The following is a 112,022-nucleotide window of genomic DNA, read 5'->3' as shown; positions in this document are numbered from 1 at the left end:
GACTCAGTCAATGCGTCGAAATCAACGCGACGAGACCATTCACGCTGTTCGCGTGCCGTGAATGCGATTGCCGCATTGCGGGTGGCCGTGAAGAAGTAAGTCTTCGGGTGCTCGATCGGGGTTGCGCCACCGCGAACGGCGAGGCTGACCCATGCGTCCTGTACGACCTCCTCGCCATTGTCACGGCCACCGACCAATCGAGCAGCAAAGCGTACGGCTTCGGCGTGGTAGCTCCGGAAGATATCGTTCAGAAAACTCTGGAATGAACGGACCATGGCACCATTTCCGCACAGCGTTATGTTCGACTCGGCTTGCCGTGGCTGAGAAGGGCTGGGCAGAAGGTCTCGCCGGTGAATATACGACCGCAAAAAGCAGGCAACTACAGCGGATCAGAATACATCAAAATGCCGTAAGGTGCGTCGGAGAAAAACATGAGCACATGATGCATGTTTTGTCTTTGATTTCATTCGCTGACTCGCCACATCTCCCTGAGAACGAGGCGGGCGAACTGTCGGGGCCGCTGTAGAGAATTCATGCCAATGTGGCATCGATGCCACACATTGGTAGCGCTGGATCAAAGAAGCATATCGCCGGAGAACAGAGGTGGCAGCTCCGGTTGCAAACAGAGTCCGTTTGGGCACCGGGCATCCCATCTGCATGGCCTTCATTCCATACCGGGTCACAGTTTGACGTCGCGAAAGCGATATTTGACCGCACCAAAGTCGCAGGATGGAACCGTGCTCCGTCTGCCGCTAGACGCTGGTAAGGCGGCTGGTAAGAAGCGTTCTGATCCGGCTCCGTATCGTGTTGGCTGGAGCATTTCATGAAGACCTCGCAGGCACTTGCAGCGTCGCTGGCGCTATCCGTTACCTTCGCCGGCATGTCCGGCCCTGCCGCCTCGCAGGAGGATGCCGGGAAGAGCGACGAGGTGACGGTGCTCGACACGATCGTGATCACCGGCCTCAAGGGTACGGACGCGGCGAAGGAGCTGCCTGTCAGCGTTTCGGTCATTCTCGGAAACGGGCAGGTTTCCGATGCCATCGATCCCGGCGCAGCGATCACGCGTGCCACGCCCAACGTCTATTTCGGCGGCTTCGCGCAGCCGGGTGTCGACTTCGTGAGCATGCGCGGCATCGGCCCGCTCGGGCAGCCCTCAAACTCGCTCGACAACAGCGTGGGCTTTTCCACAAACGGTGCGGCGACGAGCGCGTTCGGCTTTCCGCCTTCGCTGCTCGACATCGAGCGCATCGAGGTGATCCGCGGACCGCAGGGCACGCTGTTCGGCCGCAATGCGCTGGGCGGCGTCGTCAATGTCGTAACCCGCCCGGCAGACGGGGAGCGGGAACTGAAGATCAGGGGCGAGGTGGGCAATGACGGACACCACCTTGCCGAGTTCACCGCCGGCGGCTGGCTTCAGGAAAACGTTCTCGCCGGTCGTTTCGTTGCGCGGCTGAACGGTGTTTCGGGCACCATTCCCAATGTCGTCGTTGGCGGCGAGGAAGGTGACACGCGGCTGGCGGCCGCGCGCGGCACGCTGAGCTACACGCCAACCGACGACCTGCGGGTAAATCTGATCCTCGGCTTCGATACAGAACAGCGTCACAGCAACTACAACATGTTGCTGGAGACACCGAATTTCCCCGCAAGCGGCGCCGACATCATTCCCGACAATCGCCGCAAGCGCGGCGAAGCCACGCTGGAGATCCAGCGCGATCTGGAGGCCATCAGGCTGACGTCGCTGACCAATTTCCAGCGTATCCAGCTCGATGGCAAGGTCGACACCGCCGACGATCTCGTATTCCAGGCCGTGTATGGCTTCACGCCGCCACACGGGGCGGACATCTCCCTGTCGCGCGACACCGATACCATATTCAGCCAGGAGTTCCGCCTTTCCTCCCTCGAGGGCGAGCCGACGAAATGGGTCGCCGGTGTCAACTATTTCCATTCGTCCTACAGCTCGGACCGCGATCAGGTCTCGTCCTACAGCCCTTATTCCGCAGGTCTTTTCGACACCCGCATCCGGTCGCATACGCTGGCTGCGTTCGGCGATGTCACGGTTCCGCTGACGGAGGCGTTCAACGTCAGCGGCGGCCTGCGCGCGGCTCACGACAGGCAATCCCTCGACAGCGACTATACCGGCATCGGGTTCCCGGGCACGGTGGGTGGTTACGCTCAGAAATCCGACATATCCGATACATATCTCACCGGACGTGTTGCGGTGAGCTACGACTGGACGCCGGATGTGATGACATATGCATCGGTGTCGCGCGGCTACGCCTCGGCCGGCTTCGAGCGGTACACACTCAACAATGCGGTCGGGCGCGATTCGCTGCCGTTCCGCCCGTCGACGGGCTGGACCTACGAGGCCGGTGCAAAGGCGGATCTGCTCGACAACCGGCTTTCCGTCAGCGGCAGCGTCTTTTTCAACGACATCCGCGATGGCCAGCTCGTCGGCTACGACATTGCAAGCTTTCCGGTGACCTTCCAGTTTGTCAATCAGGACTACCAGACCTATGGCTTCGAGATCGAGGCGCGCGCCGAGATCTTGCCGGATCTGCATGTCGGGGCCGGCATCGGCCTGACGCGCTCGCGTCTGGGCGATGTGACCGACACCGCCGCCTTTGGCGCTCAGACCGGCAACCGCGTGCCCAACAGCCCCGATTTCACCGCGAACCTCGACGTAAGCTACCGCTTCCTGGAGAATTTCTACGCGACCGCGCAATATCAGTATGTCGGAACGCGCGCGATGGAGATCGCCAATACCGGCACGCTCCCTGCCTATCACATGGTGAATGCCAAGGTCGGCTGGAACAATGCCGACTGGGAGGTCTATGGCTTCGTCAACAACCTGCTGGACGAGCGCCCGCTCAATTTCGGCGCGACCTACAGCCCGACCGCTCACTCGGTTGCCGTGGGCCCCGGCCGCACTTTCGGGCTCGGCATGTCCCGCAGCTTCTGAAGGCGCTGGCCTGCACTGCCCCGGAAGCGGTTTAAGTTGACTTTTAAACTCCGGATTTGATAACGATGATGGATGCAGAAGCCTTCCGGGGCGCCACCCATTCATTATTCCGGTCATCAGTTGCATCGGGTTGTCGAACCATCAGATCACGTTGCCGCTCCTCTGAGGTTCCGTCAGCGGCACATCGAGGCGCTGGCCGGGGGTGCCGGCCAGTCGGTGCAGGTCGGCCTGCCCCGTCATATCCACACTGAGACGGAGCTGTCGCAGGGACGTATCCTCGTCCATACCCCTCGGCCGGGCTTCTACTTCGGCGCCTATGATCTGGAATATCTGCAGGACAACCGGCTTTCGGTCAAAGAGACCCCATCTCTGTTCTGCGGGCTGATGCTCTCGGGCGCGCCATCCCGGCTTGACATTTCAGGTCACGGATCTGTCGAGGTAAGGCCCGGCACACCGCTGATCATCAACTTCGCGGAAGATGCCGTCTGCGAGGGATTTTGCAAGGCGGGAACGCATTGCTGCGGCATAGGAATAAGGCTGACACGCGATTTCTTCGACAGCGAGTTCTCGCCCACCGCCGCGACGGCCTTGCGATCGTTGCGCTCCTTCATGGAAGGCGGAACGGCGGTGCGCATGATCGGCGGCTCGACCCGTCTCAACGCCATTGCCGACCAGACGCTGAGCGGACCCTGTGAGCAGACCTTGCAGGCGCTCTATCTGGAAGGCCTGGCGTTTGCATTTCTGGCGGAACTTTCACGTCTTGAGGCGGCGGAGACGCAAGCCGCCTCCACGGAACTGAAGCCGCACGAATATCGCCGCGTTCGCCGTGTCGCCGATTTCCTGGATGCAAATCTCGAACGATCGATCAGCCTCGCGTCGCTCTCCCGCCTTGCCGGCGTCAATGCGACGACCCTGGGCCGCCAGTTCCAGACCATCCATGGCGAGACCATATTCAACTATGTGCGCGCGAGACGTCTTGAGCGGGCGCGTTCCCTGTTGAGAAACGGCGAAATGCCGGTGTCGCAGGTCGGCTACAGCGTCGGCTTCACCAGTGCGGCCGCCTTCGCCACCGCCTACCGGCGAAAGTTCGGCCACCCTCCGAGCCGCGAAGTGCTGTCTTCCTGAAGACCAGGAATTTGCGCGCGCGCAAGCAAAGTTCCGCCGCGACAAAGCCGCGGCATCCTGACGGCGTTATGAAGGCACATGCGACGATGCCTGCCTGAGGCATCGGTATCTCCTTTGAATGCCTGAGGTCTGCCTTGGTTCGAAATCTCATCGCGATCGCTCTGATTACGGCGTCGATCGGCATTCCCGGCGCTTTCTTCACGATCGTGCTGCCAGCCATGATGCGCGACGGGGGCGCATCGCTCTTCCAGATAGGCCTCATCTATGTGGTCTGGGCGCCCTCCGCGCTGAAATGGCTCTGGGCTCCATGGTTCGACCCTCTGCCGCGCCGCCCCTTCGGGTCGACCTTCGGCTGGATTCGCGCGCTCATTCTGGCAATCGCGTTGAGTTTCCTCGCGACGCTGCCGCTGGTAGAGCGCCTGACCGTCTGGCCGCTGGTGGGACTTGCTGTGTTGTCGGCGGCGTTTTCAGTGACCTTGCAGATGCTGTTCGCCGGCTGGCTGATGGACGATTTCGACGAGCGCGCACGCGCGCTGGCCAATGGCGTCGGGGTCGCGGGCATGGTCGCGGGCGGCGTTATCGGCGGCGGACTGCTGCCGCTCCTTGCCGGCAAGGTCGGATGGACAACGGCCATCGCCGGCGCGTCGGCGTTCGTCGCTCTGACCAGCCTTGGCACGATCGGCCTGAGGCGACTTTCCACAAAGCCGCGCCCGCCCGTCACCTCCGCGCGTCAGTTTGTGGAGACGCTGCGCCTGCTTGTCGTTCTTCCGAGCAGCGGGCCCGTCATCGCCGCGCTTGCATTGCTGTCTCTTTCGTCCGGCGCGGACGCGACCATTCCCGCGCGGCTCGTCGATGCGGGCTACGATCCGGTCAGGACAGGCGTACTGCTGGGGATGGTCGCGACCCTTGCCATCATTCCGGTGTCCGGCCTGACGGGATTGCTCATCCGCCGCTACGGCAAGGCCGTCGTCCTGTCCGGCATCGCCGGGGCGAAGGGTGTCGTGCTGGGCCTGCTGGCCTGGTCAGCCGCAGGCGGGCCAGAGACGATTGCGCTGCTTTCGGTGCTGGACTTCGTGCTCGCCGGGGCGATGACGGTTGCGCTCTGGCAGGTGTTCATGAGCCATGCCGCCCACGCACGCAGCCCGATCCTCGGCTACAGCGCGCTGACGGCAGGGGATGCGGCTGTCCGGCTTTTTGCCGGTATCGGCGCGGGCGCCCTCGCCATGGCGCTCGGCTACTCCGGCACGTTCAGCGTCGCGGCGGCGCTGGCCTTTGCCGCCTGCCTCGTTGCGCTGCGCCTGCCCAATTCCCGATAACGGAGCCACGCTCATGAGACGAATCCTGTTGTCCCGGCGCTGGGCTCTGTCATGCTCGGCGCTTCTCTCGGTTGCAGCCGCCGCACTGGGGCTCGTTCCCTATGTGGCGGTCTGGTACATCGCCACGCTGATCTGGCAGGGTGAACCGATCGGGCAGCAATCCGTGCTGTCGATCGGCGCCCTGGCGTTCGGGGCCATCGTGCTCAAGGCGATTGCCGCGGCCATATCGACACGCATATCCCATCTCGCCGCCTACGCGACGCTGGCGGAGCTGCGCCTGGCGCTTGCCCGCAAGCTCACCGTCATCCCGCTGGGGGTTTTTCAGGCGCGCAGCGCCACCGAGTTGAAGCGCGTGATGGCCGACGATGTCGACCAGATGGAAGATGCCATCGCCCATGCCGTTCCCGACATCGCCGCCGGGCTGTCCGTGCCGCTGTTGTCGGCGCTAATGCTTGGAGCGGTGGACTGGCGGCTCGGCATCGCATCGATCGTGATGTTTCCCCTGCTGTTCCTGTTCTACCGCGCCGCCGTGCGCTCCTCGAAGGACAGCAGCGCCGGCTATCTGGCGGCGCTCGCCGGCATGAAGGCCAGCGCAGGCGAGCTGGTGCAGGGCATGAAGGTCATCCGCGCCTTCCTGCGCGCGGAGACCATGCTCGACCGCTTCGACGGCGCCGTGCGCGACCTCGCCGGTTCGGGCGAAGCCTATGCCACCGCATCGCTGAGATGGATGGCATTGTTTTATGCGGGCATGCGCGCGAACCTTCTGGTCATCGTGCCCGTCGGCAGCCTGCTTCTGCTGCACGGCGATGTGACGGCGCCGGATTTCGTGCTGGCCCTTCTGGTCGGCATGGGCATGAACGCCTCGGCACTGAAGATCATCTTCACCGCCGGTTCCTTCTTCTGGAAGATGCAATCGTCGGGAAAGCGCATCGCCTCGCTTCTCGACACCCCCGAATTCACGGAACCGATGCAGCCGGCGCGTCCCGCCGATGCGCAGGTCCGGTTTGAAGGCGTTACTTTCCGGCAGGCGGACAAGACCATTCTCGACGACATTTCCTTCGTCGCCGCGCCGGGCGAGACGACCGCGCTCGTCGGCCCCTCCGGCGCCGGCAAGTCGACGATCCTACGGCTCATGGCGCGTTTTCTCGATCCCAAAAACGGACGCATCCTCATCGGAGGCGCCGACATACGCGATTTCGGGCAGACGGCGTTGCTGGAAACCATGAGCGTCGTGTTTCAGGACGCCTGGCTGATGAACGACACCATCCGCGCCAACATCCTGATGGGACGGCCGGATGCTGGCGAGGCGGATGTGCGCCGGGTGGCGCATGCCGCCCGTGTCAGCGAGTTCGCTGCCGATCTCGACATGCCGGCGGGCGAGGCGGGGCGGTTTCTTTCAGGCGGCCAGCGCCAGCGCGTGATGATCGCGCGGGCTTTGCTTGCCGACAGGCCGATCCTGCTGCTCGACGAGGCAACGGCCTCGCTCGATCCTGACAACGAAGCGCATGTGCTGGAGGCGCTGCGCGAGCTGTCGAAAGGCCGCACGGTCATCGTCGTCGCCCATCGGCTGCATACGATCCGCAATGCAGGCAGGATCATCTATCTCGAGGAAGGATCGATCCGGGCCCAGGGAACGCATGAGGAGGTGATGGCGACATGCGCCGGCTACCGCAAGGCCGTCGAGAACTACGAGGCCGCGGAAGGCTGGTCGCTCGAAAAGTCGGGCGATGAGCCTGCGCCGTTGTGCCTGCCGGCACAGGCGCAGGCGACACCCGAAGAGGCAGTACCGCGGGAAGCGCGGCTCGAAGGAAGCACGCTGGCGGTCCTTCTTCGCCTTGCGGGGCCGATGCGCGGACTGCTTCTGGGCAGAGCGTTCCCACTGCTGGTTATCGAAAGCCTGATGATGGCCGTCCCGATCTTCGCCGTCTGGTACGTGCTGGACGCGGTTTTGCGAAACAGCCTGACCGCAACCTCGGCTACAGCCGCAACCCTTGCAATTGCGGTGTCGCTGCTGGTTCAGGTCGTCGTGAACGTTGCCTCGCACCGGCTTCTGTGGCGCGTGCAGCTCGGTTCCGTGGCCTCGCTTCAGCGCCGCCTCGGGCGCAGATTGCTGGCCGCACCGCTTGGCGTAATCTTCGCAAGGGAGACCGGTGCGCTGGAGACCACCCTGACGAGAACGGCGACCGAGCTGAATTTTCTGACGACCAGCGCTCAGGCGGCACGCGTCCTCGTCGTGCCGGCCGCAATCGCGGTGCTGATGTTCTGGGTGGACTGGCGGCTGGCGCTGGTCTCCCTGGCAATCCTGCCGCCGTTCATTGCCGTCGTTCTCGTTAGTGACGGTGTCTACCGCCGGACGATGACAGCGCTGCTCATCGCCCGCGAAAACCTCTCAAGCCGCATCCTCGATTTCGTAGCAGGAATGCCGGTTCTGCGCGCATACGGATTGCCGTCGCGCGGCTTCGACGCGCTTGCGCAGACCATCGAACATCATCGGCAAATCAGTTGCGACGCCACCCGCAGCCTCACCCGCATGCTCGCCGTCGGCTGGCTGGTTCTGGAAACGGGCCCGGTGCTGCTGATCGTCAGCGGCGGCCTGATGTTCGTTGCCGGCACGGCAAACGCCGCGACATGGATCCTGTTTCTGATGGCGGGGCTGGCATTCTACGGTCCCGTCGCAGACGCATTCGAGCTCAGCGGCATCTGGCGCCAGCAGCAGGGCGTCATCGGGAGATTGCGCACCGTTCTCGACATGCCGGTCCTGCCCGAGCCACGGAGCCCGGCGGTTCCGGCGAGCGCAACGGTGCGTTTCGAGGAGGTCAGCTTTTCCTATGGCGGCCTGCCGGCGCTGCGCGGCGTCAGCGCCTGCTTCGGTCCGGGGAAGATCCATGCCATCTTCGGCCCTTCCGGCTCGGGCAAGACTACGATGCTCAACATGATCGCGCGGTTCTGGGATCCCGACGGGGGAAGGATAACCATCGGGGGCGTTGACCTGCGCGATGTGGACCAGGTGCTGCGCTCCCAGCTTTTTTCGATGGTCTTTCAGGAAACCTTCCTTTTCAGCGGCACGGTGCATGCGAACATCGCCATCGGCCGTCCCGACGCCAGCCGCGAAGAGGTGGAGAACGCGGCGCGCAGCGCGCTGTGCCATGATTTCATCAGCCGCATGGAGAACGGTTACGATACCCTTGTCGGCGAACAGGGTGGGATGCTTTCCGGTGGCGAAAGACAGAGGATCGCCATTGCCCGCGCCTTGCTGAAGGATGCGCCCATCGTTTTGCTGGACGAGGCGACAGCCTCGGTCGATCCGGAAAGCGAAGCTCAGGTGCGGCGTGCAATAGCCCGGCTGTGCAGGGGCAGGACGGTCATTCTGGTCGCCCATCGCCCCGAAACCATCCGCAACGTCGATCAGGTCATCCGGTTGTGAGGCACCGAAGCAGGAGCCTTCTGCCGCGACCCCGAGCATCAGCGGATTGCCATTGCCCGCGTGCTTGTGAAAAATGAGCCAATCCTCATCCTCGATGAGGCTTCATCGCACATCGACCCCGACAATGAATGGCTGAGTCAGCAGGCTCTTCAGGAGCTGACATTGGGCCGCACCGGGCTGGTGGCGGCACACCGGCTTTGGACAAGCGCTCACGCCGAATAGCCAAGGATATTCCGTTTTACAAAGCGGAGCCTTCTGGCAAATGCAGAAACGTCAGGAAATTCGCATGCACTTCAGCTATCATCTGTTACAAATTACTCAGATTCAAATTACAGGCTGCCGGCCCCGCGCCCAGCAGCATCACCGGCTACGGTCGAAAGAGTTGCCAAAGAGTTTGGAAGCATTTGGGCCAGAAGGGGCGGCAATTGACCTGTCCCCATAGGGTGGTCGGTTTCAATCTTAATGCATGATTGGCTTGTGTGCCATCGGCTGGGCAGATGGTGGCGCTGATCCGCGTGGTGGCGCGGGCCAGACAATGGCCTCCGGTGCCGGCGGCTTGTAGCCAAGCAAGGCGGTCTTTGCGCCGACGGCCACGATCCACTCGCGCACCGCCTCGGCAATGAACTCCGCCGTTGTCGGAATGAACATGGCCGGGCACACCGCGCAAGATGAACAAGTCCGACGGGACGCCGATGACATTGGTCGAGTTGAGCTTGCGATCGATCCGGATAGCCAGGCACTCCCGGGTGAACTCATCGATAATGTTGAGCATGCGGAACTTCCTGCCATTGTGGGTCTGGCCCTCGACAAAGTCATAGGGCCAGACATGGTTGGGGTGTTTGGGCCGAAGTCGGATGCACGATCCGTCATTCAGCCAGAGCCTGCCTCTCTTCGGTTGTTTCTGGGGAACCTTCATCCCCTCCCGCCGCCAGATGGGCTCGATGCGTCTGGCGTTCACCGCCCAGCCCTCGGACCGCAGCATCGCGGTGATCCGACGATAGCCATCGCGGCCATATCGGGAGGCGAGGCGGATGATGCCAGCGGTCAACGCCTCTTCATCGGGCCGGCCTTGCGGTTTCTTACGCCGGGTCGAACGGTGCTGGCCAGAAACCTTGCAAGCAAAGCATTCCCAGACGGAGAACTTCGCCATGACATGATCACATGATCGACGCAGCGCCGACGACGGGCGGGGCTCAGAAGTTTTCCGATGCAGCCTCTTTCAGGATCAGCTTCTCGAGCGTGATATCCGACACCGCCTTGCGCAGCAGGTCATTCTCTTTCTCTAATTCCTTCAGCCGCTTCATCTGGTCGCCTTTCAGGCCGCCGAACTCCTTGCGCTAGCCGTAATACGTAAACCGAGTCAAGCCGATAGTACGAACCGCTTCGCCGACCGAGCGGCCTTGTGACAACAAAACATCGACCTGGCGCAGCTTCGCGACGATCTCTTCGGGCTTGTGCTTCTTCTGGGGCATGCAACGTCCTCTCCAAGGCTCAATAGCCTACTTCACGGAGGACCACTTTTCAGCGGGCAGCCCCCCTACATGGGGCTCCGGCCGTGGGCTCCTTTCCGCGAACCGCAGAAATGCTCCAGCCCGGGGTCCTGACACAATTGCGAGCGCAAAAGTGCGGCGCACTCTCGCTGGCATTGCCTCAGTGCAGGCGGTCCTGATGGTCGACGAAAATGGCGCCGTCGACACCTTGGCCACCGACCCTGTCGATCTGCCCGCCGCCCATGACCGGCAGGCGTGAGCCATCCATCTGGCTGGTTCCGTAGCGGGCGAACCACTCGCTCATGCGCGCGAGCAGGCCCGCGACGACGGCTGTCCTGTCCGGATCTGCGGCGAGATTGCGCTCTTCCCCCGGATCGGCCGCCAGATCGTAAAGCTCGCACGAACCGCCCGCATAGCGATGAATGTATTTCCAGCGCCCCTCCCGGATCATCCGGTTCGGACCGTACTCATCGAAGACCACGACATAGGCATCCTCTTCCGGTGCGTCGGATGCGAGCACGGCACCGATGTCGCGTCCGGGCAGGCCTGCCGGTATCTGGTCGCCCAGTCCGGCCCATGACAGGATTGTCGGCAGGAAATCATAGTGCGAGTAAAGCCCGTCCAGCGTTCCCGGAGCGATGCGCGAGCGCTGCATGAAGATGCCCGGCACTTTGACCGAGGTCTCGAGCAGGTTCTGCGGGAAGGTGCCGTTGCCCTTTCCGTATATGCCGTGATGGCCCATGTTCATGCCGTTGTCGGACGTGAATATGACGAGCGTGTCCTCAAGCTGGCCGCTGCGCTCCAGCGCTTCGAGCAGTATGCCGATGCCCCTGTCCATGGCCGTGACGGCGGCGAAGTAGCCGGCGAGAATACGGCGACGCGCATCCTCGTCCTCGGGAAACTTTGCCGGATCGTAGAAGCCCGGATGCATGGGCGGAGCGGGCAGGCTCGCGAAGGCGCAGCCGGGATAATAGCGCCGGTAGTCCTCGGGCTTGTGCTCCGCTTCCTCCCACGGGGCGTGGGGCGCGGTGTAGTGTACGCTCAGATACCATGGATCGCTGCCCTGCTGCCGGTCGATGAAGGTCAGGGCATTGGCCGTGATGATGTCCGTGAGATAGCCGTGCTCCAGATGGACCTCTCCGTTGCGGATCATTGCCGCCGACTGGTAGGAGCCGCCACCGGTGGCATAGGCCTGCCAGTAGGAAAAGCCCCTGTGCGGCTCGTGCGTATTGCCCAGATGCCATTTGCCGCTCAGCCCGCAGACATAGCCGTTCGCAGCGAGTATCTCGACGAAGGTGCGATGCCTGTCGAGATAGCGGATCAGGCGGTTGTGGAACTCCGTCTCGATTGCGGCGTTGCCGGCCCTTATCCAGTCATGCACCCCATGGGTGGAGGGAATGCGCCCCGTCAGCAGCGAGGCGCGCGCCGGAGAGCATACGGGCGATACGCAGTAGAGCGCGTCCAGACGCTTGCCGTTGCGGGCCAGTTCGTCGAGGTTCGGGGTATGGATCTCGGGCGTTCCGGCATTCTTCATGGCCCAGTGGCCCTGATCGTCCGAAACGATCATGAGAATGTTGGGCCGTGGTCGCGCCATGACAGTGCCTCCGCCTACTTGCTGCCGCCGAGGGTGAAGCCCTCGATGATCCTGCTGCCCAGCCAGAAATAGATGGCGAGTATGGGCAAGATGACGATGCACATGCCGGCGAACAGCCCGCCCCAGTTGGCGGCGTTGTATTGCATCTGCTGCAGGAACTTCAGCAGTGCCAGCGGAAGCGTTTCCTTTTCCTGCGACTGGAGGAGAACGAGCGCGAAGATCGTCTCGTTCCAGTGCGCGATCAGGTTGAGGATGAACAGGGTGATGATACCCGAGCGCGCCATCGGCAGCATGATGGACCAGAAGGTCCGGAACGGGGATGCACCGTCGAGCGCCGCCGCTTCCTCCAGCTCCGCCGGCATGGTGGCGAAGAAGCCCGTCAGGAAGAACACGGCGAAAGGAAGCGACGTGGCAACGTAGAGCACCCACAGGCCGCTCAGGCTGTCGACCAGGCCGAATGCGCTCATCAGCGCATAGAGCGGCAACACGATCACCTGTGCGGGAATGCCGATGCCGAGCGCGAAGAACATGGTGATCGGCTCGGCGCCCAGAACCCTGAACCTGCTCAGCGCATAGGCCGCGGGCGCCGCGATGATAATGGTGGCGCCGGCCGTCGCCACCGACAGGATCAGGGTGTTCATGGCGGCCACCCCGAAATTGCCGGCCACCCAGGCCTCCTCGAAGTTCTGCCATTGCAGGGCCGCCGGCAGCGACCAAGGGAACTCCAGGATCTCGCGCGTCGTCTTGAACGACGACAGCACGAGCCAGCCCAGCACGAAGATGTCGAAGGCAACGAATGCCCACACGAGCACGACCGGCACGAGCCGGGACAGCGAAATGCGCTCAAGCCCGGCACGCAGGGTCCCCGGCAGGGAAGACTGGCCGCGTGGGGTATGGGTGGAGATGGAACTCATTGCCGGCCTCCTCAGAACTGCAGAGCTTCGCGGCGCGTCGCCCGGCGTATGAGCCAGACCAGAACGGCGACGAGAACGAGCATGACGAAGGCGCTGGCGGCGGCGGGGCCATAGCGCGGCGTGCCCGGCGATGCGAAGGCTTCCGCGTAGGAATAGAGCGCCGTGTTCCAGACCTTGGTGGACGGCAGGTATCCTGCCCCGCCGGCAAAGGCATAGATGAACTCGAATATCTTGATCGAGCTGATCGTCCACAGCACCGCGGCCATGGCGACGATCTCCCACATGAGCGGCAGCGTCACATACCAGAAGCGCTGAAGCGGGTTGGCGCCCGCAAGCTCCGCCTCCTCGTAGAGGTCGGCGGGAATACGGTCGATGCCGGCCATCAGGATGGTGGTGTAGAACCCGGTCGAGACCCAGACCAGCCCGATCATGATCACGTTGAAGAGGTTGGACTCGTTGAGCCATGCCGGCGGGCTGGTGATGCCGATGCCGGCCAGCATGCTGTTGACGAGGCCGTTTGCCTGGAACAGGAACCCCCACAGGATCGAGATCACCACCGCAGACAGGATGTTGGGGAAGAAGATGACCGACCTGACCACCTTGCGGCCCGCCATTTCGCGCAGGGCCATGGTCAGGGCGAAGCTGATCAGGAAGGTTGCGCCCCCGACGATGAAGATGATCTTCAGCGTGTTCATGAAGGAACTGATGAAAACCGGATCGTAGTAGAGGATCTCATAGTTGCGCAGCCCGACATATTCCATGGGGCCGGCGCCCGGCCATTTGTGGAAGCTGATCCAGATCGTGGCGATGGTGGGCAGTATGAAGAAGACCACATAGAGAAGCAGCGCCGGCAGCACGAACCACAGGAACAGCCTGCGGCGGGGAGCGTGCATCGGGTCCACGGCTGCCGCGGTCGTGCGAATGGAGGAACCTCTCGTCATGGCGGCGCGTCCCTGCGCTGTGATCCCGGCATCCGATGTCATTCGGGACCTCCGATATCCACCGGCCGGTCCTCGGCGGCACTGATGTGGATCGCCTCGATAAGTTCGGTGATCCACGCCGAGTGGACGACGTCAGGCCCCTTCTGAACGCCCTCGCGCACCGACTGCACGAATGTTTCGATCATGAGCAGGTTGGGACCCGCGATCCTGCCGTCGATTTCCTGGACCTGCACCCGCGGCAGGGCGAGCTTGTCGGAAACGATTTCGAGCCCCTGGTCCCGGTCGTCGACCCGCGCCACGGCTTTTTCGCCGATCAGCTCATATCGGAAGTCGACAAGGGAAGGCGAGTTCTCGGGCAGCACCCACACGGATTCGGCATTGGCCGTCGAGCCATCGGCGAACCTGATGGTTGCCTGCAGCGAGTCCCAGGTATCGACGCCGGATGCAGCAAGAAGGCCGCGCCGGCCGGCCGCATAGACCTGCGCCGGCTGGGCTCCGACGGCAGCACCCACTATATCGAGCGAGTGCGGCATGAGGAACCAGCCGGGGGAAGAATCCGCTGCCCATTTCAGCATTCCCAACGGAACGGCAAGGCTGTTGCTGAGCCGCACGTTCTGCGCGATGACCGCACCGAACTCCCCGGCCCGGACCCTGCCGAGCAGGGAGCCGAAAACCGGGTGCCATCGGTTCATGCAGGCAACGGTGCACAGCACTCCGGAACCGACCACGGAATCGCGAATGATGCGGGCATCCGCAGACGAGGTCGAAACCGGTTTTTCCAGGAAAATGTGCAGCTTTCGCGCCGTGGCGGCAAGCACCGGCTCGACATGCGCGAAGTCGGGCGTGGCGATCACGACCGCGTCGAGATCGCGGCCCGTCAGATCGTCGAGGCTTGAAGCCAGTGGCACATCCAGCTCTTCGGCAAGCCGGCGCGCTGTGGGCTGGCTGACATCGAACAGCGCGGCCACTTCCACGCCGTGCAGGCGCTGGAGGATACGCCCGTAAAGCGCCCCGCGCAGGCCGCATCCGACAATGCCGAAGCGCAGGGTCCTGAGATTGTCCTTCATGTCTTCGCCTTCATCATGCGATGGAGACGGGCAGGCACCGCGCCTGCCCGCGGATGGTGCGTGATCAGTTGAGACGCCGGTAGGTGACCGTATTCTCAACCAGCGCATCCTGAAACTCCTGCGCGCTCTTCACGCCGAAGATAAGCTCGTTGACGAGCGGGATCAGCACCTTGCCGGTATAGTCTGCATCCAGATCGATCAGCCCGTCGAACTGGCTGTGAACCTCGGGCGAAGTCTCGATCGCCTGCTTGGCGGGGGCCAGTTCGTCGGGAACGGCAATGTCGGCGCGAGGCGTGAGGTTCTTGGCGTCCGTGGCGATCCCTGCCAGCCTGTCCTTGGCGAGGAAGTAGCTGATGAACTTTTGCGCCGCCTCCTGGTTCGCGGCCTTCTTCGGGATGGCGAAGCCGATGAAGGACACTTCCTGCGTCTGGTGCGCGCCTTCGCCTACGTCCGGCATCGGGAAGGAGCGCGGCTTGAACCCGGGCACGGCATAGGTGGTCGTCTCGCTGACGATCCATGGACCGTTGAAGATGACAGCCGCCTTGTTGGTGGCCCAGAGCTGCTGCATGGCCGGCCACTTGCTGGCATTGTATCCCGGCGCGAAATAGCCGCCCTTCACCAGCGCCTCGATCTGCTTCGCGGTCTCGAGGATGCGCGGATCCTTCAGGGCCTCGCCGGTCGGATCAGCGACTGCCTCGCGCAGCTTGCCCGGCCCCAGATGGCGCACCGCGATTTCCGCGAAATAGTACAGGTTGAAGTTGGAAATGTCGCCATCAAGGGCTAGCGGCGCAACGCCTTTCTCCTTGGCCTTGTCGAGGAAGGCCACGAAATCCGCCCAGTTCTTCGGCGGCGCCTTCTCAACCTCCGGCAGGAAGGCGGCATCATACCACCATTGCGAGGTGATCACCTCATAGGGCACCAGCCACTTCGCCCCCTCCGCGGTGATGAAATCGAGATATTTATCCGGGAACACGCTGGCAACGGTCGTGCCGGCCTCACCCGGAATCTCGGACTCGAAGACCGGGGAGAGATCGCTCTGGCTGCCGGTCGACACGAGGATCGCCCGGACATTGCGCTGTGCCCCGTCCACGAGATCGGCCGGCGTCACGGGCGAGTTGAGCGTGGGTGCGAGTTTTTTGAGATTGTCACGGCCGATCCACTGCACCTTGACGTCGATGCCCGTGTCCCTGGTGAAGGAGTCGATCGCCTTCTGGATGACCTTTTGCTGGGGTTCACCCGAATTCCACATCGACCAGTAGGTGATGCTTTCCTGCGCCTGCGCAGAACCTGCGATGCCGGCGGCTGCCGTTGCTGCGATGACCGCCAGCGCGGTCCGTCGGGTCATGTTGATCCTGATCGTCATCGTGCCGTTCCCTTGTTTGGTCCGTAACCGGATGCCTTTGGATGCGCCTTCCATCCCGGACAGCAGCGGTTCTCCCCATGGCGCCTTTGTTGTCTGCCCGGCTTTATGATATGTAGTTTTGCGTAATTTTAATTTGTGCGCAACTAGGTTTTGACAAAAATTTTTAACAAAACTATATTCTGCGTCAGGCTGATCGGGCGCAAATATCATGCTGCCGGAATGCGTTCCGGCAATGATGTCATTCCGCGCAGGCGGAGCAGATGAAGTGGAGACCATGTCGCTTTTTGAGAACATCGCCGCCGACGCGCCGCGACTGAGCAAATCGTTTCGCCGGATCGCGGCCTATATCGAGCAGGAGCGCGAAGGCTTCATGAACAGGACCGTGCGCGAGCTGGCGCTCGCCACCGGGGTGAGCGAGCCGACGCTCATCCGATTTTGCCGCCACTATGGATGCAGCGGCGTGCCTGAATTCCGCATCGCGCTCGCCATGTCGCTGGCGGAGCGCAATGCTGCCGACCGCGCGCAGATCTTCGAGCCGCTGATCGAGGACAAGAATGTCGTCAACCGCGCAGCCAAGCGCGCGATCGCCCGGTGCGCGGCTGGCCTGGCGGGCAGCGACCAGCGCATCATCCTCGATTCCGGCTCCACCATGCAGATGATGGCCGAGGAGCTTCGCGAGGGCAGCCCCCTCACCATCCTGACGACCGGCCTCAACATCGTCCAGACGCTGCGCACGGCACGCCAGCACACCATCATCCTGCCCGGCGGCACGTTCCGCTCCGAATCCATGTCGCTGGTCGGCCGCATGGTCGAAACGTCGCTGAGCACGATGCATTTCGACACAGCCTATATCGGCAGCGACAGCATCGATCCGGTCATCGGCCTCAGCACCTTCAATGAGGACGAGGCGCACCAGAACCTCGCCATGATCGCGGCCAGCGAGCGCGTCGTGGTGCTGGCCGACGCCAGCAAGTTCAGTTCGCCGGCCCTGCACCGCATCTGCGGGCTGGACAAGGTGCACACCATCGTCACCGACACCCGCCTGCCCCGGCAGACACGCGATCTCATTCAGGACATGGGTCTGGAACTCATTTGCGCCGACCCCTCGCCGGAAGGAAATGGCTGATGAACGTTCACAAGCTCGACCTGCCCTCCAGCGCCAGCACGACCGAGGAAGAGATCAAGTCGCAGCCGGCCGTATGGGGCGAGTACGCGGCGGAGCTGGCACGGCATTCTGCGGACATCCACGAATGGATCCGCCAGCGCGCGCCACAGGAGATCTGGCTGTGCGGGGCCGGCACGTCCGCCTACATCGGCGAAACCGTGTGCGCCTATCTCGAAGCGCGCACCGGCATCCGCCACCGTGCCATCGCCACGACCAATCTCGTTTCCTCCCCGCAGGACTTCATCGTCACCGACCGACGCGTCCTCGTCGTCTCCTTCGGACGCAGCGGCAACAGTTCGGAAACGACCGGCGTTCTGGACATTCTCGACCGGCACATGCCGGCGGCGGACAGGCTCAACATCACCTGCAACGGTGACAGCGAGCTGGCCCGCCGCAAGGGGCCGGGCGAAGGCGGGCAAAAGACCGTTGTGCTGCCCGCCGGTGCGCACGATCAGGGCTTTGCCATGACGGCGAGCTTTACCACGATGCTGCTGACCGTCCTTGCCTGCCTCGACAAGGCCTCGCCTGCCCTGATCCGCGCCTCGGTGCGGGCACTGGCGCAGAAGGCCGCGGAGACGCTGGGGGCAGTGGAAGCTTTCGTGGCCAGACGGCTTTCCTCGCCTCCGGAGCGGGCAGTGTTCCTCGGCTCCGGCGCGCTTACCGGCATAGCGAGGGAATCCGGACTGAAGGTGCTCGAACTCACCCGGGGCCGCGTCGCCACGGCATGGGAGTCGGCTCTGGGCTTCCGCCACGGACCCAAGGCCATCCTCAACGACAGAACGCTGGTCGTCGCCAACGTCTCCATCCATCCCCATACGCGCCGTTACGATCTCGACCTGATCGGGGAAATCCGCCGCCAGTTCGGAAGCTCCCAACTGGTGGTCGTCGGGCCCGCCGGCATCGGTGCGGACATCGAGCTGGAGCCCGTGGGCAACGACGCGTGGAGCGCGGTGCTCTACGTGCTGCTGCCGCAACTGCTTGCGGTGCGCTGGAGCGAGGCGCTCGGCATCACCGTCGACAATCCGTTCGAGGGTGGCGAGCTGAACCGCGTCGTCTCCGGCGTCACCCTCTACCCCTATGACGGCGACGACGATGTACGGCGGCATTGATCTCGGCGGCACAAAGATCGAAGCCTGCCTGCACGACGGTGGCTTCAACGCGCTCGAACGACGCCGCATACCGACGCCATCAGGCTACGGCGCCCTGATCGACGCACTGGGTGATCAGGTCGAATGGCTGCGCAATGCAGCCGGCGATAGCGGCCTGCGCATCGGCGTCGGCATTCCCGGACTGGTCGACCACACCAGCGGCCTTGCCTATACGGCCAACCTCGCCGCGATGAACAGGCCGCTGGCACAGGATCTCTTCCGGCGCGTCGGAACCCTTCTGCCCGTCGAGAACGATTGCAAGTGCTTTGCCCTGTCGGAAGCCAATGGCGGCGCGGGCGAAGGTGCGGCGACCGTATTCGGCCTGATCATCGGCACCGGCGTTGGAGGTGGCATATGCGTCGATGGCCGCCTGTCGCGCGGCTGGACCGGCCTTCCCGGCGAGGTCGGGCATATCGGCATACCGGCATGGCTGCTCGACGATCTGAAGCTTGAACAGCTTGCCTGCGGCTGCGGCCGGAAAGGGTGCTATGAAACCTATCTGTCCGGCCCCGGCATCGCCCGCATCTCCGCCGCCTTCAACGCCGCGCCCGCAACGGGCGAGACGGTGGCGGCCGGGCTGGCGGCCGGCGATGCAGGTGCCGAACGCACGATCGCCGCTTGGTCGCGCCTGGCTGGCGAACTCATCCACACCCTTCAGCTCACACTGGACCCGGAACGCGTCGTTCTGGGCGGCGGCGTCACGCTGATTCCCGGCATTGCCGATCGCATCCTCCAAGCCTTCGCAAGCGCGAAGCTCGCGCCGACCCGCACCCCCTCGATAGCCCTCGCCCGTTTCGGCGACAGCAGCGGCGTGCGTGGTGCGGCCATGCTGGCGCGCCCGGACCACCAACCTTCACGAGCAAGTTCATGAAAGCCCTGCAAGATGTGATCCGCCGCAACCGGGCCGGGGAGGCCGTCGCGCTTACCGCGGTCTGCTCAGCTCATCCTGACGTCCTCACCGCTTCGCTGCTGCTGGCGCGCGACGAAGGCAAAACGCTGCTGGTCGAGGCCACCAGCAATCAGGTGAACCAGTTCGGCGGCTACACCGGCATGCAGCCCGCCGACTTCATCGCCTTCGTTCACGGCTTCTGCGACCGGCTCGGCGTCGATCGCGGACAGATTCATTTCGGCGGCGATCACCTTGGACCGCAGGCATGGCGGCGCGAGGACTCCGCCACGGCCATGGCCAAAGCCCGCGACATGATGGCCGCCTATGTGCGGGCCGGCTTCACCAAGATCCATCTCGACTGCTCCGAAGGCTGCCGCGGCGAGCCCGCGCAGGTCGGCGACCTGCTTGCTGCAGAACGTGCGGCGGAACTTGCCGAGATATGCGAACGCAGCGCCGCCAACCCTTCCGACATCAGCTACATCATCGGAACAGAGGTGCCGCCGCCCGGCGGGGCGCGGGGCGAAGACGATCACCAGTCGCTGGTGGTGACGACGCCGGAGCGGGCTTCGGCCACCATCGCCTGCCATGCTGCCGCTTTCCGCAAGCGCCGGCTTGATCAGGCGTTTGCGCGTGTGGCGGGGCTGGTGGTCCAGCCGGGCGTCGAATTCGGCCCCGACCATATAGACGTTCTGGATCCGGCCGCTCCCGACGATCTGTCGCGTGCGCTCGACGCTCACCCGGAAATGGCATTCGAGGCACATTCGACCGATTACCAGCCGGACGCCGTGTTCCATGCTCTGGCGCGGCGCCACTTCGCCATTCTGAAGGTCGGCCCCGCCCTCACCTTCGCCTACCGCCGCGCGCTCTACGCCCTCGACGAGCTGGTGCGCCTCTATCGCAGCGACGCTTCCTCCACGCCCCTGCCGGCCGTGATGGAAAACCTGATGCTCGCCCGTCCAGACCACTGGAAAACGCATTATGCTGGCGCCGACGACACGACCATCAGGATCCTGCGTCACTACGCCTATGCGGACCGCATCCGCTACTACTGGAACCTGCCCGAGGCGGTGGCGGCCGTGGCCGCGCTGGAACGGTCCTTCGCCGGGCTGTCACCGGCCGAACCCGCCCTTCTCCAGTATTTCCCGCACGCCGTCGTGGACCGCGCGGAAACACTTCGCGCATCGGGCTATCCGCTCGGCAAGTCCCTGATCCTCGCGGAGATCCAGTCCGCACTGGCTCCCTATCTCTCGGTTGCGCCGCAAGCGGGACAACCCGAACCGGAACAGAAGCTGCGCGCATGAGCGAACCCGGAAGACAGATCACCGGCGGAGCCGGAGATGAAGGCGGGTGGTGGCTGCTGCCCGACCGGCTCTTCGACGGCACAAGGTGGCGCAATGGATGCGCGCTGCATATCGAAGCCGGCCGCATCACGGCGATCATCCCTCAGGGCGCCATACCGTCCACGCAAACGGTGGTTCGCACCGCGCTTCTCGCCTGCCCCGGTTTCGTCGATCTGCAGGTCAATGGCGGTGGCGGCGTGATGTTCAACAACGATCCGTCGCCTGAGGCGCTCGCCATCATCGGCGAGGCGCATCGCCGTCTTGGAACGACGGCCTGGCTGCCGACCTTCATCACCGACACGGCCGACAGGCTCGACATGGCGGTCGATGCCGTGATAGCCACGATGGGCAGGCATGGCGTGGCGGGCATGCATATAGAGGGGCCCCACATCAACGTGGCCCGCAAGGGAACACACTCGGCAGAGCTGATCCGCCCGTTCGACGCCCGCACCATGGCGAGCGCCCGCAGGCTGCGTGAGGCCGGCGTGCCCACCATGCTGACGCTGGCGCCGGAATGTGTGCCCGATGGTGTCATCACAGAGCTTAGGTCCATGGGCGTCGTCGTCTCTGCGGGCCACACCGCCGCAACGGGCTGTGAGACAGAAGCCGCACTCGAAGCTGGCGTCAACTGCTTCACCCATCTTCACAATGCCATGACGCCGATGACCTCGCGCGATCCCGGCGTGGTCGGCAGCGCGCTCGACAGCGCTGCATGGTGCGGCATGATCGTGGATGGTTTCCATGTGAGCGATGCGACGGCGCGGATTTCCCTGCGTGCAAGGAAGCGCCCGGACCGCACCTTCATCGTTTCCGACGCGATGGCAACGGTCGGCGGGCCCGACTCGTTCGTCCTCTACCGCGAGACGATACGCGTCGAAGGCGGCCGCCTCGTCAACCGCAGCGGATCGCTGGCCGGCGCACATGTGGACATGGCTCGTTCGGTCGCCCGGCTGGTGCGGGCAATTGGCTTGCCGCTGGAGCGGGCGCTGGCCATGGCGACCTCCATTCCCGCCGACGCAATGGGCCTTGGCCATGGAATCGGACGGCTGGAGGTCGGCGGCAAGGCCGATCTCCTGCTTCTGGAGCACGACCTTTCGGTCGCCCGCGTGTTCGGCGACGGGCAGGCGCTCTGACGGATGCAGGGCCCGGACAGACGAACGAGAAAAACATAACGAGGGAGAACATCATGGCGCCCGTCACCATCGACAACATTCGCAAGTCCTACGGCAATCTGGATGTGATGCACGGTGTTTCCGTGGACATCGAGGATGGAGAATTCATGGTGCTGGTCGGGCCTTCGGGCTGCGGCAAGTCCACCCTGCTGCGGATGATCGCGGGGCTGGAAAGCATCACCGATGGTTCCATCCGCATCGGCAGCCGCATCATCAACGATGTCGCCCCGAAGGATCGCGACATCGCCATGGTATTCCAGAACTACGCGCTCTATCCGCACATGACCGTTCGCGAGAACATGGCCTTCGCCCTGAGGCTGCGGAAGATGGCGGCGCAGGAGATCGACAAGCGCATCGAACAGGCTGCCGGGATCCTCGGCCTGTCAGCCCTGCTCGACCGGTATCCGCGCCAGTTGTCGGGCGGCCAGCGCCAGCGCGTCGCCATGGGCCGCGCCACGGTGCGCGATCCTCAGGTCTTCCTGTTCGACGAGCCCCTGTCCAATCTCGACGCCAAGCTGCGGGTCACCATGCGCAGCGAGATCAAGTCCCTCCACCAGCGGCTGCGCACCACGACCGTCTATGTCACCCACGATCAGGTCGAGGCCATGACCATGGCCGACCGCATCGTGGTCATGCACAATGGCGTCGTGGAACAGATCGGCACTCCGCTCGACCTGTACGACAGGCCCGGTAACCTCTTCGTTGCCGGTTTCATCGGTTCGCCATCCATGAATTTCATCGAAGGTACTGTTCGCCTCGGGCAGCGAGCGACATTCTCGGGGCCGGAAGGCTTCGCTATGGATCTTGGCGAAGCGCATGGCCTCGAAGATAGGCAGCACGTCGTGCTCGGCATCCGCCCCGAACATCTGACGATCGCTTCCGAGGGGATACCGGCGGAAGTCGCGGTGGTGGAGCCTACCGGCTCGGAAACGCTCGTGATGGCGCAATGCGGCATACAGAATGTCACATGCGTGGTGCGGGAGCGGCTGCCGGTGAAGCCGGGGGACACGATCCATCTCAATGCGAACACCGATGCCCTGCATCTCTTCGACCCGCACTCCGGAGAACGCCTGCTTTCATAATCCGGCGTACGTCCGCGATGCATCAGGCAACGGCACATTGCTGAAGGCGCCGCGGTCCCGCAGATTCTGTGTCCGGATCTCAGAATGTCGCAGTGATGTTCGCCCGAAGATGCGTCCGGGTGACGGCATCAGGTCAAGTGTCAGGGCAGGCGCACGAAGAACCATGAGCCTGCGTGATTGAGCGCGCCCCTTTTTACAGGTGCCGGGATGCATGCTTCATTAACTGCGGCATCATCGCGATAATCGTCGACTGATGGTTCTCACCTTCGCATTCGCGATAGGTGACGGGCGACCCTGTTCTTTCGATCTCTTTCGCCGCATCCCGTGACCCTGCAAGCATCATGTCGCAGATCTCAGAATTGTCTGGTATCTCCTCTTTCCCAACGCAGATGAATGCGCTTGCAGTCAATCTCGAGCCCGGCGACAAAGCTTTCAGTTCTTCCACAATCCGTCCGCCGTCGAACCAAAGAGCGGAGCTGACAGCTGCGTGAAACGAAAATGCGTCATGGCGGATAGCAAATGCATAGAGCGCGAATGTGCCGCCAAGAGAGAGGCCGCATATCCCCCGACGCGCTCTTGCAACCGGATAGCGTGCGCACAGGGCGTTGAGCAGCGGGCCGGTCAGGAAATCGATGAAGTCATCTGCACCGCCGGGCTGATGCCAGGGGAGGCCAAGCGGAGATTTCCAGGTGGGATTTCTCAGAGAGGGAGCCAGATCCCAGGAGCGCCTGCGATGATCGAAGGGAGTGGAGCCGGGATACCCCACACCCACGATCATGAAGGGGGTAACCCCACTGACATCCGGCCATGGCATCTGCAGGCGGGCGGCATCGACTGCGGCGCCAAATATCGCGTTGGCGTCGACGACAAACAGCAACGGATACCCGGACGGCGGCGGCGAGCCGGGCGGCACAAAAACGAAAATCCGATGCTCGCCGCTGGGGCCCGTCGCTGAAAACTCATGCGTGTCGGGCAGTGCGTAGCCTCGCGATACACTATGCAGCAAAGGCTCGCTTACCTTTTCCGACCGGCGGACAACCCGCCACTGGCCGAAAGCCTGCGCGCGATAATGTGCCATGATCTTGAACATGTGCAAAATCATGGGACGGCAACAAGCCCTTTGTCGCGCAGTTGCAGGAAAGCGAACGCGGCTGCCATCGTCGCCAACGCAGCGGCTATCGTGAAAATTCCTGCGTAGCCCAGAGCCCCTGATACCTGTCCCGCTCCAATTCCTCCGATCATCAGGAACACGACCCGGATGGAGGTCATGAACCCGATGTCGGTCGCGGCATGATCGGGCGATGAAAACCGCATGTAGATCTGCCAGTAGGCAATCGCGACAGCCGAGGCCGCGACCACAGCGGCAACAGCCAGTCCAGCTGACAGCGCAGGACCGGAAAAACCTCCAATACCGAGCGTCACGAATATCGCTGCCTTGACGATCAGCAGCGCGCCCAGAACCTTTTCCGTTGATACATATTGCAGAACCTGCCCGGTCAGGAAGGTGACGGGAACAGTAATTGCCAGTGCCAGCGTGTTGAGAAGGAATGTCGCCCGAACCGCGCTGTAGCCGGTATCGACCAGAAATGCGGTCAGCAACACGTCAACGCCTGTCGCAATATCCGACATGAACATCAGCGCCATGAGAAGCGTAACACCTGAGCGAAGGAAGAAGGAACGTGCCGCTCCCGGAGGAGAGGAGGCCTCCTTTCTGCCATCGATGCCTGCCTGCCCCGGAACGCCAATCCGCTCCTGCTGGGTCAGCAGGAATGGCAGGCCTGACAGAAGAATCAACACGACGATGGAAACGACCGCCCATGCCCATGACAGCAGATCAGATAACAGCACGACCAGAGTACCGCCGATCATGGCCCCCGTGATCATGCCGGCGACCTGCATGGCGTTAAGCCTTGCGCGGCCTCGTTCATCAGGCTCAATCGCCACGATCCACCGGCCGAGCACCATTTGCAGGGTCGCTCCGACAAATGAGCAGGCGATTCCAATGACAAAGATGGGCCAGGCAAAGCTTGACGGCGGAAAGGCAATGAGCAGCAGGAATGAACCCGCCATTATAGCCGGCAGATATGCGATCCGTCCGAACAGGGCGCTGAACAGCGTTGCGTCCTGGTCCAGCAACGGGCCCCACAGCCATTTAAGCGCCCAGGGTGCCCACATAAGATAGGCCAGCGAGACAAGGTCCAGTCCGGCACCTGCCTCCCGCAGCAGAGCAGGCAGGCCGATCGCAAAGAAGCTCGCAGGCAAGCCCTGCACCATATTAAGGCAGAAGATGGAAAGCTGGCGCAGGCCCGCTACCATTTTACGCTCCCGCCGACGCCGAACACCCGCCCACGACCGGCAATCACCGCAGTAACCTCCGGTGAATAGGATGCGGCGTAATAGATGGGGCGCTCGTCAAGAAGATTGTTGACGAACGCATTCACGCCGAAGCGCTCATTCTCCCAGCCGATCTTCGCGTTGATCATGTGGTATGCGTCCATCTTCACCGAGTTCTGGACGTCGGGATAGCGCGCTCCAACGAACTGATATGTTGCGTTGGCATAGAAATCACCGCTGACGCCGATGCCTTCTCCCGACATCCGGTAGGACAGACCGAGATTTGCCGTCCATTCTGGCGTATGGGGAACCTGATTGCCTTCGATCGGAAGCGGCAGGACAGGCGTTGGTTGTCCGGTCAGGCGGCTATGCGTATACCCAATGCCGGCATTCACTTCGAAGCCGTAACCGATCTCGGCATTCGCCTGAAGCTCGAATCCATAGCTGCCATAGTCCTGGTTGGCGAAGAACACCCGGGATGTCGCCGCATCGAAGCCGGTCAACTGGCCATCAGTGACGTCATTGTAAAAAACCGAGCCGCTTACGCTAAAACGATGGGAGAGCTGCGCCTTCGTACCAACCTCATAGGTCCAGCCTGTTGTGGGACGGAAAGGCTGGGCGGCGACGCCGTTGGCGGCGTTCTGCAATGTGCGCTCAAAGCCGCCTGAAGAATATCCTCTGGCAATCGAGACATAGGATTTGATCCCCTCCGTCCAGGCATAGGAAAGGGCAGCGCGGCCGGTGAGATAGGTGTCCGAGAAGCTGTTCTCCTGATAGAAGGATGGCACAAGCCCGGGCGCGCCGTTCGAAACGAAGCGTCCCGTCAGCTTCTGCTCGTCATGCGCCAGTCGCAGACCGCCTGAAACCTCGAGCCTGTCTCCGAGCGGCACGGTCGCATCTCCAAAGATCGCATAGGTCTGGCTGACAATATCATTGTCGGTCGTTCCATTGCTGGTCGGCCACATGCTGCTGCTCATCACCCGGTAGGTGTCGAAGTCCGAACGGAAATAGCTCAGGCCTGCAACCCAGTCCCAGCTGCTGTCCTGTGGTGAGTTCAGCCTGAACTCCTGGCTGAATACCCCCTCCTTCTCGTCAACGGTTCCGGCGTCATCATCCGGATCGACGAGCAGGATTGGGTCCATGCCCAGATATTTGCCGAAGACATAGCTGTCGGTAAATTCGTCAAAGGAGTGGACGCGGATATCCTGATAGGACGTAATCGAGGTCAGAGAAAAAGCTTCAAAGTCTTTTTTGATTTCCAGCGTGCCCTGACCGATATCCCGGTTGTTGACCGGGCGGACATCGCTGCCGCTGAGCGGAAAGTGAGGGGTTTCCTTCAGCAGCCAGACAACATTGTTGCGGTCATCGCTGGAATAGCTGCCCGTGATGTCGATGGTGAGCGTTGCGTCCGGCGTATAACGCAGAGAGCCGCGGCCCGCCTTCAGGTCGATGCCGCCTTCCTTGCCGCCGATGATGCCGTTCGGCACGTCGCCGTCAAAATTCTGGTAGAGAAATGCACCTCGACCGGCGAGCATTTCAGGAACGATCCAGCCACCGGCAATAGCCTCTGCCTGCCTGTAGCCATCGGAACCGATCTGTGTGTCGATCCGGAACTCGCGCTCGCCGTCGGCTGCATGCGGGACGACATTGATCAGCCCACCGAGTGCATTGCGGCCGAACAAGGTGCCCTGCGGTCCGCGCAGAACTTCGACGTGATCGATATCAAACAGCGGCTGACTGTATCCGAAGGCGCTGGTCGGCACTCCGTTAATGGCAAAGCCGACCGTGCTGTCCAGCGAGTTCAGCGGCGTTCCGAGCGGGCCCACCCCACGCATTGTGCCATAGCGGTCGGTTGGTCGTGCCAGATCGACAAAGTTCAGATTTGGCGATTGGCGCGATATATCCCCGCCGGCATCCAGGGTCGTGGCCGGAAGGCTGTCGCCCCGCAGGACGGTCGTGCTGATCGGCACGTCTACGTCGGTTTCCGGCCTTCTGCGCGCGGTTATCGTAATCTGGTCGAGAAGAATGGCCCCGGAAGCGTCCACCTGAGCTTCATTCGTATCATCAATCTGCCTATCCTGAGCGAAACCTGCTGACACAGGCAGGATCAGGGTCAGGGCGCAGAGCGATGCACCGTGCAGGAGATGTAGATAAAGCGTTCTCGTCACTGCCGTCCCCGCCAACTATTGCTGAATTTAACCGTCAGCTTTTACTTATTGAGGCATTGGCCCGGTGTCGCGTGACTGGCTGTCGCTCAACGAAATCAGGCTGTCGCGAAACGCAACATCAGCAGGATCATGAGCAAAATCTACTGCTCGGCAGAAGGCGAATGGCCGAAGTGCTTCCGATATGCAGCGGAAAAGGCCGAAGGACTGGCATAACCCACCCGATAGCCTACGTCGCTTATCGAGCCAGCTCTCTCCTGCAACAGGATGCGGGCAATTTCGAGCCGGCGCTTCTGCACATAACCAAGGATTGTCGTTCCGAGCGCCTGTCTGAAAATACGCTGGAGTGTGGTCACATTGGTTCCCACTTCGCGCACCAGTTCCATGGTGGTTGGTGGTGATGTCAAATCCGCGTCGATCCGTTCACAGGCAATCTCCAGCAGTCGGCGATGATGATATGGTATACGCCCCTGCCTCCGCACCTGCGCTGCCATACCGGCGATCTCGATCACCATGGCCAGTGTACTGCTTTCCAGAAACAGCGCCTCCATATCGCCGGCATAGGGATTGTTGATGCATGCCATGGCGATGCGGCTCATGCCCGGCGCCGTCGGTAGCCGGATCGCATTGAAATCCGAACGGAAGAAACCCTGAAGGGCCACCAGACCGTCATCGGAAACAGACTCGCCAAATCTTTCAAAGAAATTTGGGCGCAGGGAGAACCCGCCCATCGTGCAGCGCTGGCCGGACCGCCAGTTTGTCGAGCATTCCCCCAGAGACCCGAACCCGATCAGAACCGGCGCATGCAGCACCTGTGCGACCGCCTCATGTCCGGGGACCTCCATTGGCAAAGAGGTGCCCGCGAGCAGCACACCGCATGTCAGCGACGCGCCGATATCGAAATCCACCCTCCGGTCCTGAAGGTAAGTCAGGTCATAGCCGGTCGCGTAGAGGCCCGTACAGACCTCGATGTCCAGCATACGTCCCTCGAAGACGAGATCGTCGTCTTCAGCTCCTGGAGTGTGATTGGACGGGCGAATACTCGTCGAGAAGCGCAAGGCGCTTCTCGTAAGCTCTTCAAAGGAGAACTGGCGCAGCGCAGTTGCCAAACTGAAAACCCTCCGGATCACAACGCGCAATGCCGACGGGTATGCGGGAAAAATCAGAACGTCTGATCGGCAGAAAGATACCGCATCTGAAGATGCTGCGCCAGCCAGACGAAACAGCTACATCAGGTCTGCTATTGGCAGTCGATATGATTTGTCCGGATGGCTGAACTTACGGCGCAAAACGATCAACCATCCTTCCGGGCGAGAAGCCCCTTTTGGTTCGTAAACGGCCGAGATTGCGCAACCGACGCACCGATGGACCTCGCGCTACAGTTCTCCTCACCACGCAAAACCATCCGCTGGTCGAAAACCGTTTCAGATTGTCGTTTTGAACGGCGCAGTTCGGCTAATTCTTTGAAAAAATTGGCGCGCCAAATACCGCCGATTACCCTCCACAATACGCTCCAGCCGCCGAAACTACGCCTGTAAAAGGGAGAGAGGATAGCCTGTATATCGGAATGCGTAGAAAAGGCGGCGTTTGGCGGTAAAAAAGTTCGAATCGCTTACCGTCGATTAGTCGCCTTGATCCTTCGCAGTAGCCACTTGTGCGGCTGTGAATGGCAGCTGTGCCCCTGATGTCAGCGCCCTAACGAAAATTCAATAGGGGAGCGCTAAAGCGCGCATAGATAGCCTGGACTCGGTCGGGATCTTACCGAGTTTGGGAACATGCACATCGACAGCATCAGCTTGTTCCTGCGATCTCGTAGGTCCATACCCTAAACCCCTTCAGGACGTGTGGTCCGAAGGAATTGACGAGCGGTATGTCGGCTGCGTCACGGCCGCGCGCCACCACGATCCTGCCGATCCGAGGGACGTTGTTGCGCGGATCGAAGGTGTGCCATTCGCCATCGAGGAACACTTCCATCCAGGCGCTGAAATCCATCGGATCGACGACCGGCACGCCGATGTCGCCGAGATGGCCGTTGATATAGCGAGCGGGGATGTTGAGGCATCGGCAGAAGGTTACTGCCAGATGCGCAAAATCGCGACAGACGCCAACCCGCTCACTGAATGTCTCGAAAGCCGTCCGCGTAGATCGAGCCTGCATGTAGTCGAAGCGGATGTGGTTGTGCACGAAGTCGCAGATCGCTTGCACGCGACCCCAACCCGGAGGGATCGCACCAAATAGGTCCCATGCGATCTGGCTGAGCCGATCGGTTTCGCAATAGCGGCTGCCCATGAGGTAAACGAGGCAATCGTCCGGCAGGTCCCACACCGCGAGTTCGCGCGCGCTAAGCAGCACCCTGTCCAGTTGTCCGCTGTCCCGGATTGTTGCGTCGCCCCACATGGTCATGTCGCCAGCCGGCGCGACAAGACGGCGGCAGCGGTTGCCGAAGAGATCGCGGTAGGTCGAGACCGGTACGTCGGGGTTGGTAAACGTCGTTTCCGGCACCGTGATGTCGGCCGCGCGGTCCTCATGGACCGATAGCAGGCAAACCAGGGCGGTCGGCTGCTGACAGGTCAGTGTGATCTCATACCCGTAGCGGATCAGCATCGAGTGATGACTTTACCGGAAATCAGCGGCAGTAAGCGTATAGGAGGTTTGGCGACGATGGGAGTAGGCCTCGCGTGCGACATCTTCGATCGACCTGCGCGCCGAATCGAAAGTCGAAAGATACATCTCCTCCGATAGCTCCATGTTGCGCAATCCTGCTGAGGACTTGGCGAGCGCCTCCACTTCGACAAAGAACGGCACTTCGAACATGCCGTCGTGTCCGATAAAACGAATGGCGTTACGCACTTCGTCGAAGCTCCGGCTGGGGTTCGGAAATTCAAGGGTCATCGTCAATCTGCTCTGGCTGTTTGCAATAGCGGCGGCACACGCAAAAGACCGTTCATTTGCTCTTTGCGTCCCCCTCATTCCGACGATTCAGGGAAAGCATGCCGTCGGTTGCGACCGAGTGGCTAAGGCCGATCATCTCCAGCCCTTCCCGGCTGGCTGGAATGCCGGTGAAGACATGGTAGATGGTCCAGGACCGGTCGGCTTCGATACGGCGGCCATATTGTTCGTCGCCTGGTGTCCGGACAGATGCGCCACCTTCATTGTCCCAAACGCCGATCGCGCGGTCGTGCCGCTCCCGTTCGGTTTCATCTATGTATCGGGTCATGATCGTGGCCTTTCTCTAGTGGTCACGTCGGCATCAATGATGCCGGAAAATAGCGCGTTACCGGATAAGTCGGTGATCGCGATGGCGTCGGGCCGTTGAGGCATATCGAGCGTCTGCGAAAGCAGTTGCGCAATCTCAATGGCGTTAGCGAGATCGACGGCTTCTACCGCCTCTCGGCCCACGACGGCATGAGCGTCATCTGTCTCCCGCGTGCGGTAAAACTCGATGACAACTTTCATGGCGCCCATTGCTCTTTCAGCCGGAGCAGCACTGCCTCAGCGCTTGCCTTTACCTTGTGACGCGTTGGCATTTGCAGCGACCTTGATCTGGTTGCCGAAGGTGCTTTCAGGCTTTGGCGGAGCCTTCTCCTGCTTCGGCTTTCTGATCTCGCGATTGCTTCGTTTCTGGCCTTTAGCCATGTCCGAACGTCCTTTCGATGAGGGTTGCGCCATTACCGGATTGCGACATGTCGACCGGCTCCAGGCTGTCCTGCGTCGTCACTCGCTCATGGCGTTCGTCGTCGTTGCGGATGCGATATTGCAGTGAATCTCCCCGTGCCGGCAGTCTGCCGGTTATGCGGTAGATATCGACGGGCAAAGCTGGTCTCATGAAACCGCCCTTGAGCCGGACAGCCTGTCCGATCGCGAAGAGATGAGCAGGAGCCTCGTGGCGGGCGGGACGGATTGTGCGTCGGATTGGGTTGGTCGATATCATGATTGTTGGTGATCCTTTTCGAGAGCGGCGTCGAGATCGGCGGGATCGATCGGCGCCATCTGATGTGTCTGGCCATCAATGCCGATGGCGGGCAGGTGAACAAAGGCGCCGACACGTCTCCAGGCGAGGCGGGAGGATACCTCCAGAAGTTCCTCATCCTGGTCCACGCGATATTCGCCGGCGGGCTGTGCGGCGTCGAAGCCGGGCAGCATGAAGGGTGCGGAGAACCGGACGATGGTTTGTGTGGTGCGCGTTGTCATGGTCGATACCTCCGCAGGAGCACGCAAACGCGCCTCCTGCATCATTCCCGTTCGAACCGGAACGAACTTCCGTGCTGCCAGTACATCCGTGGTCAGCCGCGCGTTCATTCCAAGGTTCGAACAGAGCGATATGCGCGCCGGGTCGGCGCTTGATGCATTCGCTATCGAGAATTCGGTGGTGAATGGCGGGTCTCTGACACCGCAAAAAGCCAAGTCGGCCAAATCAACGAGTTTTATATATGGGATGTCCCTACCCGGTAAGCAAGGAGCGGGTCGATATTATTTTATCTGGAATTGAATAATGGCTCTTCCATAAAAATAAATCGCATTGAAAAATCAGAAAATACGTATTGAAAACAACAAATGCTGCATCGATAGAAACGACATAAATTTTCCCCAGTTGCGCCTTTTCAAAGAAATACATTTGGCACTCCTATCATTCGAGTGCCAACGAGGTTATGTATCTGAGGTGGCCGCCCTATGCGCCGGCCTCAGAAAGAACCACATGAAATTCCGGCCTCTCCATGACCGCGTCGTCATTCGACGTGCGGAAGGCGATCGCAAATCCAAAGGCGGGATCATCATTCCCGACACCGCGAAAGAAAAACCTCAGGAAGGCGAGGTCATCGCCGTCGGCCCAGGTTCCCGCGACGAAAGCGGCAAGCTGATCCCGCTCGACGTCAAGCCGGGCGATCTCATCCTGTTCAGCAAATGGTCCGGGACCGAGGTCAAGATCGATCACGAAGACCTTCTGATCATGAAGGAGAGTGACATCATGGGAATCGTTGAGAAGACCGAAGCTGCGAGCAGGAAAAGTGCCTGAGCGGCCAGCTTCCGATCCTGTGATCCTCACAACCGAACTGGACCCGACATCATGTCTGCCAAGGAAATCAGATTCTCTAATGACGCCCGCGACCGCATGCTGCGCGGCGTCGAGCTGCTGAACAACGCCGTCAAGGTGACGCTCGGGCCGAAGGGCCGCAACGTCGTCATCGACAAAGCCTATGGCGCGCCGCGCATCACCAAGGATGGTGTGACCGTCGCCAAGGAGATCGAGCTTTCCGACAAGTTCGAGAACATGGGCGCGCAGATGGTGCGCGAGGTGGCCTCGAAAACCAACGACCTCGCCGGCGACGGAACCACCACCGCGACGGTTCTCGCCGCTTCCATCCTGCGCGAGGGTGCCAAGCTGGTCGCTGCCGGCATGAACCCGATGGACCTGAAGCGCGGCATCGATCTCGGTGTCGCTGCCGTCGTCAGGGAAATCCAGACTCGCGCCAGGAAGGTCAAGTCGTCGGCAGAGGTCGCCCAAGTCGGCACGATCGCGGCTAACGGCGACGCGACCGTGGGCGAGATGATTGCGAGGGCGATGGACAAGGTCGGCAACGAAGGCGTCATCACCGTCGAGGAAGCCAAGACGGCCGAGACTGAGCTCGACGTGGTCGAGGGCATGCAGTTCGATCGCGGCTATCTCTCGCCCTACTTTGTGACCGATCCCGAGAAGATGCGCGTGGAACTGGATGACCCTTACATCCTCATTCATGAGAAGAGGCTTGGCAATCTGCAGGCCATGCTGCCCGTACTGGAAGCAGTGGTGCAAAGCGGAAAGCCGCTGCTGATTATCTCCGAAGACGTCGAGGGCGAGGCGCTCGCCACGCTGGTCGTCAACAAGCTGCGTGGTGGCCTCAAGGTAGCGGCCGTCAAGGCTCCCGGCTTCGGAGACCGCCGCAAAGCCATGCTCGAGGACATCGCGGTGCTGGCCGCCGGCCAGATAATCTCCGAGGATCTCGGCATCAAGCTGGAGAATGTCACGCTCGACATGCTCGGCCGTGCCAAGCGCATCGTGATCGAGAAGGATACCACGACAATCATCGACGGCTCCGGCGACAAGCCAAGCATCGCGGCGCGCATCAGCCAGATCAAGGCGCAGATCGAGGAAACGACTTCCGACTACGACAAGGAGAAGCTGCAGGAGCGGCTGGCCAAACTCGCCGGCGGCGTCGCTGTCATCCGTGTTGGTGGCGTGACTGAGACCGAGGTCAAAGAGAAGAAGGACCGCATAGACGACGCGCTGAATGCCACCCGCGCGGCTGTCGAGGAAGGCATCGTGCCGGGCGGCGGCGTGGCGCTGCTGTGTGCCATAGCGGTGCTTGCTCCTCTGACAGGTGACAACGCCGATATAACCGCAGGCATTTCGATCGTGCGGCGGGCGCTTGAAGCGCCGGTCCGACAGATCGCCGAGAATGCAGGCGTCGAGGGCTCGATCGTGGTCGGCAAGCTCACGGACAGCAAGGACCCCAACCAGGGCTTTGATGCCCAGACCGAAACCTATGTCGACATGATCAAGGCCGGCATCGTCGATCCCGCCAAGGTTGTCAGAACCGCCCTGCAGGACGCCGGCTCGATCGCGGCGCTCCTGATCACCGCCGAGGCGATGATCGCCGACGTCCCAGCGAAGGATTCCACGTTAACGGCCGGCAACGGTGGCATGGGTGGAATGGGATACTGAGAGCAGTGCCTGAACCGTTCGGCCGGCACGGTCGGATGAAGCAATCCTCACCACAATCTGGAAGGAAGACCACCATGGCTACGCAGAGCACAACGAACCCGTCTCTCTCCCGCCGTTGGGAGAACTACCAACCTTCAAAGACCATGCTGGTCTGGGCATGCATCGCCGCGATCATCGCAACGATCGTCGTCGGATTCGCCTGGGGCGGCTGGGTCACCGGCGGCACATCACAGAAGATGGCCGTGACCGCTGGCGACACGGCGCGTGGCGAACTGGCGTCCGCCATATGCGTTGAACGGTTCAACGCAGCGCCGGATGCGGCCGCGAAACTTGCTGAGTTCAAGGCTATATCCGACAGCTACAAGAAACGGCAGTTCGTCGAAGCCGGTGGCTGGGCAACGATGCCGGGCCAGACGACTGCCGACCGGCTTGGAGTCCAGGGCTGTGTCACCGGACTTGGCGCATAATACCCCGCTTAAAGCGCTCAGGCAGGCGCCAGGGCGTTTCCACCCGCCCCAGGAAGGAACGTCAGCAATGATTTCGTTTGTCAAGAAGACAGATATGCAGCCGATAGCCCCGCAGGTCGAAGACAATCGTTTCGAGCAGATCCGCAAGGCGGCTGCCGAACGTCACCGGAAGGCGGACACCGACGGCACACGTCGCCGCGCCCGCCAGAAGGCCGAGGACAACCGGCTCATTTGAGTTGTCGGAATTTTCGGGCTGAGCTCCCCAGTGGCATAACCTTCAACTTCACTCGCACAGCTCCCGATAGACAGAATACTTCCGGTGAGTTCGGCGCGGCAGAGAATCGCTCCATGCACCTTAAAGCAGGTATCCGACAGTGCCGTTCGTCATCGGAGGTGAACGTCGCTACTTTCCTTTCGCTCGGAATAGCGGTCGGTCAGGTAGGATGATACATCGCGCGTTAGCAGCGTGAACTTCACCAACTCCTCCATCACGTCGACCACTCGATCATAATATGACGATGGTATCATCCGGCCGGCTTCATCGAACTCCTGATATGCTTTGGCGACGGACGACTGGTTGGGGATCGTCACCATCCGCATCCAGCGGCCGAGCACCCGCATCTGGTTGACGGCGTTGAAGCTCTGCGAGCCGCCGGAGACTTGCATGACGGCGAGTGTCCGGCCCTGCGTCGGCCTTACCGCGCCGACCGAAAGGGGAATCCAGTCGATCTGTGCCTTCATCACCGCGCTCATCGCACCGTGACGCTCCGGGCTGGTCCAGACTTGACCTTCCGACCAGAGCGAGAGCTCGCGAAGCTCCTGCACCTTGGGATGATCGACGGGAGCGCCGTCCGGCAGCGGCAGGCCGGACGGATTGAAGATGCGTGTTTCCGCCCCGAAATGTTTCAGCAGGCGCTCGGCCTCGTATGTCAGGAAACGGCTGTAGGATCGCGCGCGGAGCGAGCCATATAGCAGCAGGATACGCGGCGGATGGGTAGAGGGTTCGGTTACGCGCAGCCGACCAAGGCTGGGAGTAGCAACGCAGCCGGCAGCAAGATTGGGAAGATCGCCCGGCATCAACGCTGCTCTTTCGCAAGTTCGGACACCTTGCCGCCGCGCTCATACCAGCCTTTGGAGCGGTTCACGATCCAGACGACCGAGAGCATCACCGGCACTTCGATCAGCACGCCGACCACGGTGGCGAGCGCCGCGCCCGAATGAAAGCCGAACAGGCTGATGGCGGCGGCAACCGCCAGTTCGAAGAAGTTCGAGGCGCCGATTAGCGCCGAGGGTCCAGCCACGCAATGCTGCTCGCCGGCCAGCCGGTTGAGCAGATAGGCAAGACCGGAGTTGAAATAGATCTGAATCAGGATCGGCACGGCCAGCAGGCCGATGATTGCGGGCTGCGCGATAATCTGCTCGCCCTGAAACCCGAAGAGCAGAACCAGCGTCGCCAGCAGCGCAACGAGGGAGGCCGGGCCGAGCTTTGCAAGCAGGTGGTCGAGCGCGGCCTGCCCGCCGCTCGCCAGCATCCGGCGACGGATGATCTGCGCGATGATAACGGGAATGACGATATAGAGCACCACCGACAGGACCAGTGTGCCCCATGGCACGGTGATGGCTGACAGGCCCAGCAGCAGGCCGACGATGGGCGCGAAGGCGACGACCATGATGGCGTCGTTGAGGGCAACCTGGCTCAAGGTGAAATGCGGTTCGCCTTTCGTCAGGTTCGACCAGACGAACACCATGGCCGTGCAGGGTGCGGCGGCAAGGATGATGAGGCCGGCAATGTAGCTGTCGATCTGGTCCGCCGGCAGATAGGGGCGGAACAGCCAGCCGATGAACAGCCATCCCAGCAGCGCCATCGAGAACGGTTTCACAGCCCAGTTGATGAACAGCGTCACGCCGATGCCGCGCCAGTGGCGGCCGACCTCGCCCAGTGCTGCGAAGTCGATCTTGAGCAGCATGGGGATGACCATCAGCCAGATCAGCACGGCGACGGGCAAGTTGACGCTGGCAATTTCCATCGCGCCGATGGCCTGAAATGCGCCCGGCAGGAAGTGGCCGAGCGCGATGCCAACGACGATGCACAATGCGACCCAAAGGGTGAGATAGCGTTCGAAGGTAGACATGCAATTCCCTCAGGTCGTGGCCACGCGCCGACCGTGTTCGTCGATCACCCGCTCGCCATCTTCCTTGACGAACGCGCCGCGCTGCGGCGGCAACAGGTCGAGCACGTCCTCGGACGGCCGGCAGAGCTTGACGCCCTTCGGACTGACGACGATGGGTCGGTTGATCAGGATGGGATGCGCCATCATGGCGTCGAGCAACTGCGCGTCACTCAAAGCCGGGTCGCCAAGGCCCAGTTCCGCGTATGGCGTGCCCTTCTCGCGCAGCAGTTCCCGCACCGATATGCCCATGCGCGCAATAAGTCGGGTCAGCATCTCGCGCGACGGCGGTGTCTTCAGATATTCGATGACATGCGGCTCGACGCCCGCATTGCGGATCATCGCCAGCGTGTTGCGCGAGGTGCCGCAATCGGGATTGTGATAGATGATGACGTCCATGGCCGGCTTCACGCTGCGCTGTTGCGTGGAGACGACGCGCCATCGGACTGGCCGATCTCGGTCAGTTTAGTGCGCAGCGACGCCTTGTCGAGACTGGCGACCGGCAGGGACGTGAAAGCCGAGATACGGTTCTTCATGTAGCGGAAGGCCGCAACGAAGGCGGCTTCCTTCTGGATATCCGGTCCATCGACGGCCGCCGGATCTTCGATACCCCAATGGGCGGTCATGGGCTGGCCGGGCCAGACCGGGCAGGCTTCGCCGGCAGCGTTGTCGCAGACGGTGAACACGAAATCCATGACAGGCGCGTCAGGCCCGGCGAACTCCTCCCAACCCTTCGAGCGGAAGCCTTCAGAGGGGTAGTCGAAACTCTTCAATACCTTCAGCGCGAAGGGATTGACCGTCCCCTTCGGTTGCGAACCCGCAGAGAAGGCACGAAAGCGACCCTCGCCATCCTTGTTCAGGATGCTTTCCGCGAGGATCGAGCGTGCCGAGTTGCCGGTGCAGAGGAACAGGACGTTGAAGACGCGATGCTCTTGTCCGTCAGACATGGGAGGTTCCTTTCGTGGGTTCGCAACAGGAAGACAGCGCGGCCATTGCCGGATTGCAGACCTCCGGGTGGCCCTGACAGCAATCGCGCATGAGGAATTCGACGAGACCGGCCAGCGTGGTCAGCGCGGCGCTGTAGATGATCGACCGCCCGTCACGGCGGGACTCGACAAGCCCGGCCTGTTCGAGATGGCTCAGATGGAACGACATACGGGACGAAGATGCGCCATCCATCGCTTCGCCGATTGCTCCGGCCGACATGCCTTCCGGGCCGGCAGTCACCAGCAGCCGGACGATGCGCAATCTCGTTTCCTGCGACAGCGCGGCGAAGGCATTGAGGGCTTGCTTCTCGTGCATCATAATCTCAATAACTCAAGAATCATTGAGATAACTCATATGGCAGAATGCCGCTGAGTGCTAGCGGAAATTCGCGATGGCCTAACCGAGTGAGGCCGCGTTGGCGGCGGCAACAGCCTTAAGGAGGGCTATGGAGGGGAATAGAGTAGATATAGTTCTCATCATCACCCGGTATGGCGCGCCCGAAAGGATTCGAACCTCTGACCCCCAGATTCGTAGTCTGGTGCTCTATCCAGCTGAGCTACGGGCGCGCATCAGGTCGCCTGGGCAACCTGGCGACTGGCTTTAAGAACCGGCCGCGAACGTGCCGCTTCACTAGCGGCTGATTCCGGGAATTGCAAGCCGGCATTTCAAAGTTTCTTCACATCGCCCACAAGACCGGAAGTTCACCGCGTTTCAGCCGCGCTTGCGTGCCCCTTCGGCTGTACGACTGAAGGGCAGCGGGCGATCGGTGATGGTTATGGCAAAGGTGGTGTGGCCGCTTTCGCTGGCGACCAGTTCCAGAACACCGCCATGGGCACGCACCAGCTCGTGCGCGATGGCAAGACCGAGACCGGTGCCGCCCTGCCGTGCGCCGCCCCGGAAAGCAGAGAACAGATTTTCCCGCGCCCTGGGCGGCAGGCCGGGACCGGTGTCACTCACCATGATACGGCAGACGCCGCCCTGCCGTTCGGCCGACACAGTCAGCCGCTGCACATTGATGCGTTCGGCCTCGGCGATCATGGCCTGAACCGCGTTGCGGACAAGATTTGTCAGCACGCGGAAAAGCTGGTCCGGATCCGCATCGATCTCGAATCCGGATGGCACGGCGTTGACGAAATCCACGCCACTGTCGGCGCCCGCGATGTCGCGCAGATCCTCCACCAGCGGATGCAGGTTGACCAGCCGGCGCGCCGGCAGCGGCTCCTGGGTGCGGCCATAGGCAAGCACGCCTTCCGAATAGGACACCGCGCGGTCCAGCGCCCGCAACAGCCGCGGCGCGAAGGACTGCACTGTCGGGTCCTTCGACATGCTCAGACGGTCGGAAATGAGCTGGGCGGAGGCCAACATGTTGCGCATGTCGTGATTGATCTTGGAAACGGCAAGGCCGAGATCGGCCAGATGGCGGCGTTCGGCCAGCATCTTCTGCAGCCGTTCCTGCATGTGGGACAGCTCGCGCTCGGCAAAGCCGATCTCGTCGGCGCGCGCGGCCGGGGTGATGACGCGCGCCGGATCATCGGGGGCTGCCGAGAAGTCCAGCATGGACTGAGCGAGCCTGCGCATGGGGCGCACCATGATGCGGTCCATGGCAGCGTAGACGAGCATCGCTGCAAACACCGAGATCAGCAGCGACAGCAGGGCAACGTTGCGCGCATAGGTCAGCATGGCCGCGCGCAGGGCGTTGTCCGGCATGATCAGCTCGAACTCGCGGGCATCGTCACCGGCCGGTCCGTAGACCCTCAGCATCCGGTCGCCCCCGTACAGCAGCGTGTCCAGCGCCCCGGCGACTTCTCCGAACATGCCCACATTCGCCATGTCGATATGGGTGTCGACTTCCGGCGGCATGTCGGCCACCACCAGAAGGCGCGATACGCCGCCATCGCTGACGGCGATGGCCCTGGCCCCGATGGCCGTCAGCACGTCGTCCTGCGCCTCGCGCGACAAATCGGCCGGATCGCCCTGCACGAGCACGATGGAAACGGCTGCAGCCGTGGCCAGCCGATCCCGCAGCCAGCTGACGCGATAGCTGGCCACGGAAGGGAGAAAGATGAGGGTTTCCGCCAGCAGCACGAAGATGACCGTCAGCAGCAGCAGCTTGGTGGACAGCCCGCGCGCGAGCGGAACCGTATGCCGTGCCGACATCGGTTCGTCCTGCCCGCTTTGCAGGTTCTCAGTCATCCTTCTCCACATTCAGGGGCTCTGCGGCCACCTTTTCATGATAGCCGAACCCGGCGGCCTTGTCTGTGCTCCGGCATGGCGGGAAAGAGTGATGCGCCGCAAAGCCCTGCTGATTGACTCGATGGCCCCCAGTCCATATAAGCCGCTCACGCTCGGGCCTGCACTCCCGGCGCAACCTTGGTTGTGCGTGCAGGCCGGGCATAGCTCCTGTCTTAACCATGACAGAATCAAGAAGGGCCGCACACCGCGGTATTAAATAAATGAAGCGTACCTACCAACCCTCCAAGCTCGTTCGCAAGCGCCGCCACGGCTTCCGTGCACGCATGGCCACCAATGGTGGCCGTGCCGTCATTGCTGCCCGCCGCAATCGTGGTCGCAAGCGGCTGAGCGCCTGACGGAAGCGAGTTCGTTGCCCGGCGACTGTAAGCCTTCGGGACCGCAGCCCGGGCGGCTTCTCAAGCGTGCGGAATTTCTGGCCGTGCGGCGTGGTGAAAAGCGCCGTGGACGGTTTTTTCTCGTTGAGGTTCTCGATCGGGGCGATACTGCTGCGCCGCGCGTCGGTTACACCGTCACCAAGAAAGTCGGCAATGCCGTCATACGCAATCGCGTCAGACGGCGGCTGAAAGAAGCCGTGCGCACCCATGCCGCACATGACATGACGTGCGGCAATGATTATGTGATCGTCGGCCGCCTGGATGCGCTCGGCGCGCCATTCGACCAACTCAAGGCCGAACTTTCCCGGCGGATCCGCGGATCACGATAGGGTTCATGATGGAACACAATCGCAATTTCTTCATCACCATTGCGCTGTCAGTGCTGATTCTGGTGCTCTGGCAGGTCTTCTATATGAACCCGCGCATCGAGCAGCAGCGCGAGGCGGCTCAGATCGAGCAGGCCCGGCAGGAGCAGGCCCAACAGAGCGCCGACGTGCCCACGCCCGGCCAGACCTCTGGTCAGGCTTCCCCCGGACAAGGCGCCATTCCCGGCGCCGGCGGCACCGACGGGCTGACGGCACCCGCCGGACGCGAGCAGGCGCTGGCCGGCACCCCGCGCGTCAGGATCGAGACCCCCAGCGTGGAAGGCTCGATCAATCTGACCGGCGGACGCCTCGACGATCTCAAGCTCAAGGATTACCGCGAGACGGTCGACAGGAATTCGCCCGAGATCGAGCTGCTCAATCCCGCTGCGCTGCCCAATGGCTACTATGCCGAGCTTGGCTTCGTCGGCAATGAGGCAACCGGCTCTGTGCCGGGACCGCAGACCGTGTGGACGGCACCGGAAGGTGCCTCGCTGACACCGGCCACGCCCGTCACCCTCACGTTCACGAACGAAAAGGGCCTTGTCTTCAAGCGCACCTATTCGATCGACGCCCACTACATGTTCACGGTGTCGGACACCGTGGAAAACAGTGGCGCCAGCGACATCACCCTGTTCAGCTACGGACGCGTGACCCGCTTCGACAAGCCGACCACCGCCTCGATCTACGTTCTGCATGAAGGCCTGATCGGCGTGACCGGCACCGAGGGGCTGCAGGAGCACAAATATTCCGCCGTCGAGGACGACAAGCAGTACACGCCCGGCAAGTCCAGCGACGGCTGGCTTGGCATCACCGACAAGTACTGGGCGGTTACGCTCGTTCCCACGGCAAAGCAGCCCTTCCAGCCGCGCTTCGCCTATTTCGAGGATGGCCGCCCGCGCTATCAGGCGGACTTCCTCAGCGATGCGATTCCGGTTGCCGCCGGTCAGTCCGCCACGGTCGAATCACTGGTCTTCGCAGGCGCCAAGGAAGTCGGGACCATCAACGCCTATGAGGAAGAGCGCAGCATCCGCCGCTTCGACCTGCTCATCGACTGGGGCTGGTTCCACTTCATCACCAAGCCGATGTTCTGGCTGATCGACACGCTCTATAAGATGCTCGGCAATTTCGGTCTGGCGATCCTCGCCACCACCGTCGTCGTCAAGCTCATCTTCTTCCCGTTGGCCAACAAGTCCTACGCCTCGATGGCCAATATGAAGAAGGTGCAGCCCAAGATGACGGAGATCCGCGAAAAATACGCGGATGACCGGATGAAGCAGCAGCAGGCGATGATGGAGCTCTACAAGACGGAGAAGATCAATCCGATCGCCGGCTGCTGGCCGGTGCTGATCCAGATCCCGGTGTTCTTCGCGCTCTACAAGGTGCTCTACATCACCATCGAAATGCGCCACGCGCCGTTCTTCGGCTGGATTCACGATCTGGCGGCACCCGATCCGACCTCGCTGTTCAACCTGTTCGGCCTGTTGCCCTATACGGTTCCCGCCATGCTGCATATCGGCATCTGGCCACTGCTGATGGGCGTGACCATGTTCCTGCAGATGCGCATGAACCCGGCGCCGCCGGACCCGACGCAGGCCATGATCTTCAACTGGATGCCCGTCATCTTCACCTTCATGATGGCAGGTTTCCCCGCCGGCCTGGTCATCTACTGGGCATGGAACAACCTGCTCTCGATCCTCCAGCAGGCGCTGATCATGAAGCGTCAGGGCGTAAAGATCGAATTGTGGGACAATCTGGCAGCCCTGTTCCGCAAGAAGCCGAAACCAGCGGAGTAGACCGGTCTGGCAAGATGAGATCAGGGCCCCGTTTTCGGGGCCCTTTCTTTTTGCGCAGTGCCGGTGCGCCTTGCCGTCACTGGAAAGGTCGTCCTATACGGGGTAGGTCTATCCTGAGTGCCGCAGAAGCCTTTTACGGTCCGGATGCATCGCAAAGAGCAGATATGAGATTCAGCAAGGACATCGCCGACCTTTGCAAGGAGCATGGTCTTCGACTCACGGGGCCGCGCAAGGTCATCATGCAGGTTCTGGCCGAATCGACGGACCATCCGGATGCAGTGGAACTGCATCGTCGCGTCAGCGAGATCAGTCCCGGCGTCGCGATCGCCACTGTCTATCGCACGCTGTCCCTGCTGGAAGAAAAGGGCGTTCTGGAGAAACATACTTTCGGTGACGGCCGGGCGCGCTTCGAAACAGCCGATCAGGACCATCACGACCACCTGATCAACGTCGAGACCGGCGACGTGATCGAGTTCCGCTCCGATGAGATCGAAAGGCTGCAGGATGAGATCGCCCGGCAGCACGGTTTCGACATAGTCAGTCACAGGCTGGAAATCTATGTGCGCCCTTCAAAGAAGGTGCGCAAGGGAACCGGCAAGGCTCCCTGAGCGGCCTCAGGCAATTCTCACCATCATGCTTGCTTCAGTCGCCGGGCACGAAAAGTGTCCGGCGGCGAGACGGCACCTTTCGTGCATGGGAGCGTCTTTCTTGTCGCACCCCTGAAAACGACGCTTGCGCTTATCCCGATTTCTAGTTTAGAATAATTCTAAATTCGGATACCAAAGCTCAACTTTAAATCCGACTGAAATACTGAAAGAAGGAGATAACCCATGGCCCAGTCCGTTTCGTGCAATAGCTGCGCTTATTACGAAGATCACATCGCCAACAGCACCAAGGTCGCCGAGAATGCCGGCCTGTGCCGCTTCAACCCGCCGGTGACGCAGCCCGAGCCGAACGCACGCGGCCTGTGGCCGGTGGTTACGGCCAGCGACTGGTGCGGCCATTTCTCCACCGAGACCCGCAACTGATTTCGGCGGCTTCATAAGCTTTCCACTCAAACGGCGCTTCGGCGCCGTTTTTGTTTTTTTGGAGAACGCATAAAAAAAGGCCGGACCTAAAGGCCCGGCCAAGCATGGAAAGTTAAAACCTTCCAGAGGGGAACGTGCCGGGCGCAATGGGAGGAGAACACCCGACACACCGCCCAGATAGGACTACCCGGTTCCCGGTTCAAGTGTTTGTCTATGCTTTTTATATAATAAATTGCCGCACCTGTGGAATTTCTCGTTCCGCCACGTGAAAATCGTGCTGGCGCACGGTTGTTTGGCGCGGGTCCGATCACCTTCCGCAAGGGAATACGGAAGTCAGGATGCGTCGCATTGTTGCGGAACGAGACGCCCTGCCGGAGGTTACCGCAGGCAACGGGCAGGCTGCAGCATTGTCCTGCACGTCAAGATGAAAAGGTCTGGCGCGCCGTCAAAGCAGATATGGTCCTGAAGATGGCGCCGGAGAAAATCGGCTTGTCAAAGCGGCTTCAGGATGGCCGTGAAAACACATAGGCAACACCGAACAGCATCAGCGATGCCACCGCTATCATGAGAAGCGGGCCGGGATTGCTCCCCAGCCAGAACAGAAGGAAACCCAAGCTGCTGCCGGCGAGCGACATGAACTTGGCTTTGCGCGGTATGGCGCGGCGCACCCGCCACTCGCGAAGCGTGGGTCCGAAGCGCGGATGATCGAGAAGCCAGAGCTCCAGCCGCCGCGAGGATTTCGCAAAACAGGCCGCAGCCAGAATGAGGAACGGCGTGGTCGGCAGCACCGGAAGGAACGCTCCCACAAAGCCCAGCGCGACGAAGAAAAGCCCAAGCGCGAGGAACAGGCCGCGCATCGGTGCCGAAACCGATGGGGGTTCGCTGCGCTGTGTCTCGTCCGGCAAACTCATGTCACGCTCATCTCCGGCAGGGAAATGCGCTTTGTCGGCCTGGGTTGCAACGGGCGATGTCATTGGTTGCGTCCTGCGGTCTTCCATGCACCACGTTCCCGCCATGTCGTGAAGGCAACATGGCGGCAGCCGATGCTTTTCGGGCCGAACATCGGTCAGGAACGCTCCGCAATCAAGTGGACAAATCAGCTCAAGATTGAACCGATAACGGATCACCTGACATATCGTCTGCGTGCGACACCGCCTATCGTTCCGGCCGCAACCCCGGAAGCGGGAAGTTTTAGCCGGCGGGGCGCTCGTCGGCGATGACCTTGCCGTCATTCGGCAGACTGTCGGGAGGCACGATTTCCACCCTGCCCTTCATCTTGGTCGATGCCTGCAAAGCCTGTTCGAGAATTGCCGGCAATTCCGTGGCCGCCTCCCCGGCTTCTGCCTTCAGCACCATGTGGTCCTGCTCGGCCTCGCGCGTCACCACCAGCCGCAGCCGCCCGAGTTCAGGGTATTTTTTCGCGATTGCGGCGATCTGGGCCGGGTCGACGAACATGCCCTTGACCTTGGTGCGCTGGTCGGCGCGTCCCATCCAGCCGGCCAGGCGCTGGTTGGTGCGGCCGCACGGGCTCACGCCCGGCACAATGCGGGAAAGGTCCCCTGTACCGAAGCGCAACAGCGGATATTCAGCGCTGAGCCGCGTCACCACAACCTCGCCCACCTCGCCCTCGGCCACCGCCTCGTCGGTGCCGGGGCGCACGATCTCCACGATCAGCCCTTCATTGACGACTAGCCCTGAGCGCGCGGACGTCTCATAAGCGATGACGCCAAGCTCGGCGCTGGCATAGGCCTGATAGGCATCGACGCCGCGCCCCGCCACCTCCTGTTGCAAAGACGGCGGAAAGGCTGCCCCCGAAACCAGAGCGCGCTTTATCGGATTTTCGATGCCGGCTTCGGCGATCCTGTCGAGCAGGATCTTGAGGAAGTCGGGCGTGCCGACATAGCCGGACGGCCGCAAGGCGGCAATCGCCTCGATCTGCTGCTCGGTGTTGCCGACACCGGCGGGAATGACCGCGCAGCCCAGCGCATGGGCACCCGATTCCATGATGTAGCCACCCGGCGTGAGGTGATAGCTGAACGCGTTGTGGACGATGTCTTCACTGCGGATGCCGGCGGCGAACAGCGCGCGCGCCGAGCCCCACCAGTCCTTGCCATGACCTTCGGGATCGAAGATCGGGCCCGGCGAGACCAGCAGCCGCTTCAACCTGCCGGCGGAAACGGACGTGAGCCCGGCAAAGGGCGGAGCCTTGGCCTGCAGGGCCACCAGATCGCCCTTGCGGATCACCGGCACGCTCTGCAGCGCCTGCCTGTCTGCCATCGCGTCGATGGATATGCCATCCAGTTGCTGGCGCAGGGCGGGCGTTGTCTCGACCACGCCGGCAAGCAGAGTGCGCAGCGCCCCGAACAGGGCTTTTTCACGAACTTCCGGAGCCCAGGTTTCCTCGGCATCGAAATATGCAGGCATGGGGGACATCGCCTTTCTGACAGCTTCTCTGACAGGGCCCGCGGGATCGGGCCCTGTGCGACTGGTATCGGCTGCTCAGCTCAGCCAGCGCTTGCGGCGCTTGTAGCTCTTGACGTCGCGGAACGACTTGCGTCCCTCGCCGCCAATGCCGAGATAGAATTCCTTGACGTCTTCATTGTCGCGCAACGCATCGGCAACACCGTCCATGACGATGCGTCCGGTTTCCAGGATGTAGCCATAGGTGGCGTATTTCAGCGCCATGTTGGTGTTCTGCTCGGCCACGAGAAACGACACGCCCTGCTTTGTGTTGAGGTCCTTCACGATCTCGAAGATTTCGTCGACCACCTGCGGGGCAAGACCCATGGACGGCTCGTCGAGCAGGATCATCTTTGGCCGGCTCATCATGGCGCGGCCGATGGCGCACATCTGCTGCTCGCCGCCGGAGGTGTAGCCGGCCATCGAATTGCGCCGCTGCTTCAGGCGCGGGAAATAGTTGTAGATCATCTCCAGATCGTCGCGCACTGCGGCCCGGCCGTCGCGGCGGGTGAAAGCTCCGGTCAGCAGGTTTTCCTCGATGCTGAGATGGCCGAAGCAGTGGCGACCCTCCATCACTTGAATGCAGCCGCGCCGCACCAGCTCGTTGGGGCTGAGCTTGTCGATGCGCTCGCCGTCGAATTCGATCGAGCCCTTCGTCACCTCCCCGCGCTCGGAATGGAGCAGGTTGGATATGGCCTTGAGCGTCGTCGTCTTGCCGGCGCCGTTGGCGCCCAGAATGGCGACGATTCCGCCTTTCGGCACGGTCAGCGACACGCCTTTCAGCACGAGAATGACGTGATCGTAGATGACCTCGATATTGTTGACCGACAGGATCGGCGGCGCCGGATCCGGTTGACGGGAAACAGTATCGGCAGTGGCAGGTTCAGACATGGGTCAGCTCCGGATTGGGGCCCTTCCCCCGACTGGCTGGGCTGGCTGGCGGGGGAAGGGAAGCTGGCAAAAGCGTGAGCCTTACGAGGCGTCGCAGGCCTCGGTGCGCTCCGGCCATGGCGCATTCTTCTCGGCGTAGGACTTCGCATCCTCGTCGAGCAGCGGAATGACCTTGTCGCTCATCGGTGCGATGTAATCGGTCACCTTCTCGAATGCGGTGCCGTTCCAGCTCTGCACGAAGTTGGACTGATGGCCGTTGTGGTCGTTGCAGGAGAGCTTCAGCGGCTGGGTGAAGCCTTCAAGACCGATCTCCTTGAGGCGCGCCTCGTCGATGTTGAGGTTCTCCAGACCACGGCGTACGTCCTCGCCGGTCACCACCTTGTTGCCCGTCACCTCCTGCGCGGTCCGGATGGCCTCCGCGATCAGCATGGAGTTGTAGACACCGCGGTTGTACAGCACCTGCCCGACCTTGGCCTTGTCCGAGACCTGGCTCTTGCCCGCATCGACGACATATTTCTGGATGTCCTGGATGAGCGCGAAATCCGTGCCGGCGGCATGCCAGTTCAGCGTCTTGAAGCCCTTGGCGCCATCGCCGGCACCGCGCACGTCATCCTCGCCCGGCCACCACACGGAGATGAACTTCTCCATCGGGAAGTTGGTCTTCACAGCTTCCTTGACGGCGGTGGAGTTGAGAGCGCCCCAGCCGAACAGGATCATGTAGTCGGGCCGGTCGCGGCGCACGCTCAGCCACTGCGACGACTGGTTCTGCATGTCGGCGGCAGCCACCGGATAGAGCTTGGCCTCGAAGCCGAGTTCCTTCGAAAGCTGTTCGATGAGCGGCAGCGGCTCGCGCCCGAAGCTGGCGTCGAGATAGATGTAGCCGATCTTCTTGCCCTTGAGCTTGTCGACGCCGCCGCCTTCCTGATCGGCGATGTAGTTCAGGATCTGCGTGAAGCCGTCCCAGTAGGTCGCCGGCGGGTTGAAGATCCACGGGAAGACGTCGCCCTTGGCCGAGGCCGACAGGCCATAGGCCATGGACAGCACCGGGATCTTGTCGACACCGGCCTTCTGGATCAGCGGCAGCGTGATGCCGGTCGACCACGGATTGACCATGACCGGCTTCTTCGGCTTCACAGCCTCGTAGCATTCGAGGCCCTTCTTGGTGTCATAGCCGGTCTCGCATTCCTCGATCACCAGCTTGACGCCGCCGATGCCGCCATCACGCTCGTTGAGCATGGTGAGATAGTCGTGCATGCCGTCGGCGATCGGCGCGCCCGAGCCGGCGAAGGCTCCGGTGCGGTAGGTGAACAGCGGCACATAGATCGAATCTTCTGCGTTGGCCGCCTCGATGGCCGGCATCGCCAGCATCGATGCGGCTGAAAGTGCCAGTATCATTTTTTTCAGTGACATTTTCATTCTCCTCCGGTTTCCACTCCCACCACGTGCACCGCCCCTCAGTAAGGGAACGGCCACACGCGAAGCTTCTGTTTTGTTATCTGCCAGAGCCGGGCCAGTCCGTGCGGCTCGACGATGAGGAAGAAGATGATGAGCCCGCCGACGATCAGATAGGTCAGGTGCTCGACAGTGGCCGCAGCCACCGGCAACCCCAGCGATTCCGGCAGGGCGCGGATGACGATCGGCAATATGTGGATCAGCGCAGCGCCCATGAAGGAGCCGATCAGGGAGCCCAGACCACCGATGATGACCATGAACAGCAGCAGGAACGACAGCTTGATGTCGAATGCGGATGGCTCCGCAGCACTCAGCCACAGGAACACCATCAGCGCCCCCGCCACGCCGCAGTAGAAGGACGAGACGGCGAAGGCCAGCAGCTTGGCCGGCAGCAGGCGAATGCCCATAAGCTGGGCGGCAATGTCCATGTCGCGCACGGCCATCCATGTGCGCCCGATGCGTCCATGAACGATGTTGGAGGCTATCAGCGTCATCACCACCACGACGCCCAGCACCACATAGTAGCGGTTGACCGGCGTGGCCATCGGCCCGGTGATGGCGATGCCGAACAGGGTACGGCCCGACACCTCGATGGCGCCCGACGGATTGTAATTGTAGAGCCAGGCCACGCGCACGAAGCACCATTGCAGGAAGAACTGCGCGGCAAGCGTGGCGACGGCGAGATAGAACCCCTTGATGCGCAGCGACGGCAGGCCGAACAGAACGCCGATGCCGGCCGAAAAGAAGCCCGAGCACAGGATCCACACCAGAATGTTCACCTGCGGAAACAGCGTGGAAAGCTTGTAGGTGGCATAGGCGCCCACGCCCATGAAGCCGGCCGTGCCAAGCGACAGGAGCCCCGTATAGCCGACGAGGATGTTCAGCCCGATGGCTCCGAGCGACAGGATCAGGAACGGGATCATCACCGAAGCGAGCAGGAACTCGCTGCCGAACATGGGGATCAGGACAAAGGCGATAGCCATGATGATGGCGAGGCCGTAGCGGTCCTGAAGGATCGGGAAGACTGCGGAGTCTGCCGCGTAGCTTTGCTTGAACTGGCCGGTTTCGCGATAGAACATCGTGTCAGATCCGTTCGATTATCTTGTCGCCGAACAGGCCCTGCGGCCGGTACAGCAGGAACACAAGGGCGATCACATAGGCGAGCCAGCTCTCGATGCCGCCGCCGAGCAGCGGGCCCCAGTAGAACTCGCCGAGCTTCTCGCCGATGCCGATGATGAGCCCCCCGACGATGGCGCCCGGCACCGAGGTGAAACCGCCGAGGACGAGAACCGGCAGCGCCTTCAGCGCCACGATCTCCAGCGCGAAGGACACGTCCGAGCGCGCGCCCCACATGATGCCGGTGACGAGCGCCACGAGACCGGCTGCGAACCACACGATCACCCAGATCTGGTTGAGCGAAATGCCGACCGAAAGCGCTGCCTTGTGGCTGTCAGCGACGGCACGCAAGGCACGGCCGATGCGCGTTTTCTGGAAGAACAGCGCCAGTCCCACGATCATCAGCGAGGCGATGACGGCGGCGGCGATGTCGATCTTCTGCAGGCTCACCAGACCGCCCAGCATCTCTATGTCGACGGAACCGCTGGGCAGGAACAGTTCATTGGCGATCATCTGCTTGGGGTCGCCGCCGAACACGATCTCGCCGAAGCCGATCAGCACATAGGTGATGCCGAAGGTAGCCATGAACAGGATGATGTCCGGCTGGTTGACCAGCGGGCGCAGCACCACGCGCTCGACCAGCATGGCCAGCACCAGCATGACGCCGGCCGCCAGAAGCAGCGCGAGGAAGGCGGCGGCGTGGCCGGAAAAGCCCCATGAGGAGAATTTCGCGTAGAAGCCGACAAGGGTGAGTGCAGAAAACACCACCATGATGCCCTGCGCGAAATTGAAGACGCCGGATGCCTTGAAGATCAGCACGAAGCCCAGCGCGATCAGCGCATAGAGAACACCCGAGACCAGCCCCTCCCACAGGGTCTGCACGAGCAGATCGGGCATCTGCACCATCTGCACGAACGGGTCGATGAATATATTGTAGAGCATCGATCCTCCCTGATCGACGACAGCACCGTCACGAACGGCGTGGCGTATCCTCGCGTTTCAGTGTCCGACGCCCAGATAGGCGTCGATGACCTTCGGATCCGCCTTCACCTCCTCAGGCGTTCCGTCTGCAATCTTGTGTCCGTATTCCAGAACCACCACCCGGTCGGACAGATCCATGACCACGCCGATGTCGTGCTCGATGAGGGCGATGGTGGTGCCGAAGTGTCGGTTGAGATCGAGGATGTAGCGGCACATGTCCTCCTTCTCCTCCATGTTCATGCCGGCCATCGGCTCGTCGAGCAGCAGCAGTTCCGGCTCCATGGCGAGCGCCCGGCCAAGCTCCACGCGCTTCTGCAAACCGTAGGGCAGCTTGCCCACCGGCGTCTTGCGGATCGCCTCGATCTGCAGGAAGTCGATGATGTCCTCGACATGGCGGCGATGGTCGATTTCCTCGCGCATGGCCGGGCCGAAGCGCAGCATCTGCCAGAACAGGCCGCGATGCATGCGCAGCGTGCGCCCGACCATGATGTTGTCGAGCGTCGACATGCCGCGAAACAGCGCAACGTTCTGGAAGGTGCGGGCAATGCCCTGGCTGGCGGCCTGATAGGGACGCATGCGCGAGCGGGTCTGGCCCTTGTAGGTGATGCGGCCCTGCTGCGGATGATAGAAGCCGTTGATCACGTTGAGCATCGAGGTCTTGCCGGCGCCGTTGGGGCCGATGATGGCGCGGATTTCGCCCTTGCGAATATCGAACGAGACATCGGTGATCGCCTTGACGCCGCCGAAGGCGAGCGACACGCCGTCCACGGCAAGCAGGGTTTCCCCCTTGGCGTTGGTGGTGCTGCTCATGCCGCGGCCTCCAGCGTGCCGGTTTCGACGGTCGCGGCATCGGCAATCTTCACCCGCGCCGAGATCACGCCCTTGCGGCCGTCCTCGAAGGTCACTTCCGTCGAGATGTCGGCGGCTTCGGCGCCGTTGTAGAGCGCATCGACCAGCGGCTTGTAGCGCTCGGCGATGAAGCCGCGCCGCACCTTCTGGGTGCGCGTCATCTCGCCGTCGTCGGCGTCGAGTTCCTTGTGCAGGATGAGGAAACGGCGGATCTGGGCGGCGGCCATGCGCGGCTCGGTGGCCAGCGAGCGGTTTACCTCCTCCACATGTCCCGCGCAGATGGCATAGACCTCGGGGCGCTGCGCCAGTTCCTGATAGGAAGCATAGGGAATGTTATTGCGCTCGGCCCAGTTGCCCACCGCCGTCAGGTCGATGTTGAGCATGCAGGTGACGAAGTCGCTGTCCTGCCCGAAAGCCACGGCTTCCTTGATGTTCGGGAAGAACTTCAGCTTGTTCTCGATGTATTTCGGCGCAAACATCGCGCCAGAGCGCAGCCGTCCCACATCCTTGGCGCGGTCGATGATGGTGAGATGGCCGTCCTCGTCGAAGAAGCCGGCATCGCCGGTGCGCACATAGCCGTCCTCGGTCACGGTTTCGGCAGTGCGCTCATCGTCCTTGTAATAGCCGATGAACTGGCCGGGCGAACGATACAGAACCTCGCCATCCTCGTTGATGCGGATTTCGACATTCGGCGTCGCCGGGCCCACCGTGCCGACGCGGATATGGCCGTCCGGATGGGCGGTCACATAGAGGAAGGCTTCGGTCTGGCCGTAAAGCTGCTTCAGATTGATGCCGAGCGAGCGGTAGAAAGAAAAGAGGTCGGGACCAATCGCCTCGCCTGCCGTGTAGGCCACGCGGATGCGGGAAAAGCCGAGCACGTTCTTCAGCGGCGCATAGACCAGCAGATTGCCGAGCCCGTAACCGAGGCGTGCGGTAAACGGCACTTTTTCGCCATCGAGAATCTTCTCGCCCCAGCGCCGGGCAAAACCGATGAAATAGTTGAACATGCGCCGCTTCAGCGCGCCGGCATCTTCCATGCGGATGGTGACGCGGGTCAGCAGCGCCTCGAACACGCGCGGCGGCGCGAAGTAGAAGCTCGGCCCGATCTCCTGAAGGTTCGTTTCCACCGTCTCGCGGCTTTCAGGACAGGCGACGCAGAAACCCGACACCAGCGACTGCGCATAGTTGAGATAGTGGTCGCCCACCCATGCCAGCGGCAGATAGGCCAGAACCTCGTCGCGATCCGTGAGCTTGTCGAACGTCACCGTATCGCGCGCGGCAGCGATGGAGCGGCCGGCCGACAGGAGCACGCCCTTGGAACGCCCGGTGGTGCCGGAGGTGTAGAGAATGATGGAAATGTCATCGGCGCTGCCGCGATCGCGCTCCGCATCGATGGCAGCGGCAAACTGCGCATCGGAGGCCAGCAGCTTCCGCCCCTTTTCGATGATGTCGGCAACGGCGTGAAGGCGGCTGTGATCATAATCGCGCAGGCCGCGCGGCTCGTCATAGAGCACCACGCGCAGCTTCGGCACCTGCTCCTGGATCGTCAGGATCTTGTCGACCTGCTCCTGGTCCTGCACCACGGCGAAGCCGACTTCGGCATGGTCGAGGACATAGGCCATCTCGTCTGCAACGGCATCGGCATAGACCGGCACCGGAATGGCGCCCAGCCACTGGGCTGCAAGGATGGTCCAGTACATGGCCGGCCGGTTCTCGCCGATCACGGCAACCGTCGCTCCGCGCTCAAGACCGAGATTGCGCAGTCCCGCCGCATAGGCGCGGATGGCTTCGGCCATTTCGCGCCATGTCCATGTGTGCCAGATACCCAGATCCTTGTGACGCATCGCCGGGCGGTCAGGCCGCACACGAGCGTGCTCGCACAAGAGCTTGGCAAACGTATCGGGCATTGGCATCTCACTCCCTGGTGCCAAGGCAACTCCTCCTGATTTCCTGCCGGACCGCCCTTCAGCCTGATGGCCGCATGAAGGACGTTCCAGCACTTTGACGAAGCAACGGACAAAACCGAAAAGCGGCTCCTCCTTCGACCCGATGCTTTGTCGCGGGTGCTGATCCCGACTGTTGGACAGAGCTTGCAAGCACAGACGCAGTTTTTCAACTGCCGCCTTGACAGACAGAACGCATTGTTGAATGTATTCTGACGGAGATATGTGTGACTTTCACGATTACGATGAACGGGCGGATCACATAACTCCTTGAAGGCGATGGATTATTCGCCGTAGAAGCGCAGCTCTTCCAGCTTCAGTATCGTTACCGTTCCGCCTTCGCTGCGCAGCAGGCCGGCTTTTTCCAGTTCCTGCAAAACACGGTTGGCGACCGGGCGCGACACGCCCGCCAGCAGGCCGATTTCTTCCTGGCTGATCTCGATCTGCGTGCCCATGAACGGGCTGATCACCGGGTTGAACAGCGACGCCAGACTGCGCGCCACGCGGCCAGCCGAATCAAGTGTACGGTCATGCTCGACCTGCGCGATGAACTGGCCGAGCCGCTCGTTGATGAGTCGCACCAGAAGCCGGTCGAAGGCGACGCTGTTCTCGTACAGCCAGAAAAAAGTGGCCCGGTTGAGCAGGGCAAGCTGCGTGCGGCGAAGCGCCAGAACGTCATACTGGCGCGGTTCATCCTTGAGCAGGGAGCCCTCCCCGAACCAGCAGCTCGGCGGCAGGCCGGCATAGGTCACAGCCTTGCCGGAGGTGGTGATCGATCCCAGCCGCAGAAGCCCGCTGACGACGCCGATCCAGTTGTCGATGCGGTCACCGCGATGAATGAAATAGCGGCCCGATTCGATGGTGCGAAAGGTGATGCCGCGCCGTGCCCGCTCCTGCTCGTCGGGCGGGAGTTCACGCGCCCAGAACACCGACGTCAGAAATTGCTCCTCGCTGATCATTCACGCTCCCGACCGTTATGCAGAACATGTGCGTATCACGGCCCCGCGGCAATAGTCACCTTGGCCGAAAGTCATTGAAGCATGTGCAAAATGCATTACGTACGTATGGAATGAAAAACTGAGTTTGCCGATCGACATAAGAAAGGTTCACCATGCCGGTATCCAGCGCAATCGTCGCCACTGAGAATGGCAGCCGCTACCTGCAGCAATTGTGCAAGCACTGGTCCCACCGCTTCGAGGTGAATTTCGATCCGCAGCAGGGACGTATCAAATTCGCCGAGGGTGAAGTGATCACGCTGACCGCCAGCCCCGGCAAGCTCGATGTCCGGATCGAAGCCGACGATGCAGAGCGCCTGCCCGAGCTGAACCGGGTGGTGGAAGCCCATATCGTGCGCTACGCCTTCCGCGAGACGCTCGAATTCAACTGGTCCTGACGGGATCCGCCATGTCCCGCCGCAAGAAAATCGATCGTGACAGGCTGCTCGACCTCGCCGAGGCCATCGTTCGCGAGCGCGGTGCCGCAGCGCTGACCGTGGCGGCCCTTGCCCGCGCAGCGGGCATCACCAATGGCGGTGTTCAATACAGCTTCGCCACCAAGGAACACCTTCTCGCAGCTATGTACGATCGCTGGAGCGAGGACTACGACGCGCAGGTGGCAGCCATGACAGGTGGAAGCACCGACCATGCCACCATACTACGCGCCCAGATAAAGATCATCCAGCAGGAGGAGTACGATCAGGCCTCCCTTGATCGCTCTGCCGTCATGATGGCGGTTCTCATGCAGTCACCCGAGCAGATGGAACGCTATCGCAGGGAATGTACTGCGCGCCTCGATGGTCTCGATTTTGCCCGCGAAGATCACCGACGCCTGCTTATGGCACTGATGGCAGTGGAAGGCGCATTCATGATGCGCGGCTTTGGATTTATGACCTTCACCGATGCAGCCTGGAAGGGACTGGAGAACGAAATCGACAGCATGCTGACGAATTTACAAAAGGATGCCTGATTTCCGCCAGATTCGGAATGGATTCAGGCTTCTTATAAATACATACGTATTGAATTATTCAAACCGACGCTTCAGGTGTTCCCATGTCTTCCAGGTGGATCGTGCTGGCTATCGTCTCCAGTGCGCTTTTCATGATCAGCATCGACATGACGGTGCTGCACACGGCGCTGCCGCGCGTGGTGCATGATCTCGACGCGACGAGTTCCCAGAAACTGTGGATGATCAACGCCTATTCGCTGGTGATGGCAGGACTGCTGCCGGGCTTCGGCACGCTCGGCGACCGCATCGGCCATCGCCGCGTCTTCATGTGGGGGCTGGTGGTGTTCGGCGCAGCCTCGCTGATGGCTGCCTTCGCACCGACCGCCGGGCTGCTGATCGCGGCGCGTTCCCTGCTGGCCGTCGGCGCGGCGATGATGATGCCGGCGACGATCTCCCTGCTGCGCCTTACCTTTCAGGAGGACAGCGAACGCGCCGTCGCCATCGGCATATGGGGCTCGATCGCCTCGGGTGCCGCCGCCATCGGTCCGCTGATCGGCGGCGCATTGCTTGGCTGGTTCTGGTGGGGATCGGTGTTTCTCATCAACGTCCCGGTGGTGCTGGTCGCGCTGGTGCTGGCCCGCCGCTATGTGCCGGATTATCCCGGCGACCCGCAACGCCACTGGGATCTTTGGACCTCGGCGCTGGTGACGGTCGCGCTGGTCGGCCTGATCTATGGCCTGAAGGAAGCCATGAAGCCGGACGCCGATTTCATGCAGGCGCTCGCCGCTGCCGGCATCGGCCTGCTGTTCGGCTGGCTGTTCTGCCGGCGCCAGCTCAGTCTGCCCTCGCCGCTGATCGACTTCACGCTGTTTCGCAACCGACGCTTTGCCGCCGGCACGGCGGCGGCGCTCATCGCCAGCCTTGCGCTGATGGGCGTGGAATTCGTGTTCAGCCAGCAATTGCAGCTCTCACGCGGTTACTCGCCTTTGCAGGCGGGCCTGTTCCTGCTGCCGATCGCCGTTGCCGCCATCGTGGCCGGTCCCCTCGTGGGGTCCGTGCTCATGCGGGTCGGTATGGAGCGCATGCTGGCCGCGACCATGACCATAACGGCGCTCGGCCTGTTGCTTCTGGCCTTGTCGGCAGACGCTCCCTTCCTGTGGCAGGCGGCGATGCTGGCCCTGCTGGGGCTCGGCGCCGGCGGCGCCATGTCGGCGGCGTCTACCGCCATCATGATCAACGCCCCGGAGAACCGGGCCGGCATGGCAGGCTCTGTCGAATCGGTTGCCTATGAGCTGGGCGGCACGCTGGGCGTTGCCATACTGGGCAGCCTGGTGGCGGCGATCTACAGTCTCACGCTGACGACCCCTGCGGAGATCGCGCCGGGTTCGCTCGTGCGCGACAGCATCGATCAGGCGCTGCTTGCCGCCGAAACCTTGCCGGCGGACACCGCTGCACGGCTGACGGATGCGGCCCGCGCCGCCTTCGACACGGGCGCGCTGGCGGCCTATGGGCTGGCCGCGTCGCTGGTCGCGGCCCTTGCACTGGGCATTGCCCTGATGGCGCGCAGGCAGGGCGAGGAGGCCTCCCCGTCCTCGGGCAAAGCCTGAGAAAACGGCAGCGATCGCCGCTCATGACATTTGCCCGCGCCCCGGTTTCCAGCTAAGACGCGCCGACCCTTCAAGCCATGGGAACTGGACGAATGACGGAACCGGACGCCAACGCCGAAATGCAGGCAGCGCTTCTTTCGCGGGCGCTGCCTTACATGCAGCGCTACGAGAACAAGACCGTGGTGGTGAAATATGGCGGCCATGCCATGGGCAACATCGAACTCGGCCGCGCCTTCGCCCGCGACATCGCCCTGCTCAAACAGTCGGGCGTCAACCCGATCGTCGTGCATGGCGGCGGTCCGCAGATCGGCTCCATGCTGGAGCGCATGGGCATCGAATCCAAATTCGAGGGGGGCCTGCGCGTCACCGACCAGAAGACTGTCGAGATCGTCGAGATGGTCCTGGCCGGCTCGATCAACAAGGAGATCGTCGCCCTCATCAACGCCGAAGGCGAATGGGCCATCGGCCTGTGCGGCAAGGACGGCAACATGGTCTTCGCCCAGAAGGCGCGCAAGACCGTGAAGGACCCCGATTCCAACATCGAGCGTGTGCTGGATCTCGGCTTTGTCGGTGAACCGGTGGAAGTCGACCGCACCCTGCTCGACCTTCTGGCCCGCTCGGAAATGATCCCGGTGATCGCCCCGGTCGCGCCCGGCCGCGACGGCCACACATACAACATCAACGCCGACACCTTCGCCGGCGCCATAGCGGGCGCGCTCAACGCCACCCGCCTTCTGTTCCTGACCGACGTGCCCGGCGTGCTCGACAAGGACAAGAAGCTGATCGACGAGCTGACCGTGTCGCAGGCGCGCAAGCTGATCGCCGACGGCACCATTTCCGGCGGCATGATCCCCAAGGTGGAAACCTGCATCGAGGCGATCGAGCGCGGCGTGGAAGGCGTGGTCATCCTCAATGGCAAGACCGCCCATTCCGTGCTGCTCGAACTGTTCACGGAACATGGCGCGGGCACGCTGATCGTGCCCTGACAGCTTTTTTGGGAAACGCCACCGGAATTGTTTCAGGTGGCGTTTTTTCTGTCTAGAGCCGTTCAGTGCTTCACGGAATCACTGAACGGCTCGAAGTCTTTGGTTTGTCGCGTTTCCGAACCGGAAAAGCGTTTCCACTTTTCCGGGAAACACTCCGGCACAATGCGGCGCTTTCAGGCCGCCTCGGTGTCCTTCTTGTCGGAACCGAAGATCACCAGATTGCGGCCCCGGTTCTTGGCTTCGTAGAGCCGCCGGTCTGCCGCGCGCATCATTTCCGAAACGCTTGCACCCGGCACGCAGACGGTGCCCCCGATGGAAACGGTGAGCGGAATTATCCGGTCGCCTTCGACGCGGAAGCGGATCATCTCCACCTGCTGGCGGATACGCTCGGCAACGCGGGTTGCTTCTTCCGCATTCGCCCCCACGAGAAAAGCCGCGAATTCTTCGCCGCCGATGCGGCCAAGCACATCGCCGCTGCGCACGCCGCCGCGCAGGGCAGCCACGATCTGGAGCAGCGCCTCATCGCCGGCCAGATGGCCGAACCGGTCGTTGATCGACTTGAAATGGTCGGCATCGATGATCAGCAGGGCGCCGGAGTCGGTCTTCCGGCGCGAGCGCTCCAGAACGCCGAAGAAGCTTTCGCGGTTGAGCATGCCGGTCATGTCATCATGGCGCGCCTTCTCCGCCAGACGCCGATGCGCCGCTGCAAGCTGGGCATGTGCGCGCGACAGATCGCGATGGGCCGCCTGAAGCTTCTCGTTCTGCCAGAACATGTGGGCGCTCGCCGGCCAGGCGATGACGAGAGGACACACGATGCACATCAAAAGGCCCAGGCTGCCGACGGTGGCGTCGAAAAACGACAACACCAGCGCGGCAACAAGGACGGAGCCGCCCGCCGAGGCGACCGCTACGCAAAAGCCCTTGAAGATTACACGACGCATACCCACCCCTCGATTGCCGGTCTTATGGCAACAAGTTCTGAACTTCAGATTTCCATGCTGGCAAAAATTTGCCCCACCAGTTCGTGTATGGACTTCATCGTGCCTGAACGGTTGATGAATATACACCCAGCAATTGGATTTTATGCCATAAGGCCGATCATGACACAGATTCCAGACGCTTCCAGATTTGCCCACGTCACCGACTGGGTGTTCGACTTGGACAACACGCTCTATCCGCACCACACTAATCTGTTCTCGCAGATCGATGTGCGGATGACATCCTATGTATCGGAACTGCTGACATTGTCGCGCGAAGATGCGCGCGTGCTCCAGAAGGAACTCTACCGGGAACACGGCACCACGCTCAACGGGCTGATGAAGCGCTACAACATCGATCCCGACGACTTCCTCATGAAGGTCCACGACATCGACTATTCGTGGCTCGTGCCGGATCCGGTTCTGGGCGCAGCCATCCACCAGTTGCCGGGCCGCCGCTTCATCTTCACCAACGGAGACCGCACGCATGCGGAGCGCGCCGCGCGCCAGCTCGGCATTCTCGACCATTTCGACGACATATTCGACATCGTCGCCGCCGACCTGACCCCCAAGCCGGACGTCAGGACCTACGAGAAATTTACCTCGCTCCACTCCGTGATCGGCGACAATGCCGTGATGTTCGAGGACATCGCCCGCAATCTCGCCGTGCCGAAGCAGATGGGCATGACCACGGTTCTCGTGGTGCCCAACAATTTCGAGCCTACCTTCTCCGAAATATGGGAAAGCGATCCGGATCACGAAGACGACGTCGACTATGTCACCGATGATCTGGCCGGCTTTCTGGAAAAAATAATTGCAGCCAGATAGGCATTTCACGGGTCTTGAGAAACGCATTGACGCGGCAGCGCATCGCTTCCTCGCCGGCCTGCCGCGTCATCGCATCAGCGATGCGCTCATTGAATTTCTCGTGTTCGGGCTGAAACAGGCGTGGGCCTGCCTTTTCGGCGGCGCGATGCTGGGGCTGCTGATCCTGACCCGCTGGCTGTGGCCCGAAGGGGATGCCGGGCTCGTCACCCGCTACGATTTCCTGTTCCTGTCCGCCATTCTCATCCAGCTCGCGATGCTGATCTTCAGGCTCGAGGCATGGGAGGAGGCCAAGGTCATTCTCATCTTCCACGTCGTTGGCACGGCAATGGAAGTGTTCAAGACCCATGCCGGCTCATGGGTCTATCCCGAAGCGAATTTCTTCCGGATCGGCGGCGTTCCGCTGTTTTCAGGCTTCATGTACGCCGCCGTCGGCTCCTACATGGCGCGAATCAACCGCATTTTCGACATCCGGCTGAACCACTATCCGCCGCTATGGACGACCGTCGTCCTGGCCGGGGCCATCTACGTCAACTTCTTCTCCCACCACTTCCTGTGGGACATTCGCTGGCTGCTGTTTGCGGCCACCTTCGCGCTCTACTGGCGCACGACCATGCATTACCGCGTTTTCCGCTTCCGGCATAAGATGCCGCTGCTGGTCGCCTTCCTGCTGACGGCGCTGTTCATCTGGATCGCGGAGAACATAGGCACATGGTCCCGGGCATGGCTTTATCCCAACCAGCACGACGCATGGGTGCCGGTTTCGCTGGGCAAGCTCGGATCGTGGTATCTGCTGATGATCATATCCGTCGTGCTGGTGACACTCGTTCACCGGCCGAGGCCATATGTTGCGGAAGACCGGCGGGAAAGCCCCGCCGCCGCCGATATGAAGGAAATGACGTAAGGCCTCAAAGCCTGTAGAATTTCCTGATGATCTCCCAAGCCTCGTCGGCGGTATCCACGAAATCGATGATGTCCTGATCGCCGGGGCTGATCGTGCCCTGTTCGGCGAGGAATTCGAGGTCGATGGCTTTGTGCCAGAAGTCCTTGCCGAACAGGATGACCGGCACACGCTCCATGCGACCGGTCTGGATCAGCGTCAGGGTCTCGAAGAATTCGTCCATGGTGCCGAAGCCGCCGGGGAAGACCGCGACGGCCTTTGCCCGCATGACGAAATGCATCTTGCGGATCGCGAAGTAGTGGAAGTTGAAGCACAGCTCCGGCGTCACATAAGGATTTGGCGCCTGCTCGTGCGGCAGCACGATGTTGAGCCCGATGGAGGGCGCGCCGACATCGTCGGCGCCGCGGTTGCCGGCTTCCATCACACCCGGCCCGCCGCCCGTCACCACCACGAATTCGCGATAGTAGGTGGCCGCCGAATGTTGCGAGCACAGGCGCGCAAACTTGCGGGCCTCGTCATAATAGACGCTGTTGAGTTCGAGATTGCGCTTCTGCGTCTCGTTCTTGGCGGCCCATGCCTCGCCGCCCGGTTCGGGCAGGCGCGCGCCGCCGAAGAGAATCACCGTCGAGCGTATGCCGCGCTCAGCCAGAATCATTTCGGGCTTGAGCAGTTCGAGCTGCAGACGCACCGGCCGCAATTCGCGCCGCGTCATGAAATCCTCGTCGTCCCAGGCAAGACGATAGGTCGCCGCGCGGGTCTGGGGCGTATCCGGGACGCTGCGCATCCGTTCCAGATCCTCGTCTGAGTGCGGCAGAGGCGTCCAGCCTGTCTTTTCTTCTGGATTCATCATCCGATTTCCCAAAATGCCGGCAGTTTCTGAGCACCACCGCAATTGACCCTCTTCATACCTTCAAATAGGGTCCGCCCGGCTTTCCAACCGGTTAAGAACAACCCCTTCAAAGCGCGTGCAGGAGCAATAGATGCCGAAGCCCGATCTGGCAAACCTCGAAAAGACCATAGATCAGGCCTTTGAAGATCGCGAAAGCATATCGATCTCGACACGCGGAGAGGTTCGAGATGCGGTGGAAACAGCGTTGCGCCTTCTCGATGGCGGCGAAGCGCGTGTCGCCGAAAAGCAGACCGACGGCTCCTGGCACGTCAATCAGTGGCTCAAAAAGGCCGTGCTGCTTTCCTTCCGCCTCAACCCGATGGAGATCGTCAGGGGCGGTCCGGGCGAATCGACATGGTGGGACAAGGTTCCCTCCAAGTTCGACGGCTGGGGCGCGATCGATTTCGAGAAGGCAGGTTTCCGCGCCGTGCCCAACTGCGTGGTGCGCCGCTCCGCCTATGTGGCGCCCGGCGTCATTTTGATGCCGTCCTTCGTCAATCTCGGCGCCTATGTCGACGCCGGCACCATGGTCGACACATGGGCGACGGTCGGCTCCTGCGCGCAGATCGGCAGGAATGTGCATCTTTCGGGCGGCGTCGGCATTGGCGGCGTGCTGGAGCCGATGCAGGCAGGCCCCACCATCATCGAGGACAACTGTTTCATCGGTGCACGTTCGGAAGTGGTCGAGGGCTGCATCGTGCGCGAAGGCTCCGTGCTCGGCATGGGCGTGTTCATCGGCAAGTCGACGAAGATCGTCGACCGAGCCACCGGCGAGGTGTTCTATGGCGAAGTCCCGCCCTATTCAGTGGTGGTGGCCGGCACAATGCCGGGCAAGCCGCTGCCGAATGGCGAGCCAGGTCCGGGCCTTTACTGCGCGGTGATCGTCAAGCGCGTCGATGAAAGGACCCGTTCGAAGACCTCGATCAACGAACTGCTGCGCGACTGACGCAGGGCTTCGTATAAGCACTTCAATCAGGAATATTCAGGAGAGGGAAATGCAGCTCAGCGACCTGTTCGGATTTGAAAAGCTGGTAACGACCGCCGTCATCAAGATTGCCTACTGGATCGGCATTGTGGTGTGCGTGCTGGGCGGAATCGGAGGTTTTCTTGCGGCGCTGTTCAACGGAATGCCACTTCAGGGGATCCTGTATCTGGTGATCGCGATCTTCTCCCTGTTGATGTGGCGTGTGGCATGCGAGATCTACATCGTCATCTTCGGCATGTATGATCGTCTCGGCCAGATCCGCGACAGCCTTGCCCGTCGCAGCGGCGACCCTCAGCAGCGCATCTGATACCTCAAAACCTCAGACGGTATCCGGATCCTGTGGAGGGGAAACCCCTCCACCAGCCACAGAATGGTAGGCAGTGCCTGAAAAACAGAAATTCATCTGGCTCTTCTTCAGCGTCTCCGGGCGTGTCGGCCGGGCTGCCTTTTTTCTCGGCGGGTTGCTGGTTGCGGTTGTGCAGGCTTTTCCGCTGTACCGCTTCCTGCTCTCTCCGGAAGGCTCTCCCGAAAGCGTGATGTGGTCCATGCTGGCTCTCATCGCCTTTATTGCCTCTCTCTGGTCCAATATAGCGCTTGCGGTGAAGCGGCTGCACGACCTCGACAAGCCGGGCCTCGCGGCCCTCATTCTGTTCGTTCCGGTGATATCGCTCGTGGTCTTTCTGGTGCTGTGCCTGTTTCCGGGCCAGCCCGGCCCCAACCGATATGGCCGGTATCCGGACTCGCCTGCCTGATCATTCCACTTCGGTATAAAATACATTATGGCTGGCGCCATGAAGCTTCCTGTCGATCCCGCTGAAAATCTCGCCGCCCTGCTTCGCTGCCCCTCCGTCACCCCCGCGGAAGGCGGAGCGCTGGCCGCACTTCAGGAAATGCTGGAGCCACTCGGCTTCACCGTGGAACGGCCGGTGTTTTCCGAAAGCGGCACGCCCGACATTGAAAATCTATATGCCAGCCGCGCCGGCGAAGGGCCCCACCTGATGTTTGCGGGGCACACCGACGTCGTGCCCGTCGGCGACGAGAGCGCGTGGTCGCATCCGCCCTTTGCCGCCCACATCGCCAATGGCGAGATGTATGGGCGCGGCGCCGTCGACATGAAGGGCGGCATCGCCTGTTTCATTGCCGCGCTCGCGCGCTCCATCGCAGATGGAAACGCGCCCCGCGGCAAGGTCTCGATGCTGATCACCGGAGACGAGGAAGGCCCCGCCATCAACGGCACCGTCAAGCTGCTGCAATGGGCTGCCGCAAAAGGCGAGACATGGGATGCCTGCATCGTCGGCGAGCCAACGAACCCCGACCGGCTGGGAGACATGATCAAGGTCGGCCGGCGGGGCTCCCTGTCGGCGACGCTGACGGTTCTGGGACGGCAGGGCCATGCCGCCTATCCGCATCTTGCCGACAATCCGGTGCGCGGGCTGATGACGCTTGTCGATGCATTGCTGTCTCCCGAATTCGACACCGGCACCGAACGCTTCCAGTCCACCAATCTGGAAGTCACCTCGGTCGATGTCGGCAACGCGGCGACCAACGTCATCCCACAGCGCGCGACGGCGGCCTTCAACGTGCGCTTCAACGACAACTGGAGCGTCGAAAGCCTGCAGGCGGAAATCCACAATCGCCTCGATGCAGCCAGCCGCCGCCGCAAATATCGCAAGGGCCGCAAGGAACCCGTCGAGTTCGAGCTGGTGTGGCGCGACAATCCAAGCCACGTCTTCCTCACCCATGATGAGAAACTGATCGGGACGCTTGCCCGCTCGGTCGAGAGCGTCACTGCAAACCGCCCTGCCCTGTCCACCTCCGGCGGCACCTCGGACGCGCGCTTCATCAAGGATTACTGCCCGGTCGTCGAATTCGGCCTTGTCGGGCAGACCATGCATATGGTCGATGAGCGGGTGCCGCTGGCCGATCTGGAAACGCTGACGCGCATATACAGGCAGTTCATCGGAAACTGGTTCGGAGAGCACTGAAACCATGCTGCCGGCAGACGAAATTCAGAGATCGCTTGCCGGTGCATGGCGCCTCATGACGGGCAAGCCGGACGGGTTGCGGCTGCTCGACCTGTCGGCGGAAGGTTTCTGGAACTCTTTTCAGGCTCTGCTGGTTGCGGCTCCGGCCCTGATCATCGGCTGGGTTGCAGTGGCAAACGACATTGCCGACCCGCTTTCCGTTTCAGCCCGTTTTTCAATGGCGATACGATTGGCCGTAGTCGACCTGGGAAGCTGGATCCTGCCTCTGGTCGGCCTGGCTCTGGTGGCGCCTTATGCCGGTATCGGCAACCGCTTCGTGCACTATGTGGTGGCCAGCAACTGGGCGTCGGCCATCATCGCATGGCTGCAACTGCCCGGCACTCTTCTGAAGCTTTTCATGCCTCGTGCGGTCGACACGATCATGCTGGCAGCGTTGCTGCTGTTCATCATCGCCATGGTGCTGAGCTGGCGGATGACCAACGCCGCCATTGGCAAGGGAGCTGCGATCGGCTCCGCTGTGTTTGCGGGCATGTTCGTTGCCTCGCTGATCGTCATATTCACCCTTCAGGCGTTGCTTGGCATCCAGATACCGACCTGAAGCCGGTCGCTGCCCGGCCTCTGCATGACTTTCAGCTTTCAGGATAATCGACGCCGATCAGATAGAGCCCGTCGGCCGGGGCCACCTGCCCGCAGGCAGCGCGGTTTTTCGCCTCCAGTGCGGCCCTGAGGTCGGCCGCCTTCCAGCCGCCATCGCCGACGCGCTTGAGCGAGCCGACCATGGAACGCACCTGATTGTGCAGGAAGGAGCGGGCGGAAGCCCGTATCTCTATCTCGTCGCCGAGACGCGCAACGTCCAGCCGGTCGAGCGTGCGAACGGGGCTGTTGGCCTGACATTGCACGGATCGGAAGGTGGTGAAATCGTGCCGGCCGAGAAGCTCTCTGGCGGCCTCGTGCATGGCGTCGGTGTCGAGCAGTTTCGGCACCCACCACACCTTGCCCTTCTCCAGCGCGGGCGGGGCGCGGCGGTTCGAGATGCGATAGAGATAATGCCGCCCAAGCGCGGAAAAGCGCGCGTCGAAATCGTCGCTCACCATCTGCGCCCGCAGCACGGCCACCCGCTCACCAGCCTGCTGCAGATGCGCGTTGAGCGCATCGCGGACCGTATCCGCCCGCCGCTCCTTCGTCAGATCGACATGCGCGACCTGCGCGGTGGCATGAACGCCGGCATCGGTGCGGCCGGCACCGCGGATCGACACCTTTTCGCCGCTGAGCCTGAAGATCGCCTCTTCTATCGCCTGCTGCACCGAAGGGTGATCGGCCTGCCGCTGCCAGCCGGCATAGGGCCTGCCGTCATATTCGAGATCGAGACGATAGCGCGGCATGGCGATACTCTCAGCCGGCCGCTTCGGCGCCGAAGGCAGGCGCGTAGACAAGCCGGCCCTCGAAAGGCGCATCGCCCCATGCCAGCGCCATCAGCTCCGCGCACTGGAACACGCTGTCGAAACCGGCCGCGCGCGCGTGGCTGTAGCCGAAGCGCCGGTAATAGGCCGGATCCCCGAGCACCACGGAAAGCGTTTCGCCACGTCCCTGCAAAAGCCTGTGCGCTTCTTCGACCAGCGCGCTGCCGATGCCCGCATTCCGGAATTCCGGCAGGACGGCCAGCGGCGCGAGCGCCACGGCGCTTATGTCCTGCGCCGCGCCCCTGACCTTCAGACGCGTGAACAGAACATGGCCTACGATCCGCCCATCCTGTTCTGCAACCAGTTCAAGCACATCATCACCGGCGGCAACGAGGGCCTCGACCAGATCGGCTTCGTCATCGCGGCCGAATGCCCTTGCCTCGACAATACGAATGGCTGCCCGATCTTCGGAAACGGCCGGGCGAACCGTGATGGGACGGATCATGCTCATGAGAGCTTCGTTCCGACTTCCAGCCGCGCCCCGCGCAGGAACTCCTCGGCGGAAACGGCCCGCGAACCCGCCCGCTGCACTTCGGCAAGCCGCACCGCGCCGGTGCCGCAGGCGATGGCGAGCGCATCGTCGAGCACGGTGCCCGGCTCGCCTGCTCCCTCAGCCAGCGTCGAGCGCAACAGCTTCAGCCGTTCCGGCCTGCCGCCCGCTCCGAACTCGCACCAGCTTCCCGGAAACGGCGACAGGCCACGAATGTGGTTGTGGACCTCAGGTGCCGGGCGGCTCCAGTCGATCCGGGTTTCGGCCTTGTCGATTTTTCTGGCGTAGAGCGCGCCTTCCTCAGGTTGCGGCACGAAGCCGAGCGTGCCGGCCTCAAGCTTCGCCAGCGCCTCCACCATCAGTTCCGCACTGATCGGCATCAGCGCATCGTGCAGTTCACCGCCGGTCATGTCCGCGCCGATGGCAACCTTTCGGGTCAGGGCCACGGGGCCCGTATCCAGCCCCTCCTCCATGCGCATGACCATGACGCCGGTTTCGGTGTCACCTGCCATGATGGCACGCTGGATGGGGGCGGCGCCGCGCCAGCGCGGCAGAAGCGAGGCGTGGCCGTTGAGGCAGCCGAAGCGCGGCGCTTCCAGAATGGCGCTCGGCAGAAGCAGGCCATAGGCGACGACGACCGCCACGTCGGCATTCAGTGCGCGAAAGGCCTCCTGCTCATCTGCGGACTTGAGCGAAAGCGGCGTGAAAACGGGAATGCCGAGCCTTTCGGCTTCGCGCTGGACTGGCGAAGGCGTGAGTTCCAGCCCGCGCCGACCCGCTGCGCGCGGCGGCTGGGTATAGACGGCGACGATCTGGTGGCCTGCTTCGGCAACAGCGCGGAGCGTGGGCGCCGAAAACTCCGGCGTGCCCATGAATACGACGCGCAAAGCCATGGTTTCAGCCTACGAGCTTCGGAGCCGGCTTGTCACGCGCCAGCTTGCGGAACTTGCGCATCACCATATCGCGCTTGAGCTTTGAAATGTGGTCGATGAACAGCACGCCGTTGAGATGGTCGATCTCATGCTGAAGGCAGGTCGCCATCAGCCCTTCGGCCTTGATCTCCTGCTCCTTGCCATCCCGGTCGACATATTTCACCCGCACCGATGCCGGGCGCTCGACCTCCGCGTAATATTCGGGGATCGACAGGCAGCCCTCTTCGTAAACGGAGCGCTCGTCGCTGCTTTCCAGGATTTCGGGATTGACGAAGACATGCGGCGCCGGTTCGTCATCCTCCTTGGCGAGGTCGATGACCAGCAACCGCATCGGCAGCCCGATCTGGATGGCGGCGAGGCCGATGCCGGGGGCGTCATACATGGTTTCCAGCATGTCGTCGGCCAGCCTGCGCAGCGAATCGTCGACGCGCTCGACCGGTTTGGACACCTGACGCAGCAAGGGATCGGGAAGGATGATGAGCGGCTTGATCGTCATCCTGCTCACCTAAGACCTCGCCAATGCGCCGTCAACCGTGAAGGTCAATACTTGTTCACGTTTTGATCTGGTGAAGAGGAGCAATTCTGTTATCATGCCGACATGAGTGACATCTTTTCTCAAACCGTCATCCAGCTTGGCGCCACCACGATCACACTTGGTCAGGCGCTGGCCTTCTGCGCCGTCGCCTTCCTGTGCCTGTCGGTGGCGATGATCGTCACACTGCTGCGGTTTTCCCGGGCCCGTGCCATTGCCGTGTCGGAAGCGGCAGAAAACGCCCGCGATGCGGAGGCGCGGATGGTGGAAATCCTGCGCAGCCAGGCCGAGATGCAGGGCCGCATGGGCGCCATCGCCGAAGTGTTCGGCACGAGGCAGGCGGAACTGACGCAATCGATCAGCCAGCGGCTCGATGCCATGAGCGGGCGGCTCGGCCAGACCATCAGCGAACAGACCCGCGCCACGCATGAAAACCTTTCGCGGCTACAGGAACGGCTGGCCACCATCGACAGCGCGCAGGGCAACATACAGGCGCTGGCCGGTCAGGTCGTGCAGCTTCAGGCGATCCTTTCCAACAAGCAGACGCGCGGCGCCTTCGGCCAGTCGCGCATGGAGGCCATCGTCGCCGACGGGCTGCCTATGGGCACCTATGAGTTTCAGGCCACGCTTTCAAACGGCAACCGGCCGGACTGCCTTGTCAGGATGCCGAACGACGCCCCCTCGCTGGTGATCGACGCCAAGTTTCCGCTGGAGGCGTGGAACGCCATTCGCGCGGCCGAAACGCCGGAGGCGCAGAAGGCCGCGGCACAGGCCTTCCGGCGCGACGTCGAAATCCACATCCGCGACATTGCCGGCAAATATTTCATTCAGGGCGAGACACAGGACACGGCGTTCATGTTCGTGCCGTCCGAATCGGTTTTCGCCGAGATTCACGAGAATTTCGAGGCGCTCGTGCAGCGCGCCCACCGTTCTCGTATCGTCATCGTCTCGCCATCGCTGCTGATGCTGTCGATTCAGGTCATACAGGCGATCCTCAAGGATGCGCGCATGCGCGAGCAGGCCCATGTCATCCAGGGCGAGGTGATCCGGCTCATGGAGGATGTCACGCGGCTGGACGAGCGGGTGCGCCGGTTGCAAACCCATTTCGGTCAGGCCACCCGGGACATAGATGAAATCCTCGTCTCGGCCTCCAAAGTGACGAAGCGCGGACAGAAGATCGAGGCGCTCGAACTGAGCAGCAATGCGGGACAGACCGCCGCCAGCGCCGACGAGGCAGTAACCGCCCCTGCGGCCACATCCAGAACCGGACAACTGCGGTTACGTATCGTGGAGGATGCCGACTGAAACTTGTTGCCAAACGGTTGCGGACAGGTTTGAGGGAATGACCTGCTTGAAGGCGGAGATCCGGAAGCATGGCGCCTGATTCCGCGTGATTGGGGAGCGCTTCAGCCCTTTGCCCGCGCCCTTCAGGCGCATTCCCACCTTGATCTGACAGAGCCGAAATATTTTCTTCGTCCGTGTGCGGGATGGCCACACGGCTTTCATCGCATACCGCTTTTAGCGCGTCACAGCTGGAGCAAGCCCACGGTCTGAACGGCGAAGCGAGCAGTTTTGTCCCCTCCAGCGACAAAGCGAACCACACCTGAAATCCGGGCGACCGGTTTGAATGATCCGCCATCAAACGGAGCTTTCCACGAGCCGGCTCCTGCTCATTCTTGCCGGTTTCTTTGACACGGGAAGGGTTCGGCCCGAAACAAGCCCACGGCTTCACCACACCGCTGCCAACCACTCTTGCCACTGTTTCCATGATCGGCCGCGTCGTGCTTCCCGAGCCAGCGCTCAAGCACTCCCTGTCGCTACCGGCTATGCCGGACAGCGATCGGCACAGTGGGCATCGCGCTGGGCCACATCCGGCTTTTCGTCAAGCCAGCAACGGCAGCCTGATCGGCATGCATCGGCCTGAAGCTGGCCAGCTGAAGAAATACAAAAAGGCCGGCCCTGTTGCAGGGCCGGCCTTTTCAATTTCGTTCTGCTGTCTGATCAGCGGCCGGTGAAACCGGGAGGCACGCGGCCGCCACGGGTCTTGCGAGCAGCGTAGCGCGCATCGCGCTTTGCCTTGCGCTCGGCTTCGAGGGCCAGTTCTGCTGCCACTCTTTCAGCTTCCTGAGCTTCACGAATGCGCGCTTCCTCAGCCGCAATACGCTCCGCCTCGGCGCGGGCGGCGGCCTCACGGGCCATCTTTTCCTGCTTCAGCTTGGCCTTCTCGGCTTCGCGCTCAGCACGGGCGGCGAGAATTGCCTCACGCTCGGCCTTGCGAGCCAGCACACGCGGATCATCTTCCGCCGGACGTTGCTTGAAACGCTCAAGAAGAGCCTTCTTCGCATCATTTGCGGCATTGCGCCGCTCGAAAATGTCTTTTTCCCTGTAGATAGCCAACTTTACTTCCCTGAAATCGGTTCGCGTGCCTTACATACGGGCCAAGCGCCAGACTTCAAGCGCCAAAACGGCATGTCTGCCATGAATTCCCGGCATGTTGCACTGCGACGACACCTGTCTGGCACATTTGCGATGCGCAGGCACGCTCCCTATATCCGACGGCACATGATATGGGAACCCGAGATGACCTCACTCTCCGTCCTTGACCTCGCGCCTGTTACCGACGGCGGCACGGTCGCGCAATCGCTCGCCAACACGCTCGATCTTGCCCGCCATGCCGAAAGGCTGGGCTACAGGCGCTACTGGCTGGCGGAACATCACAACATGCCGGGTATCGCCAGTGCCGCCACTGCGGTGGTGATCGGCCATGTCGCGGCAGGCACCAGCACGATCCGGGTGGGAGCCGGTGGCATCATGCTGCCCAACCACGCGCCACTCGTCATTGCCGAGCAGTTCGGCACTCTGTCGGCGCTGCATCCGGGCCGCATCGATCTGGGGCTTGGCCGCGCACCCGGCACCGACATGCTGACCGCGCAGGCGCTGCGCCGCAATCTCGACGCTTCGGTCGACAATTTCCCGCGCGATGTGGTGGAGCTGATGGCCTATTTCGAGCCCGTCAGGGAAGGCCAGCGCGTGCGCGCCATTCCCGGCGAAGGCGAAGAGGTGCCGGTCTGGATCCTCGGCTCAAGCCTCTACGGCGCGCAGCTCGCAGCGATGCTTGGCCTGCCCTACGCCTTCGCCTCGCACTTCGCGCCTGCCGAGATGGAACGTGCGCTGGAGCTTTACCGCTCACGCTTCGAGCCTTCTGAACATCTTCAGAAGCCGCATGTCATGCTTGGCCTCAATGTCGTGGCCGCAACAACCGACGACGAAGCGCGCTACCTGTTCTCATCGCTCCAGCAGGCTTTCGTCAATCTGCGCAGCGGACGGCCGGGCAAGCTGCCTGCGCCGGTGGAAAACTACACGGCCCGCATCGGCGCACAGGAAAACGCCATGCTCAACAATGCGCTCTCCTGCGCCATTGTCGGTTCGCCCGAAAAGGTCAGGCTTGGCCTCGATGCCTTCATCCGCCGCACCGGCGCGGACGAGCTGATGGTGACGGCGCAGATATTCGACCATGCCGCACGCGTCCGCTCGTTCGAGATTCTGGCTTCCGTTCACGGCATGACGGATGATGTGGCCGGCGAACGGCAAGCCGCGAAAGCGTCCAGCGCGGGCTTGTAGATATCGGTCTGAACATCCATCAGGCCAAGCACCGTGTCGAACATGTTGTCATGCGACAGCTCCTCGCCCACACGCGCGCGCAGACAGGCGAGATCCAGCCCGTCCCGACGGGCGAAGCTGCCTGAAAACCATGCGATGAAGGGTATCCGCTTCTGCTCTTCGGGCGCGAACATGTAGGGCGCGCCGTGCAGATAGAGGCCGTTCTCGCCAAGCGATTCGCCATGGTCGGACATGTAATACATGGCCGTTTCCAGATCCTCGCGCTGCTTCAGCAGGTCGATCACCGACGCCAGAATGTAATCCGTATAGAGGATGGTGTTGTCATAAGCGTTCAGCAATTCCTGCGATGAGCAGTCATTCAGTTCCGAAGTGCGGCAGACGGGTTTGAACCGCTCGAAATCCGGCGGGTAGCGCCGGAAGTAGGCCGGGCCGTGGCTGCCCATGACATGAAGTATCAGAACCCCATTGCCGTCATAGGTCACGAGCCGCTCGCGCAGACGGTCGATGAGGACCTGATCGAGGCATTCCCCGCCCGCACACAAGGCCGGATCGGGTGTGTTGGCAACCATCTCGACGGGGATGCGATCAGCAACGTTTTTCGGCCCCGTGTTGTTTTCCCACCATTCGACCTTAAGCCCCGCATGCCGGAGCACATCGGCCAGATTCTCGGAACCGAGAAAGGCGCGCCGCGAATAGTTGTCGCGGCCGAGATGGGAAAACATGCAGGGCATGGAAATGGCCGTCGCCGTGGCGCAGCTGGTGACATTGGTGAAGGCGATGACATCGCGGGCCGCCATCATCGGGTTGGTGTCGCGCCCATAACCCGTCAGGCTGAAATTCTGCGCACGGGCGGTTTCACCAACCACCAGAACCAGAAGCCGCTTTCTCGATCCCTGCGCCACCCTTGGCCCCAGCCGCGCATCGCGGCCATAAGGTTGTGCCTTGATGTTGAGATCGCGCAACTGGCGCTGGGCGTAGTCAACCGCACCAACCAGCGCCATCGCCGGGTTGAGATAGGCCATGGTTTCGTGCCGGTCATGCTGCCAGAAGGGAATGAAGGCGCGCAGATTGCTGCCGATCAGCAAAGCGGCGAGCGCCACAAGTCCAAGGCACACCGCCGTGTTGACCTTGACCTTCTGCCAGAACGGCCGGTGCCTTATGCCCACCCACGCAATCAGCAGGCTAGGCAGCACCCCGAAAAGCAGCATATGCAGAACCATCTGCCCCGTGATCAGGTTGCTCGATTCCGGCCGAGTGGTCTGGACGATGTTCTGGATCATGTCGCGATCCATGATCGTGCCGAACCTGTCGGTATAATAGGATACTGCCGCCGCAATCAGCACCAGCATGTTGAACATGGGCCTGACCACATAGGGTGCGGAAAAGATGATCAGGAAAACGACGTAAACGAGCAGCACCGCCGCATTCAGCAGCACCAGATTGAGCGGCTCGTCAGCAAAGCGGGCGCTGATGCGGCTCCAGTAAGTGGCATTGGTGAGGAACAGGATATAAACGGCAACCAGAACCGAAAGCGCGGTGCTGCTGATGACAGGTCGTCTGAAACGCATGGGCGGGCTCGCGGAACTATCCTGTGCCCTCTTCTGGCCGCCCGGATTATGGCTCTGTTATGTCTGCGATGGCGCAACGGTCATTTCAGGGCGCGCACCAGCCCGGCATCGGGGAAACAGGTAGCAGCGCGACCGTTCTTCGCCTGCCAGTCGCCGATGGAACGCCGCGTCTTGAAACCGGGCAGACCATCGGCGCCGCCGACATCATAGCCTTTCTGCTCGAGCGCACGCTGCAGGCCGGCGATGTCAGAGCGGTAGAGCTTGTCCACCGATCCCCAGCGGCCGGCAAACCCCTTGTCACCATAAGCGATGCGATCGCCGGCGTGGCCGATAAACAGCGCATAGAGGTCGCTCATATTGTAGTCCTTGAGGACGTAGAAATTGGGCGTGACGATGAAGGCCGGGCCGTTGCGGCCGGCGGGCATCAGGAGAAAACCCTCGGCCTTCGCTTCATGCGCCGGGAACGGCTTGCCGTTGACCCGGCGGATGCCCATATCGGCCCATTTCGCGATCGGCCTGCCGATGTCCGGCCCCTCCAGAGCGCAGGACACATTGTCAGGCACGACGACCTCGAAGCCCCAGTCGCGCCCTTTCTGCCATCCGTGGTGCACGAGATAGTTGGCGATGGAGCCCAGCGTATCCGGCACCGAGTTCCAGATGTCGGCGCGGCCATCGCCGTCCATGTCCACCGCGTGTTCGAGGAAGGACGACGGCAGGAACTGCGGCTGGCCGAGCGCGCCCGCCCATGAGGATTTCATCGCCCCGCGCGCCACAGTGCCGCGCTCGACCATGGCAAGGGCCGCCAGCACCTCCTTGCGGAACATATCCTTGCGGGTGGCCATGAATGCCTTGGTGCCCAGCACCTCGAAGGCGTCATAGGGCATGCGCGCAGCGCCGAAGCCGGACTCGCGCCCCCAGATCGCCAGCACGATCGGACCCGGAACGCCGAAGCGCTGCTCGACAGCCGCCAGCGTGCGGGCATGGGTGGCGGCGCGGGCGCGGCCGCCGGCCGTCACCCCGCCCACCGTCTTTTCGGCGAAATAGGCGCCGGGCGCCCCGAACTCGGCCTGATGCTGGGTCTTCGGCGTCTTCGGCTTCTGGCCCGGCATCACCAGATCGGGCAGCTTGAGATTGGGACTGATGCCGGCAAATGCAGCGTCGAACGTCTTCTTCGATATGCCCTTGGCCTTCGCCTCGGGCCACAGATCGTTCGCCAGCCAAGCGCGGAACTGGTCATCCACGGGTGCGGCGGAAACGGCGGTGGCGCACAGCAGGGCCGCTACCACACCGGCACAAAGGGAGATGATGCGACGCTTCATGGGAAAGCCCCCGGATCAGAACGCGGTTCGTGACTTCAACGCGGCGGTGAGCGTGCCTTCGTCCAGATAGTCGAGCTCGCCGCCGACCGGCACCCCGTGGGCAAGGCGCGTCACCTTCACGTCGAGGTCGGAGAGCTGGTCGGTCAGGTAATGGGCGGTGGTCTGTCCTTCGACCGTGGCGTTGACGGCGAGGATCACCTCCTTCACCTCGCCGGCCGCAACCCGGTCCACCAGCGTACGGATGTTGAGCTGATCGGGGCCGATTCCATCCAGCGGCGACAGCGTGCCGCCCAGTACATGATAGCGCACATTCATGGCGGCGGCCCGCTCCAGCGCCCACAGGTCCGACACGTCCTCGACCACGATCAGCGTGGCGGGGTCACGGCGCGGATCGCTGCATATGGTGCAGGGGTCGGAGGTGTCCACATTGCCGCAGGTGGAGCAGACGCGCACCTTGTCCAGCGCCTCGCCCATGGCGGCGGTGAGCGGAGCCAGAAGCTGGTCCTTCTTCTTGATGAGATGCAGTGCTGCGCGGCGTGCGGAACGCGGCCCGAGCCCCGGCACCTTGGCCAGAAGCTGGATGAGGCGTTCGATTTCGGGGCCGGCGATTCGCTTGGACATAGCCGGGTTTTAAAGCATGTCTCCGCAAAGTGGGAGACACGACGAAGTGTTGCCGCGCGTCAGTGGCCCGTGGCCTGCGCCTGGCTGACAATCAGCGAGCCGATGGCGCTGGTGTCCTGCGGCGTCTGCTCGAAAGCCATGACAGGCTGGTCCGCATTGGAAATGGAGGCAGTGGTGATCAGGTCGGCATCCGGCTGCGAAGGCTGAACGGGCGTGGCGGAAGCGACAGCGACCGGCGCAGCGGCGGCGGGAGCAATGACCGGCACGTCCTTCTTCGCCGCTGCGATGGAAGGTGGATTGGCTGCCTGCGGCGTTGCCGCGGCGACGAGGAACTCCGAATCCGGCGGCAGCGGCTCGAAATTGCGGCCGCGCTTTTCATAGAAAGCGTTGCCGCCGGCCACCGCCACATAGTGCATGTTGTTGTATTTGAACTTGAGGCCGGCCGTATGGAAGAACATGGCGTCCTTCATTTTCGGATGACGCTCACCCTTGAGCACGGCATCGGCGGCTTCCACGACATCCGGCAGGGCGCTGGATTTCATCGGCCGGCTCAGAACGCCGGGTGCGAACTGACGCGGCGCGCCGACCACCTCGCAAATTGTGTCGCCGTGCTTGCCCGATTTCAGGCGGTTCATGACCACGGTGCCGACGCCGATCATGCCGTCACGGCTGGAGCGGTGCGATTCGAAAAAGATCGCCCGTTGCAGGCACTCACGGTCCTTTTCGGTGTAGCGATAGCTGTAGGTCTTGCTGGCCGATGTTTCGGATTTGGTCGTCACATCCTGCAGAGCAAGACTTTGCGAGGTCTGACTGCAGCCGGCGAGCAGCATGAACGATCCTGCCGCGCCCAGCAGAGCGGGCATATTCCATCGCTTGACGATCAATAATCGTCCCCTCTTCCTGTCGCCGCCACATCCCCGGAAGCGCCCCAGAATGAGACAGTTTCAGGCGAAAAGATGGCAGCAACGAGATTTAGACGGCACGCGCCCTTCGACAGCACGACTGCGCGGGCCGGTCCGGCGCCTTCCACAGGCCTCAGAACGGCAGCTTCATGCCCGGCGGAATCGGCAGGCCGGCGGTCAGCGCCTTGGTCTTTTCCTGCATGACCTGCTCAACCTTGACCTTGGCGTCGTTGTGCGCGGCAAGGATCAGGTCTTCCAGAATCTCCACCTCGTCCTCTTTCAGCAACGAGGGGTCGATCTTCAGCGACTTCATCTCGAACTTGCCGGTGAGCGTGACGCTGACCATGCCGCCGCCGGCCTGACCGCTCGCCTCCAGCGTGGCGATCTCCTCCTGCATGGACTGGAACTTGGCCTGCATTTCCTTGGCTTTGCCCATCAGGCCGAGCAGATCCTTCATCGCGATATCCTTTGCGTCTGGTGTTTCCTGTGCCGGCGCGGCTGATCGTGCCGATCCGGCCAAAAGCTCTCAATCGTCTTCGTCGGCTTCCGGTTCCGGCAGCGTGTCGTCTTCCGCCGCCTCGGCCTGCAAAGCGTCGGGAATGCGCACGTCGATGATCTTCGCGCCGGGAAAGCGGGCAAGCACCGCTGCCACGGCCGGATCGCTGCGGGCATCGAGAAGTGCCGTCTCGCGGCGGATCGTTTCCTTCTCGAAGAGCGTCTGGCCGCCCTCCTCCTTCGAAAGCGACACCACCCAGTGGCGGCCCGTCCATGTCTTGAGCTTGACGGTCAGGTCGTTGAGCAATGTGCGCGGAGCGTCCTCCGTCAGGCTGACCTGAACATGGCCGGGCTCGATGCGCACAGGCCTCACATAGCGCTTGATCAGCACCTTGAAGGCAAGCTCGCGATGCTTGTCGGCCAGCGCGACGATGTCGTCGATGGATTTGACGGAAACGGCAGGTTGCGCCGGCTCCGGCTCTGCCTGTGGAGGCGCGAAAGCAACAGGCTCGGGCGTGGTCTCGACCAGCCGCATCGTCTGCGCTCCACCCGATGAGGATGGCATCATTGCGGGCATGAGCGCCTGCGCCATGGCGCTTGCCGGAGCGCTGCTTTCCACACCGGCAGAGCCATTCCCGGAAGGCGCCGGCCCGGGTGCAGGCGTTGGTGCGCGCGGGGCGGAAACCTGCTGACCGTCGAGCGTTTTCAGCGCTTCGTCCAGCGTCGGCAGATCGGCGGCATGCGCAATGCGGATCAGCACCATCTCGGCGGCGCTGACCGGACGGTTCGAGCTCTGCACCTCCGGAATGCCCTTGAGCAGCATCTGCCAGGTGCGCGACAGCACCTTGACGGAAAGGGCAGCCGCGAATTCGACGCCGCGTCGGCGCTCTGCTTCCGAGAGAGACGCATCGGCGGCGGCATCCGGCACGAAACGCAGGCGCGTCACCAGATGGTTGAACTCGGCAAGGTCAGTGAGCACGGCGGCCGGGTCGGCGCCGGTGTCGTACTGCGCCCTGAACTCGCCAAGGGCTGCCGCCACGTCGCCCTTCATCAGATGCTCGAACAGATCGATGATGCGGCCCCGGTCGGCAAGGCCCAGCATGGCGCGAACCGCCTCCGCCGACACGGTGCCGCCACCATGGGCGATGGCCTGATCGAGGATCGACAGCGAATCGCGGGCCGAGCCCTCGGCCGCGCGGGCGATCATCGCCAGCGCCTCGTCGTCGATGGAAATGCCTTCCTTGTCCGAGATGGCACCCAGATGCGTCACCAGCTGGCCGGCATCGATGCGGCGCAGGTCGAAGCGCTGGCAGCGCGACAAGACGGTGATCGGCACCTTGCGGATTTCGGTGGTGGCGAAGATGAACTTCACATGCGGCGGCGGCTCTTCAAGCGTCTTCAGCAGGCCGTTGAAGGCCTGCGTGGAGAGCATGTGCACCTCGTCGATGATGTAGACCTTGTATCGCGCCGAAACCGGGGCGTAGCGCACCCTGTCGATGATGTCGCGAATATCGTCGATGCCGGTGTGGGAGGCTGCGTCCATCTCGATCACGTCGACATGGCGGCCTTCCATGATGGCCTGGCAGTGCTCGCCCGGCACCGAAAGGTCAACGCTCGGGCGGTCGAGTTCCGGCGTTCTGTAATTGAGGGCGCGGGCGAGAATGCGGGCGGTCGTCGTCTTGCCCACGCCGCGCACGCCGGTCAGCATCCATGCCTGCGCGATGCGCCCGGAGGAAAAGGCGTTGGTGAGGGTGCGCACCATCGGCTCCTGACCGATGAGCTGCGAAAAATCCGAAGGCCGGTATTTGCGGGCCAGCACCCGATAAGGGGCGGGCGCCTTCCCGGCTGCGGAAATATCTGCGTCGCTTGTTCCGGCGTCGTTCATCGATCGGCACTGCTCCAAGCCAGCATCTGGGGACCGCGACCGGAAGCGGCCGTCTGCAAAGCCAGTTTCGCCCGCACGCCCCGACACAGTCAATGAGCATGCCGTCATGAACGCGAAGATGGCGAAGAAAGGCGGGAGGCTGGAACAATGACCCGTTCCGGGCTCGTTAGGGCTGCTTCCTTCCGGACCTGACCCGGTTGGCGAGTGGACCGTCCACCACCAACCTCCCGGTTTCCATATCGGCAATTCGACCGCGAATTGCAAGTGCGCGTGCAAATTCCATGGCAGTCTTCCGCCAGAAACGCTTGCAGCGCAAACAAGCTCGCAATACCGTCCGCAGACGCGAAGGCCTGATGCCTTTCCAATCCGCAGTTTTCCGGCCTGTCCGGTTCAAGGGAGGATGCCCATGTTGCGCGGGCTAAACGCCGGATTTGCGCTCGATGCGCGTCTGGAAGCCGACAGCGAGCCGCTGATGTGGCTCGGCCTGTGCGAGCTCAGGGTCATGAACGACCGGCGCTTCCCCTGGCTGATCCTCGTGCCGCAACGGCCGGGCGCAGAAGAAATCCACGACATCACGCCGCTTGATCAGGCCATGCTCACATTCGAGACCAATATGGTCGCGCAGGCACTCAAGCGCGTGACCGGCTGCACCAAGATCAACACGGGCGCGCTGGGCAATATCGTGCGCCAGCTTCATGTCCATGTAGTCGCGCGCAACGAGAACGACGCGGCATGGCCGGGTCCGGTCTGGGGTCATGGTGCGCGCGAACCCTATGCGGGCGAAGACCTTCACCGCTTCATCGAAACCGTGAAGGCAGCGCTGTAAGCCGCCCCTTTTTTCCACAGCGCCGGACCCTTTGCCGATGAGCTTTCCTTTTTTCGATGCACCGCTTCGCGAACCCAGCCAGTTCGTCGGCTTCGCCGGCAACCGGATCGATCGCCAGTCGGAGCGCCGCCCCGACGATTGCGTGATTCGGGCACTGACCGCCCAGACTGCGCGAATCATGCTGATCGGCAAAGGCCGCATCCTGCTGAAGCCGGATGGCGAAGGTTTCGATCCATGGTTCACCGTGGCCGAGTGCAGCCAGCTTGGCTTCGACGCCGCCGCCTCGATCCTGCTTGGCGTCGCCGCGCATGGCCCCGCCCTTGCCCTTTACGCGAAACTCGAACCCGAACAGCCTTTCGACGGCCTCGAAATGCTGGAACACAGAACGGTCTATGTTCAGGGGCTGATCCGTGAGGAAACGCTGGGCGCGATGGCGCAGGCGTCCTCGCTGCTGACATGGAACCACACGCATGCCTTCTGTGGACGCTGCGGACAGAAGACTGAGATGCGCGCCGGCGGCTACCGCCGCCATTGCCCGGCCTGCGGCACCGACCATTTCCCGCGCACCGATCCGGTGGCGATCATGCTCACCGTCACCCCCGAAAAATGCCTGATGGGGCGCGGCCGTCATTTCGCGCCCGGCATGTATTCTTCGCTGGCCGGCTTCATCGAACCCGGAGAAACCATCGAGGAGGCCGTGCGACGCGAGACCTTCGAGGAGGCCGGCATACGGCTCGGACGCGTCATCTACCACGCCAGCCAGCCATGGCCTTTTCCCTATTCGCTGATGATCGGCTGCTACGGCGAACCGCTGAACGAAGACATTCGCGCCGATATGGACGAACTGGAGGATTGCCGCTGGTTCAGCCGCGACGAGGTGCTGGCCATGCTGCATCGGACGCATCCGCAGCAGCTTGTCGTCCCGCCCTCCGGCGCCATCGCCCATCATCTCATCCGGGCATGGGCGGAACAGCCATAATATCTGACCTTGGTCAGATAATTATTGCAGCGCCGCCACTGTCTGACTAAAGTCAGGCAATGAACACTAATCACATCGCCCAGATCCGCAGTTTCAACCGCTCCGTGACGCGCCGCGTCGGTGTGCTGGAGGAAAGTTATCACAGCCGTGGCCGGCCGCTCAGCGAGGCGCGGCTGCTGTTCGAGATCGGCTCCGCCGGAGCCGCCCTTGGCGACCTGCGCCAGCGGCTTGGTCTCGATTCAGGTTATCTCAGCCGCATGCTGCGTTCTCTGGAAACGCAGGAGCTCGTTTCCGTCGGCGCGCAGGAAAGCGATGCCCGCGCGCGCTTCGTCACCCTGACCAGCCGGGGCCGTGAGGAACTTCGCGCCTATGACGCCCTGTCGGACAAGCAGGCTCTGGCATTGCTGGAGCCGCTTTCGCCGGCAGCACGCGAGCGACTCGTCGCCGCCATGGCCGAGACCGAGCGTCTGCTGGCCGCCGCCTCAGTCGAAATCGCGGAAGAAGATCCCGACAGCGCCGATGCAAGACAATGCCTCGATCTTTACGTCGCGGAGGTCGCATCGCGCTTTCAGGATGGCTTCGACACGAGCAGCGGCAGCACGGCCAGCAGCGAGGAATTCATCCGCCCGCGCGGCGCTTTCCTGCTCGCCCGTCTGGACGGCAGCCCGCTCGGCTGCGGCGCGGTGCGCCTGCTCGATAAGGAGACGGCTGAGATCAAGCGCATGTGGGTGTCACCACAGGCGCGTGGCATGGGGCTTGCCATGCGCCTGCTGCGGCAGCTTGAAGCCATTGCCCGCGACCTCGGCGCGCGTACTGTCTGCCTCGACACCAACCGCGTACTGGCGGAAGCGCAATCGCTCTATGAGCGCGAGGGCTACGGGGAAGTCGCGCGCTTCAACGACAACCCCTATGCAGACCGCTGGTATTCCAAGCGGCTCTGAAACGCGGCGCCCTCAGGCATCGGCGTCCTGCGTGGCGCGGAACTCGTTGGCCGGATAAACGCCCAGAATGCGCACTTCCTTCGAGAAGAAGCGCAGTTCCTCCAGCGCGTTTTTCAGGCTGCGGTCGTCCGGGTGGCCTTCCACATCGGCATAGAACTGCGTCGCGGTGAAAGCGCCGATCTGGTAGCTCTCCAGCTTGGTCATGTTGACGCCATTGGTGGCGAAACCACCCATGGCCTTGTAGAGCGCGGCCGGAACGTTGCGCACCCGGAAGACGAAGGTGGTGACCATCGGCACATCGTCGCGGCGCTCCGCCCATTGTTTCGTCTTCGACAGGACGACAAAGCGGGTGATGTTGTTCTCGGTGTCCTCGACATTTTCCTGAATGATGTCGAGGCCGTAGAGATCGGATGCCAGGCGCGGCGCGAGGGCTGCCATGGTGCGATCCCTGACGTCGGAGACGAGTTTTGCAGCGCCGGCCGTGTCACCGGCCACGACGGGCTTCCAGCCGTTCTTGCGGATGAACTTGCGGCACTGGCCAAGCGCATGGATGTGGCTGTGGACGGTTTTGATCTCGGAGCGCTGCACGCCCGGCAGCACCATGAGCTGGAAATGGATCGGCAGAAAATACTCGCCGACGATATGCAGCCTGGATTCCGGCAGCAGGTAATGGATATCCGCCACCCGCCCGGCGATGGTGTTCTCGATCGGGATCATGGCGAGATCGGCCTTGCCCGTCTCCACCGCGTTGAACGCATCCTCAAAGGTAGGGCACGGCAACGGCTCCATGGTGGGATAGACGTTGCGGCAGGCCGTATCGGAATTGGCGCCCGGCTCACCCTGGAAAGCGATCTTGTTGGTCTTTTCTGGCATTTTGAGCCCTGTCAGCTGGAAAGAATGGTTCTGGCGCGTTCCAGATCGGCGGGCGTGTCGACGCCCAGCGGAACGGAATTCACGATCTCGACGTCGATGCGCATGCCGGCTTCGAGCGCGCGCAACTGCTCAAGCTTCTCGCGCCCTTCGAGACAGGACGGCCCCAGCGCCACGAAGCGCTCAAGGGCTGCACGACGGTAAGCGTAAAGCCCGACATGATGATAGAGCGGCCCCTCACCCCACGGCGCGGTGGCACGGGTAAAATAAAGCGCGCGCATGCGCGACGCCGACAGCGGCGAGCCGACGATCTTGACGACGGCGGGATTGGTTTTCTCCTCCTCGCGCACGATCTCGACGCCTAGCGTGGCGATATCGACCGCCGGATCCTCGAACGGACGCAACGCCGCAGAAACGATTGCCGGATCGAGCGTCGGCAGGTCGCCCTGAATATTGACGACCGTGTCCACCTGCCCGTGCGGGTCCAGCGCCGTCAGCGCCTCGAAGATGCGGTCGGAACCCGACTCGTGGTCGGCCCTCGTCATCACCGCCTCGAAGCCGTGCGCGGCCACGGAGTCCGCGATTTCGACGGTGTCGGTCGCCACCACCACGCGACCGAGACCGGTCTGGGCGGCGCGGCGTGCCACATGCACGATCATGGGCAAGCCGGCTATATCGGCCAGCGGCTTGCCGGGCAGCCGGGCCGAGGCCATGCGGGCGGGGATGAGGACAAGTGTGGTCATGGGGCTGAAACTGCGCGAAAGAGCTGGTGAAAAGTGTCAAAAGGTCTCACTGGAAGCGCCCTTATAGGTGTTGCAAGAGCTGAGCAAAAGACCTAGTTTCCGCCCGATTTGTCGCTCCTCGCGCAGGAGCGTGTATTACCGACGGACGGAGGACGGCATGTCCGCCGGAAAAGGGAGCCTGGGGCGTATGGATTCATTTGAAGTCAACAAGATCCTGGGCGGACTGCTCGGCACCGTATTCATCATCTTCTCTGTCGGCATCGCTTCCAACTCGCTCTTTTCCACACATGCGCCGGAAAAGCCCGGCTTCATCATCGAGGCAGTCGAAGGCGATGCCGGTGGTGCCGCAGCCGGCGGCGCCGCCGAGGCGACCCCGATCGCCGACCTGCTGGCCAAGGCTGACGCGAAAGCCGGCGAAGCCGTGTTCAAGAAGTGCGCTGCCTGCCATTCGATCGAAAAGGGCGGCCCCAACAAGGTCGGCCCGGACCTGTGGTCGATCGTCGATCGCCCGGTCGCTTCGCATGAGGGCTTCTCCTATTCCGGCGCCATGAAGGAATTCGCCGGCGGCGGCTCCGAGAAATGGACCTTCGACAACCTCAACCACTTCCTGATCTCGCCCAAGGGCTTCGTGAAGGGAACGGCCATGGGCTTCGCCGGCCTGAAGAAGGACGACGAGCGCGCGAACCTCATCGCCTATATGCGTGAGCAGGCCGACAGCCCGGTTCCGCTGCCTGAAGCCGGCGCCGCGGCTCCTGAAGGCGAGGCCACCGAAGCCGCCCCCGCCGAAGGAGCGGCTCCGACCGGGACGGCTCCTGCTGATGCGGCTCCCGCGGAACAGGCCCCTGCTGAAGCGGCGCCCGCCGAACAGGCTCCGGCTCAGGAAGCTCCCGCCGCAGGTGAGGCAGCGCCGGAAGGTCAGCCGGCCGAACAGCCAGCCGAATAACGAATTTGTAATCTGAATATCCTTGAAAAAGCCGGGTTCTGCCCGGCTTTTTTGCTACTGTAGGCTGGGCAATGCATTATCGGCACGATGCGATTCCCTCGTCAGGAGAATCCGCTACAGTGCGCGGCTTGTTGTTGTGAAAGGATCGGGATGCGTTTTCACCATATCAGGGCTCCGCTGACGGCCATACTGTTTTCCGGGGTTGCCGCAACCCTGCTGGTTTTCGGCACCGGCCTCGCAGAGGCGCAGGAATGGCACACCTCCTCCTCGCTGGTCGGCGGCTCCAAATATGGCGAGAACTTCCAGCACTATGACTATGTGAACCCCGACGCACCCAAAGGCGGCACGCTGAACACCACCGTGCTCGGCACGTTCGACAGCTTCAATCCCTATATCGTGCAGGGCACGCCGGCCTCGGGGCTGGCCGAGTTCGGCGGCGGACTGCTCTACGACACGCTGATGGAGCAGGCGACCGACGAAGGCAGTGTCAGCCATCCGCTTGTCGCCGAAGCCTACAAATATCCGGACGATTTCTCCTCCGCGACCTTCCGGCTCGATCCCGATGCGCGCTGGCATGACGGCCAGCCGATCACCGTCGATGATGTGATCTGGTCGTTCGGGGTGCTGAAAGCCAACAGCCCCATGTACAACCGCTATTATGAGAACGTCACCGAGGCGGTGAAGATATCGGATCGCGAGGTCGAATTCCGCTTCGACCAGAAGGGCAATCGCGAACTGCCCAAGATCATGGGCGATCTCGTGGTATTGCCGAAGCACTGGTGGGAAGGCACCGATGCCAAAGGCAAGAAGCGCGACATCACCCGCCCGACGCTGGAAGCCCCGCTCGGCTCCGCCGCATACCGCATCAAAAGCTTCAAGCCCGGACAGGAGATCATCTGGGAGCGCGTGCCGGACTACTGGGGCGCGAAGCTGCCGGTGAAGATCGGACGCGAGAATTTCGACCAGCGCCGCTACCGCTATTTCCTCGACAACAATGCCGCATGGCAGGCCTTCACCAAGGGCGGCTTCAAGGACATTCATTCCGAAAACAGCGCGCGACGCTGGATGACCGCCTATGATTTTCCCGCCGTCAAGGCTGGCGACGTGATCAAGAAGGAATTCGTGTCCAACGCCCGCGCCAACATGCAGGGCTTTGTCCTCAATACCCGCCGGCCCTTGTTCCAGGATCGGCGCGTGCGTCAGGCGCTGTCCTACGCCTTCGATTTCGACACGATGAACCGCACCCAGTCCTTCGGGCTGAACACACGCATCACCAGCTATTTCATGGGTGGCGATTTTGCGTCCCGGGGACTGCCGGCAGGCAAGGAGCTGGAGATCCTCGAACAGTACCGCGACAAGCTGCCGCCAGAAGTGTTCACGAAGGAATTCGCCCTGCCCCGTTTCGACAATCCGCAGGCCGAGCGCAAGATCCTGCGCGACGCGGTGGCGCTGTTCAAGGAAGCGGGCTGGGAAATCCGCAACGGGCGGATGGTCAATGCCGAAACCGGCCAGCCTTTCAGCTTTGAAATCCTCGATTTCAGCCAGGATTCCGGCCCCACAATCAGCCCGTTCATCGAAATGCTGCGCAAGATCGGCGTGACCGTCACCCACCGCATCGTCGATACCAGCCAGTTCGTGAACCGGGTGAACGATTTCGACTACGACGTGATCACGCAGGTGCTGCAGCAGTCCGATTCGCCCGGCAACGAACAGCGCGACTACTGGAGCACGCGCGCCGCCGACACGCCCGGCTCGCGCAACTATTCCGGCATCAAGGACCCGGTGATCGACGCGCTTGTCGACCGGGTGATCTTCGCCACCGACCGCGAAGACCTGATCGCCGCCACTCGCGCGCTCGACCGTGTCCTCTTGTGGAACTACTATGTCGTGCCGCAATTCACCCGTCCGAACCTGTGGGTCGCCTACTGGAACAAGTTCGGCATGCCGGACAAGCAGCCCGAATATATCGGGGCCGACGTCGAGTCCTGGTGGATCGACCCCGAAAAGGAAAAGGCGCTGGCGGCCAAGTACCAGAGCGCACAGTGATGAGCGCCTTTTCACGTCGCGATTTCCTCGTGCTGGGGAGTGCGGCGGCCGCATGGCCGCTGCTGCCCCTCCCGGCCTTCGCCACCGCGCCGACAGGCGTGAAGCTTCACGGCCTCTCGGCTTTCGGGGAGCTGAAGTATCCGCCCGGCTTTGCCCATTTCGACTATGTGAACGCAGACGCGCCCAAGGGCGGCACCTTCAATTTTCCGCCACCCAACTGGGCCTTCAACCAGAACCCGCTCACCTTCAACACGCTGAATGCCTTCACGCTGCGCGGCGATGCGCCGCCGCGCATGGAGTTCTGCTTCGATACGCTGATGGCCCGGGCACTGGACGAGCCGGATGCGCTCTACGGGCTGCTGGCCGAAAGCGTCACCATCTCGCAGGACCGCAACAGCTTCGACTTCCACCTTCGCAGCGAAGCGCGCTGGCATGACGGCACGCCGCTGACGGCCGAGGATGTCGCCTTCACCTTGCTCCTCTACAAGGACAAGGGGCACCCGCAACTGGCGCTGCCGCTTGTCGAGCTTGCCACCGCAGAAGCGCTCGATCCGCAGACGGTGCGGCTGACCTTTACGGGCAGGCAGCCGCCGCAGACCATTCTCACCGCCGCCGAAATGCCGGTCCTGTCGAAGGCCTACTATACGCAAAACGAGTTCGACGCCGGGCGCATGACGCCGCCGCCGGGCTCCGGCCCCTACAAAGTCGGCCGGGTCGCCGCCGGACAGTTCATCGAATATGAGCGGGTGGCCGATTACTGGGGCCGCGACCTGCCGGTCAACCGGGGCCTGTACAATTTCGACCGCCTGCGCATCGACTTCTACCGCGACCGCAATGCCGCCTTCGAGGCCTTCAAGAAGGGCGACACCAATTACCGCGAGGAATTCGTCGCCCGTACCTGGGTCTCGGAATACAATTTCCCCGCCATTTCCGACGGACGCGTGCTGAAACGCGAGTTCGACGGTGAGAAATGGCCCGAAATGCAATCCGTGGCGCTCAACCAGCGCCGACCCCAGTTCCGCGACGTGCGGGTGCGCCGCGCCATCGGACTGTGTTTCGATTTCGAGTGGACACGCCGCACGCTGTTTTCCGGCGCCTATGAGCGCTCGCAGTCCAATTTCGAGAAATCCGAGTTCAGGGCGGAAGGCCTCCCCTCTCCCGAAGAACTGGCTTTGCTGGAGCCATTGCGCAAGGACCTTCCGCCGGAGGTATTCGCGGAACCTGCGATCCAGCCCGTTTCCAATGGATCGGGGCGCGACCGGAAACTGCTCGGGGAGGCCATGAAACTCCTTGGCGAAGCCGGATGGCGGCGCGACGGCGCCTTTGTCGTCAACGATAAGGGCGAGCGCCTGAAGACGGAAATACTGGCCGACGACGATGGGCTTGCCCGCATTTTCCTGCCGTGGGCTGAAAACATGAAAGCGGTCGGCATCGACGCATCGGTGCGCGTGATCGATTCCGCGCAATATCAGGCGCGCCAGAACGATTTCGATTTCGACATGATCCTGATGCGTATCTCGGTCGGCGCAACACCTGCCCATGCAGCACTTGAAGCGCTCTACCATTCCCGTGCCGCGGGGCGGCCCGGCACCCGTAACTATCCCGGAACGGAGAGTAGCGCCGTCGATGCGCTGGTCGACGCGGCAGGGCGCGCTGAAACCCGCGAAGAGCTGGTTGCGGCGCTGCGCGCGCTCGACCGGGTCTTGCGCGCAAGGCTCGACTGGATTCCAACATACTATGTGGCGAATCACCGGGTCGCGTATTGGGACATGTTCGGATTTCTCGAAACCAAGCCCGACTACGGCTTTCCGGTCGAGACGCTATGGTGGTTCGAACCCGAGAAGGCTGCGAAGATTGGCAAGGGCTGACGTGAGAAGAAAAGGGAGCAGCGCCTGATGGGTGCCTATATCCTGCGCCGCCTGCTGCTGATGATCCCGACCCTTTTCGGCATCATGGCGATTTCCTTCGTCGTCATCCAGTTCGCGCCCGGCGGCCCGGTGGAGCAGGTGATTGCCCGCCTCACCGGTCAGGGGGGCGATTCCAGCGATCGCCTCGGGTCCGGCGGCGGTGGCGACATGGGCATGGCCGGCGGCTTCGAGGCCGGGGGCGGCAACATCTCCAGCAAATATCGCGGCGCGCAGGGCCTCGATCCCGAATTCATCGCCAAGCTTGAAAAGCAGTTCGGCTTCGACAAGCCGCCGCTGGAACGCTTCGGCCTGATGCTGTGGAACTATGCCCGCTTCGACTTCGGCGACAGCTATTTCCGCGACATATCGGTGGTCGACCTGATCCTCGAAAAAATGCCGGTGTCGATCTCGCTGGGCTTATGGATCACCCTGATTTCCTACATGATCTCGATCCCGCTCGGCATCCGCAAGGCGGTGAAGGACGGCTCGGCCTTCGACACATGGACGAGCGCCATCGTCATCGTCGGCTATGCGATTCCCGGTTTCCTGTTCGCCATTCTTTTGATGATCCTGTTCGCCGGCGGCTCGTTCTGGGACTTGTTTCCGCTGCGGGGGCTCACCTCCGACAACTGGTCGCAGATGTCGTGGCCGGACCGCATCCTCGATTATTTCTGGCACCTGACCCTGCCGCTGACGGCGATGGTGCTGTCGGCCTTCGCGACCAACACGCTGCTGACGAAGAACTCCTTCCTCGACGAGATCCGCAAGCAATATGTGGTGACGGCGCGCGCCAAGGGTCTCTCCGAGCACCGGGTGCTCTACGGCCACGTGTTTCGCAACGCCATGCTGATCGTCATCGCCGGCTTTCCCGGAGCGTTCATCTCGGCCTTCTTCACCGGCTCGCTGCTGATCGAGAACATCTTCTCGCTCGACGGGCTGGGCCTCCTCGGCTTCAAGTCGGTGGTCGATCGCGATTATCCGGTGGTGTTCGCCAACCTCTATATCTTCTCGCTGATCGGCCTGTTCGTCAGCCTCATCTCCGATCTCACCTACACCTGGATCGACCCCCGCATCGATTTCGACCGGAGGGACGTGTGATGGTCGAGGCCACCATGAAGACGGGTGCTGAAGGCGTCGCTCCCCAGCCTGTCACGCCAAGACGGCGCAGGCCGTTTCTGTCACCGCTCAACCAGCGGCGCTGGGCGAACTTCAAGGCGAACCGTCGCGGCTACTGGTCGTTGTGGATTTTCCTTTTCCTGTTCGTTGCCTCGTTGTTTTCCGAGTTCATCGCCAACGACAAGCCGATCATCGCCTCCTACAAGGGCGAAATTCTCTTCCCCGTCCTCGTCGCCTATCCGGAAGAGAAATTCGGCGGCTTCTATGCCGTCACCGATTATCGCGATCCGGTGATCCGCGACGAGATCGAGGCCAATGGCTGGATGATCTGGCCTCCGATCCGCTATTCCTACCGCACCGTCAACAATGCGGTGCCGCAGGCAGCCCCGGCCAAGCCCTCGTGGAGCTACGATGCCGCCACGCGCTGCGCCCAGTATCCGCAGGGTGCTGCAGATCCCGACTGCATCGTCGGCAACTGGAACTGGCTCGGCACCGACGATCAGGCCCGCGATGTCATGGCGCGCGTCATCTACGGTTTTCGCGTCTCGGTGCTGTTCGGGCTGACGCTGACGCTGGGCTCGGCCATCGTCGGCGTCTCCGCCGGCGCCATTCAGGGTTATTTCGGCGGCTGGGTCGACCTCCTGTTCCAGCGCTTCATCGAAATCTGGTCGGCCATTCCTGTCCTCTACCTGCTGCTGATCGTGGCGGCGGTCTTGCCGCCCGGCTTCTTCATCCTGCTTGGCCTGATGCTGTTGTTTTCATGGGTGGCCTTCGTCGGCGTGGTACGAGCGGAATTTTTGCGCGCACGCAACTTCGAATATGTGAACGCGGCCCGCGCGCTCGGCGTCTCCAACCGCACCATCATGTTCCGTCACCTGCTGCCCAATGCCATGGTGGCGACGCTGACCTTCCTGCCCTTCATCCTCAACGGCTCGATCTCGACGCTGACCTCGCTCGACTTCCTCGGCTTCGGCCTGCCGCCGGGATCGGCTTCTCTGGGTGAAATGCTCAAGCAGGGCCAGCGCTATCTCAACGCGCCATGGCTCGGCATCACCGGCTTCATCACCCTTTCGATCATGCTCTCGCTGCTGATCTTCATCGGCGAAGCCACGCGCGACGCCTTCGACCCGAGGAAGACGTTCAGGTGAGCACGCCCCTCCTTTCCGTTCGCGATCTCTCGGTCGCCTTTTCGCAAGGCGGCAAGACCTCGCTCGCCGTCGATCACGTGTCGTTCGACATCGGCAAGGGCGAGACGCTGGCACTGGTGGGCGAATCCGGCTCGGGCAAGTCGGTCTCGGCGCTGTCAGTGCTGAAACTTCTGCCCTATCCGCCGGCCAGCCATCCCTCGGGCGAAATCCTGTTCGGCGGCAAGGACCTGATGCGGCTTGGCGAGAACGAGTTGCGCAAGGTGCGCGGCAACAAGATCACCATGATCTTTCAGGAGCCGATGACCTCGCTCAACCCGTTGCACACCATCGAGCAGCAGATCGTCGAGGTGCTGAAGCTGCATCGCGGCATGAGCGACGCGCAGGCCCGCAAACGCACGCTCGATCTGCTCAACGAGGTGGGAATCCGCGAGCCGGAAAAGCGGCTCGACGCCTATCCCCACCAGCTTTCAGGCGGGCAGCGCCAGCGCGTCATGATCGCCATGGCGCTCGCCAACGAGCCGGAACTGCTGATCGCAGACGAGCCGACGACAGCGCTCGACGTGACGGTTCAGGCCCAGATCCTGCTGCTGCTCGACACCCTGAAGAAGAACAACGGCATGTCGATGCTGTTCATCACCCACGACCTCGGCATCGTGCGCAAGATCGCCGACCGGGTCTGCGTGATGACAAAAGGCAAGGTGGTCGAGACCGGGCCGACGAAGGAAATCTTCGCCAATCCGCAGCACGAATACACCCGCCATCTTCTGGCTGCCGAGCCAAGGGGCAAGCCGCCGGCCGCCGACCCCGCCGCCAGACCCGTGATGCACGGGGAAGACGTGAAAGTCTGGTTCCCGATCAAGCAGGGTTTTTTCCGCAAGACGGTGGACCATGTGAAGGCGGTGGACGGCATCGACGTGACGGTGCGCGAGAGCCAGACGCTGGGCATCGTCGGCGAATCCGGCTCCGGCAAGACGACGCTCGGCCTTGCCCTGGCGCGCATGATCTCTTCCACCGGCAAGATCCGTTTCGACGGACGCGACATCGACGCTCTGTCGTTCAACGAGATGCGGCCGCTGCGGCGCGAATTGCAGATCGTGTTTCAGGACCCTTACGGGTCGCTCAGCCCGCGCATGTCGGTGTCGGAGATCATCGAGGAAGGGCTGAAGATCCACGAACCGAAGCTCTCGCCCGACGAGCGCGACGACCGCGTGGTCGACGTGCTCAGAGAAGTCGGCCTCGATCCGGAAACGCGCTTCCGCTACCCGCACGAATTTTCCGGCGGCCAGCGCCAGCGCATCGCCATAGCCCGCGCCATGGTGCTCAAGCCGCGCTTCGTCATGCTGGACGAGCCGACCTCGGCGCTGGACATGAGCGTGCAGGCGCAGGTGGTGGACCTGCTGCGCGACCTGCAGGCAAAGCACAACCTCGCCTATCTGTTCATCAGCCACGACCTGAAGGTGGTGCGCGCGCTCGCCAATGAGGTGATCGTCATGCGCAACGGCAAGGTGGTGGAAGCCGGCCCCTCGACCCAGATTTTCGAGGCGCCGCAGACCGACTACACGAAGGCGCTGATCTCGGCCGCCTTCCGCATCGAGACGGCTCCGGAGGGCGTCGTTTCGGAATAGTGGCGAGGAGGATATTTTGAGCATATCAGGCACGGGCCGCGTTCTGCTTGCGGTCAACGCGTTCCATCCCCAGCGCTGGCACGATCTGGTGGCAGCGGAGCGGGACGTCATTCTGGAGCGCGAACCCGGCACCGATCCGTCCATCACCTATGCGGTCGTGTGGAAGCAGAAACCGAACCTGCTTGTCGGGCTGCCAAACCTCAAGGTCATCTTCTCGGTCGGCGCGGGCGTCGACCACATCATGGAAGATCCCACCATCCCCACCGATGTGCCGGTGGTGCGCGTGGTTGCGGAAGACCTGACGCAGCACATGGTGGAATATGTCGTGTGGCGCGTGCTCGATCACCATCGTCACGGCCGGCAATACCGGGAGAACCAGCGCCTGCGCGCCTGGCGCGATGTCGAACAGCGCAACGCCGGGGATGTCTCGGTCGGCATCATGGGCTTTGGCCATCTCGGCCGGGCAGCCGCCAGAGCGCTCATGCCGCTCGGCTTCCGCATCAATGGCTGGTCGCGCTCAGAACGTCGGATGGATGGCGTGAACAGCTATGCCGGTGATGCCGGGCTCGTGCCGTTCCTCAACGCCACCGACATTCTGCTGGTTCTTTTGCCATTCACGCAGACCACCAAAGGCATCATCGATTACAAGCTTCTGAAGGAACTGCGCAGGCGCAACGCGCTGGGAGGCGCGGTGCTCATCAATGCGGGGCGTGGCAGGCTGCAGAAGGAAACCGACATCCTGCGCGCGCTGGACGATGGAACGCTGAAAGAAGCGAGCCTCGACGTGTTCGAGATCGAACCACTGCCAAAGACGAGCCCGCTGTGGAACCACCCGAAGGTATTCGTCACGCCGCATGCGGCGGCCACTTCCGATCCTGTGCATCTGGTGCCGGTGATGCTTGCGCAGATGGCCGCCTATGAGCGGGACGGCACGCTGGAAAATCTGGTTGACCGCGAAGCCGGTTACTGAGGCAGGACCGGCGCGGGCTCCACGCATTTGCGGCGCGTCAGCGACCTGTTCATGGCGTCTATCTCGCCGCGCGCGGCCTCGGCCTTGCGGCGGCGTTCGGAGCGCACATCCGGCGTCAGTGGCCCCATGCCGTAGGGCTGGCGCACGAAGACGGGTCTGGCGTCCAGCGGCAATCCGTACTGGGCGGCGAGCGTATCGCGGTGCATGAACAGCGTGTCGCAGGGTACGCTGTCATAAGGCAGCGCCGACGCCACCACCTCATCCTGCCGCTCCACGATGGAGTTGCCGCATCCCGCGACGATGAGGCACGCACCCATGATGCAGGTGCGGGCTATACCCTTTTGGATTGTCGAGACCGCGCCGTTCAAAACCGCCTCCGGAACGTGATATCTGGCTGACATATGGCAGGACTTTGACGAAGTGTAGGCCATCAGCGTGAAACAGTGCCCACAAGCACAGGATAATGCCAAAAAAGCTGTGTCCGGTTTTGACTGCGATGCTATAGGCACCTCAAATGTTTCCCGGGTCATCCTCACCCGGCTCAACCCTACAGGCAGGAGTGCAGGCATGAGCGCAAGAACCCTGATCGCACCGTCGGTTCTGTCGTCGGATTTCTCGAAGCTTGGCTACGAGGTCGAGGCGATCGTCGAAGCGGGCGCGGACTGGGTGCATCTGGACGTGATGGACGGCCACTTCGTGCCCAACATCACCTTCGGCGCGCCGATCATCAAGGCGATCCGCAACCGCACCGACGCCTATTTCGACGCCCATCTGATGATTGCGCCGGTCGATCCCTATCTCGCCGCCTTCGCGGAGGCCGGTTGCGACGGCATCACCGTTCATGCCGAGGCCGGCCCGCATCTCGACCGGTCTCTGCAGACCATCCGCAACCTCGGCAAGAAGGCCGGCGTCTCTCTCAACCCGGGCACCCCCGAAAACGTCATCGAATATGTGCTCGACCGGCTCGATCTCGTGCTTCTGATGACCGTAAACCCCGGCTTCGGCGGGCAGGCCTTCATTCCCTCGGTGGTCGAGAAGGTGAAGCGCGTCAGGGCGATGATCGGTAATCGTCCCATCGACATTCAGATCGATGGCGGCGTGACGCCTGAAACAGCTCCGCTGGTGGCTGCCGCCGGCGCGAATGTGCTGGTGGCGGGTGCTGCCGTATTCAAGGGCGGCACGGTGGAGTCCTACCGCACCAACATCGAGGCGATCCGCACGGCGGCGGACGCAGCGCGCGGCTAGAGCAATTCCGGCAAAAGTGCGCAGCGGTTCTGCGTTCGGAATTGCGTGAAACTAACAGGCTGGAATGTTTCTGCTATTCGGAAGAAAGCATAAACATTCCAGATCGCGGACGCGCTGTCAGGCCCTGAATTCGCGCACGCCATCAATCCACACGGAAGCGACCTCAAGGTTTTCCGTGAGGGCGACGATGTTGGCGCGCATGCCCTTCGCCAGTCTTCCGAGGCGCTGCGACTGGCCGACCGCCTCAGCCGGATAGGCGGAGGCCATGCGCAGCGCTTCGTCCAGCTCGAAGCCGAGCGTGTGGTGGACGAAGCGCACGGCCGAAATCATGTCCAGATCGGCCCCGGCAAGCGTCCCGTCGCCCAGCCTCAGGCTGCCTTCGCGACGATAGATGGTGCGGTCGTTCAGGGTGAAGGAAGACATGTGCGTGCCGATGGTCGCCATGGCATCGGTCACGAGGAATATCTTTCCCGGCCCACGCTTGGCGCGCAGCGCAATCGCCATGGTCGCCGGATCGACATGAATGCCATCGGCGATCAGCCCGGCAAACAATGTGCCGGTGTCGATGGCCGCACCCGCCAGCCCCGGCTCGCGGCTGCCCAGCGGGCTCATCGCGTTGAAGAGATGCGTCACCATCGAGGCACCCGCATTCGCATAGGTGCTGGCCGTGGCATGGGTGGTGTCGGAATGGCCTAGGCTGACGATGACGCCAGCCTTCGCCAGCGTCTCGACCTGCGCAGTGCTGACCGATTCCGGCGCGACCGTCGTCAGCAGTACCGGCACGATGCCGGCCGCCGCCACCAGCGCCTTCAGATCGGCCTCATCCATCTTGCGGATCAATACCGGATCATGCGCACCCTTGCGTTTCAGCGACAGGTGCGGCCCTTCCAGATGCAGGCCGAGGAAACCCGGCACCTGCTTTTCCGCAGCCTGCCGCCCGGCTTCGATGGCGGCGGCGGTGATTTCAGGCGTGTCGGTGATCAGGGTCGGCAGCAGAGCCGTGGTGCCGAACGGCACGTGGGCCGCGCAGATGGTTTCGATGGAAGCAAGATCGGGATGATCGTTGAGCATCACCCCGCCGCCGCCATTGACCTGCAGGTCGATGAATCCCGGCGCCAGCATGGAACCGCCGGCCTGCACCCGCTTCAGATCCGCGGGCAGGCTTTCCGGCGGAAGGATCGCCTCGATCTCGCCATAGGCCACTACGAGGCAGGCATCGTCATGCCAGACCTGGCCATCGAATATTCTGGCCCCGCAGAGGGCGAAGCGCTCGCTCATACCGTTTCCGTCACCTTGCGCAGATTGCGCGGCATGTCCGGGTTCAGCCCCCTGTGGCGCGCAAAAGCTTCGACAAATGCATAGAAGGACACGACCAGCGGCAGCGCATCGGTGAGCGGATGGCCGGTGGCAACGAAGGGCAGACGCGCCGCCTGCGTTGCAAGCGCGCTGGTCGCGAAAACCGCGCCCTGCCGGGCCACAAGCGCATCGGCGGAAGCGGCGACGGAGGGCTCGGCAGCATCCCGTGCCGCCAGCGCGACCACGGGAAAGCCGCCGCCGACCAGCGCCATCGGGCCATGCATGACCTCGGCTGCACTGTAGGCTTCGGCATGAATGCCGCAGGTTTCCTTGAATTTAAGCGCAGCCTCGCTGGCGATCGCGCTCGACGGTCCGCGGCCGAGCACGAAGAGCGAACTGCGGCCCTCCAGCGCGCCGGTCAGCGCACTCCAGTCGCAGTCGATGGCCTTTTGCAACTGCTCCGGCAGCGCTTTCAGGGCGGACAGCAATTTCTCATCGCCTGCAGCATGGGCAAGCAGACCGAGACCGGCAACGATGGAGTTGACGAACGTCTTGGTGGCGGCGACGCTGAGTTCGGGGCCGGCCATGATATCCACGGCATGATCGCTGTCGCGCGGCAGCGGCGAGTCGGCCGTATTGGTCAGGGCGATGGTCAGCGCTCCCTGCGCACGGGCGCTTTGCGCCAATGCAACGATGTCGGGGCTCTTGCCGGATTGCGAGACCGAGATGCACGCGGCCCCTTTCAGCCGCAGCTTCGCGCCATAGATCGAGGCTACGGAGGGGCCGACGGGGGCGAATGGCAGGCCCAGTTCCAGTTCGCTGACATATTTGAGATAGGTCGCGGCATGGCTGGACGATCCACGTGCGACCGTGATGGCAAAGGCCGGATCACGGCGGCGCAAATCCTTGCCCGCCTGCTCCAGAACTGTGCCCGAGCGGTCGAGCAACCGGGCAACCGCCTGCGGAATCTCTTCCACTTCGCGGCGCATATGGGTGTGTGTCGTCGTCATGCAGGAACTCCATTGTCGTCTGCGGGGGCACTCAGACGCAACTCGGCCACGAAGTCATAAGCATCCCCCCTGTAGATCGACCGTGTGAACTCCACCACGCGGCCGCTGGCAAGATAGGAAATGCGTTCTATGCGCAATCCGGCCGATCCGGCGGGCACTTCCAGCAATTCTGCGTCGGAACCGGAAAGATTGGCCGCCGAAATCCGCTGCACCGCACGCACCGGGCGGTGTCCGGTTTCAGCCAGCGCGGCATAGAGCGAGGCACCGATTCGCTCCGGGTCCGGGAGGATCGCCGCCGACATGCAGGCGCGCTCTATGGCGAGCGGCGTGCCATCGGCGATGCGCAGGCGCGACATGCGCACGACCAGCTCCCTGGCCGCCAGGCCGAGCACCATCATTTCGTCCGGCGAGGGCGTAAACACCCCCCGGTCCAGCCATTGCGAACGCACGGTCTTGCCGCGCCGGGCCATGTCCTCGGTAAAGGAGGTCAGCCTTGAAAGAGACTGCTCGACCCGCTCCACCCGGGGCGCGACGAAAGTTCCCGAGCCATGGCGCTGAACCAGCACCCCGCTGCGAACCAGATCGCTGACCGCCTTGCGCACCGTCACCCGCGAGATGTCGGCCTGCAGGGCGATGTCACGCTCGGAAGGCAGGGCATCGCCCGGCCCGAGCACGCCGCTGTCGACGGCTTCTTCTATGGCGCGGCGCAGGCGAAGATAGAGTGGCTGGCCGGACGGCGCGCCCTTCACATCCGAGAACAGATGATCGGCGACTTCAGCCATTCACCGTCTCCACGGAGGTGCCGAACCGGCGTGCGGCCATACGGACCGCGCCCAGCAGCGCATCGCCGCGCGGTTCGCGCAGCAGCGGCTGGTAGCGCGCGGCAAGCAGCGGCGCATAAAGGCCGGCAAGCCCGCCGAGCAGGCACAGCACGTCGCCTTCGCGCAGGTCTAGCGCACCAAGCGCGCCTTCCACATCGGCGATTGCCTTGCTGACGATGGAGCGCGCCACCACGTCGCCCTCGGCCGCATACTCAAAGACCTTGGGCGCGAAGCCGCCATAATCGCCGGGCTTTGCACTCACGGTGAACTCGACCAGATCCTCGGGATTGTCGCGGAAGACCGCCATGATCTCGCGCGTCAGCGCAGAGGCTTCGCATATGCCGTCATAGGCAAGCAGGGTCTGCTCCAGAAGGTCGCGGCCAACGCGCGCGCCGGAGGCCTGATCGCCGACCTGAAAGCCCCAGCCGCCGACGGGACGCGAGACGCCACCCCGGCGCACCCGGTAGGCGCTGCCGGTGCCAAGCACGGCGATGGCGCCATCGCCGGAGCCCACCGCGCCTTCCAGTGCGATCTCGGCATCGCTTTCGACCCGGCTTTCGCGAAACGGCAATATGGCCTGCAATTGCTGGCGATAGGTGCCGACATTGGCGCCCGCCAGCCCCAGCACGGCCGGCGTGCGGACCAGCAATTCGGGATCCTGCCCGGCCTCGACGAAAGCGCGGCGCGCGGCCTCCACGATATGGGTGCGGGCATTGGTGAGGTCGGTGCGGATATTGGCGGCACCCGAACTGGCGCGGGCCAGAACCCGCCCGTCGGGCGCGGCAAGGGCTGCCCTGCAACTGGTTCCCCCGCCATCTATGCCAAGCACGAAATCCATTCGGCGATCCTCCAAACTTACAATACCACTTAAATACCAATATCCAAGCGTTAATTTTTACAAGATGGACGCTTTGCGGAAACCATTGATAATTTGCTGAAAATACGAGCGTTTTCAATATATCTTACCGCACGCCGCCTGAAATCGTTAATCAATGTGGACAAGTGGTATTTTTTTGGTATCTTTTTGGCAGGAACAAAAGGGAGGGAAAGCAGCATGGGGCCATCGCTTCCCATGACATATGCGCCGGGTCGATCGCTGGCCGACCGGATTTGCGCACCTTTTCCTTATCTATCGAATATTTGCCAAGCTCCGGAGTGGAGGCCTGCCGCGACAGGTACCGTTCATGCCGGCGCAATCTGAAAAGAATCAGGGATCAACAGGGAGACGAGCATGAAAACGAAACTTCTTACGGCAGTGCTGCTTGGATCGAGTGTTCTGTGCTCGGCAGCAGCCTTCGCACAGGATGGCACGCTGACCATCGAAAGCTGGCGCAACGACGACCTCGCCATCTGGCAGGAAAAGCTGATCCCGGCCTTCCAGGCCAAGCATCCCGACATCAAGGTCGTCTTCTCTCCGTCAGCTCCGACCGAGTACAATGCCGCCCTCAATGCCAAGCTGGATGCGGGCTCGGCCGGCGACCTCATCACCTGCCGCCCGTTCGACGCCTCGCTCGACCTGTTCAAGAGCGGCAAGCTCGCCGACCTGACCGAGCTTTCGGGCATGGAGAACTTCTCCGACGTCGCCAAATCCGCATGGACGACCGATGACGGCAAGCAGACCTTCTGCGTTCCGATGGCCTCGGTGATCCACGGCTTCATCTACAACAAGGACGCCTTCAAGGAGCTCGGCATCGAACCGCCGGCGACCGAGGACGAGTTCTTCGCCGCGCTCGACAAGATCAAGGAGGACGGCACCTATATTCCGCTCGCCATGGGCACCAAGGACCTGTGGGAAGCCGCCACCATGGGCTACCAGAACATCGGGCCTACTTACTGGCATGGCGAGGAAGGCCGTCTGGCGCTGCTGAAAGGTGAGCAGAAGCTGACCGATCCGCAGTGGGTGGAGCCCTTCGCAACGCTGGCGAAGTGGAAGCCCTATCTCGGCGACGGCTTCGAGGCGCAGACCTATCCCGACAGCCAGAACCTGTTCACGCTCGGCCGCGCCGCCATCTTCCCGGCCGGCTCGTGGGAAATCTCGGTGTTCAACACGCAGGTCGATTTCGAGATGGGCGCATTCCCGCCGCCGGTGAAGGCCGCCGGCGACACCTGCTACATCTCCGACCACACCGATATCGGCATCGGCCTGAATGCTGCTTCCAAGAATCCGGAAGCCGCGAAGACTTTCCTCACCTGGGTGGCGTCGCCTGAATTCGCAGAGATCTACGCCAACGCCCTTCCCGGCTTCTTCAGCCTGAACTCGACCCCGGTGAAGATGGAAGACCCGCTGGCGCAGGAATTCGTGTCCTGGCGCGACAAGTGCAAGTCGACCATCCGCTCGACCTACCAGATCCTGTCGCGCGGCACGCCCAACCTCGAAAACGAAACATGGGTTGAATCGGCCAATGTGATCAACGGCACGGTTACGCCTGAAGAGGCGGCCAAGAAGCTGCAGACCGGCCTCGACAGCTGGTACAAGCCGGCCGAATAAGCAGGAAGCAACCCCCTCCCCGGTTTTCCGGGGAGGGTATCCCGCGCGATCCATTCCGCTCTCACGCATGTCCTGCCAGCCAGAACCTTCGGCCCTATGGCGCCGAAGGGCGCAGGGGGACTATGCTGATAAGGACTTCGACCACGGACCCCGCCCATGACGGCCAGTGACGCGAAACCGAAAAAGCCCTTCCGCTGGCACATCATCGTGTTCCTGGCGCCGGCGGTGCTGGTCTACACCGCGATCATGATCGTGCCGCTGTTCGGCACATTGCAGTTTTCGCTGTTTCGCAATGTGTCCGGCGATCAGACCTTCGTCGGACTCGGCAATTTCCGCACGCTGTTCGGCGACCCTAACTGGTCGAAGGGCTTCTGGAACGCGCTTGGCAACAATGTGTGGTTCTTCATCATCCACATGCTGGTGCAGAACCCGATCGGTATCATGCTGGCAGCTCTGCTCTCCAGCCCGAAACTCCGCTTCTCTTCCTTCTACCGGACCGCCATCTTCATCCCCACGATTCTGTCCTTCGTGATCGTCGGCTTCGCGTGGAAGCTGATCCTGTCGCCAATCTGGCGCGTGGCCCCCAATCTTCTCGATCTGGTGGGCCTGAAGAACCTGTTCACGCCATGGCTCGGCAAGGAAGAATACGCGCTTACGGCGCTCAGCCTGATCTCAGTGTGGCAGTTCGTCGGCATTCCGATGATGCTGATCTATGCAGCATTACTGTCCATTCCCGACGAGGTGATCGAGGCGGCCGAATGCGATGGCGTGACCGGCATGTCGCAGTTCTGGAAGATCAAGCTGCCGCTGATCCTGCCGGCGATTGGCATCATCTCGGTGCTGACCTTCGTCGCCAATTTCAACGCCTTCGACCTGATCTATTCGGCGCAAGGGGCGCTTGCCGGACCCAATTACTCGACCGACATTCTGGGCACCTATCTCTATCGCGCCTTCTTCGGCTTCCAGCTTCAGGTCGGCGACCGCAACATGGGCGCGACCATCGCCACCATGATGTTCCTCATCATCCTGGCCGGCGTATGCCTCTATCTGTTCCTCATCCAGACGCGGCTGCGCCGCTACAAGTTCTGAGGAGGCCACGATGAGCCGCGCCACCACCTCGCTGCCCCGCTCGGTCGCCGCCCACGCGATCCTGATCGCCTATACGGTGATTGCGCTGTTTCCGGTCTTCGTCATCCTCATCAACTCGTTCAAGGCGCGCAAGGCGATCTTCGGTTCGCCGCTCACTCCGCCGACGCCGGAAACCTTCGATCTGGTCGGCTACCGCATGGTGCTGACGCAGGGCGATTTCTTCCTCTATTTCCAGAACAGCTTTGTCGTCACCGTGGCCTCGCTGTTCTTCGTGCTGCTGTTCGGCGCGATGGCGGCCTTCGCGCTGTCGGAATACCGGTTTCGCGGCAACCGGCTGATGGGGCTCTATCTGGCGCTCGGCATCATGATCCCGATTCGCCTCGGCACCGTCGCCATATTGCAGATGATGGTGGCATCCGGGCTGGTCAACACGCTGACGGCGCTGGTGCTGGTCTACACGGCGCAGGGCCTGCCGCTGGCGATCTTCATCCTCACCGAATTCATGAGCGGCGTTTCCGACGACCTCAAGAATGCCGGGCGCATCGACGGGCTTTCGGAGTACCGCATCTTCTTCCGGCTGGTGCTGCCACTGGTGCGGCCGGCCATGGCGACGGTCGCCGTGTTCACCATGATCCCGATCTGGAACGACCTGTGGTTCCCGCTGATCCTCGCTCCCTCCGAGGCCACCAAGACGGTCACGCTCGGCGCCCAGATGTTCATCGGCCAGTATGTCACCAACTGGAATGCGGTGCTGGCCGCGCTTTCGCTGGCGATCCTGCCGGTGCTCGTCCTCTACCTCATCTTCTCGCGGCAACTGATCCGCGGCATCACTTCCGGAGCAGTCAAGTGAGTGAGACCAGACCCGTTCGCGTCGTCGTCGCCGGGCTCGGCAATATGGGCCGCAGCCACGCGCTGGCTTATGCGACCAATCCGGGCTTCGAGATCGCGGCACTCGTCAACCGCTCCGATGTCGAACTTCCGGCACCGCTCGCCGGCCATGCGATCCGCCGCTCCTTCACCGAAGCGCTGGCTGACGAAAAGCCCGAGCTTGCCTGCATCGCGACCTATTCGGACAGCCATGCAGACTATGCGGTCGAGGCCATCGAAGCGGGCTGCCATGTGTTCGTGGAAAAGCCGCTGGCAACGACGGTGGCGGATGCGCAGCGGGTGGTGGATGCGGCAAAGGCCAACGGCCGCAAGCTGGTGATCGGCTACATCCTGCGCCATCATCCCTCATGGATGCGGCTGATCGCGGAAGCGCGCGGTCTCGGCGGCCCTTACGTGTTCCGCATGAACCTCAATCAGCAATCGTCCGGCGCCACATGGGAGACGCACAAGCAGTTGATGAAGACGACGTCGCCCATCGTCGACTGCGGCGTGCATTATCTCGACGTGATGTGCCAGATCACCGACGCGAAGCCGATCGAGGTGCGCGGCATGGGCGTGCGCCTTTCCGATGAGATCGACGCCGGCATGTACAATTACGGCCATCTTCAGGTGCTGTTCGAGGACGGTTCAGTCGGCTGGTACGAGGCCGGCTGGGGGCCGATGATCTCCGAAACCGCCTTCTTCGTGAAGGATGTGATCTCGCCCAATGGCTGCGTGTCGATCGTCATGGCCGAGGGTGCGAGATCGGACGACATCGACACCCATACCAAAACATCGACCATCCGCCTGCACAGCGCCGCCACGGCCGAGGACGGGCGCTTCGCAAAGCAGGACCAGTTGCTGTCCATGCAGGGCGAGCCCGGCCATCAGGATCTGTGCGACCTCGAACAGGCTTTCGTGCTGAAGGCGATCCGCGAGGAGATCGACCTCACCCGCCACATGGACGATGCCGTCAAATCGCTGGCCGTCTGCCTCGCCGCCGACGAGAGCGTGCGCACCGGCAAACCGGTTCGCCTGTGAGCGGGATCGCGACATTCAACAAGGACGACACATGGGTTCGCTGAACATTGAGAACGTGAAAAAGTCCTTCGGGCAGGTCGATGTGCTGAAAGGCATCGACCTCGAAGTGGCGGACGGCGAATTCGTCGTCTTCGTCGGCCCATCGGGCTGCGGCAAGTCCACGCTGCTGAGGGTCATCGCCGGGCTGGAGGACGCCACCTCGGGCCGGGTCGTCATCGACGGCAAGGACGTGACCGCGACCCCGCCGGCCAAGCGCGGCATCGCCATGGTGTTCCAGACCTATGCGCTCTATCCGCATCTGACGGTGAAGAACAATATGGGGCTCGGCCTGAAGCAGGCCGGCACGCCGGCCGCCGAGATCGAGAAGCGCGTCGCGGAAGCCTCCGCCATGCTGTCGCTCGATCCTTACCTGCAGCGGCGACCGGCGGAACTGTCGGGCGGGCAGCGCCAGCGCGTCGCCATCGGCCGCGCCGTGGTGCGCGAACCCAGCCTGTTCCTGTTCGACGAGCCGCTCTCCAATCTGGATGCGGCGCTGCGCGTCAACACGCGGCTGGAGATCGCGCAGCTCCACCGCCGCCTCAAGGCGACCATGATCTACGTCACCCACGATCAGGTCGAGGCCATGACGCTGGCGGACCGCATCGTGGTGCTGAATGGCGGCCGCATCGAGCAGATCGGCGCGCCGATGGAGCTGTACAACGCACCTGCCAACGAGTTCGTCGCCGGCTTCATCGGCTCGCCGAAGATGAACTTCATCGAGGGCGCAAGGCTGGGTGAAAGCGTGAAATCGATCGGCGTGCGGCCGGAGCACATCAGCGTCGACCCGGAAAAGGGCGACTGGAAAGGCACCGTCATCCATGCCGAGCATCTGGGCGCCGACACCAATCTCTATCTCGATTGCGAGAAGGCGGGGCTGATCACGGTGCGCCTGTTCGGCGTCTACAATGCCGAGCCGGGCGCCACGCTCTATGCCACGCCCGATCCGTCCGGCACCTATCGCTTCGGGCAGGACGGCAAGCGCATATAGGCAAGCCTTGTGCGGCCAGCATTCGCACCAGCCAGCGTTCGCAGCAAAATGAAAAGCCCCGGTGCTCGAGCACCGGGGCTTTCAATGGAATTCCCGAAAAACCGCTCAGCCGACGAAGGCCCGTTCGACCACGAAATCGGCCGGGCTGTTCAGCGAGCCTTCGACGAAGCCGCGCGCCTCGACCAGTTCCTTGACATCGCGCAGCATGTGCATTGATCCGCAGATCATGACGCGATCTGTTTCGCGGTTGAGCGGCTCGATGCCGAGATCGCTGTAGAACTTGCCGCTCTCGATGAGCGCCGTGATGCGCCCCATCACCGGCGTTTCCTCGCGCGTCGTGGAATTGTAGAGCGTGACGCGGCCGGCAGCGAACTCGCCGATCAGTGGATCGTCCTGCAAGGATGCCACCAGTTCCTGCCCGTAGGTGAGTTCGGCGCGGTCGCGGCAGGTGTGGGTGAGGAAAACATGCTCGAACCGCTCATAGGTATCGGGATCGCGCAGCAGGCTGGCGAAAGGAGCGATGCCCGTTCCGGTGGAAATCATGAACAGCCGTTTGGCGGGGGTGAGCGCATCGAGCACCAGCGTGCCGGTCGCCTTCTGGCGCAGCAGAATGGTGTCGCCCGGCTGGATCTTCTGCAGGTGCTGGGTCAGCGGACCGTCCTGCACCTTGATGGAGAAGAATTCGAGCTCCTCGTCCCAGGCGGGGCTTGCCACGGAATAGGCGCGGAACACCGGCTTCTCGGCATTCGGAAGGCCGATCATGACGAACTCGCCGGAGCGGAAGCGCAGCGATTGCGGGCGGGTCACGCGAAAGGCAAAGAGCTTGTCGGTATAGTGTTTCACCGACACCACGGTCTCGGCGTAGACATTGGCTGGAATGGGGAACTGGACCGGCTTTGCGTCAGCCGAATTCAACGTGGGAACCGTATTCATCAAGACAACTTTCCGCAAAAATGCAGCGCATCAGATCATGCGCGACCGGTCTGTCGGGGTCCAGCGCGCCCAGGCGCAGTACTGTTCGGGTAAGCCCGTATGCCTGCAAACTAGATATATAGGGGTGAGTTTTGCGTCAAGCAGTGGCGGCAAAAGGTCTTTTCAATCCGGAACGCATCGGCAGCATGAACGTTGCGGGTTTCGACGACTTTGGCGAAACTTCACCTCCGGGCGCGAAAGCTGAGGATTATTGCGGGAAAAAACATCTCTTTCGTTAACGCAGCCGGTACGTAGTGCCGGACATCCCGAAAGCTTCCGATAACGCTGTTGCCTCTAAAGGCCCGCCTTCCTATAGAAGGTTGAGCCTGCTCCATACGGAGATCAGGGTATCAGAGACAAGGGTCTGCCGAAGACACGATTGTGTCGCCGCGACGGGAAATCTGTTGCAACGCGCCGGACGAACAGGAAAGGAACCCGATGGCTGACCAGTTGGCAACCGAGATCATCGGCAAAATCAAGGAACATGCCGAGCCGGGCGATGAGGAAATCACGGTCACCACCGAACTGACCTCGCTCGGAATTCATTCGCTTGAGTTGACCGAGATCATCTTCGATCTTGAGGAACAGTATGGCATCGAGATCGAGATGAATACGGTTGACGCCTGGAGCAACCTGAAGAATGTCGGCGATATGATCGAGGCTGTCCGCGCCCTGATTGCCAAGAAGAACTGATCAGGAGCTTCATGCGCAAGCGCGTCGTCATCACCGGCATGGGTGGTCTCTGCGGCCTCGGCACCAGTGCCGCAGAAATCTGGAATGAAATGCGGGCCGGCCGTTCGGCCATCGGACCCATTTCCAATCCCGCTCTTCACGACACCAGGGTTGCCAGCGGCTGCGAAATCAAAACGCTGCCCGATCATGGTGTCGAGCGCAAGCAACTGGTGGCCATGGACCGCTTCAGCCTGCTTGCGGTGATCGCCGCCCGCGAAGCCGCCCGAAATGCCGGGCTTTCCATCGACGAGACCAACACGCAACGCATCGGCACCATCGTAGGTGTCGGCGTGTGCGGCTGGGAGGTCATCGAGGAAAACTACCGGGCCATTCTGCTCGAAGGCAAGTCGCGCGCCGGCATCTTCTCCGTGCCCAAGGCCATGCCGGGTGCGCCGGCAGGACATGTCTCCATGAGCCTCGGGCTTCGGGGGCCGGTATTCGGCGTCACCTCCGCCTGCGCCTCGTCCAACCACGCCATCGCCTCGGCGGTGGACCAGATCAGGCTCGGCCGCGCCGACGTCATGCTGGCCGGAGGCACGGATGCGCCGATGGTGTGGGGCATTCTCAAGGGCTGGGAAGCGCTTCGCGTTCTGTCGCCCGATACCTGCCGCCCGTTCTCGGCCGACCGGCAAGGGCTGGTGCTCGGCGAAGGCGCGGGAATGGTCGTTCTCGAAAGCTATGACCATGCCGTGGCGCGCGGCGCCGACATCCTGGCTGAGGTGGCGGGATCCGGCTTCTCCGGCGATGCGTCCGATATCGTGGCGCCCACCATCGAAGGGCCGGAACGCGCCATGCGCGCCTGCCTTGCCGATGCCGGCCTCAACCCGGAAGAGATCGACTATCTCAACGCCCACGGAACCGGCACCAAGGCCAACGATCAGATCGAGACGTCCGCGATCAAGCGCGTGTTCGGCGACCATGCCTACAAGCTTTCCGTATCGTCCACCAAGTCCATGCATGCGCACTGCCTCGGCGCATCGGGTGCGCTGGAGCTGATCGCCTGCGTCATGGCGATGCGCGAAGGCATCGTGCCGCCAACGGCAAATTACCGCGAACCCGATCCCGACTGCGATCTGGACATCACGCCCAACACGGCACGCGAGCGCAAGGTTCGCGCTGCAATCTCCAACGCCTTCGCCTTCGGCGGCACCAATGCCGTTCTGGCGCTCAAAGCAGTGTGATTTGTCATTGATCGGGACTGCGGCCCATAACATGCCGCATGTCCCGCATCCGCCATTCCGGCACCACCTCACGCAGGAGTTCTTCCATGGCCGATCTCTCCGCCTTTCCCGTCACCGCGCGCTGGCCCGCTCAACATCCTGACCGGATTCAGCTCTACTCCGCCCCGACGCCCAACGGTGTGAAGGTCTCGATCGCGCTGGAAGAACTCGGCCTGCCATATGAGGCGCACTATATCGACATCGGCAAGGACGAGACGTGGGGGCCGGAGTTCCTGTCGCTCAATCCGAACGGCAAGATACCCTCGATCATCGACCCGAAGGGGCCGGACGGCGCGCCGCTGGCGCTGTTCGAGTCCGGCGCGATCCTGCTTTATCTCGCGGAAAAGACCGGCAAGCTCCTGCCTGCCGATGCGGCGCGCCGATACGAGACCATTCAGTGGGTGTTCTTCCAGATGGCGGCGATCGGGCCGATGTTCGGCCAGCTCGGTTTCTTCCACAAATTCGCCGGCCGCGAGATCGCCGACAAGCGCCCGCTGGAGCGCTACCGCGCCGAATCGCGCCGGCTGGTCGGCGTGCTCGACGGGCGCCTCAAGGGCCGCAAATGGATCATGGACAATGACTACACCATTGCCGACATTTCCATGCTCGGCTGGGTACGCAACCTGATCGGCTTTTATGAAGCACGCGAACTGGTTGGTTTCGACGATTTCCCGGCTGTGGCCGAATGGCTGGAACGCGGCCTTGCCCGCCCGGCCGTGCAGGCCGGACTGGAAATTCCCGCACGCGGCTAAAGCTCCTCGCCGTCGCCGACCACCATGTCGGCGGCGCGGCGCCTGCCCGATACACGCCGTGCATTGGGCAGGTCGTTCGAGGCGACTTTGGTGCGGGCCTCGTCATCGCCAAAGCCATGCGTGTGCCAGCGCGCCAGAAGCCGCTTCTCCAGAACCGTGTCCGGCACATCGAGGAAGACGGAGAAGTCGAAGAGGTCCGCCAACCGCGACCATGGCTCCTCGTCAAGCAGGAGATAGTTGCCCTCGACCAGCACGAAACGTGTCTGCGGCTCCAGTATGGCCGCCGCCGCGCGCGACAGTTCCATGCTGCGGTCGAACAGCGGAATGGCGATCTCCGGGTCGCCGCCCCTGATGCGCCTGAGCAGGGCCTCGAAGCCGGAAAAGTCGAAAGTCTCCGGGCTGCCCTTGCGCTCCCGCAAACCCCTGCGTTCCAGCACGCCGTCGTCATAGTGGAAGCCGTCCATCGGGACCACTTCGGCCGTGCCCTCGGGCAACAATTCCTTCAGTTTTGCGGAAAGCGTCGACTTTCCCGAGCCCGGCGGTCCGGCAATGGCGACGACGAACCGGCCCGACTTGCCGGCGCGCTTGAAGATGGCGGAAGCTATGGACGCGATTTCTGACATCTTGACCTCCTGTTGCCGTTAGAACGAATGGCTGCGCGTGCAGTTCCGCACCGTTTTGAAGCGAAGTATAGAATGGCCCGGTCATCGTGCCGCTGGCAACGGGCATTGAAGCGCATGGACGCGGAACATCGCTTCAGCTAGGGTCCGCGCCAAATTCCGTTCCAGCCAGCTTTATCTCACGGCCCGCGATTGTCCCGACTGCTTCAGAAATTCGCTGTCATCCTCACGCTGGTCGCGATGGTCGCCGGCTGCACCACGGCAATGCCGCCGGAGGCCGTGCTTTCGGTTCCGGCCGCGCCGCAGAAATATGCTTCCATCGTGGTCGATGCACGGACCGGCAAGCAGCTGTTCGAGATGAACTCGACATCGCCGCGTTATCCGGCCTCGCTGACCAAGATGATGACGCTCTACATGCTGTTCGAGGCCCTGACCGCAGGACGCGTCAAGAAGGACGCGGGGATCCCCGTCTCCGCCTATGCCGCCTCGCGCCCGCCCAGCAAGCTTGGCCTGCGCCCCGGCGAGCGCATCGACGTCGATACGGCCATTCGCGCGCTGACGGTGAAATCCGCCAATGACGTGGCTGCCGCCGTGGGCGAATATCTGGCCGACAGCGAGGAGGCCTTCGCCGCCGCCATGACTGCCAGGGCCCGTCAGCTCGGCATGCGCAACACCACTTTCCGCAATGCATCGGGCCTGCCCGATGACGCGCAGTTCACCACCGCCCGCGACATGGCGGTTCTGGGCATCGCGCTGCGCAATCGCTTCCCGCAATATTACCACTATTTTTCGGCCACCGACTTCATGTTCCGGGGCAAGCTGGTGCGCGGCCATAACGACATGCTCGGCCGCGTCGCCGGCGTCGACGGCATCAAGACCGGCTACATAAGAGCCTCCGGCTTCAACATCGTCACCTCCTACAGTGCCGATGGTCGCCGCTATGTAGTGGTGGTGATGGGCGCCAACACCGCCCGCGAGCGCAATGCGCACGCCGAATCCCTGCTTGAAAGGGCCCTTGGCTCAGCCCCCGACCGAACCCGGCTGGTGTTTCAGGAAAATCCTTAAAGCGTGTCGCGATCTTCCAGATTCGCTCCTCACGCTTTAAGTTCTTGTTTTTGCGCATGTCGTTATCCCGAAACCGGTTCCCACTTTCGGGCGACATGCGTTAAAGCGGCTACAACGTGTATCTTACGCAATCCCGGACGCAAAACCGCTACGCAATTTTGCTGGAATTGCCCTGACCGCCGGTTTTTTCCGATCAGCTTATCGGCATCACGATGCGGTCGGTCTTGTCGCCCTTCGGGCGCTCGACCGGCATCTGGTCGCCGGTGACGATGAAATAGATCGTCTCGGCAATGTTGGTGGCGTGATCGCCAATGCGCTCGATGTTCTTGGCGCAGAACAGCAGATGCGTGCAGGGGGTGATGTTGCGCGGATCCTCCATCATGTAGGTCAGGAGTTCGCGGAACAGCGAGGTGTACATGGCGTCGATCTGATCATCACGATCGCGAACGAAACCGATGGTCGCCACCGAGCGCGAGGCATAGACGTCGAGCACTTCCTTGAGCTGTGTGAGCGCCAGATCGGAGAGCGCCTCGATGCCTCTGTAGAGAGAGACGGGCTGCACCGCATCGCCCACCGAAGCCACGCGCTTGGCGACATTCTTGGCAAGATCACCGACGCGCTCGAGATCCGCGGAAATGCGGATGACACCGATCACCTCGCGAAGATCGGTGGCCATGGGCTGGCGCTTGCCGATCAGGAGGATGGCCTTGTCGTCCACTTCCCGCTGGCCCTGATCGAGAACGGTATCATCCTCGACCACCTTGCGGGCAAGCTCCGGATCCGAATTCACCAGGGCCGAAATGGCCTGCTCGACCATGCGCTCGGCATGGCCGCCCATCGCCGCAATGCGCTTCGACAAATATTTCAGCTCCTCGTCATAGGCGCTGACAATATGCACAGACTGCATGGGCGGAACCTCCAGGGCCACTTTGATTCGGCCTCGCTTATTTCCCTTCCGTTACGCCACTCACATGACAATTGCACGAAAGTCGGCAAGGAACCTGTCATCCATTCTAGCGCCGCCCCATCCGCAGTTCTAGTTGGTCGGCAAATGAACGGTGAAGGCCGCTCCCTTGCCAAGCTCCGACTGGATGGAAAGCCGGCCATGATGGCGGGTGAGGATGTGCTTGACGATCGCAAGTCCCAGCCCCGTTCCCTTGCGTGACTGGGCCGTCTCGGAATCGATTCGATAGAAGCGTTCGGTGACGCGCGGAATATGCTCTTCGGCGATGCCGGGCCCGAAATCGCGGATCGTGACGTCGATGCCGGGCTGGCCGCCCTTGTCGCCCGGTTCTATGGAAACGACAACGCGGTCTCCGTCCTGTCCGTATTTGCAGGCATTCTCCAGAAGATTCTCGAAGACCTGATAAAGCTCGTCGCGATCACCCGGAACCTCCATCGGCCCTTCGGCGAATTGCCGCTCGATGGCAAGGCCGTTTTCGCCTGCCACCGGCGCAAGCGAATCGATCACGCTATCGAGAACCTGCCTGAGATCGACCCGCGCCCCGGCCTTCAGATAGGGCTTCATCTCCAGCCGCGACAGCGACAGCATGTCGTCTATCAGGCGGGCCATACGCCCGGTCTGGTTCTGCATGATCTGCAGAAACTGCTCGCGCGCGGCCGGATCGTTGCGGGCCGGTCCGCGCAGCGTCTCGATGAACCCCGCGATGGAGGCCAGCGGCGTGCGCATCTCATGGCTGGCATTGGCGATGAAGTCGGCACGCATGCGATCGATTCGGCGCGCTTCGCTCTGGTCCTTAAACAGAAGCACATGCAGCCGCGAGCCGTGACCCACGGAAGAGGCGGTGACGCGATAGACGCGCTCTACCGGCAGCTTGTCGATGAAATCCACAGATTGCGAGCCGCCGCCGCGGAGCGACGCATCGATCAGCGCCTGCATTTCGGGCGCGCGAAACTTGAGCTGGAGCGACATGCCGGCAGGCAGATCGCCGAAAGCGGCCAACGCCGCCGCATTAGCATGGATGATGGAGGCACCATCGTCGAATACGATCAGCGGATCGGTGACGGCGGCGGCAAGGTTCTCCGCCGACAGGCTGTGCAGTTCCCCCGGTTCGCGGCTTTTCCTGCCATGTTCCTGCCGCTGATGTGATGCCGATCCGGTCAGGCCGGCAACCAGCAGCAGGATGACGATAGCGCCCGGGATGACGAGCCAGGGCAGATCGGCGAGGAAGAAAACCGCGAACACCGCAACAATGGCCGTGACCAGCAGCCAGCGTGCCGCCCACAAATTGCTGGCGAAATGACGCACGCCATACTTCTGTCGGTCGCTCAAATCGGCCATCATGTCCGGCAGAATGCTCCTGTATCTCTGCATCTTGTCCTAGCACGATCTTCTGCACACGAAAGGTTCGCCTGCATGAAAAACTCCGATGACACCTCTGTGACAGCCGGAACCAAGCCGCTGAAAATAAATGTCGGCGGGAAGGAGCGTCTTTTCGACATTGACGATCCGAAGCTGCCGGACTGGGTCGAAGAGAACAAGCTGACTGCTGGCGGATACCCCTATGACAAGAAGATGAAAAAGGAGGAATACGAGCCGGCGCTGGAAGCCCTTCAGATCGAGCTGGTGAAGGCACAGGCGTGGATGCAGAAGACCGGCGAGCGCGTCATCGCCCTGTTCGAGGGGCGCGACGCCGCCGGCAAGGGCGGCACCATATTCGTGCTCCATCAATACATGAACCCGCGTTCCGCGCGGACCGTGGCGCTCACCAAGCCCACCGAGACGGAGCGCGGCCAGTGGTATTTCCAGCGCTATGTCGAGCATTTCCCGACCGCCGGCGAACTCGTTTCCTTCGACCGCTCCTGGTACAACCGCGCGGGCGTCGAGCCGGTTATGGGTTTCTGCACACCCGAGCAGCACGAGAACTTTCTGGAGGAAGCGCCGCGCTTCGAAAAAATGGTGCGTTCCGAAGGCATTCACTTCTTCAAGTTCTGGCTCGACATCGGCCAGCAAACGCAGCTTGAGCGGTTCCATGACCGCCGCCACAGCCTTCTGAAGAGCTGGAAGTTCTCCCCGATGGACATAGCGGGCATCACCCGCTGGAACGATTATACGATCGCCCGCAATCAGATGATCGAGACGACCCACAGCAAGGCCGGGCCATGGACGGTGGTTCGGGCCAATGACAAGCGCCGGGCGCGGCTGGCCGTTATCCGCCGCCTGCTGCTGGCGCTGCCTTATGAGGGCCGCGACCTTGGTGTGATCGGCGAGGAAGACGACAAGATCATCGGCGAAGGATCGTCGCTGCTGCTGGCATAGGCCACAGCTGGCCGGTGTCGGCACCGTATGCTGTTGCCGCACCAGCCCCCTGCGGCGATTGCCTGAGGATCTGCGATGCCTTCATGTTTTCGTGAGGCGTCTTCTCCCATCTGAAGGGCTGGCGCCACAATTGCCAGACTGCGC

General features: G+C 62.4%; 111 protein-coding genes, 1 tRNA gene, 1 other RNA gene and 1 pseudogene (2 of these 114 cut by a window edge). 54 read left to right on the top strand and 60 right to left on the bottom strand.

Going from position 1 to position 112,022, the window contains the following annotated elements; all coding sequences use genetic code 11:
• Positions 1-275, bottom strand: the 5' portion of a protein-coding gene (locus tag HNR59_RS05635; protein ID WP_183827123.1) for a sigma-70 family RNA polymerase sigma factor. The gene continues 241 nt to the left of window position 1, outside the view; the window shows 275 of its 516 coding nt (coding positions 1-275); the start codon lies at positions 273-275; its stop codon lies beyond the left edge, outside the window.
• A 548-nt stretch (positions 276-823) separates the two neighbouring features.
• Here HNR59_RS05635 and HNR59_RS05630 point away from each other — a divergent pair.
• From HNR59_RS05630 to HNR59_RS05615, 4 genes are all read left to right on the top strand, one after another.
• Positions 824-2,959 carry a TonB-dependent receptor gene (locus tag HNR59_RS05630; protein WP_183827120.1) on the top strand — a complete coding sequence of 712 codons (2,136 nt, stop codon included), beginning with the start codon at positions 824-826 and terminating at the stop codon, positions 2,957-2,959.
• Between the two features lie 72 nt (positions 2,960-3,031).
• Positions 3,032-4,084: a helix-turn-helix domain-containing protein gene (locus HNR59_RS05625; protein ID WP_183827117.1), complete on the top strand. Its 1,053-nt coding sequence runs from the start codon at positions 3,032-3,034 to the stop codon at positions 4,082-4,084.
• Positions 4,085-4,218: 134 nt separating this feature from the next.
• A complete protein-coding gene (locus HNR59_RS05620; RefSeq protein ID WP_183827114.1) occupies positions 4,219-5,400 on the top strand; it encodes an MFS transporter in 1,182 nt (393 codons plus the stop codon).
• A gap of 13 nt (positions 5,401-5,413) precedes the next feature.
• A complete protein-coding gene (locus HNR59_RS05615) occupies positions 5,414-8,824 on the top strand; it encodes an ABC transporter ATP-binding protein (protein ID WP_183827111.1) in 3,411 nt (1,136 codons plus the stop codon).
• Positions 8,825-9,283: 459 nt separating this feature from the next.
• On the opposite strand, the pseudogene HNR59_RS05610 reads toward HNR59_RS05615, so the two are convergent.
• From HNR59_RS05610 to HNR59_RS05585, 6 genes and pseudogenes are all read right to left on the bottom strand, one after another.
• Positions 9,284-10,296 (bottom strand): annotated as a pseudogene (locus tag HNR59_RS05610) (IS3 family transposase).
• A gap of 178 nt (positions 10,297-10,474) precedes the next feature.
• Positions 10,475-11,908, bottom strand: coding sequence for a sulfatase-like hydrolase/transferase (locus tag HNR59_RS05605; RefSeq protein WP_183827108.1), 1,434 nt, complete (start codon positions 11,906-11,908; stop codon positions 10,475-10,477).
• 14 nt (positions 11,909-11,922) lie between these two features.
• On the bottom strand, positions 11,923-12,822 hold the full coding sequence (locus HNR59_RS05600) for a carbohydrate ABC transporter permease (RefSeq protein WP_183827105.1): 900 nt from the start codon (positions 12,820-12,822) through the stop codon (positions 11,923-11,925).
• A gap of 11 nt (positions 12,823-12,833) precedes the next feature.
• Entirely contained in the window at positions 12,834-13,805 is a 972-nt protein-coding gene (locus tag HNR59_RS05595) for a carbohydrate ABC transporter permease (RefSeq protein WP_210307209.1), read from the bottom strand.
• On the bottom strand, positions 13,802-14,830 hold the full coding sequence (locus HNR59_RS05590) for a Gfo/Idh/MocA family protein (RefSeq protein WP_183827101.1): 1,029 nt from the start codon (positions 14,828-14,830) through the stop codon (positions 13,802-13,804). The genes HNR59_RS05595 and HNR59_RS05590 overlap by 4 nt, the downstream gene beginning before the upstream one ends.
• Positions 14,831-14,894: 64 nt before the next feature.
• The gene (locus HNR59_RS05585) at positions 14,895-16,193 is read right to left on the bottom strand and encodes an ABC transporter substrate-binding protein (RefSeq protein WP_183827098.1); all 1,299 of its coding nucleotides are present in this window, start codon (positions 16,191-16,193) and stop codon (positions 14,895-14,897) included.
• 232 nt (positions 16,194-16,425) lie between these two features.
• On the opposite strand from HNR59_RS05585, the gene HNR59_RS05580 reads away from it, so the two are divergent.
• From HNR59_RS05580 to HNR59_RS05555, 6 genes are read left to right on the top strand one after another with little or no spacing between them, the layout of a single operon-like run.
• Complete coding sequence (locus HNR59_RS05580) at positions 16,426-17,319, top strand: DeoR/GlpR family DNA-binding transcription regulator (RefSeq protein ID WP_210307208.1); 894 nt, start codon at positions 16,426-16,428, stop codon at positions 17,317-17,319.
• Complete coding sequence (locus HNR59_RS05575; protein ID WP_183827091.1) at positions 17,319-18,467, top strand: AgaS family sugar isomerase; 1,149 nt, start codon at positions 17,319-17,321, stop codon at positions 18,465-18,467. Before HNR59_RS05580 ends, HNR59_RS05575 begins: the two co-directional genes overlap by 1 nt.
• The gene (locus tag HNR59_RS05570; RefSeq protein ID WP_183827088.1) at positions 18,451-19,377 is read left to right on the top strand and encodes an ROK family protein; all 927 of its coding nucleotides are present in this window, start codon (positions 18,451-18,453) and stop codon (positions 19,375-19,377) included. The genes HNR59_RS05575 and HNR59_RS05570 overlap by 17 nt, the downstream gene beginning before the upstream one ends.
• Positions 19,374-20,696 carry a class II D-tagatose-bisphosphate aldolase non-catalytic subunit gene (locus HNR59_RS05565; RefSeq protein ID WP_183827085.1) on the top strand — a complete coding sequence of 441 codons (1,323 nt, stop codon included), beginning with the start codon at positions 19,374-19,376 and terminating at the stop codon, positions 20,694-20,696. The genes HNR59_RS05570 and HNR59_RS05565 overlap by 4 nt, the downstream gene beginning before the upstream one ends.
• Positions 20,693-21,868, top strand: a complete 1,176-nt coding sequence (gene nagA, locus HNR59_RS05560) for an N-acetylglucosamine-6-phosphate deacetylase (RefSeq protein WP_183827082.1) — start codon at positions 20,693-20,695, stop codon at positions 21,866-21,868. Before HNR59_RS05565 ends, nagA (HNR59_RS05560) begins: the two co-directional genes overlap by 4 nt.
• A gap of 53 nt (positions 21,869-21,921) precedes the next feature.
• Entirely contained in the window at positions 21,922-22,989 is a 1,068-nt protein-coding gene (locus tag HNR59_RS05555; protein WP_183827079.1) for an ABC transporter ATP-binding protein, read from the top strand.
• 193 nt (positions 22,990-23,182) lie between these two features.
• On the opposite strand, the gene HNR59_RS05550 is transcribed toward HNR59_RS05555, so the two are convergent.
• The 11 genes from HNR59_RS05550 to HNR59_RS05500 form a co-directional block, all read right to left on the bottom strand.
• Positions 23,183-24,079, bottom strand: coding sequence for an alpha/beta hydrolase (locus HNR59_RS05550; protein WP_246374508.1), 897 nt, complete (start codon positions 24,077-24,079; stop codon positions 23,183-23,185).
• Between the two features lie 8 nt (positions 24,080-24,087).
• Complete coding sequence (locus tag HNR59_RS05545) at positions 24,088-25,305, bottom strand: MFS transporter (RefSeq protein WP_183827073.1); 1,218 nt, start codon at positions 25,303-25,305, stop codon at positions 24,088-24,090.
• Positions 25,299-27,491 (bottom strand): TonB-dependent receptor domain-containing protein, encoded by a 2,193-nt coding sequence (locus HNR59_RS05540; protein ID WP_183827069.1) that lies wholly within the window; start codon positions 27,489-27,491, stop codon positions 25,299-25,301. The genes HNR59_RS05545 and HNR59_RS05540 overlap by 7 nt, the downstream gene beginning before the upstream one ends.
• A 140-nt stretch (positions 27,492-27,631) precedes the next feature.
• Complete coding sequence (locus HNR59_RS05535; RefSeq protein WP_246374506.1) at positions 27,632-28,597, bottom strand: helix-turn-helix transcriptional regulator; 966 nt, start codon at positions 28,595-28,597, stop codon at positions 27,632-27,634.
• Positions 28,598-29,279: 682 nt separating this feature from the next.
• Positions 29,280-30,092 (bottom strand): transglutaminase-like domain-containing protein, encoded by an 813-nt coding sequence (locus HNR59_RS05530; RefSeq protein ID WP_183827066.1) that lies wholly within the window; start codon positions 30,090-30,092, stop codon positions 29,280-29,282.
• A gap of 12 nt (positions 30,093-30,104) precedes the next feature.
• Positions 30,105-30,380 (bottom strand): DUF1488 family protein, encoded by a 276-nt coding sequence (locus HNR59_RS05525; RefSeq protein WP_183827063.1) that lies wholly within the window; start codon positions 30,378-30,380, stop codon positions 30,105-30,107.
• A gap of 52 nt (positions 30,381-30,432) precedes the next feature.
• On the bottom strand, positions 30,433-30,705 hold the full coding sequence (locus tag HNR59_RS05520) for a hypothetical protein (RefSeq protein ID WP_183827060.1): 273 nt from the start codon (positions 30,703-30,705) through the stop codon (positions 30,433-30,435).
• Positions 30,702-30,944 (bottom strand): hypothetical protein, encoded by a 243-nt coding sequence (locus HNR59_RS05515; protein WP_039194737.1) that lies wholly within the window; start codon positions 30,942-30,944, stop codon positions 30,702-30,704. Before HNR59_RS05515 ends, HNR59_RS05520 begins: the two co-directional genes overlap by 4 nt.
• 36 nt (positions 30,945-30,980) lie before the next feature.
• Entirely contained in the window at positions 30,981-31,124 is a 144-nt protein-coding gene (locus tag HNR59_RS05510) for a hypothetical protein (protein ID WP_183827057.1), read from the bottom strand.
• The gene (locus HNR59_RS05505) at positions 31,117-31,419 is read right to left on the bottom strand and encodes a hypothetical protein (RefSeq protein WP_183827054.1); all 303 of its coding nucleotides are present in this window, start codon (positions 31,417-31,419) and stop codon (positions 31,117-31,119) included. Before HNR59_RS05505 ends, HNR59_RS05510 begins: the two co-directional genes overlap by 8 nt.
• Positions 31,416-31,679: a hypothetical protein gene (locus tag HNR59_RS05500; RefSeq protein ID WP_183827050.1), complete on the bottom strand. Its 264-nt coding sequence runs from the start codon at positions 31,677-31,679 to the stop codon at positions 31,416-31,418. Before HNR59_RS05500 ends, HNR59_RS05505 begins: the two co-directional genes overlap by 4 nt.
• Here HNR59_RS05500 and HNR59_RS05495 point away from each other — a divergent pair.
• From HNR59_RS05495 to HNR59_RS05475, 5 genes are all read left to right on the top strand, one after another.
• Complete coding sequence (locus HNR59_RS05495) at positions 31,678-31,977, top strand: hypothetical protein (RefSeq protein ID WP_183827047.1); 300 nt, start codon at positions 31,678-31,680, stop codon at positions 31,975-31,977. The two genes, HNR59_RS05500 and HNR59_RS05495, sit on opposite strands and share 2 nt — an antisense overlap.
• 207 nt (positions 31,978-32,184) lie before the next feature.
• Positions 32,185-32,502 (top strand): co-chaperone GroES, encoded by a 318-nt coding sequence (locus HNR59_RS05490; protein WP_183831359.1) that lies wholly within the window; start codon positions 32,185-32,187, stop codon positions 32,500-32,502.
• A 51-nt stretch (positions 32,503-32,553) separates the two neighbouring features.
• The gene (groL, locus tag HNR59_RS05485) at positions 32,554-34,188 is read left to right on the top strand and encodes a chaperonin GroEL (protein WP_183827044.1); all 1,635 of its coding nucleotides are present in this window, start codon (positions 32,554-32,556) and stop codon (positions 34,186-34,188) included.
• 74 nt (positions 34,189-34,262) lie between these two features.
• Positions 34,263-34,655 (top strand): hypothetical protein, encoded by a 393-nt coding sequence (locus HNR59_RS05480; RefSeq protein WP_040673268.1) that lies wholly within the window; start codon positions 34,263-34,265, stop codon positions 34,653-34,655.
• A 94-nt stretch (positions 34,656-34,749) separates the two neighbouring features.
• On the top strand, positions 34,750-34,890 hold the full coding sequence (locus tag HNR59_RS05475) for a hypothetical protein (protein ID WP_183831609.1): 141 nt from the start codon (positions 34,750-34,752) through the stop codon (positions 34,888-34,890).
• A 149-nt stretch (positions 34,891-35,039) separates the two neighbouring features.
• Here the strand turns inward: HNR59_RS05475 and arsH are convergent, their stop codons facing one another.
• From arsH to HNR59_RS05440, 7 genes are all read right to left on the bottom strand, one after another.
• A complete protein-coding gene (arsH, locus tag HNR59_RS05470) occupies positions 35,040-35,732 on the bottom strand; it encodes an arsenical resistance protein ArsH (RefSeq protein WP_036748515.1) in 693 nt (230 codons plus the stop codon).
• Complete coding sequence (gene arsB / locus HNR59_RS05465) at positions 35,732-36,787, bottom strand: ACR3 family arsenite efflux transporter (protein ID WP_183827041.1); 1,056 nt, start codon at positions 36,785-36,787, stop codon at positions 35,732-35,734. Before arsB ends, arsH begins: the two co-directional genes overlap by 1 nt.
• Positions 36,788-36,796: 9 nt before the next feature.
• The gene (gene arsC / locus HNR59_RS05460; protein ID WP_024846003.1) at positions 36,797-37,222 is read right to left on the bottom strand and encodes an arsenate reductase (glutaredoxin); all 426 of its coding nucleotides are present in this window, start codon (positions 37,220-37,222) and stop codon (positions 36,797-36,799) included.
• An 8-nt stretch (positions 37,223-37,230) separates the two neighbouring features.
• Positions 37,231-37,770 carry an arsenate reductase ArsC gene (locus HNR59_RS05455; protein ID WP_183827038.1) on the bottom strand — a complete coding sequence of 180 codons (540 nt, stop codon included), beginning with the start codon at positions 37,768-37,770 and terminating at the stop codon, positions 37,231-37,233.
• Positions 37,763-38,125 carry an ArsR/SmtB family transcription factor gene (locus HNR59_RS05450; protein ID WP_183827035.1) on the bottom strand — a complete coding sequence of 121 codons (363 nt, stop codon included), beginning with the start codon at positions 38,123-38,125 and terminating at the stop codon, positions 37,763-37,765. The genes HNR59_RS05455 and HNR59_RS05450 overlap by 8 nt, the downstream gene beginning before the upstream one ends.
• A gap of 174 nt (positions 38,126-38,299) precedes the next feature.
• Positions 38,300-38,376, bottom strand: a tRNA-Arg gene (locus HNR59_RS05445).
• Between the two features lie 145 nt (positions 38,377-38,521).
• Positions 38,522-40,003 (bottom strand): sensor histidine kinase, encoded by a 1,482-nt coding sequence (locus HNR59_RS05440; RefSeq protein WP_183827032.1) that lies wholly within the window; start codon positions 40,001-40,003, stop codon positions 38,522-38,524.
• Positions 40,004-40,263: 260 nt separating this feature from the next.
• Between HNR59_RS05440 and rpmH the strand changes: the two genes are divergently transcribed.
• From rpmH to HNR59_RS05415, 5 genes are all read left to right on the top strand, one after another.
• On the top strand, positions 40,264-40,398 hold the full coding sequence (gene rpmH, locus HNR59_RS05435) for a 50S ribosomal protein L34 (RefSeq protein ID WP_035029411.1): 135 nt from the start codon (positions 40,264-40,266) through the stop codon (positions 40,396-40,398).
• A gap of 14 nt (positions 40,399-40,412) precedes the next feature.
• A complete protein-coding gene (rnpA, locus tag HNR59_RS05430) occupies positions 40,413-40,766 on the top strand; it encodes a ribonuclease P protein component (protein WP_183827029.1) in 354 nt (117 codons plus the stop codon).
• Between the two features lie 8 nt (positions 40,767-40,774).
• Positions 40,775-42,595 (top strand): membrane protein insertase YidC, encoded by a 1,821-nt coding sequence (gene yidC / locus HNR59_RS05425; RefSeq protein ID WP_183831357.1) that lies wholly within the window; start codon positions 40,775-40,777, stop codon positions 42,593-42,595.
• Between the two features lie 164 nt (positions 42,596-42,759).
• Positions 42,760-43,203, top strand: coding sequence for a Fur family transcriptional regulator (locus HNR59_RS05420; protein ID WP_183827026.1), 444 nt, complete (start codon positions 42,760-42,762; stop codon positions 43,201-43,203).
• A 222-nt stretch (positions 43,204-43,425) separates the two neighbouring features.
• Positions 43,426-43,623 (top strand): hypothetical protein, encoded by a 198-nt coding sequence (locus HNR59_RS05415; protein WP_183827023.1) that lies wholly within the window; start codon positions 43,426-43,428, stop codon positions 43,621-43,623.
• Between the two features lie 503 nt (positions 43,624-44,126).
• Here the strand turns inward: HNR59_RS05415 and HNR59_RS05410 are convergent.
• From HNR59_RS05410 to HNR59_RS05370, 9 genes are all read right to left on the bottom strand, one after another.
• Positions 44,127-44,480, bottom strand: coding sequence for a YbaN family protein (locus HNR59_RS05410; RefSeq protein ID WP_183831355.1), 354 nt, complete (start codon positions 44,478-44,480; stop codon positions 44,127-44,129).
• Between the two features lie 334 nt (positions 44,481-44,814).
• Positions 44,815-46,047, bottom strand: coding sequence for a phenylacetate--CoA ligase family protein (locus tag HNR59_RS05405; RefSeq protein ID WP_183827020.1), 1,233 nt, complete (start codon positions 46,045-46,047; stop codon positions 44,815-44,817).
• Positions 46,048-46,122: 75 nt separating this feature from the next.
• The gene (locus HNR59_RS05400) at positions 46,123-46,974 is read right to left on the bottom strand and encodes an ABC transporter ATP-binding protein (protein ID WP_183827017.1); all 852 of its coding nucleotides are present in this window, start codon (positions 46,972-46,974) and stop codon (positions 46,123-46,125) included.
• 81 nt (positions 46,975-47,055) lie between these two features.
• Positions 47,056-48,384, bottom strand: coding sequence for an ABC transporter substrate-binding protein (locus HNR59_RS05395; RefSeq protein WP_183827014.1), 1,329 nt, complete (start codon positions 48,382-48,384; stop codon positions 47,056-47,058).
• 44 nt (positions 48,385-48,428) lie between these two features.
• Positions 48,429-49,505, bottom strand: coding sequence for a branched-chain amino acid ABC transporter permease (locus HNR59_RS05390; RefSeq protein WP_183827011.1), 1,077 nt, complete (start codon positions 49,503-49,505; stop codon positions 48,429-48,431).
• 4 nt (positions 49,506-49,509) lie between these two features.
• Entirely contained in the window at positions 49,510-50,484 is a 975-nt protein-coding gene (locus HNR59_RS05385) for a branched-chain amino acid ABC transporter permease (RefSeq protein ID WP_183827008.1), read from the bottom strand.
• Between the two features lie 57 nt (positions 50,485-50,541).
• Positions 50,542-51,333: an ABC transporter ATP-binding protein gene (locus tag HNR59_RS05380; RefSeq protein WP_183827005.1), complete on the bottom strand. Its 792-nt coding sequence runs from the start codon at positions 51,331-51,333 to the stop codon at positions 50,542-50,544.
• Positions 51,330-53,279 carry an AMP-dependent synthetase/ligase gene (locus tag HNR59_RS05375; RefSeq protein WP_246374504.1) on the bottom strand — a complete coding sequence of 650 codons (1,950 nt, stop codon included), beginning with the start codon at positions 53,277-53,279 and terminating at the stop codon, positions 51,330-51,332. Before HNR59_RS05375 ends, HNR59_RS05380 begins: the two co-directional genes overlap by 4 nt.
• A gap of 320 nt (positions 53,280-53,599) precedes the next feature.
• Positions 53,600-54,274: a Crp/Fnr family transcriptional regulator gene (locus HNR59_RS05370; protein WP_183827002.1), complete on the bottom strand. Its 675-nt coding sequence runs from the start codon at positions 54,272-54,274 to the stop codon at positions 53,600-53,602.
• A 152-nt stretch (positions 54,275-54,426) separates the two neighbouring features.
• Here HNR59_RS05370 and HNR59_RS05365 point away from each other — a divergent pair, with 152 nt between their 5' ends.
• The 4 genes from HNR59_RS05365 (at position 54,427) to argB (ending at position 57,852) form a co-directional block, all read left to right on the top strand.
• On the top strand, positions 54,427-54,708 hold the full coding sequence (locus HNR59_RS05365; RefSeq protein ID WP_183826999.1) for a DUF2218 domain-containing protein: 282 nt from the start codon (positions 54,427-54,429) through the stop codon (positions 54,706-54,708).
• 11 nt (positions 54,709-54,719) lie between these two features.
• Complete coding sequence (locus tag HNR59_RS05360; protein ID WP_183826996.1) at positions 54,720-55,280, top strand: TetR/AcrR family transcriptional regulator; 561 nt, start codon at positions 54,720-54,722, stop codon at positions 55,278-55,280.
• An 83-nt stretch (positions 55,281-55,363) separates the two neighbouring features.
• Positions 55,364-56,866, top strand: coding sequence for an MFS transporter (locus HNR59_RS05355; RefSeq protein WP_183826993.1), 1,503 nt, complete (start codon positions 55,364-55,366; stop codon positions 56,864-56,866).
• Between the two features lie 92 nt (positions 56,867-56,958).
• The gene (argB, locus tag HNR59_RS05350; protein ID WP_183826990.1) at positions 56,959-57,852 is read left to right on the top strand and encodes an acetylglutamate kinase; all 894 of its coding nucleotides are present in this window, start codon (positions 56,959-56,961) and stop codon (positions 57,850-57,852) included.
• Positions 57,853-58,025: 173 nt separating this feature from the next.
• Here the strand turns inward: argB and HNR59_RS05345 are convergent, their stop codons facing one another.
• Positions 58,026-58,793, bottom strand: coding sequence for a GGDEF domain-containing protein (locus HNR59_RS05345; protein WP_183826987.1), 768 nt, complete (start codon positions 58,791-58,793; stop codon positions 58,026-58,028).
• A gap of 159 nt (positions 58,794-58,952) precedes the next feature.
• Here HNR59_RS05345 and HNR59_RS05340 point away from each other — a divergent pair, with 159 nt between their 5' ends.
• Both HNR59_RS05340 and HNR59_RS05335 read left to right on the top strand, forming a co-directional pair.
• On the top strand, positions 58,953-59,657 hold the full coding sequence (locus tag HNR59_RS05340) for a pyrimidine 5'-nucleotidase (protein ID WP_183826984.1): 705 nt from the start codon (positions 58,953-58,955) through the stop codon (positions 59,655-59,657).
• Positions 59,644-60,558, top strand: coding sequence for a DUF817 domain-containing protein (locus HNR59_RS05335; RefSeq protein WP_183826981.1), 915 nt, complete (start codon positions 59,644-59,646; stop codon positions 60,556-60,558). Before HNR59_RS05340 ends, HNR59_RS05335 begins: the two co-directional genes overlap by 14 nt.
• Before the next feature lie 4 nt (positions 60,559-60,562).
• Here the strand turns inward: HNR59_RS05335 and HNR59_RS05330 are convergent, their stop codons facing one another.
• On the bottom strand, positions 60,563-61,402 hold the full coding sequence (locus HNR59_RS05330) for an LOG family protein (protein ID WP_183831351.1): 840 nt from the start codon (positions 61,400-61,402) through the stop codon (positions 60,563-60,565).
• 133 nt (positions 61,403-61,535) lie between these two features.
• Between HNR59_RS05330 and dapD the strand changes: the two genes are divergently transcribed.
• From dapD to HNR59_RS05305, 5 genes are all read left to right on the top strand, one after another.
• Positions 61,536-62,390: a 2,3,4,5-tetrahydropyridine-2,6-dicarboxylate N-succinyltransferase gene (gene dapD, locus HNR59_RS05325; protein ID WP_183826977.1), complete on the top strand. Its 855-nt coding sequence runs from the start codon at positions 61,536-61,538 to the stop codon at positions 62,388-62,390.
• A 49-nt stretch (positions 62,391-62,439) separates the two neighbouring features.
• On the top strand, positions 62,440-62,736 hold the full coding sequence (locus tag HNR59_RS05320) for a DUF4282 domain-containing protein (protein ID WP_183826974.1): 297 nt from the start codon (positions 62,440-62,442) through the stop codon (positions 62,734-62,736).
• 73 nt (positions 62,737-62,809) lie between these two features.
• Positions 62,810-63,181, top strand: coding sequence for a DUF805 domain-containing protein (locus HNR59_RS05315; protein ID WP_183826971.1), 372 nt, complete (start codon positions 62,810-62,812; stop codon positions 63,179-63,181).
• Positions 63,182-63,220: 39 nt separating this feature from the next.
• The gene (dapE, locus tag HNR59_RS05310; protein WP_183826968.1) at positions 63,221-64,414 is read left to right on the top strand and encodes a succinyl-diaminopimelate desuccinylase; all 1,194 of its coding nucleotides are present in this window, start codon (positions 63,221-63,223) and stop codon (positions 64,412-64,414) included.
• Between the two features lie 4 nt (positions 64,415-64,418).
• Complete coding sequence (locus HNR59_RS05305; protein WP_183826965.1) at positions 64,419-65,012, top strand: transporter; 594 nt, start codon at positions 64,419-64,421, stop codon at positions 65,010-65,012.
• Between the two features lie 31 nt (positions 65,013-65,043).
• Here the strand turns inward: HNR59_RS05305 and truA are convergent, their stop codons facing one another.
• The 4 genes from truA to def are packed head-to-tail and all read right to left on the bottom strand — an operon-like array spanning position 65,044 to position 67,792.
• On the bottom strand, positions 65,044-65,796 hold the full coding sequence (gene truA, locus HNR59_RS05300; protein WP_183826963.1) for a tRNA pseudouridine(38-40) synthase TruA: 753 nt from the start codon (positions 65,794-65,796) through the stop codon (positions 65,044-65,046).
• 10 nt (positions 65,797-65,806) lie between these two features.
• On the bottom strand, positions 65,807-66,316 hold the full coding sequence (locus HNR59_RS05295) for a GNAT family N-acetyltransferase (protein ID WP_425488655.1): 510 nt from the start codon (positions 66,314-66,316) through the stop codon (positions 65,807-65,809).
• Between the two features lie 5 nt (positions 66,317-66,321).
• Positions 66,322-67,257: a methionyl-tRNA formyltransferase gene (gene fmt / locus HNR59_RS05290; protein ID WP_183826957.1), complete on the bottom strand. Its 936-nt coding sequence runs from the start codon at positions 67,255-67,257 to the stop codon at positions 66,322-66,324.
• 4 nt (positions 67,258-67,261) lie between these two features.
• Positions 67,262-67,792, bottom strand: coding sequence for a peptide deformylase (gene def, locus HNR59_RS05285; protein WP_183826954.1), 531 nt, complete (start codon positions 67,790-67,792; stop codon positions 67,262-67,264).
• Between the two features lie 102 nt (positions 67,793-67,894).
• On the opposite strand from def, the gene HNR59_RS05280 reads away from it, so the two are divergent.
• Positions 67,895-69,133, top strand: coding sequence for a DNA recombination protein RmuC (locus HNR59_RS05280; RefSeq protein ID WP_183826952.1), 1,239 nt, complete (start codon positions 67,895-67,897; stop codon positions 69,131-69,133).
• Between the two features lie 696 nt (positions 69,134-69,829).
• Here the strand turns inward: HNR59_RS05280 and HNR59_RS05275 are convergent.
• Entirely contained in the window at positions 69,830-70,225 is a 396-nt protein-coding gene (locus HNR59_RS05275; protein WP_183826949.1) for a DUF6481 family protein, read from the bottom strand.
• Between the two features lie 183 nt (positions 70,226-70,408).
• Between HNR59_RS05275 and HNR59_RS05270 the strand changes: the two genes are divergently transcribed.
• Positions 70,409-71,449, top strand: coding sequence for an LLM class flavin-dependent oxidoreductase (locus tag HNR59_RS05270; protein ID WP_183826946.1), 1,041 nt, complete (start codon positions 70,409-70,411; stop codon positions 71,447-71,449).
• Here HNR59_RS05270 and HNR59_RS05265 read toward each other — a convergent pair.
• From HNR59_RS05265 to ffs, 7 genes are all read right to left on the bottom strand, one after another.
• Positions 71,383-73,017 (bottom strand): phosphoethanolamine transferase, encoded by a 1,635-nt coding sequence (locus HNR59_RS05265; RefSeq protein ID WP_183826944.1) that lies wholly within the window; start codon positions 73,015-73,017, stop codon positions 71,383-71,385. The genes HNR59_RS05270 and HNR59_RS05265 overlap by 67 nt on opposite strands.
• Positions 73,018-73,097: 80 nt before the next feature.
• Entirely contained in the window at positions 73,098-74,336 is a 1,239-nt protein-coding gene (locus HNR59_RS05260) for a lytic murein transglycosylase (RefSeq protein ID WP_183826941.1), read from the bottom strand.
• Positions 74,337-74,351: 15 nt separating this feature from the next.
• A complete protein-coding gene (gene recR, locus HNR59_RS05255) occupies positions 74,352-74,957 on the bottom strand; it encodes a recombination mediator RecR (protein ID WP_183826938.1) in 606 nt (201 codons plus the stop codon).
• Between the two features lie 59 nt (positions 74,958-75,016).
• Positions 75,017-75,820, bottom strand: coding sequence for a cell wall hydrolase (locus HNR59_RS05250; RefSeq protein WP_183826935.1), 804 nt, complete (start codon positions 75,818-75,820; stop codon positions 75,017-75,019).
• A 172-nt stretch (positions 75,821-75,992) separates the two neighbouring features.
• Complete coding sequence (locus tag HNR59_RS05245; protein WP_183826932.1) at positions 75,993-76,316, bottom strand: YbaB/EbfC family nucleoid-associated protein; 324 nt, start codon at positions 76,314-76,316, stop codon at positions 75,993-75,995.
• 69 nt (positions 76,317-76,385) lie between these two features.
• Positions 76,386-78,239: a DNA polymerase III subunit gamma/tau gene (locus HNR59_RS05240; RefSeq protein ID WP_183826927.1), complete on the bottom strand. Its 1,854-nt coding sequence runs from the start codon at positions 78,237-78,239 to the stop codon at positions 76,386-76,388.
• Positions 78,240-78,370: 131 nt separating this feature from the next.
• Positions 78,371-78,467, bottom strand: an RNA gene (ffs, locus tag HNR59_RS05235) — signal recognition particle sRNA small type.
• Positions 78,468-78,645: 178 nt separating this feature from the next.
• Between ffs and HNR59_RS05230 the strand changes: the two genes are divergently transcribed.
• Genes HNR59_RS05230 through HNR59_RS05220 form a run of 3 tightly spaced genes read left to right on the top strand, consistent with a single transcriptional unit; the run spans position 78,646 to position 80,985 of the window.
• Positions 78,646-79,065: an HIT domain-containing protein gene (locus HNR59_RS05230; RefSeq protein ID WP_183826924.1), complete on the top strand. Its 420-nt coding sequence runs from the start codon at positions 78,646-78,648 to the stop codon at positions 79,063-79,065.
• 37 nt (positions 79,066-79,102) lie between these two features.
• Positions 79,103-80,044 (top strand): NAD(+) diphosphatase, encoded by a 942-nt coding sequence (gene nudC, locus HNR59_RS05225; RefSeq protein ID WP_183826921.1) that lies wholly within the window; start codon positions 79,103-79,105, stop codon positions 80,042-80,044.
• A 59-nt stretch (positions 80,045-80,103) separates the two neighbouring features.
• Positions 80,104-80,985, top strand: a complete 882-nt coding sequence (locus tag HNR59_RS05220) for a bifunctional helix-turn-helix transcriptional regulator/GNAT family N-acetyltransferase (protein ID WP_183826918.1) — start codon at positions 80,104-80,106, stop codon at positions 80,983-80,985.
• A 12-nt stretch (positions 80,986-80,997) separates the two neighbouring features.
• Here HNR59_RS05220 and HNR59_RS05215 read toward each other — a convergent pair whose 3' ends face one another.
• A complete protein-coding gene (locus HNR59_RS05215) occupies positions 80,998-81,858 on the bottom strand; it encodes a prephenate dehydratase (protein WP_183826915.1) in 861 nt (286 codons plus the stop codon).
• Positions 81,859-81,869: 11 nt separating this feature from the next.
• Complete coding sequence (locus HNR59_RS05210) at positions 81,870-82,598, bottom strand: 3-deoxy-manno-octulosonate cytidylyltransferase (protein WP_183826912.1); 729 nt, start codon at positions 82,596-82,598, stop codon at positions 81,870-81,872.
• Between the two features lie 187 nt (positions 82,599-82,785).
• On the opposite strand from HNR59_RS05210, the gene HNR59_RS05205 reads away from it, so the two are divergent.
• From HNR59_RS05205 to HNR59_RS05175, 7 genes are all read left to right on the top strand, one after another.
• On the top strand, positions 82,786-83,541 hold the full coding sequence (locus tag HNR59_RS05205) for a c-type cytochrome (protein ID WP_183826909.1): 756 nt from the start codon (positions 82,786-82,788) through the stop codon (positions 83,539-83,541).
• Between the two features lie 150 nt (positions 83,542-83,691).
• A complete protein-coding gene (locus HNR59_RS05200; RefSeq protein WP_183826906.1) occupies positions 83,692-85,587 on the top strand; it encodes an extracellular solute-binding protein in 1,896 nt (631 codons plus the stop codon).
• Entirely contained in the window at positions 85,587-87,455 is a 1,869-nt protein-coding gene (locus HNR59_RS05195; RefSeq protein ID WP_183826903.1) for an extracellular solute-binding protein, read from the top strand. The genes HNR59_RS05200 and HNR59_RS05195 overlap by 1 nt, the downstream gene beginning before the upstream one ends.
• A gap of 27 nt (positions 87,456-87,482) precedes the next feature.
• Entirely contained in the window at positions 87,483-88,592 is a 1,110-nt protein-coding gene (locus HNR59_RS05190) for a microcin C ABC transporter permease YejB (protein ID WP_183826899.1), read from the top strand.
• On the top strand, positions 88,592-89,758 hold the full coding sequence (locus HNR59_RS05185) for an ABC transporter permease (RefSeq protein ID WP_183826896.1): 1,167 nt from the start codon (positions 88,592-88,594) through the stop codon (positions 89,756-89,758). The genes HNR59_RS05190 and HNR59_RS05185 overlap by 1 nt, the downstream gene beginning before the upstream one ends.
• Positions 89,755-91,383 (top strand): ABC transporter ATP-binding protein, encoded by a 1,629-nt coding sequence (locus HNR59_RS05180; RefSeq protein WP_343060674.1) that lies wholly within the window; start codon positions 89,755-89,757, stop codon positions 91,381-91,383. The genes HNR59_RS05185 and HNR59_RS05180 overlap by 4 nt, the downstream gene beginning before the upstream one ends.
• Positions 91,384-91,399: 16 nt before the next feature.
• Positions 91,400-92,353: a 2-hydroxyacid dehydrogenase gene (locus HNR59_RS05175; protein WP_210307206.1), complete on the top strand. Its 954-nt coding sequence runs from the start codon at positions 91,400-91,402 to the stop codon at positions 92,351-92,353.
• On the opposite strand, the gene HNR59_RS05170 is transcribed toward HNR59_RS05175, so the two are convergent.
• On the bottom strand, positions 92,347-92,721 hold the full coding sequence (locus HNR59_RS05170) for a hypothetical protein (RefSeq protein WP_246374501.1): 375 nt from the start codon (positions 92,719-92,721) through the stop codon (positions 92,347-92,349). The two genes, HNR59_RS05175 and HNR59_RS05170, sit on opposite strands and share 7 nt — an antisense overlap.
• A 199-nt stretch (positions 92,722-92,920) precedes the next feature.
• Between HNR59_RS05170 and rpe the strand changes: the two genes are divergently transcribed.
• Positions 92,921-93,598, top strand: coding sequence for a ribulose-phosphate 3-epimerase (gene rpe, locus HNR59_RS05165; RefSeq protein WP_183826890.1), 678 nt, complete (start codon positions 92,921-92,923; stop codon positions 93,596-93,598).
• Between the two features lie 117 nt (positions 93,599-93,715).
• Here the strand turns inward: rpe and nagA (HNR59_RS05160) are convergent, their stop codons facing one another.
• From nagA (HNR59_RS05160) to HNR59_RS05145, 4 genes are read right to left on the bottom strand one after another with little or no spacing between them, the layout of a single operon-like run.
• Positions 93,716-94,876, bottom strand: coding sequence for an N-acetylglucosamine-6-phosphate deacetylase (gene nagA / locus HNR59_RS05160; RefSeq protein ID WP_183826887.1), 1,161 nt, complete (start codon positions 94,874-94,876; stop codon positions 93,716-93,718).
• Positions 94,873-95,904, bottom strand: coding sequence for an SIS domain-containing protein (locus HNR59_RS05155; protein ID WP_183826884.1), 1,032 nt, complete (start codon positions 95,902-95,904; stop codon positions 94,873-94,875). Before HNR59_RS05155 ends, nagA (HNR59_RS05160) begins: the two co-directional genes overlap by 4 nt.
• Entirely contained in the window at positions 95,901-96,686 is a 786-nt protein-coding gene (locus HNR59_RS05150; protein WP_183826881.1) for a GntR family transcriptional regulator, read from the bottom strand. Before HNR59_RS05150 ends, HNR59_RS05155 begins: the two co-directional genes overlap by 4 nt.
• The gene (locus tag HNR59_RS05145; RefSeq protein ID WP_183826878.1) at positions 96,679-97,563 is read right to left on the bottom strand and encodes a glucosamine kinase nucleotide-binding domain-containing protein; all 885 of its coding nucleotides are present in this window, start codon (positions 97,561-97,563) and stop codon (positions 96,679-96,681) included. The genes HNR59_RS05150 and HNR59_RS05145 overlap by 8 nt, the downstream gene beginning before the upstream one ends.
• Positions 97,564-97,956: 393 nt before the next feature.
• Here HNR59_RS05145 and HNR59_RS05140 point away from each other — a divergent pair, with 393 nt between their 5' ends.
• The 5 genes from HNR59_RS05140 (at position 97,957) to HNR59_RS05120 (ending at position 103,237) form a co-directional block, all read left to right on the top strand.
• On the top strand, positions 97,957-99,213 hold the full coding sequence (locus tag HNR59_RS05140) for an ABC transporter substrate-binding protein (RefSeq protein ID WP_183826875.1): 1,257 nt from the start codon (positions 97,957-97,959) through the stop codon (positions 99,211-99,213).
• Positions 99,214-99,369: 156 nt separating this feature from the next.
• Entirely contained in the window at positions 99,370-100,302 is a 933-nt protein-coding gene (locus HNR59_RS05135; protein WP_183826872.1) for a carbohydrate ABC transporter permease, read from the top strand.
• 10 nt (positions 100,303-100,312) lie between these two features.
• The gene (locus HNR59_RS05130; RefSeq protein ID WP_183826869.1) at positions 100,313-101,152 is read left to right on the top strand and encodes a carbohydrate ABC transporter permease; all 840 of its coding nucleotides are present in this window, start codon (positions 100,313-100,315) and stop codon (positions 101,150-101,152) included.
• Positions 101,149-102,210, top strand: coding sequence for a Gfo/Idh/MocA family oxidoreductase (locus tag HNR59_RS05125; protein ID WP_183826866.1), 1,062 nt, complete (start codon positions 101,149-101,151; stop codon positions 102,208-102,210). The genes HNR59_RS05130 and HNR59_RS05125 overlap by 4 nt, the downstream gene beginning before the upstream one ends.
• A gap of 31 nt (positions 102,211-102,241) precedes the next feature.
• Entirely contained in the window at positions 102,242-103,237 is a 996-nt protein-coding gene (locus HNR59_RS05120; RefSeq protein ID WP_183826863.1) for an ABC transporter ATP-binding protein, read from the top strand.
• A 105-nt stretch (positions 103,238-103,342) separates the two neighbouring features.
• On the opposite strand, the gene HNR59_RS05115 is transcribed toward HNR59_RS05120, so the two are convergent.
• Positions 103,343-104,170, bottom strand: coding sequence for a ferredoxin--NADP reductase (locus tag HNR59_RS05115; RefSeq protein WP_183826860.1), 828 nt, complete (start codon positions 104,168-104,170; stop codon positions 103,343-103,345).
• A 477-nt stretch (positions 104,171-104,647) separates the two neighbouring features.
• Between HNR59_RS05115 and HNR59_RS05110 the strand changes: the two genes are divergently transcribed.
• The 3 genes from HNR59_RS05110 (at position 104,648) to HNR59_RS05100 (ending at position 106,913) form a co-directional block, all read left to right on the top strand.
• On the top strand, positions 104,648-104,902 hold the full coding sequence (locus tag HNR59_RS05110) for an acyl carrier protein (RefSeq protein ID WP_183826857.1): 255 nt from the start codon (positions 104,648-104,650) through the stop codon (positions 104,900-104,902).
• Positions 104,903-104,913: 11 nt separating this feature from the next.
• The gene (locus tag HNR59_RS05105) at positions 104,914-106,122 is read left to right on the top strand and encodes a beta-ketoacyl-[acyl-carrier-protein] synthase family protein (RefSeq protein ID WP_183826854.1); all 1,209 of its coding nucleotides are present in this window, start codon (positions 104,914-104,916) and stop codon (positions 106,120-106,122) included.
• An 86-nt stretch (positions 106,123-106,208) separates the two neighbouring features.
• Positions 106,209-106,913, top strand: a complete 705-nt coding sequence (locus HNR59_RS05100; protein ID WP_183826852.1) for a glutathione S-transferase family protein — start codon at positions 106,209-106,211, stop codon at positions 106,911-106,913.
• On the opposite strand, the gene HNR59_RS05095 is transcribed toward HNR59_RS05100, so the two are convergent.
• Positions 106,910-107,536: a nucleoside triphosphate hydrolase gene (locus HNR59_RS05095; RefSeq protein WP_183826849.1), complete on the bottom strand. Its 627-nt coding sequence runs from the start codon at positions 107,534-107,536 to the stop codon at positions 106,910-106,912. The two genes, HNR59_RS05100 and HNR59_RS05095, sit on opposite strands and share 4 nt — an antisense overlap.
• Positions 107,537-107,773: 237 nt before the next feature.
• Here HNR59_RS05095 and HNR59_RS05090 point away from each other — a divergent pair, with 237 nt between their 5' ends.
• A complete protein-coding gene (locus HNR59_RS05090) occupies positions 107,774-108,598 on the top strand; it encodes a D-alanyl-D-alanine carboxypeptidase family protein (RefSeq protein WP_183831344.1) in 825 nt (274 codons plus the stop codon).
• A 193-nt stretch (positions 108,599-108,791) separates the two neighbouring features.
• Here HNR59_RS05090 and phoU read toward each other — a convergent pair whose 3' ends face one another.
• Both phoU and HNR59_RS05080 read right to left on the bottom strand, forming a co-directional pair.
• On the bottom strand, positions 108,792-109,505 hold the full coding sequence (phoU, locus tag HNR59_RS05085) for a phosphate signaling complex protein PhoU (protein WP_183826846.1): 714 nt from the start codon (positions 109,503-109,505) through the stop codon (positions 108,792-108,794).
• 129 nt (positions 109,506-109,634) lie between these two features.
• Positions 109,635-110,900 carry a sensor histidine kinase gene (locus tag HNR59_RS05080; RefSeq protein WP_183831342.1) on the bottom strand — a complete coding sequence of 422 codons (1,266 nt, stop codon included), beginning with the start codon at positions 110,898-110,900 and terminating at the stop codon, positions 109,635-109,637.
• Positions 110,901-110,975: 75 nt separating this feature from the next.
• Between HNR59_RS05080 and ppk2 the strand changes: the two genes are divergently transcribed.
• Entirely contained in the window at positions 110,976-111,878 is a 903-nt protein-coding gene (ppk2, locus tag HNR59_RS05075; RefSeq protein WP_183826843.1) for a polyphosphate kinase 2, read from the top strand.
• Here ppk2 and HNR59_RS05070 read toward each other — a convergent pair.
• On the bottom strand, positions 111,844-112,022 hold the final stretch of the coding sequence (locus HNR59_RS05070) for a glycosyltransferase (RefSeq protein ID WP_183826840.1). 1,681 nt of this gene lie beyond the right edge of the window; 179 of the gene's 1,860 nt are visible here — the last part of the coding sequence; its start codon lies beyond the right edge, outside the window — the gene reads right to left on this strand; its stop codon occupies positions 111,844-111,846. The genes ppk2 and HNR59_RS05070 overlap by 35 nt on opposite strands.

Source organism: Aquamicrobium lusatiense (genome assembly GCF_014201615.1).
Classification (GTDB): Bacteria; Pseudomonadota; Alphaproteobacteria; order Rhizobiales; family Rhizobiaceae; genus Mesorhizobium; species Mesorhizobium lusatiense.
This window is presented reverse-complemented; position numbering and strand designations above follow the sequence as displayed.

Bases quoted from the DNA above. Each gene is read 5' to 3' on its own strand.
- HNR59_RS05630 (WP_183827120.1), top strand. From the start codon at position 824: ATGAAGACCTCGCAGGCACTTGCAGCGTCGCTGGCGCTATCCGTTACC.
- HNR59_RS05625 (WP_183827117.1), top strand. From the start codon at position 3,032: ATGCAGAAGCCTTCCGGGGCGCCACCCATTCATTATTCCGGTCATCAG.
- HNR59_RS05615 (WP_183827111.1), top strand. From the start codon at position 5,414: ATGAGACGAATCCTGTTGTCCCGGCGCTGGGCTCTGTCATGCTCGGCG.
- HNR59_RS05605 (WP_183827108.1), bottom strand. From the start codon at position 11,908: ATGGCGCGACCACGGCCCAACATTCTCATGATCGTTTCGGACGATCAG.
- HNR59_RS05600 (WP_183827105.1), bottom strand. From the start codon at position 12,822: ATGAGTTCCATCTCCACCCATACCCCACGCGGCCAGTCTTCCCTGCCG.
- HNR59_RS05595 (WP_210307209.1), bottom strand. From the start codon at position 13,805: ATGACATCGGATGCCGGGATCACAGCGCAGGGACGCGCCGCCATGACG.
- HNR59_RS05590 (WP_183827101.1), bottom strand. From the start codon at position 14,830: ATGAAGGACAATCTCAGGACCCTGCGCTTCGGCATTGTCGGATGCGGC.
- HNR59_RS05585 (WP_183827098.1), bottom strand. From the start codon at position 16,193: ATGACGATCAGGATCAACATGACCCGACGGACCGCGCTGGCGGTCATC.
- HNR59_RS05580 (WP_210307208.1), top strand. From the start codon at position 16,426: ATGATGTCATTCCGCGCAGGCGGAGCAGATGAAGTGGAGACCATGTCG.
- HNR59_RS05575 (WP_183827091.1), top strand. From the start codon at position 17,319: ATGAACGTTCACAAGCTCGACCTGCCCTCCAGCGCCAGCACGACCGAG.
- HNR59_RS05570 (WP_183827088.1), top strand. From the start codon at position 18,451: ATGTACGGCGGCATTGATCTCGGCGGCACAAAGATCGAAGCCTGCCTG.
- HNR59_RS05565 (WP_183827085.1), top strand. From the start codon at position 19,374: ATGAAAGCCCTGCAAGATGTGATCCGCCGCAACCGGGCCGGGGAGGCC.
- nagA (WP_183827082.1), top strand. From the start codon at position 20,693: ATGAGCGAACCCGGAAGACAGATCACCGGCGGAGCCGGAGATGAAGGC.
- HNR59_RS05555 (WP_183827079.1), top strand. From the start codon at position 21,922: ATGGCGCCCGTCACCATCGACAACATTCGCAAGTCCTACGGCAATCTG.
- HNR59_RS05550 (WP_246374508.1), bottom strand. From the start codon at position 24,079: ATGTTCAAGATCATGGCACATTATCGCGCGCAGGCTTTCGGCCAGTGG.
- HNR59_RS05545 (WP_183827073.1), bottom strand. From the start codon at position 25,305: ATGGTAGCGGGCCTGCGCCAGCTTTCCATCTTCTGCCTTAATATGGTG.
- HNR59_RS05530 (WP_183827066.1), bottom strand. From the start codon at position 30,092: ATGCTGATCCGCTACGGGTATGAGATCACACTGACCTGTCAGCAGCCG.
- HNR59_RS05525 (WP_183827063.1), bottom strand. From the start codon at position 30,380: ATGACCCTTGAATTTCCGAACCCCAGCCGGAGCTTCGACGAAGTGCGT.
- HNR59_RS05520 (WP_183827060.1), bottom strand. From the start codon at position 30,705: ATGACCCGATACATAGATGAAACCGAACGGGAGCGGCACGACCGCGCG.
- HNR59_RS05515 (WP_039194737.1), bottom strand. From the start codon at position 30,944: ATGAAAGTTGTCATCGAGTTTTACCGCACGCGGGAGACAGATGACGCT.
- HNR59_RS05510 (WP_183827057.1), bottom strand. From the start codon at position 31,124: ATGGCTAAAGGCCAGAAACGAAGCAATCGCGAGATCAGAAAGCCGAAG.
- HNR59_RS05505 (WP_183827054.1), bottom strand. From the start codon at position 31,419: ATGATATCGACCAACCCAATCCGACGCACAATCCGTCCCGCCCGCCAC.
- HNR59_RS05495 (WP_183827047.1), top strand. From the start codon at position 31,678: ATGGTCGATACCTCCGCAGGAGCACGCAAACGCGCCTCCTGCATCATT.
- HNR59_RS05500 (WP_183827050.1), bottom strand. From the start codon at position 31,679: ATGACAACGCGCACCACACAAACCATCGTCCGGTTCTCCGCACCCTTC.
- HNR59_RS05490 (WP_183831359.1), top strand. From the start codon at position 32,185: ATGAAATTCCGGCCTCTCCATGACCGCGTCGTCATTCGACGTGCGGAA.
- groL (WP_183827044.1), top strand. From the start codon at position 32,554: ATGTCTGCCAAGGAAATCAGATTCTCTAATGACGCCCGCGACCGCATG.
- HNR59_RS05480 (WP_040673268.1), top strand. From the start codon at position 34,263: ATGGCTACGCAGAGCACAACGAACCCGTCTCTCTCCCGCCGTTGGGAG.
- HNR59_RS05475 (WP_183831609.1), top strand. From the start codon at position 34,750: ATGCAGCCGATAGCCCCGCAGGTCGAAGACAATCGTTTCGAGCAGATC.
- arsH (WP_036748515.1), bottom strand. From the start codon at position 35,732: ATGCCGGGCGATCTTCCCAATCTTGCTGCCGGCTGCGTTGCTACTCCC.
- arsB (WP_183827041.1), bottom strand. From the start codon at position 36,787: ATGTCTACCTTCGAACGCTATCTCACCCTTTGGGTCGCATTGTGCATC.
- arsC (WP_024846003.1), bottom strand. From the start codon at position 37,222: ATGGACGTCATCATCTATCACAATCCCGATTGCGGCACCTCGCGCAAC.
- HNR59_RS05455 (WP_183827038.1), bottom strand. From the start codon at position 37,770: ATGTCTGACGGACAAGAGCATCGCGTCTTCAACGTCCTGTTCCTCTGC.
- HNR59_RS05450 (WP_183827035.1), bottom strand. From the start codon at position 38,125: ATGCACGAGAAGCAAGCCCTCAATGCCTTCGCCGCGCTGTCGCAGGAA.
- HNR59_RS05440 (WP_183827032.1), bottom strand. From the start codon at position 40,003: ATGACTGAGAACCTGCAAAGCGGGCAGGACGAACCGATGTCGGCACGG.
- rpmH (WP_035029411.1), top strand. From the start codon at position 40,264: ATGAAGCGTACCTACCAACCCTCCAAGCTCGTTCGCAAGCGCCGCCAC.
- yidC (WP_183831357.1), top strand. From the start codon at position 40,775: ATGGAACACAATCGCAATTTCTTCATCACCATTGCGCTGTCAGTGCTG.
- HNR59_RS05420 (WP_183827026.1), top strand. From the start codon at position 42,760: ATGAGATTCAGCAAGGACATCGCCGACCTTTGCAAGGAGCATGGTCTT.
- HNR59_RS05415 (WP_183827023.1), top strand. From the start codon at position 43,426: ATGGCCCAGTCCGTTTCGTGCAATAGCTGCGCTTATTACGAAGATCAC.
- HNR59_RS05410 (WP_183831355.1), bottom strand. From the start codon at position 44,480: ATGCGCGGCCTGTTCCTCGCGCTTGGGCTTTTCTTCGTCGCGCTGGGC.
- HNR59_RS05405 (WP_183827020.1), bottom strand. From the start codon at position 46,047: ATGCCTGCATATTTCGATGCCGAGGAAACCTGGGCTCCGGAAGTTCGT.
- HNR59_RS05400 (WP_183827017.1), bottom strand. From the start codon at position 46,974: ATGTCTGAACCTGCCACTGCCGATACTGTTTCCCGTCAACCGGATCCG.
- HNR59_RS05395 (WP_183827014.1), bottom strand. From the start codon at position 48,384: ATGTCACTGAAAAAAATGATACTGGCACTTTCAGCCGCATCGATGCTG.
- HNR59_RS05390 (WP_183827011.1), bottom strand. From the start codon at position 49,505: ATGTTCTATCGCGAAACCGGCCAGTTCAAGCAAAGCTACGCGGCAGAC.
- HNR59_RS05385 (WP_183827008.1), bottom strand. From the start codon at position 50,484: ATGCTCTACAATATATTCATCGACCCGTTCGTGCAGATGGTGCAGATG.
- HNR59_RS05380 (WP_183827005.1), bottom strand. From the start codon at position 51,333: ATGAGCAGCACCACCAACGCCAAGGGGGAAACCCTGCTTGCCGTGGAC.
- HNR59_RS05375 (WP_246374504.1), bottom strand. From the start codon at position 53,279: ATGCCCGATACGTTTGCCAAGCTCTTGTGCGAGCACGCTCGTGTGCGG.
- HNR59_RS05370 (WP_183827002.1), bottom strand. From the start codon at position 54,274: ATGATCAGCGAGGAGCAATTTCTGACGTCGGTGTTCTGGGCGCGTGAA.
- HNR59_RS05365 (WP_183826999.1), top strand. From the start codon at position 54,427: ATGCCGGTATCCAGCGCAATCGTCGCCACTGAGAATGGCAGCCGCTAC.
- HNR59_RS05360 (WP_183826996.1), top strand. From the start codon at position 54,720: ATGTCCCGCCGCAAGAAAATCGATCGTGACAGGCTGCTCGACCTCGCC.
- HNR59_RS05355 (WP_183826993.1), top strand. From the start codon at position 55,364: ATGTCTTCCAGGTGGATCGTGCTGGCTATCGTCTCCAGTGCGCTTTTC.
- argB (WP_183826990.1), top strand. From the start codon at position 56,959: ATGACGGAACCGGACGCCAACGCCGAAATGCAGGCAGCGCTTCTTTCG.
- HNR59_RS05345 (WP_183826987.1), bottom strand. From the start codon at position 58,793: ATGCGTCGTGTAATCTTCAAGGGCTTTTGCGTAGCGGTCGCCTCGGCG.
- HNR59_RS05340 (WP_183826984.1), top strand. From the start codon at position 58,953: ATGACACAGATTCCAGACGCTTCCAGATTTGCCCACGTCACCGACTGG.
- HNR59_RS05330 (WP_183831351.1), bottom strand. From the start codon at position 61,402: ATGAATCCAGAAGAAAAGACAGGCTGGACGCCTCTGCCGCACTCAGAC.
- dapD (WP_183826977.1), top strand. From the start codon at position 61,536: ATGCCGAAGCCCGATCTGGCAAACCTCGAAAAGACCATAGATCAGGCC.
- HNR59_RS05320 (WP_183826974.1), top strand. From the start codon at position 62,440: ATGCAGCTCAGCGACCTGTTCGGATTTGAAAAGCTGGTAACGACCGCC.
- dapE (WP_183826968.1), top strand. From the start codon at position 63,221: ATGAAGCTTCCTGTCGATCCCGCTGAAAATCTCGCCGCCCTGCTTCGC.
- HNR59_RS05305 (WP_183826965.1), top strand. From the start codon at position 64,419: ATGCTGCCGGCAGACGAAATTCAGAGATCGCTTGCCGGTGCATGGCGC.
- truA (WP_183826963.1), bottom strand. From the start codon at position 65,796: ATGCCGCGCTATCGTCTCGATCTCGAATATGACGGCAGGCCCTATGCC.
- fmt (WP_183826957.1), bottom strand. From the start codon at position 67,257: ATGGCTTTGCGCGTCGTATTCATGGGCACGCCGGAGTTTTCGGCGCCC.
- def (WP_183826954.1), bottom strand. From the start codon at position 67,792: ATGACGATCAAGCCGCTCATCATCCTTCCCGATCCCTTGCTGCGTCAG.
- HNR59_RS05280 (WP_183826952.1), top strand. From the start codon at position 67,895: ATGAGTGACATCTTTTCTCAAACCGTCATCCAGCTTGGCGCCACCACG.
- HNR59_RS05270 (WP_183826946.1), top strand. From the start codon at position 70,409: ATGACCTCACTCTCCGTCCTTGACCTCGCGCCTGTTACCGACGGCGGC.
- HNR59_RS05265 (WP_183826944.1), bottom strand. From the start codon at position 73,017: ATGCGTTTCAGACGACCTGTCATCAGCAGCACCGCGCTTTCGGTTCTG.
- HNR59_RS05260 (WP_183826941.1), bottom strand. From the start codon at position 74,336: ATGAAGCGTCGCATCATCTCCCTTTGTGCCGGTGTGGTAGCGGCCCTG.
- recR (WP_183826938.1), bottom strand. From the start codon at position 74,957: ATGTCCAAGCGAATCGCCGGCCCCGAAATCGAACGCCTCATCCAGCTT.
- HNR59_RS05250 (WP_183826935.1), bottom strand. From the start codon at position 75,820: ATGCCCGCTCTGCTGGGCGCGGCAGGATCGTTCATGCTGCTCGCCGGC.
- HNR59_RS05245 (WP_183826932.1), bottom strand. From the start codon at position 76,316: ATGAAGGATCTGCTCGGCCTGATGGGCAAAGCCAAGGAAATGCAGGCC.
- HNR59_RS05240 (WP_183826927.1), bottom strand. From the start codon at position 78,239: ATGAACGACGCCGGAACAAGCGACGCAGATATTTCCGCAGCCGGGAAG.
- HNR59_RS05230 (WP_183826924.1), top strand. From the start codon at position 78,646: ATGTTGCGCGGGCTAAACGCCGGATTTGCGCTCGATGCGCGTCTGGAA.
- nudC (WP_183826921.1), top strand. From the start codon at position 79,103: ATGAGCTTTCCTTTTTTCGATGCACCGCTTCGCGAACCCAGCCAGTTC.
- HNR59_RS05220 (WP_183826918.1), top strand. From the start codon at position 80,104: ATGAACACTAATCACATCGCCCAGATCCGCAGTTTCAACCGCTCCGTG.
- HNR59_RS05215 (WP_183826915.1), bottom strand. From the start codon at position 81,858: ATGCCAGAAAAGACCAACAAGATCGCTTTCCAGGGTGAGCCGGGCGCC.
- HNR59_RS05210 (WP_183826912.1), bottom strand. From the start codon at position 82,598: ATGACCACACTTGTCCTCATCCCCGCCCGCATGGCCTCGGCCCGGCTG.
- HNR59_RS05205 (WP_183826909.1), top strand. From the start codon at position 82,786: ATGGATTCATTTGAAGTCAACAAGATCCTGGGCGGACTGCTCGGCACC.
- HNR59_RS05200 (WP_183826906.1), top strand. From the start codon at position 83,692: ATGCGTTTTCACCATATCAGGGCTCCGCTGACGGCCATACTGTTTTCC.
- HNR59_RS05195 (WP_183826903.1), top strand. From the start codon at position 85,587: ATGAGCGCCTTTTCACGTCGCGATTTCCTCGTGCTGGGGAGTGCGGCG.
- HNR59_RS05190 (WP_183826899.1), top strand. From the start codon at position 87,483: ATGGGTGCCTATATCCTGCGCCGCCTGCTGCTGATGATCCCGACCCTT.
- HNR59_RS05185 (WP_183826896.1), top strand. From the start codon at position 88,592: ATGGTCGAGGCCACCATGAAGACGGGTGCTGAAGGCGTCGCTCCCCAG.
- rpe (WP_183826890.1), top strand. From the start codon at position 92,921: ATGAGCGCAAGAACCCTGATCGCACCGTCGGTTCTGTCGTCGGATTTC.
- nagA (WP_183826887.1), bottom strand. From the start codon at position 94,876: ATGAGCGAGCGCTTCGCCCTCTGCGGGGCCAGAATATTCGATGGCCAG.
- HNR59_RS05155 (WP_183826884.1), bottom strand. From the start codon at position 95,904: ATGACGACGACACACACCCATATGCGCCGCGAAGTGGAAGAGATTCCG.
- HNR59_RS05150 (WP_183826881.1), bottom strand. From the start codon at position 96,686: ATGGCTGAAGTCGCCGATCATCTGTTCTCGGATGTGAAGGGCGCGCCG.
- HNR59_RS05145 (WP_183826878.1), bottom strand. From the start codon at position 97,563: ATGGATTTCGTGCTTGGCATAGATGGCGGGGGAACCAGTTGCAGGGCA.
- HNR59_RS05140 (WP_183826875.1), top strand. From the start codon at position 97,957: ATGAAAACGAAACTTCTTACGGCAGTGCTGCTTGGATCGAGTGTTCTG.
- HNR59_RS05135 (WP_183826872.1), top strand. From the start codon at position 99,370: ATGACGGCCAGTGACGCGAAACCGAAAAAGCCCTTCCGCTGGCACATC.
- HNR59_RS05130 (WP_183826869.1), top strand. From the start codon at position 100,313: ATGAGCCGCGCCACCACCTCGCTGCCCCGCTCGGTCGCCGCCCACGCG.
- HNR59_RS05120 (WP_183826863.1), top strand. From the start codon at position 102,242: ATGGGTTCGCTGAACATTGAGAACGTGAAAAAGTCCTTCGGGCAGGTC.
- HNR59_RS05115 (WP_183826860.1), bottom strand. From the start codon at position 104,170: ATGAATACGGTTCCCACGTTGAATTCGGCTGACGCAAAGCCGGTCCAG.
- HNR59_RS05110 (WP_183826857.1), top strand. From the start codon at position 104,648: ATGGCTGACCAGTTGGCAACCGAGATCATCGGCAAAATCAAGGAACAT.
- HNR59_RS05105 (WP_183826854.1), top strand. From the start codon at position 104,914: ATGCGCAAGCGCGTCGTCATCACCGGCATGGGTGGTCTCTGCGGCCTC.
- HNR59_RS05100 (WP_183826852.1), top strand. From the start codon at position 106,209: ATGGCCGATCTCTCCGCCTTTCCCGTCACCGCGCGCTGGCCCGCTCAA.
- HNR59_RS05095 (WP_183826849.1), bottom strand. From the start codon at position 107,536: ATGTCAGAAATCGCGTCCATAGCTTCCGCCATCTTCAAGCGCGCCGGC.
- HNR59_RS05090 (WP_183831344.1), top strand. From the start codon at position 107,774: ATGGTCGCCGGCTGCACCACGGCAATGCCGCCGGAGGCCGTGCTTTCG.
- phoU (WP_183826846.1), bottom strand. From the start codon at position 109,505: ATGCAGTCTGTGCATATTGTCAGCGCCTATGACGAGGAGCTGAAATAT.
- HNR59_RS05080 (WP_183831342.1), bottom strand. From the start codon at position 110,900: ATGGCCGATTTGAGCGACCGACAGAAGTATGGCGTGCGTCATTTCGCC.
- ppk2 (WP_183826843.1), top strand. From the start codon at position 110,976: ATGAAAAACTCCGATGACACCTCTGTGACAGCCGGAACCAAGCCGCTG.